Source organism: Pseudomonas sp. WS 5059 (genome assembly GCF_012985525.1).
Taxonomy (GTDB): Bacteria; Pseudomonadota; Gammaproteobacteria; order Pseudomonadales; family Pseudomonadaceae; genus Aquipseudomonas.
This window is the reverse complement of record NZ_JAAQWO010000012.1, coordinates 1-112763: the sequence shown is the minus strand read 5'-3', so window position 1 is coordinate 112763 and position 112763 is coordinate 1. Positions and strand designations below refer to the sequence as shown.

The 112763-nt window shown below is 59.7% G+C and carries 113 protein-coding genes, 4 tRNA genes, 2 pseudogenes and 1 riboswitch; of the genes and pseudogenes, 75 read left to right on the top strand and 44 right to left on the bottom strand.

The features are described from left to right. From HBO12_RS27400 to HBO12_RS27380, 5 genes and pseudogenes are all read right to left on the bottom strand, one after another. Window positions 1-385: pseudogene (locus HBO12_RS27400) on the bottom strand (ribonucleotide-diphosphate reductase subunit beta); the annotation flags it as partial. A 470-nt stretch (window positions 386-855) separates the two neighbouring features. Then, on the bottom strand, window positions 856-2139 hold the full coding sequence (locus tag HBO12_RS27395) for an ABC transporter substrate-binding protein (protein WP_170043795.1): 1284 nt from the start codon (window positions 2137-2139) through the stop codon (window positions 856-858). A 42-nt stretch (window positions 2140-2181) separates the two neighbouring features. Further along, a complete protein-coding gene (locus tag HBO12_RS27390; RefSeq protein ID WP_170043794.1) occupies window positions 2182-3447 on the bottom strand; it encodes a DUF1479 domain-containing protein in 1266 nt (421 codons plus the stop codon). A gap of 112 nt (window positions 3448-3559) precedes the next feature. After that, window positions 3560-4447 carry a helix-turn-helix domain-containing protein gene (locus HBO12_RS27385; protein WP_170043793.1) on the bottom strand — a complete coding sequence of 296 codons (888 nt, stop codon included), beginning with the start codon at window positions 4445-4447 and terminating at the stop codon, window positions 3560-3562. A 153-nt stretch (window positions 4448-4600) separates the two neighbouring features. Next, a complete protein-coding gene (locus tag HBO12_RS27380; protein ID WP_170043792.1) occupies window positions 4601-4870 on the bottom strand; it encodes a DUF2790 domain-containing protein in 270 nt (89 codons plus the stop codon). A 393-nt stretch (window positions 4871-5263) separates the two neighbouring features. Between HBO12_RS27380 and acs the strand changes: the two genes are divergently transcribed. From acs to astE, 14 genes are all read left to right on the top strand, one after another. Next, window positions 5264-7219 carry an acetate--CoA ligase gene (gene acs / locus HBO12_RS27375; RefSeq protein WP_169955154.1) on the top strand — a complete coding sequence of 652 codons (1956 nt, stop codon included), beginning with the start codon at window positions 5264-5266 and terminating at the stop codon, window positions 7217-7219. 671 nt (window positions 7220-7890) lie between these two features. Next, window positions 7891-8676, top strand: coding sequence for an ABC transporter substrate-binding protein (locus tag HBO12_RS27370; protein ID WP_070994684.1), 786 nt, complete (start codon window positions 7891-7893; stop codon window positions 8674-8676). 91 nt (window positions 8677-8767) lie between these two features. Then, a complete protein-coding gene (locus tag HBO12_RS27365; protein WP_029294434.1) occupies window positions 8768-9457 on the top strand; it encodes an ABC transporter permease in 690 nt (229 codons plus the stop codon). Then, the gene (locus HBO12_RS27360; RefSeq protein ID WP_170043791.1) at window positions 9454-10152 is read left to right on the top strand and encodes an ABC transporter permease; all 699 of its coding nucleotides are present in this window, start codon (window positions 9454-9456) and stop codon (window positions 10150-10152) included. Before HBO12_RS27365 ends, HBO12_RS27360 begins: the two co-directional genes overlap by 4 nt. A gap of 1 nt (window position 10153) precedes the next feature. Further along, the gene (locus tag HBO12_RS27355; RefSeq protein ID WP_170043790.1) at window positions 10154-11266 is read left to right on the top strand and encodes a succinylglutamate desuccinylase/aspartoacylase family protein; all 1113 of its coding nucleotides are present in this window, start codon (window positions 10154-10156) and stop codon (window positions 11264-11266) included. Between the two features lie 27 nt (window positions 11267-11293). Next, on the top strand, window positions 11294-12058 hold the full coding sequence (locus HBO12_RS27350) for an ABC transporter ATP-binding protein (RefSeq protein WP_029294441.1): 765 nt from the start codon (window positions 11294-11296) through the stop codon (window positions 12056-12058). A gap of 227 nt (window positions 12059-12285) precedes the next feature. Beyond that, on the top strand, window positions 12286-13266 hold the full coding sequence (gene argR / locus HBO12_RS27345; RefSeq protein ID WP_169955156.1) for a transcriptional regulator ArgR: 981 nt from the start codon (window positions 12286-12288) through the stop codon (window positions 13264-13266). A 241-nt stretch (window positions 13267-13507) separates the two neighbouring features. After that, window positions 13508-14728, top strand: a complete 1221-nt coding sequence (locus HBO12_RS27340) for an aspartate aminotransferase family protein (RefSeq protein ID WP_169955157.1) — start codon at window positions 13508-13510, stop codon at window positions 14726-14728. Between the two features lie 194 nt (window positions 14729-14922). Next, complete coding sequence (aruF, locus tag HBO12_RS27335; RefSeq protein WP_032861580.1) at window positions 14923-15942, top strand: arginine/ornithine succinyltransferase subunit alpha; 1020 nt, start codon at window positions 14923-14925, stop codon at window positions 15940-15942. A gap of 50 nt (window positions 15943-15992) precedes the next feature. Next, window positions 15993-17018: an arginine N-succinyltransferase gene (gene astA / locus HBO12_RS27330; RefSeq protein ID WP_169955158.1), complete on the top strand. Its 1026-nt coding sequence runs from the start codon at window positions 15993-15995 to the stop codon at window positions 17016-17018. Next, window positions 17015-18484, top strand: a complete 1470-nt coding sequence (gene astD / locus HBO12_RS27325) for a succinylglutamate-semialdehyde dehydrogenase (protein ID WP_170043800.1) — start codon at window positions 17015-17017, stop codon at window positions 18482-18484. The genes astA and astD overlap by 4 nt, the downstream gene beginning before the upstream one ends. A gap of 204 nt (window positions 18485-18688) precedes the next feature. Further along, window positions 18689-20035 (top strand): N-succinylarginine dihydrolase, encoded by a 1347-nt coding sequence (astB, locus tag HBO12_RS27320; RefSeq protein ID WP_169955159.1) that lies wholly within the window; start codon window positions 18689-18691, stop codon window positions 20033-20035. A gap of 23 nt (window positions 20036-20058) precedes the next feature. Further along, a complete protein-coding gene (locus HBO12_RS27315) occupies window positions 20059-20349 on the top strand; it encodes a hypothetical protein (RefSeq protein ID WP_029294458.1) in 291 nt (96 codons plus the stop codon). Window positions 20350-20361: 12 nt separating this feature from the next. After that, entirely contained in the window at window positions 20362-21366 is a 1005-nt protein-coding gene (gene astE / locus HBO12_RS27310; protein ID WP_170043789.1) for a succinylglutamate desuccinylase, read from the top strand. Between the two features lie 146 nt (window positions 21367-21512). Here the strand turns inward: astE and HBO12_RS27305 are convergent, their stop codons facing one another. Then, window positions 21513-22022 (bottom strand): 6,7-dimethyl-8-ribityllumazine synthase, encoded by a 510-nt coding sequence (locus HBO12_RS27305; RefSeq protein ID WP_169955161.1) that lies wholly within the window; start codon window positions 22020-22022, stop codon window positions 21513-21515. 113 nt (window positions 22023-22135) lie between these two features. Beyond that, window positions 22136-22305, bottom strand: a riboswitch (FMN riboswitch). Between the two features lie 180 nt (window positions 22306-22485). Here HBO12_RS27305 and ltaE point away from each other — a divergent pair. From ltaE to mgtE, 8 genes are all read left to right on the top strand, one after another. Beyond that, window positions 22486-23490 (top strand): low-specificity L-threonine aldolase, encoded by a 1005-nt coding sequence (gene ltaE / locus HBO12_RS27300; RefSeq protein WP_169955162.1) that lies wholly within the window; start codon window positions 22486-22488, stop codon window positions 23488-23490. Between the two features lie 146 nt (window positions 23491-23636). Continuing rightward, window positions 23637-26255 (top strand): alanine--tRNA ligase, encoded by a 2619-nt coding sequence (gene alaS, locus HBO12_RS27295; protein WP_170043788.1) that lies wholly within the window; start codon window positions 23637-23639, stop codon window positions 26253-26255. Between the two features lie 97 nt (window positions 26256-26352). Further along, entirely contained in the window at window positions 26353-27594 is a 1242-nt protein-coding gene (locus tag HBO12_RS27290) for an aspartate kinase (protein WP_038442619.1), read from the top strand. A gap of 183 nt (window positions 27595-27777) precedes the next feature. Then, window positions 27778-27966, top strand: coding sequence for a carbon storage regulator CsrA (gene csrA / locus HBO12_RS27285; protein ID WP_003178872.1), 189 nt, complete (start codon window positions 27778-27780; stop codon window positions 27964-27966). A gap of 62 nt (window positions 27967-28028) precedes the next feature. Beyond that, a tRNA-Ser gene (locus tag HBO12_RS27280) sits at window positions 28029-28119 on the top strand. A gap of 108 nt (window positions 28120-28227) precedes the next feature. Beyond that, window positions 28228-28304, top strand: a tRNA-Arg gene (locus HBO12_RS27275). A gap of 72 nt (window positions 28305-28376) precedes the next feature. Next, a tRNA-Arg gene (locus HBO12_RS27270) sits at window positions 28377-28453 on the top strand. 369 nt (window positions 28454-28822) lie between these two features. After that, window positions 28823-30265 (top strand): magnesium transporter, encoded by a 1443-nt coding sequence (gene mgtE, locus HBO12_RS27265; RefSeq protein ID WP_169955164.1) that lies wholly within the window; start codon window positions 28823-28825, stop codon window positions 30263-30265. A 97-nt stretch (window positions 30266-30362) separates the two neighbouring features. Here the strand turns inward: mgtE and HBO12_RS27260 are convergent, their stop codons facing one another. From HBO12_RS27260 to HBO12_RS27250, 3 genes are all read right to left on the bottom strand, one after another. Next, entirely contained in the window at window positions 30363-30689 is a 327-nt protein-coding gene (locus tag HBO12_RS27260) for an Arc family DNA-binding protein (RefSeq protein WP_029294475.1), read from the bottom strand. 401 nt (window positions 30690-31090) lie between these two features. Further along, window positions 31091-31270 carry a PA3371 family protein gene (locus tag HBO12_RS27255; RefSeq protein WP_169955165.1) on the bottom strand — a complete coding sequence of 60 codons (180 nt, stop codon included), beginning with the start codon at window positions 31268-31270 and terminating at the stop codon, window positions 31091-31093. An 11-nt stretch (window positions 31271-31281) separates the two neighbouring features. Further along, on the bottom strand, window positions 31282-31506 hold the full coding sequence (locus tag HBO12_RS27250) for a hypothetical protein (protein ID WP_169955166.1): 225 nt from the start codon (window positions 31504-31506) through the stop codon (window positions 31282-31284). A 320-nt stretch (window positions 31507-31826) separates the two neighbouring features. On the opposite strand from HBO12_RS27250, the gene HBO12_RS27245 reads away from it, so the two are divergent. Beyond that, window positions 31827-31903 (top strand) — tRNA-Arg (locus tag HBO12_RS27245). A 717-nt stretch (window positions 31904-32620) separates the two neighbouring features. Further along, window positions 32621-32953, top strand: a complete 333-nt coding sequence (locus HBO12_RS27240) for a hypothetical protein (protein WP_170043787.1) — start codon at window positions 32621-32623, stop codon at window positions 32951-32953. 79 nt (window positions 32954-33032) lie between these two features. Here HBO12_RS27240 and HBO12_RS27235 read toward each other — a convergent pair whose 3' ends face one another. The 8 genes from HBO12_RS27235 to HBO12_RS27200 all read right to left on the bottom strand — a co-directional run bounded on the left by HBO12_RS27235 (window position 33033) and on the right by HBO12_RS27200 (window position 37435). Beyond that, the gene (locus HBO12_RS27235) at window positions 33033-33656 is read right to left on the bottom strand and encodes a recombinase family protein (protein ID WP_170043786.1); all 624 of its coding nucleotides are present in this window, start codon (window positions 33654-33656) and stop codon (window positions 33033-33035) included. A 370-nt stretch (window positions 33657-34026) separates the two neighbouring features. Further along, window positions 34027-34479: a hypothetical protein gene (locus HBO12_RS27230; RefSeq protein WP_170043785.1), complete on the bottom strand. Its 453-nt coding sequence runs from the start codon at window positions 34477-34479 to the stop codon at window positions 34027-34029. A 58-nt stretch (window positions 34480-34537) separates the two neighbouring features. Beyond that, a complete protein-coding gene (locus HBO12_RS27225; RefSeq protein ID WP_170043784.1) occupies window positions 34538-35134 on the bottom strand; it encodes a tail assembly protein in 597 nt (198 codons plus the stop codon). Between the two features lie 8 nt (window positions 35135-35142). Beyond that, complete coding sequence (locus HBO12_RS27220) at window positions 35143-35487, bottom strand: hypothetical protein (protein WP_170043783.1); 345 nt, start codon at window positions 35485-35487, stop codon at window positions 35143-35145. 68 nt (window positions 35488-35555) lie between these two features. Continuing rightward, window positions 35556-36389 carry a hypothetical protein gene (locus HBO12_RS27215; RefSeq protein ID WP_170043782.1) on the bottom strand — a complete coding sequence of 278 codons (834 nt, stop codon included), beginning with the start codon at window positions 36387-36389 and terminating at the stop codon, window positions 35556-35558. Then, window positions 36386-36604, bottom strand: coding sequence for a hypothetical protein (locus HBO12_RS27210; protein ID WP_092359525.1), 219 nt, complete (start codon window positions 36602-36604; stop codon window positions 36386-36388). Before HBO12_RS27210 ends, HBO12_RS27215 begins: the two co-directional genes overlap by 4 nt. Beyond that, entirely contained in the window at window positions 36591-37022 is a 432-nt protein-coding gene (locus HBO12_RS27205; RefSeq protein ID WP_169857088.1) for a hypothetical protein, read from the bottom strand. Before HBO12_RS27205 ends, HBO12_RS27210 begins: the two co-directional genes overlap by 14 nt. Further along, window positions 37019-37435: a DUF5681 domain-containing protein gene (locus tag HBO12_RS27200; protein ID WP_017138405.1), complete on the bottom strand. Its 417-nt coding sequence runs from the start codon at window positions 37433-37435 to the stop codon at window positions 37019-37021. Before HBO12_RS27200 ends, HBO12_RS27205 begins: the two co-directional genes overlap by 4 nt. 570 nt (window positions 37436-38005) lie before the next feature. On the opposite strand from HBO12_RS27200, the gene HBO12_RS28540 reads away from it, so the two are divergent. Further along, complete coding sequence (locus HBO12_RS28540; protein ID WP_262377093.1) at window positions 38006-38131, top strand: hypothetical protein; 126 nt, start codon at window positions 38006-38008, stop codon at window positions 38129-38131. A 50-nt stretch (window positions 38132-38181) separates the two neighbouring features. Here HBO12_RS28540 and HBO12_RS27195 read toward each other — a convergent pair whose 3' ends face one another. Continuing rightward, on the bottom strand, window positions 38182-39087 hold the full coding sequence (locus tag HBO12_RS27195; protein WP_170043781.1) for a toll/interleukin-1 receptor domain-containing protein: 906 nt from the start codon (window positions 39085-39087) through the stop codon (window positions 38182-38184). Between the two features lie 146 nt (window positions 39088-39233). Then, window positions 39234-40604 (bottom strand): PIN domain-containing protein, encoded by a 1371-nt coding sequence (locus tag HBO12_RS27190; RefSeq protein WP_170043780.1) that lies wholly within the window; start codon window positions 40602-40604, stop codon window positions 39234-39236. A 587-nt stretch (window positions 40605-41191) separates the two neighbouring features. Here HBO12_RS27190 and HBO12_RS28535 point away from each other — a divergent pair. After that, window positions 41192-41326: a hypothetical protein gene (locus HBO12_RS28535; RefSeq protein WP_262377092.1), complete on the top strand. Its 135-nt coding sequence runs from the start codon at window positions 41192-41194 to the stop codon at window positions 41324-41326. A 366-nt stretch (window positions 41327-41692) separates the two neighbouring features. Here HBO12_RS28535 and HBO12_RS27185 read toward each other — a convergent pair whose 3' ends face one another. After that, window positions 41693-42352 carry a DUF4145 domain-containing protein gene (locus HBO12_RS27185; protein WP_170043779.1) on the bottom strand — a complete coding sequence of 220 codons (660 nt, stop codon included), beginning with the start codon at window positions 42350-42352 and terminating at the stop codon, window positions 41693-41695. Window positions 42353-42522: 170 nt separating this feature from the next. Between HBO12_RS27185 and HBO12_RS27180 the strand changes: the two genes are divergently transcribed. Together HBO12_RS27180 and HBO12_RS28530 are read left to right on the top strand one after the other, a co-directional pair. Next, the gene (locus tag HBO12_RS27180) at window positions 42523-42747 is read left to right on the top strand and encodes a hypothetical protein (protein ID WP_170043778.1); all 225 of its coding nucleotides are present in this window, start codon (window positions 42523-42525) and stop codon (window positions 42745-42747) included. A gap of 92 nt (window positions 42748-42839) precedes the next feature. Further along, window positions 42840-43205 (top strand): hypothetical protein, encoded by a 366-nt coding sequence (locus HBO12_RS28530; protein ID WP_262377091.1) that lies wholly within the window; start codon window positions 42840-42842, stop codon window positions 43203-43205. Between the two features lie 104 nt (window positions 43206-43309). Here HBO12_RS28530 and HBO12_RS27170 read toward each other — a convergent pair whose 3' ends face one another. From HBO12_RS27170 to HBO12_RS27160, 3 genes are all read right to left on the bottom strand, one after another. Beyond that, window positions 43310-44161: a hypothetical protein gene (locus tag HBO12_RS27170; protein ID WP_346343201.1), complete on the bottom strand. Its 852-nt coding sequence runs from the start codon at window positions 44159-44161 to the stop codon at window positions 43310-43312. A 64-nt stretch (window positions 44162-44225) separates the two neighbouring features. Further along, window positions 44226-44462 (bottom strand): helix-turn-helix domain-containing protein, encoded by a 237-nt coding sequence (locus HBO12_RS27165; RefSeq protein WP_346343200.1) that lies wholly within the window; start codon window positions 44460-44462, stop codon window positions 44226-44228. 118 nt (window positions 44463-44580) lie between these two features. Beyond that, window positions 44581-44784, bottom strand: coding sequence for a helix-turn-helix domain-containing protein (locus tag HBO12_RS27160; protein WP_065950537.1), 204 nt, complete (start codon window positions 44782-44784; stop codon window positions 44581-44583). 185 nt (window positions 44785-44969) lie between these two features. Here HBO12_RS27160 and HBO12_RS27155 point away from each other — a divergent pair, with 185 nt between their 5' ends. Then, window positions 44970-45455: a hypothetical protein gene (locus tag HBO12_RS27155; protein WP_170043776.1), complete on the top strand. Its 486-nt coding sequence runs from the start codon at window positions 44970-44972 to the stop codon at window positions 45453-45455. Here HBO12_RS27155 and HBO12_RS27150 read toward each other — a convergent pair. Beyond that, complete coding sequence (locus tag HBO12_RS27150) at window positions 45452-46663, bottom strand: site-specific integrase (protein ID WP_170043775.1); 1212 nt, start codon at window positions 46661-46663, stop codon at window positions 45452-45454. The two genes, HBO12_RS27155 and HBO12_RS27150, sit on opposite strands and share 4 nt — an antisense overlap. Window positions 46664-47210: 547 nt before the next feature. Here HBO12_RS27150 and HBO12_RS27145 point away from each other — a divergent pair. Continuing rightward, complete coding sequence (locus tag HBO12_RS27145; protein ID WP_169955172.1) at window positions 47211-48590, top strand: MFS transporter; 1380 nt, start codon at window positions 47211-47213, stop codon at window positions 48588-48590. Window positions 48591-48650: 60 nt separating this feature from the next. On the opposite strand, the gene HBO12_RS27140 is transcribed toward HBO12_RS27145, so the two are convergent. The 4 genes from HBO12_RS27140 to flgA all read right to left on the bottom strand — a co-directional run bounded on the left by HBO12_RS27140 (window position 48651) and on the right by flgA (window position 51235). Then, a complete protein-coding gene (locus HBO12_RS27140) occupies window positions 48651-49400 on the bottom strand; it encodes a flagellar brake protein (RefSeq protein WP_169955173.1) in 750 nt (249 codons plus the stop codon). A 95-nt stretch (window positions 49401-49495) separates the two neighbouring features. Continuing rightward, window positions 49496-49963, bottom strand: a complete 468-nt coding sequence (locus tag HBO12_RS27135) for a flagella synthesis protein FlgN (RefSeq protein ID WP_170043774.1) — start codon at window positions 49961-49963, stop codon at window positions 49496-49498. A 48-nt stretch (window positions 49964-50011) separates the two neighbouring features. Beyond that, the gene (flgM, locus tag HBO12_RS27130; RefSeq protein ID WP_057960432.1) at window positions 50012-50329 is read right to left on the bottom strand and encodes a flagellar biosynthesis anti-sigma factor FlgM; all 318 of its coding nucleotides are present in this window, start codon (window positions 50327-50329) and stop codon (window positions 50012-50014) included. 141 nt (window positions 50330-50470) lie between these two features. Beyond that, window positions 50471-51235, bottom strand: coding sequence for a flagellar basal body P-ring formation chaperone FlgA (gene flgA, locus HBO12_RS27125; RefSeq protein ID WP_170043773.1), 765 nt, complete (start codon window positions 51233-51235; stop codon window positions 50471-50473). An 81-nt stretch (window positions 51236-51316) separates the two neighbouring features. Here flgA and HBO12_RS27120 point away from each other — a divergent pair, with 81 nt between their 5' ends. From HBO12_RS27120 to HBO12_RS27085, 8 genes are all read left to right on the top strand, one after another. Next, complete coding sequence (locus HBO12_RS27120; RefSeq protein WP_169955176.1) at window positions 51317-52249, top strand: chemotaxis protein CheV; 933 nt, start codon at window positions 51317-51319, stop codon at window positions 52247-52249. Between the two features lie 43 nt (window positions 52250-52292). Beyond that, on the top strand, window positions 52293-53120 hold the full coding sequence (gene cheR, locus HBO12_RS27115) for a protein-glutamate O-methyltransferase CheR (RefSeq protein WP_057439687.1): 828 nt from the start codon (window positions 52293-52295) through the stop codon (window positions 53118-53120). 203 nt (window positions 53121-53323) lie between these two features. Then, on the top strand, window positions 53324-54211 hold the full coding sequence (locus HBO12_RS27110; protein ID WP_170043772.1) for a hypothetical protein: 888 nt from the start codon (window positions 53324-53326) through the stop codon (window positions 54209-54211). 236 nt (window positions 54212-54447) lie between these two features. Continuing rightward, window positions 54448-54855 (top strand): flagellar basal body rod protein FlgB, encoded by a 408-nt coding sequence (gene flgB / locus HBO12_RS27105; RefSeq protein ID WP_057439685.1) that lies wholly within the window; start codon window positions 54448-54450, stop codon window positions 54853-54855. 3 nt (window positions 54856-54858) lie between these two features. Next, window positions 54859-55302 carry a flagellar basal body rod protein FlgC gene (flgC, locus tag HBO12_RS27100; RefSeq protein ID WP_169955178.1) on the top strand — a complete coding sequence of 148 codons (444 nt, stop codon included), beginning with the start codon at window positions 54859-54861 and terminating at the stop codon, window positions 55300-55302. A 16-nt stretch (window positions 55303-55318) separates the two neighbouring features. Then, on the top strand, window positions 55319-56050 hold the full coding sequence (flgD, locus tag HBO12_RS27095) for a flagellar hook assembly protein FlgD (RefSeq protein WP_169955179.1): 732 nt from the start codon (window positions 55319-55321) through the stop codon (window positions 56048-56050). Window positions 56051-56081: 31 nt separating this feature from the next. Next, entirely contained in the window at window positions 56082-57401 is a 1320-nt protein-coding gene (flgE, locus tag HBO12_RS27090) for a flagellar hook protein FlgE (protein ID WP_169955180.1), read from the top strand. A 218-nt stretch (window positions 57402-57619) separates the two neighbouring features. Further along, complete coding sequence (locus HBO12_RS27085) at window positions 57620-58636, top strand: hypothetical protein (RefSeq protein WP_170043771.1); 1017 nt, start codon at window positions 57620-57622, stop codon at window positions 58634-58636. Between the two features lie 102 nt (window positions 58637-58738). Here the strand turns inward: HBO12_RS27085 and HBO12_RS27080 are convergent, their stop codons facing one another. Further along, on the bottom strand, window positions 58739-61630 hold the full coding sequence (locus HBO12_RS27080) for a ribonucleoside-diphosphate reductase subunit alpha (RefSeq protein ID WP_170043770.1): 2892 nt from the start codon (window positions 61628-61630) through the stop codon (window positions 58739-58741). A gap of 848 nt (window positions 61631-62478) precedes the next feature. Between HBO12_RS27080 and HBO12_RS27075 the strand changes: the two genes are divergently transcribed. Together HBO12_RS27075 and HBO12_RS27070 are read left to right on the top strand one after the other, a co-directional pair. Then, window positions 62479-63204, top strand: a complete 726-nt coding sequence (locus HBO12_RS27075) for a response regulator (protein WP_169955182.1) — start codon at window positions 62479-62481, stop codon at window positions 63202-63204. After that, window positions 63201-64811, top strand: coding sequence for an ATP-binding protein (locus HBO12_RS27070; protein ID WP_169955183.1), 1611 nt, complete (start codon window positions 63201-63203; stop codon window positions 64809-64811). Before HBO12_RS27075 ends, HBO12_RS27070 begins: the two co-directional genes overlap by 4 nt. A gap of 83 nt (window positions 64812-64894) precedes the next feature. Here HBO12_RS27070 and HBO12_RS27065 read toward each other — a convergent pair whose 3' ends face one another. Then, window positions 64895-65611 carry a 4'-phosphopantetheinyl transferase family protein gene (locus HBO12_RS27065; protein WP_170043769.1) on the bottom strand — a complete coding sequence of 239 codons (717 nt, stop codon included), beginning with the start codon at window positions 65609-65611 and terminating at the stop codon, window positions 64895-64897. A gap of 148 nt (window positions 65612-65759) precedes the next feature. On the opposite strand from HBO12_RS27065, the gene HBO12_RS27060 reads away from it, so the two are divergent. Then, window positions 65760-66437 (top strand): response regulator transcription factor, encoded by a 678-nt coding sequence (locus HBO12_RS27060; protein WP_169955185.1) that lies wholly within the window; start codon window positions 65760-65762, stop codon window positions 66435-66437. After that, window positions 66434-67780, top strand: coding sequence for an ATP-binding protein (locus HBO12_RS27055; RefSeq protein ID WP_170043768.1), 1347 nt, complete (start codon window positions 66434-66436; stop codon window positions 67778-67780). The genes HBO12_RS27060 and HBO12_RS27055 overlap by 4 nt, the downstream gene beginning before the upstream one ends. 105 nt (window positions 67781-67885) lie before the next feature. On the opposite strand, the gene HBO12_RS27050 is transcribed toward HBO12_RS27055, so the two are convergent. Next, a complete protein-coding gene (locus HBO12_RS27050; RefSeq protein ID WP_170043767.1) occupies window positions 67886-68884 on the bottom strand; it encodes an AraC family transcriptional regulator in 999 nt (332 codons plus the stop codon). A gap of 334 nt (window positions 68885-69218) precedes the next feature. On the opposite strand from HBO12_RS27050, the gene HBO12_RS27045 reads away from it, so the two are divergent. Both HBO12_RS27045 and HBO12_RS27040 read left to right on the top strand, forming a co-directional pair. Beyond that, entirely contained in the window at window positions 69219-70550 is a 1332-nt protein-coding gene (locus tag HBO12_RS27045; RefSeq protein ID WP_169955188.1) for a dicarboxylate/amino acid:cation symporter, read from the top strand. A gap of 151 nt (window positions 70551-70701) precedes the next feature. Continuing rightward, window positions 70702-71883, top strand: a complete 1182-nt coding sequence (locus HBO12_RS27040; protein WP_170043766.1) for a CaiB/BaiF CoA transferase family protein — start codon at window positions 70702-70704, stop codon at window positions 71881-71883. Window positions 71884-71998: 115 nt separating this feature from the next. On the opposite strand, the gene HBO12_RS27035 is transcribed toward HBO12_RS27040, so the two are convergent. Together HBO12_RS27035 and HBO12_RS27030 are read right to left on the bottom strand one after the other, a co-directional pair. Next, window positions 71999-72493 (bottom strand): SprT family zinc-dependent metalloprotease, encoded by a 495-nt coding sequence (locus tag HBO12_RS27035; RefSeq protein WP_169955190.1) that lies wholly within the window; start codon window positions 72491-72493, stop codon window positions 71999-72001. A 129-nt stretch (window positions 72494-72622) separates the two neighbouring features. Next, the gene (locus HBO12_RS27030; protein ID WP_057439628.1) at window positions 72623-73225 is read right to left on the bottom strand and encodes a Yip1 family protein; all 603 of its coding nucleotides are present in this window, start codon (window positions 73223-73225) and stop codon (window positions 72623-72625) included. Window positions 73226-74134: 909 nt separating this feature from the next. Here HBO12_RS27030 and ttcA point away from each other — a divergent pair. Beyond that, window positions 74135-74959, top strand: coding sequence for a tRNA 2-thiocytidine(32) synthetase TtcA (gene ttcA / locus HBO12_RS27025; RefSeq protein ID WP_029299748.1), 825 nt, complete (start codon window positions 74135-74137; stop codon window positions 74957-74959). 67 nt (window positions 74960-75026) lie between these two features. Next, the gene (locus HBO12_RS27020; protein ID WP_057960415.1) at window positions 75027-75698 is read left to right on the top strand and encodes a DNA-3-methyladenine glycosylase I; all 672 of its coding nucleotides are present in this window, start codon (window positions 75027-75029) and stop codon (window positions 75696-75698) included. 125 nt (window positions 75699-75823) lie between these two features. Here the strand turns inward: HBO12_RS27020 and HBO12_RS27015 are convergent, their stop codons facing one another. From HBO12_RS27015 to arsC, 3 genes are read right to left on the bottom strand one after another with little or no spacing between them, the layout of a single operon-like run. After that, complete coding sequence (locus HBO12_RS27015) at window positions 75824-76243, bottom strand: DUF2069 domain-containing protein (RefSeq protein WP_038442506.1); 420 nt, start codon at window positions 76241-76243, stop codon at window positions 75824-75826. Further along, window positions 76227-76841: an NAD(P)H:quinone oxidoreductase gene (gene wrbA / locus HBO12_RS27010; RefSeq protein ID WP_169955192.1), complete on the bottom strand. Its 615-nt coding sequence runs from the start codon at window positions 76839-76841 to the stop codon at window positions 76227-76229. The genes HBO12_RS27015 and wrbA overlap by 17 nt, the downstream gene beginning before the upstream one ends. Further along, window positions 76838-77191, bottom strand: a complete 354-nt coding sequence (gene arsC / locus HBO12_RS27005) for an arsenate reductase (glutaredoxin) (protein ID WP_170043765.1) — start codon at window positions 77189-77191, stop codon at window positions 76838-76840. Before arsC ends, wrbA begins: the two co-directional genes overlap by 4 nt. Before the next feature lie 115 nt (window positions 77192-77306). On the opposite strand from arsC, the gene HBO12_RS27000 reads away from it, so the two are divergent. Further along, entirely contained in the window at window positions 77307-77768 is a 462-nt protein-coding gene (locus tag HBO12_RS27000) for a TlpA disulfide reductase family protein (RefSeq protein ID WP_057439622.1), read from the top strand. A gap of 40 nt (window positions 77769-77808) precedes the next feature. Here the strand turns inward: HBO12_RS27000 and HBO12_RS26995 are convergent, their stop codons facing one another. The 5 genes from HBO12_RS26995 to HBO12_RS26975 form a co-directional block, all read right to left on the bottom strand. Next, window positions 77809-78213 carry an META domain-containing protein gene (locus HBO12_RS26995; RefSeq protein ID WP_169955194.1) on the bottom strand — a complete coding sequence of 135 codons (405 nt, stop codon included), beginning with the start codon at window positions 78211-78213 and terminating at the stop codon, window positions 77809-77811. After that, window positions 78210-78650 (bottom strand): hypothetical protein, encoded by a 441-nt coding sequence (locus HBO12_RS26990; protein WP_169955195.1) that lies wholly within the window; start codon window positions 78648-78650, stop codon window positions 78210-78212. The genes HBO12_RS26995 and HBO12_RS26990 overlap by 4 nt, the downstream gene beginning before the upstream one ends. A 71-nt stretch (window positions 78651-78721) precedes the next feature. Next, a complete protein-coding gene (locus HBO12_RS26985) occupies window positions 78722-79711 on the bottom strand; it encodes a 2-hydroxyacid dehydrogenase (RefSeq protein ID WP_169955196.1) in 990 nt (329 codons plus the stop codon). Window positions 79712-79822: 111 nt separating this feature from the next. Next, on the bottom strand, window positions 79823-82576 hold the full coding sequence (locus HBO12_RS26980) for a response regulator (protein ID WP_169955197.1): 2754 nt from the start codon (window positions 82574-82576) through the stop codon (window positions 79823-79825). A gap of 178 nt (window positions 82577-82754) precedes the next feature. After that, complete coding sequence (locus HBO12_RS26975; RefSeq protein WP_169955198.1) at window positions 82755-83270, bottom strand: DUF2062 domain-containing protein; 516 nt, start codon at window positions 83268-83270, stop codon at window positions 82755-82757. A 136-nt stretch (window positions 83271-83406) separates the two neighbouring features. Between HBO12_RS26975 and HBO12_RS26970 the strand changes: the two genes are divergently transcribed. From HBO12_RS26970 to HBO12_RS26915, 12 genes are all read left to right on the top strand, one after another. After that, window positions 83407-85662 carry a DNA internalization-related competence protein ComEC/Rec2 gene (locus HBO12_RS26970; protein ID WP_170043764.1) on the top strand — a complete coding sequence of 752 codons (2256 nt, stop codon included), beginning with the start codon at window positions 83407-83409 and terminating at the stop codon, window positions 85660-85662. Between the two features lie 75 nt (window positions 85663-85737). After that, a complete protein-coding gene (locus tag HBO12_RS26965) occupies window positions 85738-86373 on the top strand; it encodes a MotA/TolQ/ExbB proton channel family protein (RefSeq protein WP_029299724.1) in 636 nt (211 codons plus the stop codon). After that, window positions 86370-86798 (top strand): ExbD/TolR family protein, encoded by a 429-nt coding sequence (locus HBO12_RS26960; protein ID WP_029299722.1) that lies wholly within the window; start codon window positions 86370-86372, stop codon window positions 86796-86798. The genes HBO12_RS26965 and HBO12_RS26960 overlap by 4 nt, the downstream gene beginning before the upstream one ends. After that, window positions 86798-87808 carry a tetraacyldisaccharide 4'-kinase gene (gene lpxK, locus HBO12_RS26955; RefSeq protein ID WP_170043763.1) on the top strand — a complete coding sequence of 337 codons (1011 nt, stop codon included), beginning with the start codon at window positions 86798-86800 and terminating at the stop codon, window positions 87806-87808. The genes HBO12_RS26960 and lpxK overlap by 1 nt, the downstream gene beginning before the upstream one ends. Before the next feature lie 24 nt (window positions 87809-87832). Beyond that, complete coding sequence (locus tag HBO12_RS26950) at window positions 87833-88018, top strand: Trm112 family protein (protein ID WP_003174668.1); 186 nt, start codon at window positions 87833-87835, stop codon at window positions 88016-88018. Continuing rightward, window positions 88015-88779, top strand: coding sequence for a 3-deoxy-manno-octulosonate cytidylyltransferase (gene kdsB / locus HBO12_RS26945; RefSeq protein WP_169955201.1), 765 nt, complete (start codon window positions 88015-88017; stop codon window positions 88777-88779). Before HBO12_RS26950 ends, kdsB begins: the two co-directional genes overlap by 4 nt. Continuing rightward, entirely contained in the window at window positions 88779-89243 is a 465-nt protein-coding gene (locus HBO12_RS26940; RefSeq protein WP_154842658.1) for a low molecular weight protein-tyrosine-phosphatase, read from the top strand. The genes kdsB and HBO12_RS26940 overlap by 1 nt, the downstream gene beginning before the upstream one ends. Next, the gene (murB, locus tag HBO12_RS26935; protein WP_170043762.1) at window positions 89240-90259 is read left to right on the top strand and encodes a UDP-N-acetylmuramate dehydrogenase; all 1020 of its coding nucleotides are present in this window, start codon (window positions 89240-89242) and stop codon (window positions 90257-90259) included. The genes HBO12_RS26940 and murB overlap by 4 nt, the downstream gene beginning before the upstream one ends. Window positions 90260-90503: 244 nt before the next feature. Further along, a complete protein-coding gene (locus tag HBO12_RS26930; RefSeq protein WP_076964157.1) occupies window positions 90504-90974 on the top strand; it encodes a (2Fe-2S)-binding protein in 471 nt (156 codons plus the stop codon). Continuing rightward, window positions 90971-93292 carry a xanthine dehydrogenase family protein molybdopterin-binding subunit gene (locus tag HBO12_RS26925; RefSeq protein ID WP_170043761.1) on the top strand — a complete coding sequence of 774 codons (2322 nt, stop codon included), beginning with the start codon at window positions 90971-90973 and terminating at the stop codon, window positions 93290-93292. The genes HBO12_RS26930 and HBO12_RS26925 overlap by 4 nt, the downstream gene beginning before the upstream one ends. Then, on the top strand, window positions 93292-94278 hold the full coding sequence (locus HBO12_RS26920; protein WP_170043760.1) for an XdhC family protein: 987 nt from the start codon (window positions 93292-93294) through the stop codon (window positions 94276-94278). The genes HBO12_RS26925 and HBO12_RS26920 overlap by 1 nt, the downstream gene beginning before the upstream one ends. Further along, on the top strand, window positions 94275-94853 hold the full coding sequence (locus HBO12_RS26915; RefSeq protein ID WP_178123824.1) for a nucleotidyltransferase family protein: 579 nt from the start codon (window positions 94275-94277) through the stop codon (window positions 94851-94853). Before HBO12_RS26920 ends, HBO12_RS26915 begins: the two co-directional genes overlap by 4 nt. Window positions 94854-94990: 137 nt before the next feature. Here the strand turns inward: HBO12_RS26915 and rne are convergent, their stop codons facing one another. Further along, a complete protein-coding gene (rne, locus tag HBO12_RS26910) occupies window positions 94991-98221 on the bottom strand; it encodes a ribonuclease E (RefSeq protein WP_169955206.1) in 3231 nt (1076 codons plus the stop codon). Between the two features lie 701 nt (window positions 98222-98922). On the opposite strand from rne, the gene rluC reads away from it, so the two are divergent. Genes rluC through HBO12_RS26895 form a run of 3 tightly spaced genes read left to right on the top strand, consistent with a single transcriptional unit; the run spans window position 98923 to window position 101542 of the window. Then, entirely contained in the window at window positions 98923-99882 is a 960-nt protein-coding gene (gene rluC / locus HBO12_RS26905; RefSeq protein ID WP_005790558.1) for a 23S rRNA pseudouridine(955/2504/2580) synthase RluC, read from the top strand. After that, window positions 99869-100531, top strand: a complete 663-nt coding sequence (locus HBO12_RS26900; protein WP_170043759.1) for an HAD-IA family hydrolase — start codon at window positions 99869-99871, stop codon at window positions 100529-100531. The genes rluC and HBO12_RS26900 overlap by 14 nt, the downstream gene beginning before the upstream one ends. A 21-nt stretch (window positions 100532-100552) precedes the next feature. Beyond that, entirely contained in the window at window positions 100553-101542 is a 990-nt protein-coding gene (locus tag HBO12_RS26895) for a S49 family peptidase (protein ID WP_169955208.1), read from the top strand. A gap of 131 nt (window positions 101543-101673) precedes the next feature. Here HBO12_RS26895 and HBO12_RS26890 read toward each other — a convergent pair whose 3' ends face one another. Beyond that, a complete protein-coding gene (locus tag HBO12_RS26890) occupies window positions 101674-102252 on the bottom strand; it encodes a Maf family protein (RefSeq protein ID WP_170043758.1) in 579 nt (192 codons plus the stop codon). A 105-nt stretch (window positions 102253-102357) separates the two neighbouring features. On the opposite strand from HBO12_RS26890, the gene HBO12_RS26885 reads away from it, so the two are divergent. The 13 genes and pseudogenes from HBO12_RS26885 to HBO12_RS28525 all read left to right on the top strand — a co-directional run bounded on the left by HBO12_RS26885 (window position 102358) and on the right by HBO12_RS28525 (window position 112566). Further along, window positions 102358-102888, top strand: a complete 531-nt coding sequence (locus tag HBO12_RS26885) for a YceD family protein (protein ID WP_029299696.1) — start codon at window positions 102358-102360, stop codon at window positions 102886-102888. 13 nt (window positions 102889-102901) lie between these two features. Further along, window positions 102902-103084, top strand: a complete 183-nt coding sequence (gene rpmF, locus HBO12_RS26880; protein ID WP_008152339.1) for a 50S ribosomal protein L32 — start codon at window positions 102902-102904, stop codon at window positions 103082-103084. A 4-nt stretch (window positions 103085-103088) separates the two neighbouring features. Beyond that, window positions 103089-104099 carry a phosphate acyltransferase PlsX gene (gene plsX, locus HBO12_RS26875; protein WP_169955210.1) on the top strand — a complete coding sequence of 337 codons (1011 nt, stop codon included), beginning with the start codon at window positions 103089-103091 and terminating at the stop codon, window positions 104097-104099. Between the two features lie 127 nt (window positions 104100-104226). Beyond that, a complete protein-coding gene (gene fabD, locus HBO12_RS26870; protein WP_170043757.1) occupies window positions 104227-105165 on the top strand; it encodes an ACP S-malonyltransferase in 939 nt (312 codons plus the stop codon). Window positions 105166-105182: 17 nt separating this feature from the next. Beyond that, entirely contained in the window at window positions 105183-105926 is a 744-nt protein-coding gene (fabG, locus tag HBO12_RS26865; protein ID WP_169955212.1) for a 3-oxoacyl-ACP reductase FabG, read from the top strand. 192 nt (window positions 105927-106118) lie between these two features. Continuing rightward, complete coding sequence (gene acpP / locus HBO12_RS26860) at window positions 106119-106355, top strand: acyl carrier protein (RefSeq protein WP_076964148.1); 237 nt, start codon at window positions 106119-106121, stop codon at window positions 106353-106355. 127 nt (window positions 106356-106482) lie between these two features. After that, entirely contained in the window at window positions 106483-107727 is a 1245-nt protein-coding gene (gene fabF, locus HBO12_RS26855; protein ID WP_169955213.1) for a beta-ketoacyl-ACP synthase II, read from the top strand. Then, window positions 107727-108542 (top strand): aminodeoxychorismate lyase, encoded by an 816-nt coding sequence (gene pabC, locus HBO12_RS26850; RefSeq protein ID WP_170043797.1) that lies wholly within the window; start codon window positions 107727-107729, stop codon window positions 108540-108542. Before fabF ends, pabC begins: the two co-directional genes overlap by 1 nt. 1 nt (window position 108543) lies before the next feature. Beyond that, complete coding sequence (gene mltG / locus HBO12_RS26845) at window positions 108544-109638, top strand: endolytic transglycosylase MltG (RefSeq protein WP_170043756.1); 1095 nt, start codon at window positions 108544-108546, stop codon at window positions 109636-109638. 19 nt (window positions 109639-109657) lie between these two features. Further along, window positions 109658-109978 (top strand): annotated as a pseudogene (tmk, locus tag HBO12_RS26840) (dTMP kinase); the annotation flags it as partial. A gap of 512 nt (window positions 109979-110490) precedes the next feature. After that, the gene (locus HBO12_RS26835; RefSeq protein WP_170043755.1) at window positions 110491-110856 is read left to right on the top strand and encodes a hypothetical protein; all 366 of its coding nucleotides are present in this window, start codon (window positions 110491-110493) and stop codon (window positions 110854-110856) included. A gap of 302 nt (window positions 110857-111158) precedes the next feature. Continuing rightward, window positions 111159-111395, top strand: a complete 237-nt coding sequence (locus HBO12_RS26825; RefSeq protein ID WP_170043753.1) for a hypothetical protein — start codon at window positions 111159-111161, stop codon at window positions 111393-111395. Window positions 111396-111843: 448 nt separating this feature from the next. Then, window positions 111844-112566: a hypothetical protein gene (locus HBO12_RS28525; protein WP_346343199.1), complete on the top strand. Its 723-nt coding sequence runs from the start codon at window positions 111844-111846 to the stop codon at window positions 112564-112566. 88 nt (window positions 112567-112654) lie between these two features. Here the strand turns inward: HBO12_RS28525 and HBO12_RS26815 are convergent. After that, window positions 112655-112763: IS3 family transposase (locus tag HBO12_RS26815; protein WP_138762977.1), on the bottom strand; the 109-nt coding region annotated here is incomplete at its 5' end.

Genomic DNA, 112763 nt, shown 5'->3' with positions numbered 1-112763 from the left:
TGTCGGCGGTCATGTTGACCTCTTGCGGCATCCAGTGGTTGGCGCAGCCGTCGAGGTACTTCTGCCAGGCCCAGTCGTACTTGAAGGGCACGAGTTGGTTGAGGTCGGCGCGGCAGTTGATCATGCGCTTTTCGTCAACGGCGACACGGGCGGAGGCGCCTTCCAACTCGGCGAGGCCTTCGGCGACGTCGAGTTTGTCCAGGGCGGCCTTGGCGCGCACGATGGCGGCGGAGTCATTGGCGGTGACGGCGCGGGCCTCGATGGCGGCGGCGGCACCGGCACCGTCGAGGCGGTCCATGTTGGCTTCGGTGGCGTGGCCGGCGTTGGCGCCTTTAGCGGCTACTTCGCCTTCTTCTTCTTTGTCGAATTCGTCCCAGCTCAGCATGACGTGTCGTCTCCTGCGTGAGGGCCAATGGTGCCCGTGTGAAACCGGATGGTTGGGTGTTCACACGGCCCAGGGGCCGCGGTGGATCTTTAAGGAATCGTTTGTTGCAACAGCTAGCGCAGGCATTAAACGGAATAGGGCTACGGGTGCTCTGCATGAGGTCTGAGGGGCGGAGCGACTGTGTCTTACTCCTGCGGGGCCTCAGGTCTGGCTCGTTACCCCATGTAAAGGGATATTACAGGCCCGATTTACCCGCGCATTATAGGGAAAAATTTGCCTTTGTGTTGCGGCGGATGGTCTCGGTGGGCCGCCAAATTGACGGTGTTTGCGGCCAGAGTGCGGGTTTGCAAGGGTTTGCCAGCTGCGGATTTTTTTGACGGGCGGTAGGCGCTGCTTTTAATGCGCCAGCCGCAGGTAGATTTGGCATCGCAGTTCTTGCGCCCCTTGGCGCAAGAACTGGCCGCAGGGCCTTACTGTGCTGCCGCCTGAATGCTCGCAAACATCTGTTTCCCGGCCTTGGCCGGATCCGCGTTTTTATCGCTCATAAAGTGGCTGACCACATCAAACACCGCCCCCTGCACTGCCTGGGAAGTCGACATGTTGAACGCCATGCTCGGGGCCAGGGTGCCGGCGTTTTCGGCTTCGGCGAAATCCTTGGCGGAGGCCTGGGCGCAACTGTCGAACTGGCTCATGTCCAGGCCCGTGATCACCGGGATGGAGCCTTTGTTCTGATTGAATACCGTTTGAAATTGCGGCTCCAGGGCGATCTTGGCCAGGTCGTCGCGCGCGGCATTGTTGCCCGGTGTGTCATTTTTGCTGGAGAGCTTGAACATCGCCAGGGAATCGATGGTGTAGCTATAGATGCCTTGGGAGCCCGGGAAGGGCGCGCATTCATAATCGAGACCGGCCTTCTTGCCGGCGGCGCTCCATTCGCTCTTGGCCCAGTCGCCCATGATCTGCATGCCGGCCTGGCCCTTGATGACCTTGGCGGTCTCCATGTTCCAGTCCTGGCCCGTGCCGTCGGGGTCCATGTAGGTCTTGAGTTTGCGCAGTGCTACAAACACTTCGGTCATTTTCGCGCCGGTGAAGGTGGCTTCGTCGTGATCGATAAAGGCTTTCTTGAAGCCATCCGCGCCGAGGATGCTCAGCACCAGGCCTTCAAATACCGTGGTGTCCTGCCAGGGTTGGCCGCCGTGGGCGAGCGCAATAAAACCGGCGGCCTTGAGTTTGTCACCGGCGGCATACAGTTCTTCGAGGGTTTTCGGCGTCTGGGACACGCCGGCCTGCTTGAGTACCGTGGGGTTGGTCCAGAGCCAGTTGATACGGTGGATATTCAGCGGCACGGCGACATAGTGGCCATCATATTTCATCAGTTGGGCAATGCTCTGGGGCAGCAGGTTGTCCCAGTGATTGGCCTTGGCCACGTCGTCGATGCTGGTCAGCAAGCCCAGATTGCCCCATTCCTGGATATCCGGGCCCTTGATCTGAGCGGCGGAGGGCGGGTTGCCGGACACGGCGCGAGTCTTGAGCACCGTCATGGCCGCTGCGCCCCCGCCACCGGCTACGGCGCTGTTTTGCCAGGTATAGCCGTCTTTTTCGATCAGTTGCTTGAGCACGTCCGCAGACTTGGCTTCCCCGCCCGAGGTCCAGTAATGCACGACTTCCACGCTGCCCTTGCTCTGGGCCCCATGGGCGCTGACTGTGCAAAGGCTGGCGAGGGAGATGGCAACGGCAAGGCGATTGACGATTTTCATAGGGGGTGGCCCTTTTTTGTTTTTGTGGTGAGAGGAGGGTACTTATTCCAGCCCCAGCCCTTTGCGGCCGAGGGCGTTCAGTTGCGAGGTCATGAAGCGGTCGCTCCAGTGCTTTTCGTAGTCTTCGCGGGGGAAGTCATCCGGCGAGGCGCCTTGTTCGAAGGCCCGCAACACATCCCTGGCATAACGCAGATTTTTCGGACACATGGGGGCGGCTGGTACGTACATCACATTGCCCCAGCCCTGCTGGTTTTCGACGGGAGCGACGCTATGGACTACATCGCAGTGCCACCACACCGAATCGCCAGCCTGCACGTCCGGAATCGGTGACATGCCCTGGACCAGCAGCGGGTGCCACTTCTCCAGGATCGGCAGCACCTTGCCTGGCGCAACGCCACACAGCTCATCCTCGGGCACGTCATCGAGCAGCGGGCGCAGCAGCAGGTAGGCCATGGCCTTGGGGATCGGCAAGGTATGCAGCACGCCCTGGTCGGCATTCATGTCGCACAGCGCGGTCCAACCCTGGAAGGTGCGAAAGGCCGAGCATTTGGTACCTGGGTAGGCATATTCATCGACTTCGGTACGATGGGCGGCGTCCCACGGGTCGTAGGATTTGAAGTCATTGCGGTAAATTTTCTCGAACACCTTCAAGTAGGCCGGGTGCAGCCAGCGCTCCAGCGCCCCGGAGTCGGTGTGCGGGCCCAGGCCTTTGGACGTGGTGCCGGGCGGGCGTCGCCGTACGCGGTCCGGGTACAGGGCGTTGGTGTCGGGGTCGAACCACTGCTGGCCGTGGGAGTCGATGGTCCACAGGCGGTTCAAGAACGATTGGGCGCAGCCCATGCGCTCATGCTGGCGCAGTTGCATCTGGGCCTCGGACCAGTAGATCGGGAAGATTTCCGGGCGCGAGGCTTCCAGGTTGCCGAAGAAGTTGTCGGCAGGGCCCCGGTAAACCGCGTCGAACTGGTTGTGGTCCAGGTAGTCCAGCAGGCTCTTGTCCCACTCCAGCACCTGCTGCCTGGGAAAGTGGTTGCGGATCACCAGGCAGCCTCGGCGCTTGATCAGCGCGCGTTGTTGTTCTGTGACCTGGCCGTTGGCGAGGGTGGCAAAGTCCAGTTCGGGCCAGGCCGAGCCGGTCAGGGCTTGCTGGGCCTTGATCGCGGCGATTTCCGTGGCGATAAAGGCGCTGACTTCGGCAAACAGCGCGGGCACGTCGCCGATCTGTGCGCGCAGTGCCTTTTTCATGGCGACGATGCTGCGTTTGTAGTCGTCAGGTAGCTCGGCACTTGCGAAGGATGGGGAATTGTTCATGGGGTGGCCTGCATTTTTATTATTCATGCAGGTATGGAATCACTCCGGACGGCCTGGACGGCAGCCTCATTTGGCGCGTTGAGCAATACGATTGTGGCGTTTGATCATGCGCCTACAGAAGAATCGGCTTAGCCGTGCCTGGCTGGAAGTGATGCCCATGCTGACCACGGAAGTCTGAAGGCGTCATGCCCTTTTGCGCCTTGAACTGACGGTTGAACAGGGCCTGGGACGCGTACCCGACCTGTTCGGCGATGGTGCTGACGGCCAGGTTGCCTTGCATCAACAGGGCGCAGGCGTGTCCGATGCGCAGCCGCACGATGTAGTCCAATGCTGTGCAGCGTGTGTGTTTGCGGAACATGCGGTGGAAGGCGGAAACGCTGACGCAGGCCATTTGTGCCAGCTCAGGGATGCTCAGGGGTTGCGCATAGTGGCCGTGCAGGTAGTCCAGGACCCGGCGGATGCGCGCATCTTCAATGATGTGAGGGGTTTGTTGCACAGCGATGCGCTGCGCCGCGACATCCCGTGACAGGGTATTGAGTACCGTCAGCAGGGAAATCAGGCGCTGGGAGGCGTCTTGCTCGACCATCGCCTCGATCACCGGGCGCAGGGCGCGCGAGGTGGCGTCGCTGAAACTCAGTGCATGCTGCGCGGCCGCCAGCAGGGCGCGGGTCGAGGCCATTTCCGGAAACAATTTGACCAGCGAATCGGCCCAGGCTTCAGAAAACCAGATGACCAGGGCGATGTGCGGTTGGGTCGGGTCGATAGTCTCGGCCGACGACCAGCTATGGGGAACATTCGGGCCCACCAGCACCAGGTCGCCATCATCGTAGCGTGCCACATCGTTGCTGATGTAACGGTGCCCACGACTGTTGAGGGTGAGGGTCAGCTCGTACTCAGGGTGGTGATGCCACTCAAACGGGATCGCCTGTGGCAGGCGCCTGTTGAGCAGGGTCCAGGAGGTGTTGGCCTCGGTGGGGATTTTCTCGAAACTGGCTCTCATGAACCCATCCTGCTGTGCAGAGGGAGTAGCAACGCCACAATCGTAGCATTCGGTTCAAGCGAGAAGGGGAAGGTGCCGTGAACAAGTCTCTTTGCCGCAAGAACGATTCCTTGCGGCGAACATTGCCAGGTTAGGTTCTAACTAACTAAGTTATTAACCGTTAGAGCAACCGTTACCCATGACTTTGTAATTAAGAATATGACGCTGGCCTTGGTGATCTTCATATTCCATGCGTGCTGGAACAACTTCGCAGACATTCGGAATGGAACTCATGGACACCACCTTGGCAATATCCAGATCAGTGGCGTAGGTGTATTCCTCAACAATAGCGGTGTGCTGGCTGGCTACGTCAGTCGGGATCTCGTCGGCCAGGGCGGCGGTGGCGCACAGGCTGGCAAGGGCCATAACTAATAAAGCTTTCATTTCCAATTTACCTTTTTACAGTCGAAGGGGGTCACGGGGCCCTTGTGAGGCCACGTGTGTAACTTAAGTAGAGAGTTCGGATTAACGTGCCTTCGTGGGGGCTGCAACTTGGTTAATCACAGTGCCTTGTTGGCGAGGTTGATTTTAGGCGCCTGGGTTGCATTCATATACCCGTACTTTTGATAAACACTTTTGGTGGTTTTCGTAACAATCCACGACAGAGGTTTTTTCCGGTAGCGCAAAACGCGCTACAGGCCCCGTACCAGAGCGGCTCACGCACATATCAGGGCAATTTGTAGGGGCTTGTTACTACCATCGTCGAATGGTTCTATAGGCCTGCCCCGGCTACAACAGGGCCATACAACAACAACTATAGTCACCGAGGTAAGAAAGATGAGTGCGGCTTCCCTGTACCCCGTTCGCCCCGAAGTAGCAGCCAATACGCTGACTGACGAGGCGACCTACAAGGCCATGTACCAGCAGTCGGTGGTCAACCCCGACGGCTTCTGGCGCGAGCAAGCCAAGCGTCTTGACTGGATCAAGCCTTTCACCACGGTCAAGCAGACCTCGTTTGACGACCACCATGTCGATATCAAGTGGTTTGCTGACGGCACCCTCAACGTTTCCTACAACTGCCTGGACCGTCACCTCGCCGAGCGCGGCGACCAGGCGGCGATCATCTGGGAGGGCGACGATCCTTCCGAAAGCCGCACCATCACCTACCGCGAGCTGCACGAACAGGTCTGCAAGTTCGCCAACGCCCTGCGCGGCCAGGATGTGCACCGCGGTGACGTGGTGACCATCTATATGCCGATGATCCCTGAAGCTGTGGTCGCCATGCTGGCCTGTACCCGCATCGGCGCGATCCACTCGGTGGTGTTCGGCGGTTTCTCCCCTGAAGCCCTGGCCGGTCGCATCATCGACTGCAAATCCAAGGTGGTGATTACCGCCGACGAAGGCATTCGTGCCGGCAAGAAGGTACCGCTCAAGGCCAACGTCGACGACGCGCTGACCAACCCGGAAACCAGCAGCATCCAGAAAGTCATCGTGTGCAAGCGCACCAATGGCCAGATCAAGTGGAACCAGCATCGCGACATCTGGTACGAAGACCTGATGAAAGTGGCGGGCACGGTCTGCGCGCCAAAAGAGATGGGCGCCGAAGAAGCGCTGTTCATCCTTTACACCTCCGGTTCCACCGGCAAGCCCAAGGGCGTGCAGCACACCACCGGCGGCTACCTGTTGTACGCCGCCCTGACCCACGAGCGCGTGTTCGACTACCGCCCGGGCGAAGTCTACTGGTGCACCGCCGACGTCGGCTGGGTCACTGGCCACACCTACATCGTCTATGGTCCGCTGGCCAATGGCGCGACCACACTGCTGTTCGAAGGCGTGCCGAACTACCCGGATATCACGCGGGTCGGGAAAATCGTCGACAAGCACAAGGTCAATATCCTCTACACCGCGCCGACCGCGATCCGCGCGATGATGGCTTCCGGCACCGCCGCCTGCGAAGGTATCGATGGCAGCAGCTTGCGCCTGTTGGGTTCGGTGGGTGAGCCGATTAACCCGGAAGCCTGGGACTGGTACTACAAGAATGTCGGCCAATCCCGTTGCCCGATTGTCGACACCTGGTGGCAGACCGAAACTGGCGCGACCCTGATGAGCCCGTTGCCGGGCGCTCACGCGCTCAAGCCGGGGTCGGCGGCACGTCCGTTCTTTGGCGTGGTGCCAGCGTTGGTGGACAACCTGGGCAACATCATCGAGGGCGCTGCCGAAGGCAACCTGGTGATCCTCGATTCGTGGCCGGGCCAGGCGCGTACCCTGTACGGCGACCATGACCGTTTTGTCGACACTTACTTCAAGACCTTCCGTGGCATGTACTTCACCGGCGACGGCGCGCGTCGCGATGAAGACGGCTACTGGTGGATCACCGGTCGCGTGGATGACGTGCTCAACGTTTCCGGGCACCGCATGGGCACCGCCGAGATCGAAAGCGCCATGGTCGCCCATCCCAAAGTCACCGAGGCGGCCGTGGTCGGCGTGCCTCACGACATCAAGGGCCAGGGCATCTATGTGTATGTCACCTTGAAAAACGGTGAGGAGCCGACCGAAGCGCTGCGCCTGGAACTGAAGAACTGGGTGCGCAAGGAGATCGGCCCGATTGCATCGCCGGACGTGATCCAGTGGGCACCAGGCTTGCCTAAGACCCGGTCGGGGAAAATCATGCGCCGTATCCTGCGCAAGATTGCCACGGCCGAGTATGACGGGCTGGGGGATATCTCCACCCTGGCTGATCCAAGTGTGGTGCAGCATCTGATCGATACCCACAAGACCATGAACGTCGCGTAAGCGGGTTTATGGGACCAAGCCCCATCCGGTGTAGGCCGGATGGGGCTTTTTTGTGGGGCCTCACTATGAAATACCATCAATGTAGGAGCCGGCCTGCCGGCGATAACGGTGGGTCAGTCAGCCCATTTGATACAGGCCCGCCGCTATCGTTGGCAAGCCAGCTCCTACATTGGATGGTGGGGGATGACAGACCGTCCTCAGCACCAAGCCAATAAATATCGGTTTATCTAGTAGGACGTTTCTGAATGTTACCCAGTGGTGCAAATGTGTAACCTTGCGCCCAAACATGAGGCAAAGTGCTACATCCACGCCCCGAAAACGCCCGTTTTAGACACCCTGAAAAATTAGATCAAACGCTACACTTGCCGGAATAGAAGGGTTTGCGAATAATAGGCCCGCAATTTGCAGCGTTAATAGGTTTAATATCTTTTGCCTCTGCATAAAAATCAGGGGTTGTCAATGGGTCGGGGTCGCTTTCTCGGTGCTTCTGTAAATTGTTGTCGCATTGAGGAAATATCGGCTTCCGGCCTGTCGTTAGAATGCCGATCACTCGCTCGTCGTCGCCGTGTTGAACTGGTGTAGGACGCAGCACCGCTATTCGGTTTCACTCAGTCGCATCGTGGGCCATGGCTCATACTGCTGTTTTTGTCCTATACCGATGGAGTCCCAAGATGAAGAAACTCGTGCTGTTGGGCGCCCTGGCGCTGTCCGTGCTGTCCATGCAGGCCTTCGCTGAAGAGAAACCGCTGAAAATTGGTATCGAAGCAGCCTACCCTCCGTTTGCCTCGAAGGCGCCGGACGGCAGCATCGTCGGTTTTGACTACGACATCGGCAACGCCCTGTGCGAAGAGATGAAGGTCAAGTGCACCTGGGTCGAGCAAGAATTCGATGGCCTGATCCCGGCGCTCAAAGTGCGCAAGATCGACGCAATCCTGTCGTCCATGTCCATCACTGACGACCGCAAGAAGTCCGTGGATTTCACCAACCGCTACTACCTGACCCCGGCACGCCTGGTGATGAAGGACAGCGTTACCGTCAGCGACAGCCTGGTTGAGCTCAAGGACAAGAAGATCGGCGTACAGCGCGGTTCGATCCATGACCGTTTCGCCAAGGAAGTCCTGGCGCCTAAAGGTGCGACCATCGTTCCCTACAGCACCCAGAACGAGATCTACCTGGATGTGGCGGCCGGTCGCCTTGATGGCACCGTGGCTGATGCGACCCTGCTCGAAGACGGTTTCCTGAAGACCGACTCAGGCAAAGGCTACGCGTTCGTAGGCCCTGCGTTCACCGACGCCAAATACTTCGGCGATGGTATTGGTATCGCGGTACGTAAAGGCGACAAGGCCAACCTGGACCGCATCAACGCAGCCATCGCCGCGATCCGCGCCAATGGCAAGTACAAAGAAATCGAGAAAAAGTATTTCAACTTCGATATTTACGGCGCTGACGCCAAGTAAACCTTCGCAGTTGTCTGTCCAGAATGGCGCAAGCACCAGGGTCTCTGAAGTTTGCGCCATTTTTTCATCCGCCTTTTCGAGGACCTGAATCATGTTGAAAGGCTACGGGGCCGTTATCCTCGATGGCGCATGGTTGACGCTTCAGCTCGCCTTGTCGTCCATGGCCTTGGCCATTGTTCTGGGTCTGATTGGGGTCGCATTGCGCCTGTCGCCGGTACGCTGGCTGGCTTGGCTGGGTGACCTGTACTCCACGGTGATCCGCGGGATCCCCGACCTGGTGCTGATCCTGCTGATTTTCTACGGTGGCCAGGACCTGCTCAACCGCGTCGCGCCGCTACTGGGCTACGACGACTATATTGACTTGAACCCCTTGGCCGCCGGTATCGGCACCCTGGGTTTCATCTTTGGCGCCTACCTGTCGGAAACTTTCCGCGGTGCGTTCATGGCCATCCCCAAGGGCCAGGCCGAAGCGGGCATGGCCTATGGCATGAGCCCGTTCCAGGTGTTTTTCCGGGTGATGGTGCCGCAGATGATCCGGCTGGCAATCCCCGGCTTTACCAACAACTGGCTGGTACTGACCAAGGCCACCGCGCTGATTTCGGTGGTGGGCCTGCAAGACATGATGTTCAAGGCCAAGCAGGCGGCAGATGCCACCCGCGAACCTTTTACCTTCTTCCTCGCGGTGGCGGCGATGTACCTGGTGATCACCAGCGTCTCGTTGCTGGCCCTGCGTTATCTTGAGAAGCGCTACTCGGTAGGCGTAAAGGCGGCTGATCTATGATCTTCGACTACAACGTCATCTGGGAGGCCATGCCGCTGTACCTTGGCGGCTTGCTGACCACCCTGAAATTGCTGTTGATCTCGCTGTTCTTCGGCCTGCTTGCCGCCGTGCCCCTGGGCCTGATGCGAGTGTCCAAACAACCGCTGGTCAATGGCGCGGCCTGGCTCTACACCTATGTGATCCGCGGTACGCCGATGCTGGTGCAGTTGTTTTTGATCTACTACGGCCTGGCCCAGTTCGAAGCGGTGCGCGAGAGTTTCCTCTGGCCGTGGCTGTCCAGCGCGACCTTCTGTGCGTGCCTGGCCTTTGCCATCAATACCAGCGCCTACACCGCCGAGATCATCGCCGGTAGCCTCAAGGCCACGCCCCATGGCGAGATCGAAGCGGCCAAGGCCATGGGCATGTCGCGCTACAAGCTGTACCGCCGCATCCTGCTGCCCTCGGCCCTGCGCCGGGCGCTGCCGCAGTACAGCAACGAGGTGATCATGATGTTGCAGACCACCAGCCTGGCCTCCATCGTCACCCTGGTCGACATCACCGGTGCCGCTCGCACGGTGAACGCCCAGTACTACCTGCCGTTCGAAGCCTATATCACCGCTGGCCTGTTCTATCTGTGCCTGACGTTCATCCTGGTGCGCCTGTTCAAGCTGGCCGAGCGCCGCTGGTTGAGCTACCTGGCTCCCCGGAAGCACTGATATGGAACGCATCGAGCACGTACTGCCCTGGGGGCACCTGGGTTGCGAGCGCCAGTTGACGGTGTTCCGTTTCGGCCATGGCGAGCGCAAGGCGTATATCCAGGCCAGCCTGCACGCCGATGAGTTGCCGGGGATGCGCGCGGCCTGGGAGCTGAAAAAGCGCCTGGCCGAACTCGAAGCGCAGGGCGCCCTCAACGGTGTGATCGAGCTGGTGCCGGTGGCCAACCCGATGGGCCTGGGTCAACTGCTGCAAGGCAGCCACCAGGGGCGTTTCGAGGTCGGCACCGGGAAGAACTTCAACCGTGATTTCGTCGAGTTGAGCGAGCCGGTTGCTGCCTTGCTGGAAGGCAGGCTGGGAGATGATCCCCACGCCAATGTGCGCATGATCCGCCAGGCAATGAGCGATGCGCTCAATGCACTGCCCGAGCCGAGCAGCCAGTTGCAAGGTATGCAGCGGGTTTTGCTGAGCCATGCCTGTACTGCCGATGTGGTCCTCGACCTGCACTGCGACGCTGAAGCCGCGCTGCACATGTACGCGCTGCCCCAGCACTGGCCGCAGTGGCGTTCGTTGTCGGCGCATTTGAATGTGAAGGTCGGCCTGTTGGCGGAAGATTCCGGCGGCAGCTCGTTCGATGAGGCCTGCTCGTTGCCGTGGCTGCGTTTGTCACGGGCGTTCCCCGAGGCGCAGATCCCTCTGGCATGCCTGGCGACGACCCTGGAGCTGGGCGGTCAGGCCGATACCGGTCGGGATGAGGCGATCTTCCACGCCGAAGGTATCCTCGCGTTCCTCGCCGAACAGGGCCTGATCAAGGGAGAGTGGCCGGCGCCGCAACACGAACCGTGTGAAGGCGTGCCCTTCGAAGGCACTGAATTGCTGTTTGCACCCCACGCCGGGGTGATCAGTTACTTGCGTAAAGCCGGTGACTGGGTGGAAACCGGCGAGCCGATTTTTGAAGTGATTGATCCTTTGGCCGACCGCGTCAGCATTGTTTGCGCGGGCACGTCAGGGGTGTTGTTTGCCGTTGAACGGCTGCGTTATGCCCAAGCGGGTTTCTGGCTGGCCAAGGTGGCGGGGCGCGAAGCGCTGCGTCACGGGCGCTTGCTCAACGACTGACCAACTGTTTTTGTGAGAACCGACCGCATGTACAAACTTGAAGTCCAAGACCTGCATAAACGCTATGGCAGTCATGAAGTGCTCAAAGGCGTGTCCCTGGCCGCCGCGGCCGGTGATGTGATCAGCATCATCGGTTCCAGTGGCTCGGGCAAAAGCACCTTTTTGCGCTGCATCAACCTGCTGGAGCAGCCTCACGCCGGCAAGATCCTGCTCAATAACGAAGAGCTGAAGCTGGTGGCCAACAAGGACGGCGCGATGAAAGCCGCCGACCCCAAGCAGTTGCAGCGTATGCGTTCGCGTCTGTCGATGGTGTTCCAGCATTTCAACCTGTGGTCGCACATGACCGCGCTGGAAAACGTCATGGAAGCCCCGGTGCATGTGCTGGGCATGTCGAAAAAAGACGCCCGTGAAAAGGCCGAGCACTACCTGGCCAAAGTCGGCGTGGCTCATCGCAAGGATGCCTTCCCCGGCCATATGTCCGGTGGCGAGCAGCAGCGCGTGGCGATTGCCCGGGCGCTGGCGATGGAGCCTGAGGTGATGCTGTTTGACGAGCCGACCTCGGCGCTGGACCCGGAGCTGGTCGGCGAAGTGTTGAAGGTCATGCAGGACCTGGCCCTGGAAGGCCGGACGATGGTGGTAGTGACCCACGAAATGGGCTTTGCCCGTGAAGTGTCCAACCAGTTGGTGTTCCTGCACAAAGGCATTGTCGAAGAACGCGGCAACCCGCGTGAAGTGCTGGTCAACCCGCAGTCCGAGCGGTTGCAGCAGTTCTTGTCCGGTAGCTTGAAGTAAACAAGGCTGCGTTTATGCACTGAAATAGTGCATGCTTCGCAGCCTTGAGGTTGGCCTCGATTCCTTGTAGGAGCCGGCTTGCCGGCGATAGCGGTAAGCCAGTCCCACCGCTATCGCCGGCAAGCCAGCTCCCACATTAGATCTCTGTTTGTTTTGAGATTTGTGTTGGTTTACGGGCTAGCATTGGCCCTTGTCTTCATTACCGTTTTCGTTTCGGATAGCCCTCCATGACAGCCCATCGCATTGGTTTCCTGATTTGGCCCAGCACTAAAGCCCTGACGCTTGCGCTGGCTGAGGAGGCCTTGCGTGTGGCCCAGCGGGTGCATCCAGACGTGGTCTACGAGGTGTCATTCCTGCAGGCCGAGCCGCCGGTCGAGGGTGACTGGAAGCTGCCCGGCGAACCCTGGGCCGGTAAGCTGGAAGGCTTCCAGAAGCTGTTCCTGCTGGCCGACGAGCCGCCCACCGTGATCGCGTCCCAGTTGGGCACCGCACTCAAGCAACTGGTGCGTGCCGGCTGCGTGATCGGCGGCTTGTCGGCGGGCGTGTATCCGTTGGCGCAACTGGGTTTGCTCGACGGCTATCGCGCCGCCGTGCACTGGCGCTGGCAGGATGACTTTGCCGAACGTTTCCCCAAGGTCATCGCCACCAGCCATTTGTTCGACTGGGACCGTGATCGCCTGACCGCCTGCGGTGGCATGTCGGTGCTCGACCTGCTGCTGGCGGTGTTGGCCCGTGATCATGGTGCCGAACTGGCCGGTGCGGTCTCCGAAGAATTGGTGGTAGAGCGCATCCGCGAAGGTGGCGAACGCCAGCGCATTCCATTGCAGAACCGCCTGGGGTCCAGCCATCCGAAGCTGACCCAGGCAGTGTTGCTGATGGAAGCCAACATCGAAGAGCCGCTGACCACCGACGAAATCGCCCAGCATGTGTGCGTGTCGCGACGACAACTGGAGCGCATCTTCAAGCAGTACCTCAACCGCGTTCCCAGCCAGTACTACCTGGAGCTGCGCCTGAACAAGGCGCGCCAGATGCTGATGCAAACCAGCAAATCGATCATCCAGATCGGCCTGTCCTGCGGCTTCTCCTCGGGGCCGCACTTTTCCAGCGCCTACCGCAACTTCTTCGGCGCCACCCCCCGTGAAGATCGCAACCAGCGGCGCAGCAGCAGCCCGTTCGAGTTGTCGTCGGTGCCATCCGAGCGCGGCTGAGCAGGGCCTTGCCCTGCGGATGCAGCTGAGCAAAATTCCCACGGCACTGCCGCAACCGCCTGTCTTCTGTTTAAACTGCGCCATTGCGAAGCTATTTGTCGCATTGGCGTAAACCCGCGTAAAACGGGGGTTGGCGCTATAAGAAGTTGTCGCTTGGCGGCAAGGCCGCGCTGAAAACTGTCCTTACAATCCCTGCATCGCCCGCCAGTTCCAGGCAGGCGTTCCTCTTCAGGAGACTCCGATGTCCGTTGAGCAAGCCCCGGTGCAACGTGCCGATTTCGACCAGGTCATGGTGCCCAACTATGCCCCTGCCGCCTTTATCCCTGTGCGTGGCGAAGGTTCCCGCGTGTGGGACCAGTCGGGTCGCGAGCTGATCGATTTTGCCGGCGGCATCGCAGTGAACGTGCTGGGCCATGCCCACCCGGCGCTGGTCGGCGCATTGACCGCCCAGGCCAACAAGCTGTGGCACGTCTCCAACGTCTTCACCAACGAGCCGGCCCTGCGCCTGGCCCATAAGCTGATCGACGCCACCTTTGCCGAGCGTGTGTTCTTCTGCAACTCGGGCGCCGAAGCCAACGAGGCCGCCTTCAAGCTGGCCCGTCGCGTGGCGTTCGACCGTTTCGGCAGCGAGAAATACGAGATCATCGCCGCCCTGAACAGCTTCCACGGCCGCACCCTGTTTACGGTCAACGTCGGTGGCCAGTCGAAGTACTCTGATGGTTTCGGTCCTAAAATCACCGGCATCACCCACGTTCCTTATAACGACCTGGACGCGCTGAAAGCCGCGGTGTCGGACAAGACCTGCGCCGTGGTGCTGGAACCGATCCAGGGCGAAGGCGGCGTGTTGCCGGCTGAGCTTGCGTACCTGCAAGGTGCCCGCGACCTGTGTGACGCCAACAACGCGCTGCTGGTGTTCGACGAAGTGCAGACTGGCATGGGCCGCAGCGGCCATCTGTTTGCCTACCAGCACTACGGCGTGGTACCCGACATCCTCACCAGCGCCAAGAGCCTGGGCGGCGGCTTCCCGATTGCCGCGATGCTGACGCGCGAAGACCTGGCCAAGCACCTGGTGGTCGGCACCCACGGCACCACCTACGGCGGCAACCCGCTGGCATGCGCGGTGGCCGAAGCGGTGATCGACGTGATCAACACCCCCCAGGTGCTGGCCGGCGTCAATGCCAAGCACGAGCTGTTCAAGGCCCGCCTGGAGCAGATCGGCCAGCAATACGGGATCTTCACCCAAGTACGTGGCATGGGCCTGCTGCTCGGTTGCGTATTGAGCGACGCGTTCAAGGGCAAGGCCAAGGACGTGTTCAACGCGGCCGAGAAAGAAAACCTGATGATCCTGCAGGCCGGCCCGGACGTGGTGCGTTTTGCGCCAAGCCTGGTGGTGGAAGAGGCGGACATCAATGAAGGCCTGGACCGCTTTGAACGTGCTGTAAAAACGCTGACGCAAGCCTGATAGATACACATTTATCTAACGAACCGGATCAAATGTGGGAGCGGGCTTGCCCGCGATAGCGATCTGTCAGTCGACGTTGTTGTGACTGGCCCACCGCAATCGCGGGCAAGCCCGCTCCCACATTGGAACCTGGGTGATTCCAGGTTCAGTGTCCGGCATTTTTTTATGAAGTTTTCGAGTTAAGGAGTGACACCATGCTGGTGATGCGCCCCGCGCAAATGGCTGATCTGGGCGAGGTACAGCGTCTGGCTGCGGACAGCCCGATTGGTGTCACCTCCCTGCCGGATGACGTTGAACGCCTGAGCGACAAAATCGCCGCCAGCGAAGCGTCCTTCGCCGCCGAAGTGAGTTTCAACGGTGAAGAAAGCTATTTCTTTGTCCTCGAAGACACCGTCGCCGGCAAGCTGGTGGGCTGTTCGGCCATCGTTGCCTCGGCCGGTTATTCCGAGCCGTTCTACAGCTTTCGCAACGAGACCTTCGTCCACGCGTCCCGCGAACTGAAGATCCACAACAAAATTCACGTCCTGTCCCAGTGCCACGACCTGACCGGCAACAGCTTGCTGACCAGCTTCTACGTGGTGCCGGAACTGGTGGGTTCGGCCTGGTCGGAACTCAACTCCCGTGGCCGCCTGCTGTTTGTCGCAAGTCACCCCGAGCGCTTTGCCGACTCGGTGGTGACCGAGATTGTCGGCTACAGCGACGAGAACGGTGATTCGCCGTTCTGGGACGCCATCGGCCGCAACTTCTTCGACCTCAACTACGCCGCCGCCGAGCGCCTGTGCGGGTTGAAGAGCCGCACCTTCCTCGCCGAGCTGATGCCCCACTACCCGATCTACGTGCCGCTGTTGCCCGACGAAGCCCAGGAAGCCATGGGCCAGGTGCACCCGCGTGCGCAGATCACCTTCGACATCCTGATGCGCGAAGGTTTTGAAACCGATCATTACATCGACATCTTCGACGGTGGCCCGACCCTGCATGCGCGGGTCTCGGGCATCCGTTCGATCGCCCAGAGCCGCGTGGTGCCGGTGAAGATCGGCGAGATGGTCAAGGGCGTCGGCCGCCAGTACCTGGTGAGCAACGCGCAGTTGCAGGATTACCGCGCAGTGATGCTGGAACTGGACTACGCGCCGGGCAAGCCGGTGACCCTGGACCTGGAAGCGGCCGAAGCCCTGGGCGTCGGCGAAGGCGCCAGCGTGCGCCTGGTAGCGGTTTAAAAAGCAGAGTTTCGCGGGTGGCTGCAAAGCGGCCCGTCTGAGGAGATAGCATGATCGTTCGTCCCGTACGCAGCAGCGATTTACCGGCCCTGATTGATCTGGCGCGCAGCACCGGCACCGGCCTTACCACCTTGCCGGCCAATGAAGAGCGCCTGACCCACCGGGTTGGCTGGGCTGAAAAGACCTTTCGCGGCGAAGCCGGGCGTGGTGATGCCGACTACCTGTTCGTGCTGGAAAACGACGAAGGCCGGGTGGTGGGGATTTCCGCCATCGCTGGCGCCGTCGGCCTGCGTGAGCCGTGGTACAACTTCCGGGTCGGCCTGACGGTCAGCGCCTCCCAGGAACTGAACATCTATCGCGAGATTCCTACGCTGTTCCTGGCCAACGACCTGACGGGCAACTCCGAGCTGTGCTCGTTGTTCCTGCATGCCGATTACCGCAACGGCCTCAATGGCCGCATGCTGGCCAAGGCACGGATGCTGTTCATTGCTGAATTCCCGCAGCTGTTTGGCAACAAGATCATTGCCGAGATGCGCGGGGTGTCCAACGACGCCGGGCGTTCGCCGTTCTGGGAAAGCCTGGGCCGGCACTTCTTCAAGATGGAGTTCAGCCAGGCCGACTACCTCACCGGCGTGGGCAACAAGGCGTTTATTGCCGAGCTGATGCCCAAGTTCCCGCTGTACACCTGCTTTTTGTCCGAGGACGCGCGCAACGTGATCGGCAAGGTCCATCCCGACACCGAGCCGGCCCTGAGCATGCTCAAGAGCGAAGGCTTCAGCTACCAGGGCTACGTCGATATCTTCGACGCGGGCCCTGCGGTGGAGTGTGAGACCAGCAAGATCCGCGCGGTGCGTGACAGCCAGGCGCTGGTGCTGGCCATCGGCACGCCGGGGGACGACGCCACGCCGTTCCTGATGCATAACCGTAAACGTGAAGAGTGCCGCATCACCGCCGCACCGGCGCGCCTGGCTGCGGGCACCCTGGTGGTCGATCCGCTGACCGCCAAGCGCCTGCAACTGGTGGCCGGTGATCAAGTGCGTGCCGTACCGTTGTCTGCTGCCCGGGAGTCGAAATAATGAATTCGTTGTATATCGCAGGGAGCTGGCTGGCTGGCCAGGGTGAACGCTTTGAGTCGCTGAACCCGGTGACCCAGCAGGTGATCTGGGCCGGCAATGGCGCCAGTGTCGAGCAGGTCGAGTCCGCCGTGCAGGCTGCGCGCCAGGCATTCCCTGCCTGGGCCAAGCGCCCCCTGGAAGAGCGCATCAGCGTGCTGGAAACCTTTGCCGCCACCTTGAAGAGCCGCGCCGATGAAATCGCCCGCTGCATTGGCGAAGAAACCGGCAAGCCGCTGTGGGAGTCGGCCACCGAAGTTACCAGCATGGCCAACAAAATCGCGATCTCGGTGCAGAGCTACCGCGAACGTACCGGCGAGAAGAGCGGCCCCCTGGGCGACGCCACGGCGGTGTTGCGCCACAAGCCTCACGGCGTGGTCGCAGTATTCGGTCCTTACAACTTCCCCGGCCACTTGCCCAACGGGCATATCGTCCCGGCCTTGCTCGCGGGCAATACCGTGTTGTTCAAGCCGAGCGAGCTGACCCCTAAAGTGGCCGAGCTGACGGTACAGTGCTGGATCGAAGCCGGCCTGCCGGCGGGCGTGTTGAACCTGCTGCAAGGCGCGCGGGAGACCGGGATCGCCCTGGCCTCCAATCCAGGTATCGACGGCCTGTTCTTCACCGGTTCCAGCCGCACCGGCAATCACCTGCACCAGCAGTTCGCCGGGCGCCCGGACAAGATCCTCGCGCTGGAAATGGGCGGCAACAACCCGCTGGTGGTGGACCAGGTGGCCGATGTGGATGCAGCGGTCTACACCATCATCCAGTCGGCCTTTATTTCTGCCGGCCAGCGCTGCACCTGTGCCCGGCGCCTGCTGGTGCCGGAAGGCGCCTGGGGCGACGCACTGCTGGCGCGCCTGGTTGCCGTCAGTGCGACCATTGCCGTGGGGGCCTTCGACCAGCAACCTCCGCCATTCATGGGCTCGGTGATTTCCCTGGGCGCGGCCAAGGCCTTGATGGAAGCCCAGGAACTGATGCTGGCCAACGGCGCCGTGGCGCTGCTGGAAATGACCCAGCCCCAGGCGCAGGCAGCCTTGCTGACACCTGGCATCATCGACGTGACCGCCGTGACCGAGCGCGAGGACGAAGAGCTGTTCGGCCCGTTGCTGCAAGTGGTTCGCTACACGGATTTCGAAGCGGCGATCAGCGAGGCCAACAACACTCAGTACGGTTTGGCCGCAGGGTTGCTGTCGGACTCCGAGGCGCGCTACCAGCAGTTCTGGCTGCAAAGCCGTGCGGGTATCGTCAACTGGAACAAACAGCTGACCGGCGCGGCGAGCACCGCGCCATTTGGTGGGGTAGGGGCGTCGGGCAATCATCGCGCCAGTGCCTATTACGCGGCAGATTACTGCGCATACCCGGTGGCATCCCTGGAGACACCGAGCCTGGTCTTGCCAGCCGCGCTGACGCCGGGTGTAACGCTGAACTAAATGTGGGAGCGGGCTTGTGTGGGAGCTGGCTTGCCTGCGATGCGGGCACCTCGGTCTTTCAGCCAGACCGAGGGGATGCCATCGCAGGCAAGCCAGCTCCTACACAAGCCAGCACCTGCAGTTGATCGGGTTTGCAAAGACAGGTTTGTGGTGTGTTGAAGACCTTTGATGCCTATAAAAACAGATGTTCGTGGAGCCTCGCCGATGAAATCCTGTGAAGTCAATTTTGACGGTCTCGTGGGGCCGACCCATAACTACGGCGGTTTGTCCTACGGCAACGTCGCGTCCCAGAGCAACAGCCAGCAATCTTCCAACCCCAGGGAAGCGGCGCTGCAGGGCCTGGCGAAAATGAAAGCCCTGATGGACATGGGCTTTGTGCAAGGTGTGCTTGCTCCCCAGGAACGTCCGGATGTCGCCGCGCTGCGCAGCCTTGGCTTTGCCGGCACAGACGCCCAGGTGATCCAGCAGGCGGCCAAGCACGCCATGCCGTTGCTGGTGGCCAGTTGTTCGGCCTCGAGCATGTGGGTGGCCAACGCCGCGACGGTCAGCCCGAGCGCCGACACGTTTGACGGCCGCGTGCATTTCACCGCCGCCAACCTCAACTGCAAATACCACCGCAGCATCGAACACCCGACCACCAGCCGCGTGCTGGGGGCGATGTTTGCCGATCAGCAGCACTTCGCCCACCACGCCGCGTTGCCGGCCGTGGCGCAGTTCGGTGACGAAGGCGCCGCCAACCACACCCGCTTCTGCCGCGAATATGGTGAGGCGGGCGTGGAGTTTTTCGTGTTCGGCCGCAGTGCGTTCGACACCCGCTACCCAGCGCCGCAAAAGTACCCGGCGCGCCAGACCCTCGAAGCGTCCCAGGCGGTTGCGCGTTTGCATGGCCTGCAGGATGACGGTGTGGTCTACGGCCAGCAGAACCCGGCCGTGATCGATGCCGGGGTGTTCCACAACGACGTGATCGCAGTGGGTAACGGTGAGGTGTTGTTCTATCACGAGGATGCGTTCCTCAATACCGAGCAGATGCTCGCTGAACTGCAGGCCAAGCTGGGCAAGGTCGGCGGCAATTTCCAGGCAATCTGCGTACCCCGCGCCCTGGTCAGCGTCGAAGACGCCGTGCGCTCCTACCTGTTCAACAGCCAGTTGCTGAGCCGCGCCGACGGTTCGATGCTGCTGATCGTGCCCGAAGAGTGCCGCAACAACGAGCGTGTCTGGCACTACCTGCAAAGCCTGACCAGTGCCGGTGGGCCGGTCGGCGAAGTGAAAGTCTTCGACCTCAAGCAAAGCATGCAGAATGGCGGCGGCCCGGCCTGCCTGCGTTTACGCGTGGCGTTGAAGGAGGCTGAACTGGCGGCGGTCAATCCAGGGGTTATCATGACTGCACCGCTGTACGAAACGTTGACCCAATGGGTCGGCAAGCACTACCGCGACAGCCTGCGTGAAACCGATCTGGCTGACCCGCAGTTGCTGCTCGAATGTCGCACGGCATTGGATGAACTGACGCAAATCCTTAAACTGGGCTCGGTTTATCCTTTCCAGATCAATTAAAGCCACACGGCTGAGACTTATTTATGACCACCGATACCCTGAAGCTGATCCTTGAAGACACCGACGGCACCCAGCTGGAAACCTCTTGCACCCGCCTGGCCGTGGTGTGGCAGGGCAAGGAAATCTGGATCCAGCACGATGGCCGTGGCCAACTGCTGATCGGCGTGGACGTGGAAGAAGGCGACGCCGAGTACGCCAACCTGCTGATGCGCCCGCTGGCCACCAACCTGATGAGCCTGCAACTGGAAATGGAACCGGCCGACGTTGAAGGTGATGACGACGATCACGTCCACGGCCCAGGCTGCAACCACTAAGGAAGCTGCTCTATGCTCGCCCTCGGCAAACTGCTTGAACTGACCCTCGCCGGTCGTGAACCGGCGCAAAAAATTCAACTGACTGTCGACGGCGTGCAAATGCGCTGGCTCAGTGAGGGCGCACTCGAGGTGCGGCCTCCTGAGGCACGGGACAACGGCGCCGATGTGCTGCTGTCATCCGGCATCCATGGCAACGAAACCGCGCCGATCGAATTGGCCGACCGCCTGTTGCATGGCATCGCCCGCGGGGAGATCAAGCCCCGTACCCGTATTCTGTTCCTGTTCGGCAACCCCGAGGCCATGCGTCGCGGCGAGCGTTACCTCGAGCAGGACGTCAACCGGCTGTTCAACGGCCGCCACGAACAAAGCATCGGCCCCGAAGCCATGCGCGCCGCCGAGCTTGAGCAGTTGGCCCGCACCTTCTTCAGCGTGCCCGGCCGTTCGCGCCTGCACTACGACCTGCACACGGCGATTCGCGGTTCGAAGATCGAGCAGTTTGCCCTGTACCCCTTCAAGGAAGGGCGCCAACACTCCCGCACCGAACTGGCCCGCTTGCGCGCGGCCGGCATGGAAGCGGTGCTGTTGCAGAACAAGACCTCCATCACTTTCACCGCGTTTACCTACGAGCAGCTGGGCGCCGAGTCGTTCACCCTGGAACTGGGCAAGGCCCGTCCATTCGGGCAGAACCAGGGGGTGGATGTATCGCGCCTGGAAACCCGCCTCAAGCAGATCATTGAAGGCAACGAGCCGGCCGCCGAGGGCCTGGACGGCCTGAAGTTGTTCAGCGTGGCCCGGGAAATCATCAAGCACAGTGACGCCTTCACCCTGCATTTGCCGGCGGATGTGGAGAACTTTTCGGAACTGGAGAAGGGCTACCTGCTGGCCGAGGACATCGCCAAGACCCGCTGGGTGATCGAGGAGGAGGGCGCGCGCATCATCTTCCCCAACCCGAAGGTCAAGAATGGCTTGCGGGCGGGCATCCTGATTGTGCCGACCACAGATGTTGGCCTGGCCTGAACCTTGGGTTCAGCGCGGTCAACTGTAGGAGCTGGCTTGCCTGCGATAGCATCAACTCGGCCTGTCAGTTACCTCGAGGCGATGCTATCGCAGGCAAGCCAGCTCCCACCCAGACCCAGTTTTTACACTGGGTTGGGTAGGGTTGCTTAGACTGCTAAGGCACGCGGCTCATTGCGGCGAATCGCGCGGATCTTGTGCAGGGTATCGGCGCAGGTCTGCGCAGCTTCCTTGCCCTTGTGCACAAAGTGCTCAAAGAAGAAGTTGTGGTGCTCGCTGCCCGCGTGGAAGTGATGCGGCGTCAGGGACACCGAGAACACTGGCACTTCGGTTTCCAACTGCACCTGCATCAGGCCGCTGACTACCGATTGTGCGACGAACTCGTGGCGATAGATCCCACCGTCCACCACCAGGGCGGCGGCGACGATGCCGGCGTAGCGGCCGGACTTGGCCAGTAGCTTGGCGTGCAGGGGCATTTCAAAGGCGCCGCCGACTTCAAAGAAATCGATGTCCGACTCTTGGTAGCCCTGGACGAGCATTTCGGCGAGGAAGCCTTTACGGCTCTGATCAACAATATCTTTGTGCCAGCAAGCCTGGATAAACGCGACGCGCTCACCGTGGTGGTTTTTGCTCTTGCTGTCGATTGCGGTGGGTTGCATGTTCTGACTCCTGTTTATGAAAAAAACAGGGCGTTATGAATCGAATGGGATTTAAGGGTGCGAGCAGCTGTGTCATGCAGGCATGAAATCAGCACACGGCCCTTAGGCGCCAATCCCGTTCTCTCTTCATCCGGACTATGACCGTCGGCCCCGGGATCACACCGGGTCTGCTGACCTTGCCGCCGTCCTGCGTGAGCAGTTCGAGGCGCCAAGCGCTCGCGGGCTATGCGCATTGCGCGCAATTACCGCCGGTGGGGAATTGCACCCCGCCCTGAGAACGTTGCCGCCAGAACCCTGGCGGCGGAGAGTTTTTACCATACATTTCGAAAAACTGCATAGGGTGCTTGTTAATATCGACTATCGACAGGTTTGCCGATCAGCCTTGTAGGCGGTTGATATCTGTGGGCGATACCCGCAGTAATCGGTTACAACAGGTCATTCTCCACTCGCAGAGGCCTGCTTGATGTCCGTTATTGATCTTCGTAGTGACACCGTGACCCAACCCACGCCGGGCATGCGCGATGCCATGGCCAGCGCACCGAGCGGCGATGATGTCTACGGTGAAGACCCCAGCGTCAACCTGCTGGAAGCCGAACTGGCCAAGCGCCTGGGCTTTGCCGCCGCGCTGTTCGTGCCGACCGGCACCATGAGCAACCTGTTGGCACTGATGGCCCACTGCGAGCGGGGCGAGGAATACATCGTCGGGCAACAGGCCCACACCTACAAATATGAGGGCGGCGGCGCGGCGGTGCTGGGTTCGATCCAGCCGCAGCCCCTGGAAGTCCAGGCGGACGGTTCGCTGGACCTGGCCCAGGTCGCAGAAGCGATCAAGCCGGATGACTTCCACTTCGCCCGCACCCGGCTGTTGGCGTTGGAAAACACCATGCAAGGCAAAGTGTTGCCCATGAGCTACCTGGCCGCTGCACGCGCATTTACCCGCGAACATGGCCTGGCCCTGCACCTGGACGGCGCGCGCCTGTACAACGCGGCGGTCAAGCTGGGGGTGGATGCGCGGGAGATTGCCGGGTATTTCGATTCGGTCTCGGTGTGCCTGTCCAAGGGCCTTGGCGCGCCGGTTGGCTCGGTGCTGTGCGGCTCCAGTGCGTTGATCGCCAAGGCCCGTCGTTTGCGCAAGATGGTCGGTGGCGGTATGCGCCAGGCGGGTTCTTTGGCGGCGGCGGGGCTGTACGCCCTGGACCATCAGGTAGCGCGCCTGGCCGAAGACCACGCCAATGCCCAGTGGCTCGGCGATGAGCTGCGCAAGGCCGGCTACAGCGTGGAGCCGGTGCAGACCAATATGGTCTACGTGCAGATCGGCGAGCAGGCCCAGGCGCTGAAGGCCTTTGCCGAAGCGCGTGGGATCACGTTGAGTGCCGCCCCGCGCTTGCGCATGGTCACGCACCTGGACGTCAGCCGGGCACAGATGGAGCAAGTGCTGGCGACATTTGTCGAGTTTTCCCGGAAATGACAGTGCAGGCCGTCTAATTGACTGTTTCTATCGTATAAACACGCTGTACCACGGGCAAAGGGCCGATATAATGCGGCCCTTTGCCGTCGCTCCGTCTGATGACGTTTAGCACTGGCCTTTGGCCGCAGCCTCCGTGGAAGAACCTAATGAAAAGCGCAGAAATCCGTGAAGCCTTCCTTCGCTTCTTCGAAGAGCAAGGTCACACCCGTGTCTCCTCCAGCTCCTTGATCCCAGGCAATGACCCAACCCTGCTGTTCACCAACGCGGGGATGAACCAGTTCAAGGACTGCTTCCTGGGCCAGGAAAAACGCGCCTACACCCGCGCCACCAGCAGCCAGAAGTGCGTGCGCGCCGGCGGCAAGAACAGCGACCTGGAGAACGTCGGCTACACCGCCCGTCACCACACCTTTTTCGAAATGCTCGGCAACTTCAGCTTTGGCGATTATTTCAAGCAAGACGCGATCAACTTCGCCTGGACCTTCCTCACTGGCGTGCTGAAGCTGCCGAAGGAAAAACTCTGGGTCACCGTCTACGCCACCGACGACGAAGCCTACGACATCTGGACCCAGCAGATTGGTGTGCCGGTCGAGCGCATGATCCGCATTGGCGACAACAAGGGCGCGCCTTACGCCTCCGACAACTTCTGGACCATGGGCGATACCGGCCCGTGCGGCCCGTGCACCGAGATTTTCTACGATCATGGCGCCGACATCTGGGGTGGCCCGCCGGGCTCGCCGGAAGAAGACGGTGACCGTTACATCGAGATCTGGAACAACGTGTTCATGCAGTTCAACCGCACCGCCGATGGCGTGTTGCATCCGCTGCCTGCGCCGTCGGTAGATACCGGTATGGGCCTGGAGCGGATCAGCGCGGTGATGCAGCACGTTCACTCCAACTACGAAATCGACCTGTTCAAGAACCTGCTGAGCGCGTCGGCCGCGGCCATTGGCTGCGCCAACGACAACCAGTCTTCGCTCAAAGTGGTATCGGACCATATCCGTTCCTGTGGTTTTCTGATTGCCGACGGCGTGCTGCCCTCCAACGAAGGCCGTGGCTACGTGCTGCGCCGCATCATCCGTCGCGCCTGCCGCCACGGTAACAAGTTGGGCGCCACGGGTAGCTTCTTCTACAAAATCGTTGCCGCGCTGGTGGCCGAGATGGGCGAAGCCTTTCCGGAACTCAAGCAGCAGCAAGCCAACATCGAGCGCGTGCTCAAGGCTGAAGAAGAGCAGTTCTCCAAGACCCTGGAGCACGGCCTGAAGATCCTGGAACAGGACCTGGCTGAGCTCAAAGGCACCGTGGTGCCCGGTGATGTGGTGTTCAAGCTGTATGACACCTATGGCTTCCCGATGGACCTGACGGCCGACATCGCCCGCGAGCGTGAACTGACGGTCGATGAGGTTGGTTTCGAGCGTGAGATGGAAGCCCAGCGTGTACGCGCGCGTTCCGCGAGCTCTTTTGGCCTGGATTACAACACCTTGGTCAAGGTTGACGTGGCGACCGAGTTCACGGGTTATCAGGCCACCGTCGGCTCGGCCAAGATCGTGGCTATTTATAAAGATGGCCAGTCGGTCGATGTCTTGAGCGAAGGCGAAGAGGCGGTCGTGGTGCTCGATCAGACGCCGTTCTACGCTGAATCTGGCGGCCAGGTCGGTGACTGTGGTTTCTTGCGCTCGACATCCGGTCGTTTCGACGTGCGCGACACCACCAAGACCGGCGGTGCTTTCCTGCATCACGGTGTGTTGGTGCTGGGTAACCTGACGGTCGGCGCTCCGGTAGAGACTCAGGTTGATGCTGATGTGCGGCATGCAACCGCCTTGAACCACTCGGCTACCCACTTGCTGCACGCGGCGCTGCGCCAGGTATTGGGCGAGCACGTCCAGCAGAAGGGGTCGTTGGTCGACAGTCAGCGCCTGCGCTTTGACTTCAGCCATTTTGAAGCGATCAAGCCTGAGCAATTGAAGGCATTGGAAGACATCGTCAACGCCGAAATTCGCAAGAACACTGCGGTAGAAACTGAAGAAACCGATATTGAAACCGCCAAGAAAAAAGGCGCCATGGCGCTGTTCGGCGAGAAATACGGCGACAACGTACGCGTGCTGAGCATGGGCGGCAGCTTCTCCGTGGAACTGTGCGGCGGTATCCATGCCAAGCGCACCGGTGACATCGGCTTGCTGAAAATCATCAGCGAAGGCGGCGTGGCTTCCGGTGTACGGCGTATCGAGGCGGTGACCGGCGCTGCGGCCCTGGCCTACCTCAATGCGGCCGAAGAACAACTCAAGGAAGCGGCGACCCTTGTCAAAGGCAGCCGTGACAACCTGATCGACAAGCTCTCTGCCGTACTGGAGCGCAACCGCCAGCTGGAAAAACAGCTGGAGCAGTTGCAAGCCAAGGCGGCCAGCGCAGCGGGTGACGACCTGTCAGCCTCGGCACTGGACATCAAGGGCGTGAAGGTTCTGGCCGCGCGCCTGGACGGTCAGGACGGCAAGGCGCTGTTGGCCTTGGTCGATCAGTTGAAGAACAAGCTCGGCCGCGCAGTGATCCTGCTCGGCAGTGTCCATGAGGAAAAGGTCGTACTGGTTGCCGGTGTAACCAAGGACCTGACTGGCCAACTCAAGGCTGGTGATTTGATGAAACAAGCCGCTGCGGCAGTGGGCGGGAAGGGCGGTGGTCGTCCGGACATGGCGCAAGGCGGTGGTGTAGACGCTGGTGCCCTGGACGCGGCCCTGGCCCTGACCGTGCCATTTGTCGAGGCCGGTATTTAAGGCGCTGTTAATGAGTCCATGGTCTAGTCATGGGCTCGCTTAGCTGCTGGAAGATTTGTTTATTGGGCGCCCCTTTACGGGCTGAGGCGGCTTAGAAATGGCTTTGATCGTACAGAAATTTGGAGGCACCTCGGTCGGCTCTGTCGAACGAATCGAGCAGGTCGCCGACAAGGTTAAGAAATTCCGCGATGCCGGCGACGACCTGGTGGTGGTGCTGTCGGCCATGAGCGGCGAGACCAATCGCCTGATCGACCTGGCCAAGCAAATCAGTGGTGATCAGGCTCCGCTGGCGCGTGAGCTGGATGTGATCGTGTCCACCGGTGAGCAGGTGACCATTGCTTTGTTGGCCATGGCGCTGAACAAGCGTGGCGTGCCGGCGGTGTCCTACACTGGCACCCAGGTACGGATCCTCACGGACAGCGCGCACACCAAGGCGCGCATCCTGCAGATCGACGACCAGAAGATTCGTGGTGACCTGAAGGCCGGTCGCGTGGTGGTTGTCGCCGGTTTCCAGGGCGTTGACGAGCACGGCAATATCACGACCCTGGGCCGTGGCGGTTCCGACACCACCGGCGTGGCGCTGGCGGCAGCCCTGAAGGCTGACGAATGCCAGATCTACACCGATGTGGACGGCGTCTACACCACTGACCCGCGCGTAGTGTCCGTGGCCCAGCGCCTGGACAAGATCACCTTCGAAGAGATGCTGGAAATGGCCAGCCTCGGGTCCAAGGTGTTGCAGATCCGTGCGGTGGAGTTTGCCGGCAAGTACAACGTACCGCTGCGCGTATTGCACAGCTTTAAAGAGGGTCCGGGCACCCTCATTACTATTGATGAAGAGGAATCCATGGAACAGCCGATCATTTCCGGCATCGCCTTTAACCGCGATGAAGCCAAGCTGACCATCCGTGGCGTGCCAGACACCCCGGGCGTGGCCTTCAAGATCCTTGGGCCGATCAGTGCGGCGAACATTGAAGTCGACATGATCGTGCAGAACGTTGCGCACGATAACACCACCGACTTCACCTTCACCGTGCACCGCAACGAGTACGATGCGGCCGAGCGTATCCTGCAGAACACTGCCCAGGAAATCGGGGCGCGTGAAGTGGTCGGCGACACCAAGATCGCCAAGGTGTCGATCGTTGGTGTGGGCATGCGCTCCCATGCGGGCGTTGCCAGCCGCATGTTCGAGTCCCTGGCCAAGGAAACCATCAATATCCAGATGATCTCCACATCGGAGATCAAGGTGTCGGTGGTGATTGAAGAGAAGTACCTGGAGCTGGCTGTGCGTGCACTGCACACCGCTTTCGAACTGGACGCGCCGGCCCGACAGGGCGAGTAACGCGTTGCCAGGAAGGCGCGGTTGATCCGCGCCTTTCTTTTTTGCCGGGTGATGGCCCAGGCCTGTTCTTTTGCCCGTGCTCGACAATACTTAGGCATGCAGGGCCATGGCCGATGGGTTATAGGCCCAAGGCCTTTTTTTGCAGACTGTTGTTCCCGAAATGAAATGCGTGAGGAGAAAGGTATGCTGATTCTGACTCGTCGATGCGCAGAAAGCCTGATTATTGGTGATGGCGAAATCACCGTGACCGTGCTCGGCGTCAAAGGCAATCAAGTGCGGATTGGGGTCAATGCCCCCAAAGAGGTGGCCGTCCACCGTGAGGAAATCTACCTGCGGATCAAGAAAGAGAAGGACGACGAACCAAGCCATTAATTTTTATCGTTTTTTATGTTTGCAAACGGGGATGAAGCTGGTTAATATACGCCCCGTGTTGCGGAGAGCTGGCCGAGTGGCCGAAGGCGCTCCCCTGCTAAGGGAGTACACCTCAAAAGGGTGTCGGGGGTTCGAATCCCCCGTTCTCCGCCATTATTTGCTTAGTACGTTGCAATCTGGTTTTTTCGCTAAGTTGTTGAAATTAAACGAAAAAATAGCTTTACATAGAGATTGAACGGCCTATAATGCGCGGCAACAAATGCACTCGTAGCTCAGCTGGATAGAGTACTCGGCTACGAACCGAGCGGTCACAGGTTCGAATCCTGTCGAGTGCACCATTTAAGAGTTAGTTGCAGCAATGCAGGTAACTTGGCTCCAACCAGTTGTGATCTGGTATAAAACCACAATCTGCACTCGTAGCTCAGCTGGATAGAGTACTCGGCTACGAACCGAGCGGTCACAGGTTCGAATCCTGTCGAGTGCACCATACAAACAAAAAGCCCGCCTAGTGCGGGCTTTTTGCCGTCTGGGGTTTTTACTTTCCTGGCGGCCTGCGTAGGAATAGTCTCGGCCACGCAGGTTTTTCTCTCGCCCATGTGTTTTCTTTTCTATGGCTGTCGTCGCAGTTTCATACGTGTGGCCAACACTCAGCTTTGTTGTGCAAGCGCTTGTTCTTTCCAGTTTTTTAACGTTTAAAGCGGGCGCACGGTGTATCATTGCGCCCGTCAGCCCCGCCGGGGCTTGTGGAATACCTCCATGGACTTACCCAGTAGTTACTCAGTACCCCGTTTTACCAATCATGAATTGACTGATTGATCCTTCCGGCGTGCCCCGCTGCTGGGAGTGGAGTTCGCCTATGACCGAAGTAGAAGTAAAGAAAACACAAGAAAGCCTGCAGGATCGCCTGGCTCAAGTCGTCGAGCTGCTGCAGCGCCAGCGTGTGGTCGAAGATCTGACCCATCGCCAGGAAGGCCCTCATCAAGACCGGGTCGAGAACCTGGTCCATCGGCAGAATCTCGTCGAATTGCAGCGCAAGCTCGATGACCTGCACTCTGCCGACGTCGCCTACATCCTTGAAGCCCTGCCGCTGGACGACCGTCTGACGCTTTGGCAGTTGGTCAAGGCTGATCGCGATGGCGACATCCTCCTCGAAGTATCCGACTCGGTGCGTGAGACCCTGATCGCCGACATGGACGATCACGAGCTCCTGGCTGCGGCCAAGGAGATGGACGCCGACGAACTGGCCGACCTCGCCCCTGAGCTGCCCCGTGATGTTGTCCATGAGCTGATGGAGACCCTCGACGGTCAGCAGCGTGAGCGCGTGCGCTCCGCGTTGTCCTATGACGAGGAGCAAGTCGGCGCATTGATGGACTTCGAGATGGTGACTATCCGTGAGGATGTCAGCCTGGAAGTGGTCTTGCGCTACCTGCGGCGCCTCAAGGAACTGCCGGGGCACACCGACAAGCTGTTTGTGGTCGACTACGAGGGCATCCTCAAGGGCGTGCTGCCGATCAAGCGCCTGCTGGTCAACGACCCGGACAAACAAGTGGCCGAGGTCATGGCCAGCGATCCGGTGAGCTTTCATCCCGATGAAGACGCCTACGATGCCGCCCAGGCATTCGAGCGTTATGACTTGATTTCGGCCCCGGTGGTCGACAAGAACGGCAAGCTGATCGGCCGTTTGACCATCGATGAGATGGTCGACCTGATCCGTGAGGAAAGCGAAAACGAAGTCCTCAACATGGCGGGTCTGCGTGAAGAGGAAGATATTTTTGCGTCAGTCTGGCGATCCCTGAGCAACCGTTGGGCGTGGCTGGCGGTCAACCTGATTACTGCGTTCATTGCCTCGCGGGTGATCGGCCTGTTTGAAGGCTCTATCGAGAAGCTGGTGGCGTTGGCGGCGCTGATGCCGATCGTGGCCGGTATTGGTGGTAACTCGGGTAACCAGACCATCACCATGATCGTGCGGGCGATGGCCCTGGACCAGGTGAGCACGGGTAATACCTCGCGCCTGATGCGCAAGGAATTGGCGGTGGGCCTGATCAATGGCCTGGTGTGGGGGGGGGTTATTGGGGTGGTGGCCTATCTGCTGTATGGCAGTTGGTCCCTGGGCGTGGTCATGACTGCGGCCATGACCCTCAACCTGCTACTGGCGGCCTTGATGGGGGTGTTGATCCCCATGACCCTCGCGCGCCTTGGGCGCGATCCGGCGATGGGCGCCAGTGTGATGATCACGGCCATGACTGACAGCGGTGGCTTCTTCATCTTCCTAGGCTTGGCGACGATCTTCCTGCTTTGAACCCAATAGGGGCCGGCAAGCCGGCTCCTGCATCCAAAGTAAAAAAACCACGCAAAAAAAAGCCAGCGCAAGGCTGGCTTCAGCTTTCAGTTGCCGGTTATTCGGCTTCTGCGGCTGCCTCAACGTCATGGGCAATCAGCGACACAAGCGCATTTTGCTGACGGTGGGACAGTTGGCGAAACCGCTGTAGCAGCTCGCGTTCGTGCAGTGACAGCTCCGGGCTGTCCATACGCATGCTCAGCTCATCACCCAGCGCGCCTTCCTGAATAAGGCTTTGCTCCATGCGCGCGATGATTTCAGAGTTCATGCTGCGGTGATGATTGCGAGCCACCTCGGCAATGCGTTCCCGCATTCCGTCTGGCAGACGTACGACGAACTTGTCAGCCGTACGGCTGGAATAAATTGCCTGTTTCAATGGGCGCATATATTTAACCGGTTAGTTCAGGGGAGCGGTTTTTGGAATTGGCCGCAACATGTGTGTTAGGACAAGGTTTGCGGACAAATGTTCAACCTGAATTGCAAAGAGGCCGCATCATGCCTCAGATTTGCCGGTTCCTTGGCGTCAATTCTGTGACAAATATTGAACTGACTACAGGCTTTATGCCAGTACTCATTATCAAATTTGCGGACTGGTTAGAAAACTTTTCTGCGCAGTATTCGCAGCGCAGGCTCTCGATGCCCGAGGGTCTTGCGGCGCACATCCTATAGCAATGTGGCCTTTTGCCCTTATTTTTAAGACTAGTGGCAAATGGCCGATTTGCGCGCCCAGGCGACATAAGGTCGGGCGACAGGTGAGGTGAGGAGGGCGGGGGGTGAATCGGTTGTTCAGCGCAGAACCGGGTCGAACTTGAAGCGACGCCCGACAATTGCGGCAATCACCCACGCGCTGGCGAACACGGCGCAGGCGCCTAGGGAAAGGGTGTGCCAATCATTCGACGTGGCGCTGAGCCCCATGACGCCGGTGATGAGGGTCAGAATGAAAAACAGCCAGGTGGTCTTGGTCATGATCGGCTCGCTTAGAAAATCCAGTGCTCAGAAGTGCCGGCGGCCTGCGCGCCTTGTGCCAACTGAACAGAGGGTTGCCCATTGGCTGTCATCACTGCCAGTTGCGCGCGTTGCTGGGTCTGGTGGCTGCCTGTGTGGCTGATCTGCGCTGCATCGCTATCGCCACTGGTCTGGAACTGGAACATCACCAGTACCGCCAGGGCCAGGGCATTCAGAAGCAGGAGGGTGCTGTTCATGGGTGTTTCCCCGTGTTCATGTGCAGGACAGATTGTTAAGGGTAAAGAGTGCAGTCATCGTGCCAGCTGCTATTTTGATAAAAATCCTTAAAAAACAGTATGTTAGATTGATCTCAAAAGTATGGCTCGTTGCAAGATGCAATGATGGCCTTTCGTGCTAGTGCATTTTGCACGATGGGTCTTGGCAGCCCTGTAGGCAGGAGGTGGGCGCGTTAACGGCTTACGCCTAAAAAGCTTGCGGACGACATGACAAAACTCACCTTGGCCGTTAACATGCACGCCGTCTGTCGCGACGCCATTTGGCCTTGCGCCTGTCATAAGTCCCAGTAGCTCAATTGGATAGAGCATCCCCCTCCTAAGGGGAAGGTTGGCCGTTCGAACCGGCCCTGGGACACCATATATTCAAGGCTTCCAGGCTTATCTCGAAAATGCATTGCCGCTCTGTGACAGCAGGGTGGCAGCAAGCGTAGTTAGTGGTGGGGGTTTCCGAATTGCTTTTTAACGTCGATACATTCGGCGTGGCTCATCTCCAGAGCCGTGGTTTAAGGCTATTCTGCTATATCTATCTCTGGTCCTTCCCAAATCATTTTGCCTATTTTGGCTACGATTACGCGTCATGCAGACGGACCGTCTAGTCTCTTAAAGATACGTACTGCTGTTAACGAGAGAATTTTATGCAATCCGAACACGGTCGAATTGACGGCGACATCGAGCTCAATAGCGGGCTTTCGCTTTACGGGATGGCGTGCGGGAGCATCGTCGTAAAATCGGGAGGGCTTTTGGTCCTGTACGGGACGTGCACGAAAAATGTTGTCGTTCAACCTGGCGGTGCAGCCAAAGTCCACGGGATGGTGAAAGGCGATGTCCTAAATCAGGGGGGAGTACTTGAGGTTTATGGCGCAGTGCATGGGCAGGTAATAACGGAGAGTGGCAAATCAGTAATCTCGCCCTCAGCGTCTGTAAGAGTCGCTGCGCAATCCTCGCGAGGTAACTCGCAAGCTATCGGCCTGATCGGCGGCGCGACATTAGGAGCTGCTTTGGGCGGACCTGTTGGGGCTGTAGTCGGAGGGTTATTAGGCGCAATTTTAGGCAACGAATCTAAAGAGCGTGGCTGATGGATACCACTACGATCGGAATAGCGCTTGGCGTTTCATTATCTGCCCTTTACGCGGGTTTCAGGGCGATAAATAAACAACCCTTTGACCTCAATCACACGGTTCTAGTTTTTCTATCTGCTTTCAGCGTGCCGGGTGGAGTCGCACTTATTGCCGCTGGTTTCGTGGGGAGCGCGGAAAACCTGCCTTCGTCGTGGCGGGAGCACGTCACAGTTGCTGGTATCGTCGCTATTGGTATAGCAGTTCGATACGTGTGCTCGGTGTTCTACGAAATATGGCAGATGAGAGCTAGGCCCGCGGAAAGCGGCTCACCTTCAGAAGGTCAAGAATAGCTCTCACGTCCGTAGCCACTTTATGTTTCATTAACCCAGCGGAAATGGAGTTGTTTTTAAAAGTCTCCATCTGTACGCACTACAGCTCGAGTTGCGCACTATCCCTAATGCGCAGAACGGTTGTTGTCGAACAATTCGCGTGTCTAGCAGTAGCTCTTATGCCAAGGCCGGCACCTAGTAACTCAGCGACACGTCTGTGCAGATCGGCGTCGACTGGCCGTCCCTGATACTTACCGGCGGCTTTGGCCTTCTCTATCCCTTGAGCCTGGCGCTCGCGGCGCTGCTCGTAATCCTTGCGCGCGATCGCGGCCATCATTTCCACTAGCATTGAGTTGATCGCCCCGAGCATCCGGCCGGTGAACTCGTCGCCCTTGGTGTCCTGCATCCCCTGGTGGCTCGTCGGAAGGTCAAGCGCGACTATGCGCAGGCTTTTGGAGTCGATCGCAGTCTTGAGCTTTTGCCAGTCCTCCACTGGGAGGCGGGAGAGGCGGTCTATCGACTCCACCAGCAACACGTCACCCTTACGGGCATCCTTCAGCAGGCGCAGTAGCTCAGGCCGGTCGGCGGTGGCACCGCTGGCATTCTCCAGGTAAACGCTTGCAATGACCTTGTTGTGGTCGCTGGCGAACTGCTCGAGCGAGGCGCGGGCGCGGCCGGCGTCTTGCTCTTCGGTGGAGGCTCGGAGGTATGCGCGGATGAACATGATGGGTGCCTGTATCAGTTAGGGTGTTCTACTAATACTGTTGCACTTTGGGTGTTACTTATCAAGCGGAAAGCCCGAAAAAGGCAAAATAAGCCTGTATCTGGATAGGCATACCTATTAGGGGTAGGCGACAATAATGTGTTGTCTAGCAGACGGGGTGGTTCGTTTGTGTCTTGGAGTTCGTCTTCAGGGTGAGACCTTCAGCTTTTTTGGCGATGTTTGTGTGCTTCTCACGGCCGGAAGCCTTGACGGAGGGACTTCGTCTCGCATTTTCCGCCTTGCGCGCAGGCGACATCCAATTGAAGTGCAGCCATGCTTATCTCCAAGCAATAACAAACCCGCCGAAGCGGGTTAGGCAACTATGGTCAAGCTAGCTTTTGATGGAAATAAAGACTTGATGGTCTTCGGCCCCGTAGTACCGTGCTACCGATTTTTTGGCCTCCTCAAACGAAAGAGGGCCAGCGATCACAGTGCCGGCACACTCGCTCGGCCTCGTCGTGCTATCGAAAAGCATGTCCTCTAAGAATCTGATGTGCTCCTGGTTGAGTTCAGATGATAAGCACTCATCAACTTGCTTCATCGCACGACTAGGGCAATAGCGACGTTTGGCGAAGTGCAAGACCCATTGCCTAGGTTTGGAGTGGTCACCGTCGATAATTTCCCATCGATCAATTTTGTAAATTGCTCTTTCTTGATCTGAGCGCTTTATTACATATTTTATCGAAGCGATATCGTATTTTTCAGTTTCCCAAAGCTCGAGCTTCCACGGTTCTGGCGTTTGTACTAGCTCACTGGCGTCCATTGGGTAAGCGAACTGTGGCATGTGGAGCTCCTTCTCTTGGAAAGCTCCATCATATCTAAACCTCGATTCAGAGCTAGCATCAAGCCATATCCTCAGCATAAATTCCGGCGCTGACGATCGCCCCGCCCCAGCGGCGCTCTCCGATGCAGAGCGGAACCGGGTTACCCGATGCCGTGGTGTTCTTTGCGCTGCCGAAGGCGTAGCCGGGTGTGTTCTCGGGCGCGGCGCTGGACTTCAAACCCTGAGCTTGCGGGCTCAGCATCTGAATTACGCCGCCAGCGACCATACCCACGCCAGATGCAAACAGGCCGGCTGATACTGGAGGCGCCCAGAACGTGAAGAATGAAGCAGCTATAAGCAGCGCACCGACGACTGTTTGCAAAACGCCAGCGCGCTTACTGCCAACGATCACAGGCGCGATAATGATGTCGCCTTGTCCTTGGTAGGTGAGCTCGCTCTCCCCGATGTTTTTCTTGCCTCGAAACACGGCAAACACAAGCCCGCGAGACTTTGCGTTAGACAGAAACTGTTCAAACCCTGGGATCTGCACTGACAGTGCTTTGATGGCCTCGGCCGGGGTGCGGACGGAGAACTGGTAGGACTTACCGAACTGCCGTAGCTGCCCACACAGCTTGATGGTGGTGAGTGGGGCATATTCAATTGCTGTAGCGGCCATGGGGCCTCCTATGGATTGGTGGAAGGTGCTGGAAGCCCAAGTCGAATGGCGAGCACTGCACGCGACATACGCGCCTGGTCGATGGTCAGTTGCTCCTGGCGCGGGTCGTAGTTCCACACCCGGTTGTAGATGGTCTCGGTGGCCCGGGCACCGCGGAATGTGCCCCGCATTAGGTCGGCCGAAACCCTGGCCTCCTCCTCGGTGAAGTAAGGGCCGTCGATGGTCACCTGTTGCCCATTGCGGACGTGTTGAACCTCCCACACCAAATAGCCTGCGTCGGGCCCCTGTATCAGCTCATAGGGTTTGAACTTCTGCGTACTGCACGCTTCGGTAAAGCGCTCTTGAAAGGTCATATCGTCACACTCACAGAGTCTGCTGCTGATCGGCGCTACCAATACTTGCGTAGCGCACGGATGGTCAGTTAGGCCGCTTCGGATTGATCAGGGGTCGCTTTTGCAGAGGTGCGAGTGGGCATTTTCGCCAGCCATTCGCGAAGTGCTTCGGAGCCCTCGCAGCCCGATCGCCACTTCTCAAACCGGCCGGTGTACCCATTCGAATTGGCAACCATGCCGCTCAGTGCGACACCAGCATTGGAGGCGGTGGCCAGCACGTCATCGTAGATCGCTAGCATCTGCTTGAGCCCTTCGATGTCTTCGGCGCGCGACGCGGCAATGCCTGCGCGCGAAAGGCTGTCAGCCGCCTCTGGCGATAGCCCGGAGAGCATTGGGTTTGCCCTGAGCACGGCCTCTACAACGTCGGGGTGACTACCAGCGCGCGCTTCAGCCACTAGCCGCTGACGCTCCTCCGGCTTGAGGCCTCGCACGATGGCTCGAAGCTCCTGATCAGCCAGGAAACCAACAACGTCCGAGCTAGCGCGAGGCGTGACCGCTGCAAACCCGCTGGTCACTGTTTGGGCCAGTGTGAGCATATCTTTTGCCGCCTTCTCCATCGCCGGCATCAGAGCGGGGATGATTCCATCAATCTGCTCTTTGCCCTTGCGCTCAATGGCAGCGGCGTTGAGGTCCTTGTTCTCGCGAATCGAGAGAATTTCTTCTCCGAGGTCCTTGAACGCCTCCAGCGACAATCCCTGCAAATGGCGAACGGACTTCAGCAAGCCACCGGCCTGCCAGGTTCCTTTGGTGCCATCGGGGCGCTGAATATTGAAGGTTCTGGCCTCTACCAGGGAGTGCTCGTATTCGGAGTAGTGGAGGTTGGCCAAGCCAACTTTGAGGACGGATCGTTTGCCGATTTTCATTGGGTCACCTTTTGATTGTCTGGCCGTGGTTCGGCCGTTTGTTGGTCTGAGGCTTCGCTCAGGATCTCGAATAGGGACACGCTCTCTTGGGGGCCGCCGCCGGTTGCTGCGGCGTGCAACTCGTCCATAAGGGCGCTGATCTCTCGCACGTCGCGATTGAACTGGGTGAGACCGGATTGCTGGCGCAACTTGGCCACCTGGCTACGGATGTTCATGGCGGGCCTCGATGATCAGTTGATACTGTTTTGCGACGTGATCTTTGATGTCTTGCCCAGCAGCCAGTGGCGGGAAGATCCAGGCACCAGGACTTGGGAATGGCCGCATATCCATCACACCTACCGGAGCGGGACGGCGGAGGCTTTCAATTGCGCGGACGTGGAGAATGAACGCCTCTGCCAGATTGGCCGCGTCATTGCTGTTCATGGTGCACAGTGGGAAGTGCATCACCGTCTGTACGCCCAAGACGGGATAGTTGAACGAATGGCCCACTGTCTTGGGGTAGTCCATCTCCTCCTCAACCGCGTCAACCCTGCAGTCCACCACCGTCAACATAACGAGCACTGTCTCTTCGTCTTCGGTGCCGATCTTCTCTGCAATTCGCTTGAGCTCGGCCCGCATCCACTTAATGCTCATTGCCGCATTCCCTCCATCTGTTCGCGGAGTTCTTCGACGGCCTTCTGTAGCTCTGCAACTTCGATAACCCGGGCAACAGCGCCCAGCCCTTCGATTAATGCTTTGCCCTGGTCGGGCGGTAGCTCGCCGGCGGCAACTGCGCGGAGGATTGATTTGGCTGCGCTGGGTAGGTCGGTATCGTCGAGCTCGAAGCACACTGTCTCGGCAGTTGGCTTGATTGGCGGCACCAGGCGTTCAAGGATCAGTCGGCAAGCCTGCATATCGCCCTTCTTGGCTGCTGTCAGAACCTTTTTTGTCACGGCGTCCGCACCTTCTGCGAGCCGGGCGCGCAGCTCCTGCGTTTGGCCAGAGCGACCACCGGGATTACCTGACTGCCCCGGCTTCCATTTGCCGGCTTTATCGCGATCAGTCATGCGGTGGGCGATTCCATAGCGATGACCGGTTTGTTTTCAGCGAGCGCTATCAGCAGGGCGGATGCTTGAACGCTTCCGTCTGCTGCGGCTTCGCGAAGGCGGCCCCAGGCGGCAGCAACTTCGGAGCGAGTTGGTTTGTGCTGGCGTCCTCGGGCGGGCTTAGCTGTGTTCATAGGTGCTGCCTCGAATGGGTTTTGAGTGGCTCAAAAACTCACATTAGGCATGATCTGATCATTTATCCAGTGCTTTTTAGGTGCACTCTAGGTGATACACGTAACCGGATTAAACGGGACTGAAATAGTTAGTTTTGGCGGGATTGAAGAGGGCGTTTTTGTTGCAGTAAGTTGAGGGTAGGCAAAGTGATACGGGACTGTCCTTTTCGCTCAGTTGATCAGCCTCAGTCTGGCCTCTGGTCATACTGGAGCGAGTCGGATGGCGGCAGGTTTTACGAGTAGGTCGTAGAAGGTCAAAGCATATGGCGGTGAGCTTGCCGGCTTGAAGTCCGATTTCCGGACAAAAAGCTGACCTCCCATATTGGTATGGCAGGTTCCGCGCCACGTTTTGCGAGATATGAAAACGTGGCGCGTATTTGATGCGCTCAGTTTTGAGCACATCTTCCACCAGTGGTGGATCACCGTGTCGCGTGCCTGTTCCGGCCTGCTGTCAGGCTTCGAAGGCGGTGAGCCGTGCGATTGAACGTGTTTTGCATTCTACTGTTGGAACCGAACAAGCTTTATGCCTGAGTACTACCAAGGGGTATTTTTAATTTCCATAAATTTCTCCAGCTCCTCTTTGGTAGGTTTTCTCTCTGTTTGATTTACATAACCAAGTATCCGCCTGAAATAGTCAGTTATGTTGATGAGCTGGTCCTTTCCGTTATCGTTACCCATCTTTCTTGATTTAACTAATATCTCTGTTCCGGCACCAGTTTTGGGGTCGGAGAATGTGATGTTCTTATGCTGTGGTATCGGGTTGTCTAGGATAAGAAACATTTCATCTTTAGCTTTCTCTGCAAAGTCCAAGAGAATGATTGCGTTTGTGGTTCGCCCCATCCAGCCTACACCTGCATCGACATAGCGCATCTGGCGGCGTGTGGCCACCTCGTTGTAGATGCATTGAATCTCTGTCACGAAGGACATCTCAAGCTTCTCAGAGCTTTGCATCAATATGTAATTGACGAAGTAGCTTCCGTCGACAAGCCCATAGTCACAGGACCAGTCCACGTATCCCTCGGCATCCTCAAGTCTGCTCTGCTCGGGGTTAGAAAATTGAGCTACCGATTCCAGCAAAGTAAACATACCGGCATCAAAATCAGTCCGAAAATCAGCATACATCTTGTCTCGCAAGAACATAGGTATCTTGCAATCATCTAAAAGCACCGGAATGGTGACGACTCGCTTTTCGTCAAGCTCTCGAAATAATCCTGCAGTGAGCTCCTTTTTACACCATTCGGATTCGACCGATGCCTTGGACAGCATAATAAGCAAAGCACTAGAGCCCTCAACTGCCTCCTGAACCTTATTAATTATCGAATCGCCTGCTCGCAACTCCCACCTGTCAATCCAGACGCTGGTTCTTTTCCGGACGAGGTGCCCAGCAATTAGATCTATCTTCTCTTTGTCCGCGTGCGAATAGCTAACGAAAATCGGCATACCTTTCTCATCCCTTGATCCAGCCCAGCGGCGGTTACCTGTGATACTCCAGTTTTGGAGCTGGCGCTAGTGGCTACCTGCCTACCAGCGATACGGTCCGACTCGGCTCATTTGGTCTGTCTGGCTATTGTGATAGTGAGTATAAGCTATGCGTTAAGTTCGCCGTATTGAACCTGATGCAAGGGTTCAAAACGTGCTCCCTCCGCTGATTCCACAATCTCTCCGAAAATAATATTTATATTATCTGGGAGCGGTGGGAGATTTGTATTTTTGAGTTTTATGAGCGCTCCGTTCGCATCGTAAAAGCTGCTTACAATAAAAACTATATTTAAAGATGTGAGGCCGTAAGCATCTATTGAATACGCTGCAAATTTGATGGCTTCAATTATATTTTTTGTGTCTGTGTGTTTAAATATCTTGACTTCATAACCTGTTATGCCACTGGCATCAGTTGCTATAATATCTGGGTAAAGGCCATCATTAATTGTGGCCTGTTCGTGTACGGACCGTGCCCAAAGTAAAACGGCCGACTCCGCTACGAGGTAGGCTCCTCTATTGAAAATATTCTTTGTGTTATGGTTTTTATTATTTTGTGAAACTTCATGAACCTCTTTCAATGTTTCATTGGAGATTTTTGCGGCTAGAAACTCATTGGCGAAATTTAGAAAACCTTCTGGTTTATACATCAAGAAGGTATCTAGCCTACCTATGTTGGTAGCTTCATCTACAAGTTCAGGTCGCGGCCCTAATGTTTTAGGTCCGTCGAAGTCAATCTGTTTCCACCAATCTTCTTTTGCGTCATCAGTTATAAATACTAATTTTTTATGATTGCTTTTCTCTGCGTGTTCAAGTATTTGGCTCCATACAAAGTAATCGCCATATTTCCTTTTGTAAACAATCCCGTGATGATAGAAGTCGTCAGGGCCGTCTTTATCTTTGTCCTCGTCTTTATAGCCAGGGGGTATTTTTGCTTTGTAGCGAAGCTCCGCTGCTTTACTTTTTTTGTCAACTTCATCCTGAGTGCTGAATGCCGCGCCGACTTTACCATCAAAGATTTTCTCAATTCTTTCTTTTATTGGGTCGGGTGCATTCAGTGCTTGTTGGTTCTCTTGTAACTTATCAAGTTCGGCTAGGAACTCAGATGTTAGCTTATCAAATCCGGTAGTAAGAGGCTCTGGATTTATCAGGGTATGTCTTTTCGTTAGCTGGAGATTGCTAATGCCATTTGTTAAGTCTGTTTTCGCTTTTTCGATGACTTTACGGATTTCAGAGAAACGTCTTCCTTGAGCCGCAATGACCGTTAGCCGATTGCGTTGAAATTCTAGCGCCACATGATGCGGTATCCATACACGATCAGCTAACTTGTCCAGAGTCTCAAGTAGTTCTTCGCGTGTCCGTTCTTGATAGCGGTAAAGATTTAGCAAGACATTTGTGTCAAAGACGAAAAGCGCGGTTTTCCAAGTTTCTTCATAATCTGTTGGGGTCGAGTAATCGTACTGCGGAAAGAGTCCCTTCATGTGCCCTCCAGGCGTCATCGTTAAAGCTCAAACCGGCAATGGTTCGCTGCTTAGCATGATGTGAGGCAGACCTCATCATCTGAATCAGACCGGTTGATCTGACTCATAAAATTTTGACAGGGCATCCCTGACTTGAGCCACGGTATGGGGATGGCAAATGGCTTTCAAGAAAATTCGCGATATTTTAATGTTCCCAGTGAGACCAAACCGTCTCAGTGAGAGCAGATCGTCATGCCGCGCGATAATCCCCTGTGGGAGTTGGATTTCAAAGGAGATTTATCTGCTGTAGGGAGGAGTGCTCAAAGCTAGAGTGCATTGATCCTACTCATCCCCGCCGGCAAATTCCTTAGAGATACATCCCAAACCGGATACCCACCCAGATTTAGAAATTGCAGCTCGCGTCCTAGCGATCGGCTAAGGCGTTTCGCTTCATAGGGTTGCTCGGACGGAGAAAGCCAGTAACGGTTTGGGCAGGGAGAACCAAGTTTCCGATAAAGCTACTGGGAAATAGCGTAAAAATACGGAATAAATACTATTTTTTTATGATATATATACCTTTTTCTAAGCTCGGTATCGAGGTAAAACGCATGGGTCGTCCGTTGGGTAGTAAAAATAAGACTCCTCAGGAACTCAAGGTTGAGGCTGAAATACTTAAACGAAAAGCCGAAATGCTTGAGCTTGAGCGCAAACGAAAAGAGTTACAAAAGAAACGTCAGTCTTAACCTCAATTATATTGGGACCTAACAATGGGAACTAAGCACAGTGGCATATGCCCTTTTTGTACAGGCACAGTAAAGCCCTTAGTCTTAGAGGAAAACTCTGTTCGTCGTGATCTCTGCAAGTGCCCAGAATGTCACGAAAAAATCCTTATTTGTAGAACTCCAGGCTGCACCTGCTATGCAAAGGCTGGGCCTGTTTATGACGATGAGCTATGCCCTGCTTGTACAGAAAGCTTAACGAGCGGAGCTGGCGAGGTTCTTAAGTGGGGGCTCATGGCAGCAGCTGGTGCGATAGCTACTGTGGTAGTCGCTAAAGCTACCGAGTGAGTCGCCCCGCTGACCCTCCCGGTTTTGGAAGCGGTGTGGGTGCTATAGCTGCGTAGCAAGGAATCGGTTCACGTCATCAATCATGCCCCTCACCTGGTCATTGGTGAATTCTTCTGGCTTGCCATGAGCTGCGCTGTTGCGAATTGCCGACAGAGACGTGATCTGCTTTTTCTGGTTGGCGTTGTATGCGCCGGCCTTTGCAAGGTCATCATTCATCTTATTGATGCTGCCGTGCTCTATTCCATTGATGGAGCACAGATCGCGCAGGGCTGTCTCAAGCACCACGCCAGCAATAACTGCAGCGGCCGTTGCATACCCTCTGTCGAAAAGCTCTTCAGCCTGTTCGAGCTCGTTGTTGAAAACCTCGGCTTGCACCAGGTTTCGGAGAGAGTTGAGATACCCTCCCTCGAAATCCTCTTTCGCACCTAAGAACACCGCCTTCATTCGTTTGAGCTGATTCATATACGAATCGTAAGAGACCAGCTTTTCCACTTCCAAGTACATCTTTAGATGACTGGATTGTTCCCCGCAGGCCCGCTCTATCAACGACCGTGCTTTCACGCGCCAGTTAAGAATCAGCTCGGACGGAATGGTGGTCTCACTATCGCCAGTAAGCGGACTTCTTACCGTGATGGTGGATTTTTCGACTTCCGTTAGCTGTTGCTCCAGCTCGTGAAAGCGCTTTTTGAAGAGTGCTGTCATTTGGCGTTCCTTGCATTAGAGATGTCGGATCTTCGCTTCAGCTCGCCAGCACGGCAAGGCTTAAATTCTCAGTTCAGACATCCAACCCTGCAAATTTCGTAATTTTCTTCTTGCGTAACTAGTCACGCTGATTCATCATTAATTTATCGTAACTAGTCACGGAGAAGGTTATGGGTGATGAGAGCAAGACGCCACGTTCAGCGGCAGAGCGCCAGAGGCTCTACAAGGATCGTCAGCGCGAAGCAGGTTTTCGGCTTACCGCATTGTGGATTCATCAAGAAACGGAGCAAGAAGGGCGCCAGGCGGCGCTAGACGGCAAGCCACTGAACCCCCAAGGGAGCAAAGACCCTGTGAGCTGGGCAATCGGATGGTTGAACGAGAAGGGCAAGCAGTAATCGGCTGAATATTCAGTCGATCAAAAGAGGTGCCAAGCCGCTGCGCTAACAGCGGCCTGGCGATCACACGACGAAACTTGAAGGTAGACGTCATGCAACTTTACCAAAATATCAGTAACGCAACGGAAGGCCAAGACAAGTCCGAATTTGAAGGGGAGGGCTCGGTATGCACTGAGGCGGGAGACTCTAGTGCCTTACATCTGCCCCTCTTCACCGAGAAGCAACGAACCTTGGTGGTTGAGCTAATCCTCGCAGAGCGTCGCTACGCTACCCGGTGGTGGACACACTTGAGCGAGTTACGGCGGCGTAAGGAGCTCCCTGAGTGGGTTGCGGCGGACATTGGCACTCATGATGAGCATGACCTTCTGCTTGAGAGTAGGAAGGCCGTCAACCAGGCTCTTTTCGGCTCGGATGACCTGGGCGGTGATCAGCAATACCGCGCGGTGGTGTTGGAGTAGGGCTGATAAGCAACGAAACCTTCGCGGCATCGAGGGCACTACCCCGAAATAGGGTGGTGCTCTTTTTCATTTGTTGGCGGTCGGTGCCTTCTCAGCAAAGTAGATCAGGTTGAGCTGTATGCCTCCAACCACTCATCAACACTCTGGTCCTGTGGTGGCTTAGGTGTGTGTATGGGGGAGTAAGGAAAGGTCTTGTAACCGTCCTCCCTTATTACCTTGTTTCCGTAGTTTGAAGCACACGTAGTTGGAAACGGCTGTAACCCTTGTGGCTCGTGGTCTGTAGGCATTTCCTTGTCCGGTACTTTTGTCCGGGAGTTGTCCGGCGCTTGTCCGGAAATTGTCCGGATGTTGTCCGGCAAAATGGCTGCTCTGAATTGCTCTGCGGTCAGACTGACAGGCACCAGACTGCCGACTTTGAAGCGGTCATCAGTCACTGTTCCAGTCACCAGGACGCTACGTAGCTTCCCCATGTAATCGTGCATAGCCGCCAGCCGCCGAGGAAAAGGCAGGCCGGTCCCCATCCAGAACTTGTAGAAGTGGCTGCGCTTGCCGATGCGGAATTGTCCTTTTGGTAGCAGAGCGCCAGCCTTAGCCGTAGCGGTGTTCCGCTGACGCGTCAGATCGGCGTTGAACACTGCGTAGACAGATTGGCCGGACAGCATCGAGACAAACTGAAGCGTGATACCGGCGCTCCGGGTTTTGCCGTAGTGCCCAGTTGAATAGCCTACGTACTCGAATGCATCCAGGCCCACCGACATAAGCACTTCACGGCAAACTCTGGCCCGGTTGGTACTGATCCACTCCGGCGGTACGGGCTTGCCGCTCGCCGGTTGAATGGCGAGCTGCCCAAGCTCAATGCTAACCGTGTCTCCACGGCTAAGTAGTTTTGTGGCTAGGCATTCCACTGAATCGACCTCAGCGTAGTTCGGCTGGATAAACAACGGGCCGAAGCCCACCGGCAGCTCACAGGCGGGCGCAAGAGGTCGCCGCAAAACTGCGGAGACCTCTACGAGCTCTGGATTACGACGCTTCGCGCATCAGGATGTACTTGGCCACGCGGTGAGGTGGCCGGCCTGGCTCGGTGGACTGGTGCGTCCAATAGGTGCGGATCTCATGACCCTTTTTCCTGAGGCGGCGGATGGTGTTGGGGGGCTGGACGATATCCAGGTTCTTGGCGGCTTCGATGGTCGATACCGGCCCGTTTCGCAGGGCCTCCATCATCTTGCAGTCTTGCTCAGTTGAAGAATGACGTGTCATAGTTTGCCCTTCACGTTGGTGCTATCCAGTGTGTTTTCGCTAAGGCGGTGTTCGAGCACCGCCTTGGCAACCTCTCGCGCAGCCTTGCGCAACCCCCAATCCTTATTCTTTTCGCACTTCACCGTGCGCCGACCTTTGCTGCGCGCTCGATAAAAGCCTTCAGCTCGGATGCCAGTGCCAGGCGTCGGCGGCCGATTTTGAAAGTTTTGAGTTCACCTTGAGCGATCAGCTCGTAGGTGGCCGAGCGCGAGATACCTAAAATGCGGGCAGATTCTTCGACGCTCACCGACAGCGGCGCCATTTGTTGCTGTGCTTGTTCCATGGTGGTCTCCCAAAAAACGAAGCCAGAGAGGCGTCGTGTTTCGCTAGCCTACATCGCGTAAAACTAAATTTGCAAGCAAAAGCTAAATTGACTCGTACCCGCATGGATTGACAGGGGTTTGCGCGTCGCGCAAGCTGTGGCAATCAGGTCAGTTAGGCTGACCTCATCAGAGTAGATGGAAATGTATGGCCACTAAGACAAGCAAGCGGACTGGCGAGACGAGCACCACGGTTGCTGTGGGAATTCGGATTGATCCGAAAATTAAGTTTGCGCTCGACATTACGGGGCGCCTACAGAAACGCTCTTTGACCGCAGTGATTGAGTGGGCAATATCACAAGCGATCACGAACCAGCAGGTCGACTCCTGCGGCGAAACACTGTCATCGGTATTAGACAAGGTATGGTCCACAGATGAGTCTGTAAGGCTTGTGAAGCTGGCCTATCACATGCCAGAGGCATTGACTTATGACGAGCTAAGAATTTGGGAGACTATTAAGGCTACTGGGTATTTCTGGCACAAAAGTAAAGACGGAACTTATAACCCTGAGATCGGCAAGTTAACCGTGTTTTTAGTTACTGATAACTGGGACGCAATTTTGCAGCACGTTGATCGTCACAAAGGGAGCTCTACAATTGTTCCGATGGGTGAGGCTGATCTGATACTGCCCTAAATCAGATCTACTGCCGCCGCCTTGGTGCCTGGCGCCAAGTGTGCGTAGCGCAAAGTCATCTTGATATCGGCGTGCCCCAGCAGATCCCGTACCGTGTTGAGCGGTACGCCAGCCATTACCAGGCGTGAAGCGAAGTCGTGACGCATATCGTGCCAGCGGAATCCGTCGATCTGCGCCCGCTCAAGCAACTTGAGCCAGGCGCTTTTGACGTCCTCAAAGCGACCGCCGCCCTGACCTGGGAACACATACGGCGACTTGCTCACCTGCTTCTTCCAGGCTTCCAGCACACCAATGGTCTCCTTGTTCATCGGGATGTGGCGCGTATCGCTTGTCTTGGTGGTGGCCCCGGCGACTGTGATTGTCTTCGTGTCGAAGTTCACCGCTGACCATTTCAGGTCGAACAGCTCTCCGCGCCTCATGCCGGTATTCAACGATACCAACACCATTGGCTTCAGGTGATCGGTGAAGGGCAGTTCTAGCAGGCTTGGCATTGGCTCTTTGTGTCGGTCCGTCCGCCAGGCGTTTGCACTCTCGCGCTCAGTCCTCATTTCATCCTGTCGAGCGTCCAGGGCATCGCGTAGACGCTTTGTCTCGTCAGCAGCCAGGTAGCGAATCACCCCCTTTGAATCGACTTTGAGCTGTTTCAGCTTGGCCAACGGGTGTGTATCGATGTACTCCCACTCAACGGCACGACTGAAAACACCACTGATCGAGCCCATTTTTCGATTCACCGTCGAGGCCTTGTTGCCGGCCTGCATCCATCCTGTGCGGATCTGCTCCAGGTCCCGCCCGGTTATCGCGTCCAAGCGCTGGGGCATGATTGGGTCGAAGTTATTGCTGAGGGTGTGCTGCGTCTTCTCATGGCCTTTGTGATGAGCTTTGAACCAGGGCATATAGGTGTCGTCGATGAAGTCGCGCAGAGAGGGCAGGGCTGAGCCCTTGCGACCCTGGGCGATGGCCAGGGGCTCGCCATGGGCGTGCGCATCGGCTAAGTACTGGGCGGCCTCGGTTCGGGCTTGGTCAAGAGTAAGCACGCCGACACGCCCGAGGGTGGCGTTCTTGTTTCGACCCCAAGTGACCATGTAGGACTTGTGACCGCTGGGCAGTACGCGAATAAAGAAACCGGGTTGCACGGTGTCATGCACGCGGTATGCTTTCGTCTCGGCGGCTAGGCTGCCAATTAGCTTCTGAGTGATTTTGGTTTTCAAGGGTTTGACCGTGACAGCAGGGTGGCAGCAAAAAGCACTATACCGCTCGATGTTCACGGACTCAATGGGACTAAAAGGCCCAGTAATCCTGGGATTATGGTTGTGCCTGTTGGGTCTGAATTGACCCTCCTAAGGGGAAGGTTGGCCGTTCGAACCGGCCATGGGACACCATTTGCAGTCTCGCCTCCACCCTGGCCGAGACGCTGAAAAACCCCGATCAGATTTTGCTGGCGGGGTTTTTTTATGGGCGGCTGTTTTCTTGGCCGCTTGGCCAGTGCCTTTGGGCTGGCTGGCGAGATATATTGTTAAAACCTTGTACCTCGCCCCCGGTCTGGATGCGTCTGACACGTAGCTGAACAGCGAAGGAACTGTTGGGTGCCAAGTTCATCGAAGGCTGCATGCTTCGGTGATCCCGAGGTTGTGCCGCTTGCTGGATCAAAATGCCCCTGGGTGCCTGTGTAGTTGGGTGCCTGGGCTTAACGACGCTTCGCCCTCAGGCTAGTGCGAATTGCCTGACACCCACTGCAAGGAGCCGCTCGGAACGCCGATGCGCCAGATCTGGAAATCTTTTCGAGCCCTTTATTTCGCCTCCTTGATGATGCTGATCGGCTCCGGCCTGCTCAGTACTTACCTGGCCTTGCGCCTGGCGGCGGATAACGTCGACAGCCTATGGGTCGGTGCGCTGATGGCGGCCAACTATTTTGGCCTGGTGCTGGGTGGCAAGATCGGGCATCGCCTGATCGCCCGCGTTGGTCATATCCGGGCCTATGCCACCTGTGCCGGGATTGTCGGTGCGGCGGTGCTGGGCCATGGCCTGGTGGACTGGCTGCCGGCCTGGATCGTGCTACGGATAATCGTCGGCCTCGGCATGATGTGCCAGTACATGGTGATCGAGAGCTGGCTCAACGAGCAGGCGGATGCCAAGCAGCGTGGCGTGGTGTTCAGCGGCTATATGATCGCGTCGTACCTGGGCCTGGTGCTGGGCCAGCTGATTCTGGTCATGCACCCCCAATTGGGGCTTGAGTTGCTGATGCTGGTGGCGCTGTGTTTTGCCCTGTGCCTGGTGCCGGTCGCCATGACCCGGCGTATTCACCCCGCGCCCTTGCATCCGGCGCCGATGGAGCCGCGCTTTTTTATCAAGCGCGTGCCGCAGTCTTTGAGTACGGTGCTGGGGGCGGGCCTGATCGTCGGCTCCTTCTACGGCCTGGCGCCGCTGTACGCGGCCCAACAGGGCTTGAGCACCGAGCAGGTCGGCCTGTTCATGGGTAGCTGCATTTTTGCCGGCCTGTTGGTGCAGTGGCCGCTGGGCTGGCTGTCCGATCGCTATGACCGCGCCTTGTTGATTCGCTGTTTCGCCCTGTGCCTGGCGGTGGCGGCATTGCCGCTGGCGATCATGACCCAGGTGCCGCTGGAAGTGCTGTTTATTGCCGGGTTCCTGTGCTCGTTGGTGCAGTTCTGCCTCTATCCGCTGGCCGTGGCATTTTCCAATGACCATGTCGAAGGTGATCGCCGAGTGTCGCTCACCGCGATGTTGCTGGTGACCTACGGGGTGGGCGCGAGTATCGGGCCGTTGCTGGCCGGCGTGGTGATGAAGCTGTTTGGCAACCAGATGCTCTATGCCTTCTTCAGCCTGTGCGCATTGATCCTGGTCTGGCGTATTCGCCCCAAGGCTGTGACTAACCTGCATCAGGTGGACGACGCGCCGTTGCACCACGTGGCCATGCCCGACAGCATGTCCAGTTCGCCATTGGTGGCAGCCCTCGACCCGCGGGTGGATGAGCAGGTGGTCCAGGACCAGATGCAAACCGCCGCGCCAGAGCCTGCGCCCGACGCAGAGCCGGAGATGGAGCCGCAGCCCGAGCCCGAGCCGCCGGAGCATCCTGACCCGGATGAACACCCGCATGACCTGAGCCGGGCCCGTCCCTGAAACAAAAAACGGGCAGTTCCCAAGGGGGCTGCCCGTTTTTTTGTGCCTGTGGTTTGGCGCTTACATGTCGTCGTCTTTATCGAACCGTCGCGCCTCGCGCTGCAGTTGGTAGACAAACCGCTCAACCTGGCGCTGCACCAGGCCGCTCATGTTGTGAAAGCGCACACCGGCAAAGGTAGTGTTGATCCTTTCTTCGAAGTGCAGGTAGCGCAGCTCCACCGCCGTGGTCATGCTGCCGAAGGGCAGGGCGGCGATAAAGCGGTCGTACACCTGGCCCAGTTGCAGGCGCTCGGAGATATCACCTTCAAAGCGCAGCTTGCAGCCGGTGGCGGAGATATCCAGCAGCTTGCCACTGATAGGCGCCTTGAGTTTCTCACCACCCAGTTCGATATTCACCAGTTGCGCCAGTTTCAATGCCGCGCGAAAGGCATTGCGGCGCTGATGGTAGACCACTTCTTCTGGCAGGCTGCCTTTATAGATGCGGTGGCCGTCCTTTGCGCCGATGGTCAGCGGGCCATTGCTGTCCCAGGCCACGCGCACGCCTTCGTGAAAGCCTTCGATACGAAATGCTTCGCCATTCTCCAGATAGCGTTCACCTTCGGGCGGGATCATTTCGTCCAGGCTCAGGGTCTTGCTGTCTTTGTCGACATCCACCAGGTAGCTTTGGAAGCGCTGGTTGCGTTCGTGGAAGGTGATGATCAGCGGGTCGTGGCTCTCTTGCAGCAGCCGCAGGGTGCTGGCAATTTCCAGAGGGGTGGTGAGGACCTTGGGGGGCTGCGGAGCATCTTCCGCGCTAAGGGTGTTGAACACGGTTCTTCCATCTCCAGACAAAATACGACTACACGCAAGAACCGGCATTTTGCCAGCATGTGGCACGCCTTGATAGGGCGCGCAATAAACCGGCGTCAGGCTTGGCTGAGGGTGCTGGGCTTGACCAGCCGTGAGGTGGAGCCCTGGGCGTTATACAGTGCTGGAGGTTCGCCGCCATGGAGGATGCGCAGCTGGTTGGCGGTGGTGGCTTGCTGCAGTTGGATCGACTGGCCATTGAGCACATTGGCTTGCTGGCAGTTGATCAACAACTCATTGAGCGCTGCGCTCTGGGCCAGCAACTGGTCGCCGACCGACGAGTGGCTGGCCAGTTGCTCCAGGCCGCTGTGATCAGCGGGCAGGCCCAGGCTGAGCAGGATCTGGCTGCGTTTCTGGCCGTGTTGTTCAAGCAGGATGATCAACGATTGCTTGCGTGCCAGGATATCTTCCAGCAGGCGCATATCGCGGCCGCACAGGGCTACGAATTCGTCTTGAAGCAGCTCCAGCAGGTGTTGCGCGGGAGCCAGGTCTTCAGTGATCAGGTGCAGCAGATTTTCGTCGTGCATGGCTGGCCTTGGGTTTTAAGCGTCCAAAAGCCTGGCGCAGGCCTTGGCCTAGCGCTCGGCTTTGATAATTTTGCCGGCTAAACGGTCGTTGTCGATCTGATAGCTGCCATCGGCAATCGCCTGTTTCAACTCGGCCACGCGGGCTTTATTGACAACTGGCTGATCGCGCAGCGAGTCCGTGATCTTCTGCAACTGTTGAGCCTCGTTGCTCAAATGCACCGATTCGCCACTTTGGGTCGAAGCGGTTTGTTCTGCCTTGGCGGGCAGTGCCGGGGCCTTGGCTTCAACGCTGTCCTTGGCCGCGTTGGTACGCGTGCCGCCGGGCGTTGCCTGGGCGCTGTTCAATCGGCTGAAATCAATGACCATGTTAAAAAACCTCTGGGTATTTGGACGCTTGCCATGTTTTCGGCCATACCCGGACAAACTTTAGGCTCGATCGACAATAAACCTGTGCACAGCGTGATCTCGGGCACAGTGTAGGAAAAGCCAGCGTCCCACGCCAGTGATCTATAGCGCGACCTCCACCTGGCCAGGCGCTGTTACCCGGGCCTTGATCACGCGCTTGGAGTTGAGGTTCTTCACGCGAATCTGTTCGCTCATCCCGCCATTGGCCAGGGCTTCCCCCGGCATTTTCACGTTCAGGCCGCCGCTGCTGGCGGATATCACCACCTGGTCACCTTTGCGCACCACTTCTGCCTGTTCCAGGTGAACCAGGGTGATGACCTGGTCGGTTACCATTGGTCGGGTCAGTTTCTGCCCGACCGCCTGGTCCACGGAGGTGAGGTAGCCCTGGCTGATCTGGCTGATGTCCCGCTCGCGCAGGGCCACGTCTTCATAGCCGATGATGCCGGTACGCTTGAGCGGGCGAGTAACGGTCACTACGTCACGAAACAACCGGACCTGGGCCGGCACGAACACGGTCCAGGGTGAACTGCCGTCGCAGCGCACGCGCACGGTCACGCGACCAATGGGCTGGGCGGGGCTTTCCAGGGAGCCTGTCAATTCCTTGTCGCACATGGGCATGCGCAAACGCGGGTCCAGTTGGTTGACCTGGATTTCATAACGGCCCGGTGTCTGGGTGCTCGCCAGATAATCTTCTACAGTGAACTCAAGAAAGCCTTGAGTGACGCCGATAAGCAGATCAGGCAAGGTGACGTTGTCGGCGTGGGCCTGGTGGCCTGCGCCCAAGGCAAGCAACGCCATCCAGGCGCAGAGTAATCTGCGGTACTGTGGCGAGCGAAGGCGTCGGGAAACTGTCGTTTTGATGTCCATGGCCAATAAAAAGCAAAGCGCGTGCCGTTTCGTGTTGGGGGCGCGTCGTACCCGTAAGTTTTGTAGCGTAGGAGTCTGGGCATGGCGGGTGTAATGGATTCAGTGAACCAGCGCACACAGCTGGTAGGGCAGAATCGCCTGGAGTTGTTGCTGTTTCGACTCGATGGCAAGCAGCTATATGGCATCAACGTCTTCAAGGTGCGGGAGGTGCTGCAATGCCCCAAGCTCACCATAATGCCCAAGTCCAACCCGGTGGTGTGTGGCGTGGCCAACATCCGTGGCTCGACTATTCCGATTCTTGACCTGGCGATGGCCACCGGTTCTGCCGGTTTGCAGGATCGCGAGAACCCGTTTGTGATCATCACCGAGTACAACACCAAGACCCAGGGTTTCCTGGTGCGCTCGGTGGAACGTATCGTCAACATGAACTGGGAAGAGATCCATCCACCACCCAAGGGCACCGGGCGCGACCACTACCTCACGGCAGTGACGCGGGTCGATAACCAGTTGGTGGAAATCATCGACGTGGAGAAGATCCTCGCGGAAGTGGCGCCGACGTCGGAGCATATTTCGGTGGGTGTGGTGGATGAGCAGACCCAGCAGAAGGCCGTGTCCCTGCGGGTGTTGACGGTGGATGACTCGTCGGTGGCGCGCAAGCAGGTGTCCCGTTGCCTGCAGACCGTCGGTGTCGAAGTGGTGGCGCTCAATGACGGCCGTCAGGCGCTGGACTACCTGCGCAAGCTGGTGGATGAAGGCAAGAAGCCGGAAGAAGAATTCCTGATGATGATTTCCGACATCGAGATGCCGGAAATGGACGGCTACACCCTCACGGCCGAGATACGCAACGACCCACGCATGCAAAAATTGCATATCATCCTGCATACTTCATTGTCCGGTGTATTCAACCAGGCAATGGTCAAGAAGGTCGGTGCCGATGACTTCCTGGCCAAATTCCGTCCTGATGACCTGGCATCCCGGGTCGTTGAACGGATCAAATCTGCAGATCACGGCTAGGGGCTTTCTCCCTGGCGGTCACACGAGTTAAGAGGCGGTTTCATTGTCTACGGGTAATTTGGATTTCGAACAGTTCCGGGTCTTCCTGGAAAAAGCCTGTGGCATATTGCTCGGTGAAAACAAGCAATACCTGGTATCAAGCCGTCTCAACAAATTGATGGAGCAGCAGGGCATCAAGTCCCTGGGCGAGTTGGTACAGCGCATCCAGGGCCAACCGCGCAGCGGGCTCAAGGAGATGGTGGTCGATGCCATGACTACCAACGAAACCCTGTGGTTTCGTGACACCTACCCCTTCGAGGTGCTCAAGAACAAGGTATTGCCCGAGGCCATCAAGGCTAGCCCTGGCCAGCGCTTGCGCATCTGGTCGGCGGCGTGTTCGTCTGGGCAGGAACCCTATTCGCTGTCGATGTCCATCGATGAGTTCGAACGGACCAACATGGGGCAGTTGAAGGCCGGGGTGCAAATTGTTGCCACTGACCTGTCCGGCACCATGCTGACCAACTGCAAGACCGGCGAATACGACAGCCTGGCCCTGGGCCGCGGCCTGTCCCCGGAGCGCCTGCAGCGTTACTTCGACCCCAAGGGCGCCGGGCGCTGGGCGGTCAAGGCGCCGATCAAGAGTCGGGTGGAGTTCCGCTCGTTCAACCTGCTGGACAGCTACGCCAGCCTTGGCAAGTTCGACATCGTGTTTTGCCGCAACGTCTTGATCTACTTCTCGGCTGAAGTGAAGAAGGACATCCTGCTGCGCATCCACGGTACGCTCAAGCGTGGCGGCTATTTGTTCCTCGGCGCGTCCGAGGCGCTGAACGGTTTGCCGGATCATTACCAGATGGTGCAGTGCAGCCCAGGCATTATCTACCAGGCCAAGTGATGGCTTGAGCCGAGCCGACGCAAAAGGGAGCCCCCAGGGGCTCCTTTTTTTTGTCCGGCGATCCTGGGGCGTGCCCTGCTGGAACTGATGTTTCCTTCCTCACCACCCAGCATTGGGTGGGCAAATTCAGCCCGCCCAATACGAAAAGTCGTGTTTGCGACGGTGGGATTGACTCTTCGTCGCGCTCACCAGGAGGAGGGTGTATGGGAAACGTTTCATCAGGGTACGGTCCGCAAGGCGCACGGTTTGCATTCGATTCTTCAGTTGAACAGCGGCGTATCGATGATCCCTTGGCGGGAAGAGGGCAGGCAGGTTCAAGGCCTGTATTTGGCGCCCATGGCCCCAGGCCGCCGGGTATGAATTTTGTCTCGGGTAATCCCAGGGCTTCGAGCCAGCCTTTCAATTATGGCGCTTATCCATCCGGCGGTAATTCTGCCCTGGCTCACAACAATTTTTTTCCTTCCAATAGCGCGACGCCGGGGAGAAAAACCGCGGATATTTTTGGCGGTTTTTTCCAGAGTGAAAACGGCAACTGCGCCACTATTTCAGCCATCAAGGCCTCAATGCAGCGTTTTGGCCAGAAACCGACCGATATCTTCAAGGACGTGAAGAAAACCGCCATTGGCTACCATGTCACCATGCGGGATGGGAAAACCGTGGATTTGACCCGGCAGGAACTGCAACAGGCCACCCAGCACGCCGGGCTCAAAGGAAGTGATCCCGCGATGATCAAGGACGCCAGCTTTATATACGCCGTCAGTGCCAAGCGGGCGCAGAACGAAAACCACGAAGGATCAGGGCACAGCTATGCCAAGGCCTTGGACTCTCTTAAAAACGGTGAGTACACCAAGGATGTGTTTGTCCGGTTGGGCCTGAAGGATCATGTCAGGCAGGGGACTTTGCGCGACTTGCAAAGTGGCATGGTGGGTACGATAGACAAGGATGTGGGCGGTGCCGGTACCGCGCACTCGATGGCGGTAATTGGGGGAATGGAGGAGCGCTGGGGCAAAGTGGGACAGCGAGCCACAGCGGGCAAGATTTCCGATGGCAGGGGGCACGAATGGAAAGAGAACGTATTGGTTCTGACTTGATGGCACTCCTCCAGGCCACCTCCGCAGGAACCGGCAATCCGGCTCCTGCCGCTTTCTTTAAACGGCAATGCCCATTGCCGCTTTCCTGACGTTTCGCGGAAAAGCGTTGCCGCTTTTGCGCCATTGCCGCCGGCAATGCCTGCCTAACCCCTTGATTTATTGGGGTTGATAAACCTGGCATGGGGCTTGCTATAACCCTGTTACGAAAAGCAGGTCAGCCCCTAAAGGTTTCCGCCATGAGCATCAGCTTCGATAAAGCGCTCGGTATCCACGAACAAGCCCTGGGCTTCCGCGCCCAGCGTGCCGAAGTCCTGGCTAACAACATCGCCAACGCCGATACCCCGAACTACAAGGCTCGGGACCTGGACTTTGCCGCCGTGCTCGCCGCACAGAGCGACAAGACCAAGAACGGCTCCTTCGCCTTGAACATGACCAATAACCGTCATATCGAAGCCCAGGGCCTGAGCAGTGGCGATGAGTCGCTGATGTATCGCACGCCGATGCAGCCGTCGATCGACCAGAACACCGTCGATGCGCAGCTGGAGCAATCGAACTACGCCGAGAACTCGGTGAACTTCCAGGCCAGCTTCACCCTGCTCAACAGCAAATTCAAAGGGCTGATGTCAGCCCTGCGCGGAGAGTAAGCCATGTCTCTATCCAGTGTTTTCAATATTGCCGGTAGTGGCATGAGCGCCCAGACCACGCGTCTGAACACGGTCGCCAGTAACATTGCCAACGCCGAGACAGTGTCGTCGAGCATCGACCAGACCTACCGCGCCCGGCACCCGGTGTTCGCCACCATGTTTCAGGCCGGTCAGAACGGCGGCAGCGATTCGTTGTTCCAGAGCCAGGATGCTGCCGGCCAGGGCGTCCAGGTGCTGGGTGTGGTCGAAGACCAGAGCAACCTCGAGGCGCGCTACGAGCCCAATCATCCTGCCGCGAACGAAAAGGGCTACGTGTACTACCCCAACGTCAACGTGGTCGAGGAAATGGCTGACATGATTTCCGCCAGTCGCTCGTTCCAGACCAACGCGGAAATGATGAACACCGCCAAAGCCATGATGCAGAAGGTCCTGACCCTCGGTCAGTGATAAGGGGCGCTAAAGCATGTCTGTCACTAACGATGTGTCGAATCAGTCGACGATCCAGAGTCTGTTCGACTCCAAGGTCAAGGATGCCAAGTCCACCCAGGGCAACCTGGCCGACACGGCCAAGGCGGCCTCGGGCAACCAGTCCCTGGGCAAGGATGCGTTTCTGCAACTGCTGGTTACCCAGCTCAAGAACCAGAACCCGCTGTCGCCCCAGGACAACGGCGCGTTCGTCGCGCAACTGGCGCAGTTCAGCAGCCTGGAAGGCATCAACACCCTGAACGACTCGGTGAACACCATCACCGGCAACTACAAATCGTCGCAGGCGCTGCAAGCCTCGTCGCTGGTCGGGCGTTCGGTGATTATCGAAACCAACAAGGCCATGGTCGACACCAGCAAGAGCTTCACCGGCTCGGTCGCCGTGGGTTCGTCGGTGGGCAACGTCACCGTCAAGGTCACCGACAAGGACGGCAAGCTGGTCAAGACCATCGATCTGGGCGCCCAGAGCGCCGGCAAGTCGGACTTTATCTGGGACGGCAAGAACGAGGCGGGCGAGCAGCTGGATTCCGGCACCTACACCTTCGCGGCCAGCACCAAGAATGACGCTGGTGATTCGGTTGCCCTGAAAACCTCGCTGCCGGCCACGGTCACCAGCGTGACCTTGAGCCAGACTGGCGGCGAAATGCTGCTCAATCTTTCTGGCGGCATGGGCAGCATCAAGCTGTCGCAAATTCAGACTATCGGTACATAGAGCCGGCTAGATACGGCAAGAGGAGAGAAACATGTCTTTTAATATCGGCCTTAGCGGCCTCTATGCGGCCAACAAACAACTGGACGTGACCGGCAACAACATCGCCAACGTCGCGACCACTGGCTTCAAGTCGTCCCGCGCAGAGTTCGGCGACATTTATGCGGCGTCCCGCTTGGGCACTGGCAATAAAACCATCGGCACGGGCGTTAACCTGGCGGCGGTCTCCCAACAATTCACCCAGGGTGAAGTCAACGGCAGCGGTGGCGTGTTGGACATGGGTATCCAGGGCGGCGGCTTCTTCGTGCAGAAGGGCAGCGACGGCTCGCTGGAGTACACCCGTAATGGCTCGTTCCAGGCGAACAAGGACGGCTACATCACCAACAACACCGGCACCTCGCGCCTGCAGGGCTACGCTGCCGATGAAGATGGCAAAATCTCCAAGAGCGGCCTGACCGACCTGCGGATCAACCTGTCCAACTTGCCGCCCAAAGCGTCGACCAAGGTTGACTCCAGCAGCAACCTGAACTCCTCCAAGCCGGTGATCGACCAGACGACCAGCCCGTTTGACCCGACTGAAGCGAGCACGTTTACCGAGCAGTACGGCACCACGTTGTATGACACTCAAGGCAATGCCCATGAGATGGTGCAGTACATGGTGAAAACCGGCTCCAATACCTGGAAGTCCTACACCCTGATCGACGGACGCAATCCTGACGGTACGCCGGTCAAGGGCACAGGTGCGGTTGCGCCGGTGGCCTCCACGGTGACATTTGATACATCAGGCACGCTCAAGGGGATCGTCACTCCGCCAAGCACCGTATCCAACACCACCCTGACCATCAGCAACTGGAAGCCGGGCGTCATGGACAATGGCGTGTGGAACCCTGACAACGGGGCTGCTGCCAACCCGGGCGGTATTGCGATCAACATGTCTGATATCACTCAGTACAACTCGGCCAGCTACCGCAACCCGCCGATCACTGATGGCTATGCCACCGGCGAAATCACCGGGCTGAAAATCGACGGCAGCGGTGTGCTGTTCGCCACCTTCAGCAACCAGCAGAGCAAGGCCATCGGCCAGATCTCCCTGGCCAGCTTCAATAATGAGCAAGGCCTACAGCCTGCAGGTGGCACCACCTGGAAAGAAACCTTCGCCTCGGGCCAGCCTGGCTACGATGCACCAGAAGCCGGGACCCTGGGCTCGATCGTGGCCAACTCCCTGGAGAACTCCAACGTCAACCTGACCAATGAGTTGGTGGACCTGATCAAGGCCCAGAGCAACTACCAGGCGAACGCCAAGACTATCTCCACCCAGAGCACCATCATGCAGACCATCATTCAGATGACCTGATGCGCTAGTGCTGCACAAGAAGCCCCTCCTAGGAGGGGCTTTTTTGTGGGCGTAGGAAAACCCAGCGCAGAGCATCAGGTAACGCGTTGAAATGCATGGGAAGGAACACTCCGCTCCTGCTTCGCCACTGATGGGGCCAGAGCCCTGTTGGCTCACCAATCTTGGGAGGGCGGAGCATGGAGAGTCTAGGGTGGTCTGCACCAGGTACGGGGCGCGTGATGTTCACACCGGCTGCGGCACCGACGGTGTTGCCTGCCGTTGGGCCTGCTGGCGAAGCGTCGACGGTCAAGACGTTGCTCAGCCAACTGTTCGATGCCGAGCAAGCCGGCAAGACCCAGACGGTGCAGGATCTGCGCGACAAGTTGAATGATCTGCGCCAGAAAATGGGTGACGAAAAATTCAAGGAGGCGCTAAACAAGCTGGGCGAGAGCGCGGATAGCAAGTTTCTCGAGTTTCTCAAGCGGATGCTGGACGAATGGTTTCCCAGTGATGACGTAGCGCCACCCAGCCCGCCATCGCCAAGAGGTGGCGGTGGCGGCGGTGGCGGCGGCGGTAGAGTGAACCCTGCGGGGTTTGGCCCTGCCGAAAAAATGTCCGATAAGCCTTATACCAACGGGAGGAATTATTTCAACTACAAGCCTGATAACAGCAACCCCGGGCAAAAGCCGGGAACCGGTAAAGAATCGGGCAATATCTGGAGTGGTTTCAAGCAAGGGCCTGACGGCAATTGTGTGACGGTTTCCGCAATAAAGGCCGCCATGATGCGGTATGGCAAGGAGCCTACGGATGTGTTCAAGGAGGTTAAAGGGGCGGGCGATGGCTATGACGTGACGATGCGCGATGGATACAAGGTTCATTTTTCCAAGGAAGAATTCAAGGAGGCCGCAAAGGAGGCCCGATTCGAGGGCGATGATCCTTCGATGATAACGTCCGCCAACTTCATATTTGCCGCGAGCGCCAAGCGGGCCCAGATGGAAAACAACGATGGTAAGGCTGCGCGCAGTTTCAAGGATGCCATCAAGACCCTTAACGATGGAGAGTATTCGCGAGAGGGGTTGGACCGCATAGGGCTCAAGGGGCTTTACAGGCAGGCGACCGATGCCGACTTGAGGAACAGCAAGGTCGGGACGGTGGAGTACGGCGGCCATTCGATGGCGGTGATTAACGGCCGCATTGAGCTGTGGGGGCAGCGAGGCGGTGTGCCTGCATCGGGTATAGCCACCGTGTTGATCTAGTCTCGTACGAGGATTTTTCCGGGCAAAAGAAAGCCCCCGATACACTTTGGGTGTGTCGGGGGCTTTTCAGCCTTGGAGGGTTAGCCCCAGGGCGGGCTCAGCTTATTGGCAAGCTTCGCAATCCGGCTCGTCAATCGCACAGGCCTTTGGCACTGGCGCCGGACCGGCTGGAGCAGCCAGCACCGAATCATCACCGTGGTTGCCGCTGGATACAGCGTTCAGCTTGCCGGTGTTGATGGTCGACTTCTCGGTGCTGGTCGCGGCCAGGGCACGGAGGTAGTAGGTGGTTTTCAGGCCACGGTACCAAGCCATGCGGTAGGTCACGTCGAGCTTCTTGCCCGAAGCGCCGGCGATGTACAGGTTCAGGGACTGGGCCTGGTCGATCCACTTCTGACGACGGCTGGCGGCGTCAACGATCCACTTGGTGTCCACTTCGAAGGCCGTCGCGTAGAGCTCCTTGAGTTCTTGCGGGATGCGCTCGATCTGCTGCACCGAACCGTCGTAGTACTTCAGGTCGTTGATCATGACCGAGTCCCACAGGCCGCGGGCTTTCAGGTCGCGGACCAGGTACGGGTTGATCACGGTGAATTCGCCCGACAGGTTCGATTTCACATACAGGTTCTGGTAGGTCGGTTCGATCGACTGCGATACGCCAGTGATGTTGGCGATGGTTGCGGTCGGTGCGATGGCCATGATGTTGGAGTTACGAATACCTTTCTGCACACGGGCACGTACCGGCGCCCAGTCCAGGGATTCGTTGAGGTCAACGTCGATGTACTTCTGGCCACGCTGCTCGATCAGGATCTGTTGCGAGTCCAGCGGCAGGATGCCCTTGGACCACAGCGAACCCTGGAACGTCTCGTAGGCGCCGCGTTCGTCGGCCAGGTCGCAGGAAGCCTGGATCGCGTAGTAGCTGACCGCTTCCATGGACTTGTCGGCGAATTCGACCGCAGCGTCCGAACCGTAGGGAATGTGCTGCAGGTACAAAGCATCCTGGAAGCCCATGATCCCCAGGCCGACCGGACGGTGCTTGAAGTTGGAATTCTGCGCCTGTGGCACCGAGTAGTAGTTGATGTCGATAACGTTATCGAGCATGCGTACGGCGGTGTTGACGGTGCGTTCCAGCTTGGCGGTGTCCAGCTTGCCGCCCACGATGTGGTTCGGCAGGTTGATCGAGCCCAGGTTGCAAACGGCGATCTCGTCCTTGTTGGTGTTCAAGGTGATCTCGGTGCACAGGTTCGAGCTGTGGACCACGCCCACGTGCTGCTGTGGGCTGCGCAGGTTGCACGGGTCTTTGAAGGTCAACCATGGGTGGCCGGTTTCGAACAGCATCGACAGCATCTTGCGCCACAGGTCTTTGGCCTGGATGGTCTTGAACAGCTTGATCTTGCCTGGGTACTGGGACAGGGCTTCGTAGTACTCGTAGCGCTCTTCGAAGGCCTTGCCGGTCAGGTCGTGCAGGTCTGGTACTTCGGACGGCGAGAACAGGGTCCACGGGCCGTCATCGAAGACGCGCTTCATGAACAGGTCAGGGATCCAGTTGGCGGTGTTCATGTCGTGGGTACGACGACGATCATCACCGGTGTTCTTGCGCAGCTCGATGAACTCTTCAATGTCCATGTGCCAGGTTTCCAGGTACGCACACACTGCGCCTTTGCGCTTGCCGCCCTGGTTTACCGCGACGGCGGTGTCGTTCACTACCTTGAGGAACGGCACGACGCCCTGGGACTTGCCGTTGGTGCCCTTGATGTACGAACCCAGTGCACGCACCGGAGTCCAGTCATTGCCCAGGCCGCCGGCGAATTTGGACAGCATGGCGTTGTCGTGGATCGCGTGGTAGATGCCCGACAGGTCATCCGGCACGGTAGTCAGGTAGCAGCTCGACAGCTGTGGACGCAGGGTGCCGGCGTTGAACAGGGTCGGGGTCGACGACATGTAGTCGAAGGACGACAACAGGTTGTAGAACTCGATGGCACGGTCTTCTTTGTTCTTCTCTTCGATCGCCAGGCCCATGGCCACGCGCATGAAGAACACCTGCGGCAGTTCGAAGCGGATCCCGTCCTTGTGGATGAAGTAACGGTCGTACAGGGTTTGCAGGCCCAGGTAGGTGAACTGTTGGTCACGCTCGTGGTTGATGGCCTTGCCGAGTTTTTCCAGGTCGAAGGTGGCCAGGATCGGGTTCAGCAATTCGAACTCGATACCCTTGGCGATGTAGGCAGGCAGGGCCTTGGCATACAGGTCGGCCATTTCGTGGTGGGTAGCGCTCTCGGCGACTTTCAGGAAACCCAGGCCTTCGGCACGCAGGGTGTCCATCAACAGGCGGGCGGTGACGAACGAGTAGTTCGGCTCACGCTCAACCAGGGTACGGGCGGTCATCACCAGGGCGGTGTTGACGTCGGTCAGGGCCACGCCATCGTACAGGTTCTTCAGGGTTTCACGCTGGATCAGGTCGCCGTCGACTTCTTCCAGGCCTTCGCAGGCTTCGGTGATGATGGTGTTCAGGCGGCCCAGGTCCAGGGGCGCGAACGAACCATCAGCCAGGGTGATGCGGATCGACGGGTGAGCTTGCACGGCTTCGGCGGACGGTGCGTGTACGGCACGTTCCTTGGCACGCGAATCACGGTAGATCACGTAGTCGCGGGCCACTTTCTGCTCGCCGGCACGCATCAGGGCCAGTTCGACCTGGTCCTGGATTTCTTCGATGTGAATGGTGCCGCCCGAGGGCATGCGACGCTTGAAGGTCGCGGTGACTTGTTCGGTCAGGCGGGCAACGGTGTCGTGGATACGCGACGAAGCGGCAGCGGTGCCGCCTTCAACTGCAAGAAACGCTTTGGTGATGGCGACGGTGATTTTGTCATCGGTGTAAGGAACGACAGTGCCGTTACGCTTGATCACGCGCAATTGGCCGGGCGCGGTGGCGGACAGATCCATATTCGAATCAGCGCCCTGCGGCACGGAGCCTTGCGGGTTCTCGCGAGTTGTGTCGGTTTGCATGGGGGGTTGTCTCCACATTCTATATTTATTTGGGCACCATCACGGTGCCCACCGTTCCGTCCTGAAGCACTTACAACAGGCCTTGGCCTGGCATAACAACCTCGGGACAGGAGGAAGGGAGCTGTTCGCGCCGCTTCCATGCCGAAGTCTTCGGCGCCGAGCCTTGGGCTCTTTGCCGTATTCCTGAGTGGGTGTGGTTTGTATTGCAACACCCGTACCGCTTTCTCCCCTTCGGGCTTGAAAACAGCAGCCATCCGCGTGCGCGGTTTGGGCTTTCGAAAAAGGTTTAAGTTCCACCAAACAGGAGCAAGAAAGCACTTGAGTTTCTTGTCTGATTTGTGTTTGGTCTTTTCGCTTGAAACCCTACATGTAGGGTTTTTTTGGCAACGAGGTACAAGATAATGCGTTTTGGGGGGCTTAGCAACGCACTACCTGTGGATAACGCTGTGGGTAAAATGTGTATGAAAGGTAGAACCACCGTGTAGGCCGCAGTACTGCTGCATCGCACCGTTTGTCACCGAATATTCCAAGCTGAAAACACCCGGTTGGATTTTTGCGGGCGCGAACCCTATCACAAAAAAACGCGATCACCGAATGCATTTCCTGGCTTGTGTTTGAGGGTTGGGCCATGGCTACAATCGGCCTTTTATTCCTACACGGTTATGCCCTTTGTGCATGACAAATTAGGTATGGCTGGCGAAGATCCAAATGTGGGAGTGGGCTTGCCCGCGATAGCAGTGTGTCAGGCAACATATCTACTACTGATCCACCGTTGTCGCGGGCAAGCCCACTCCCACATTTGGACCTGCGCAGTCCGGACAAATCCCTTATAAAAACGAGGACCACCCGTGGAGCAAGAAGCCTGGCAGGTACTGATTGTCGAGGATGACCAGCGTCTGGCTGAGTTGACCCGTGACTACCTGGAAAGCAACGGCCTGCGGGTCGCCATAGAGGGCAACGGCGCCCTGGCGGTGGCGCGGATCATTGCCGAGCAGCCGGACCTGGTGATCCTCGACCTGATGCTGCCCGGCGAAGACGGCCTGAGCATCTGCCGCAAGGTGCGCGAGCGCTACGACGGGGTGATCCTGATGCTCACCGCGCGTACCGACGACATGGACCAGGTCCTGGGCCTGGACATGGGCGCCGATGACTATGTATGCAAACCCGTGCGCCCGCGCCTGCTGCTGGCGCGGATCCAGGCCTTGCTGCGGCGCAGCGAAAGCGCCGAGCCCGCCGCCGCGGAGAAACAGCGGCGCCTGCAATTCGGCCCGTTGGTGGTGGACAACGCCTTGCGCGAAGCCTGGCTGCACGACGGCGGTATCGAGCTGACCAGCGCCGAATTCGACCTGTTGTGGCTATTGGTGGCCAATGCCGGGCGCATCCTGTCCCGGGAAGAGATCTTCACCGCCCTGCGCGGGATCGGCTACGACGGCCAGGACCGCTCCATTGACGTACGCATCTCGCGGATCCGTCCGAAAATCGGCGACGACCCGATCCACCCGCGCCTGATCAAGACCATTCGCAGCAAAGGCTACCTGTTCGTCCCCGAAGCTTGCGCCGATATGCTGTCGTGAACTCGATCTTCCTGCGCATCTATGGCGGCATGTGTGCGGCGCTGATCCTGGTGGCCCTGCTCGGCGTCCTGGCCCTGCATCTGCTCAATGAGGTGCGCAGCGGCCAGTACCGCGAGCGCCTGGCCCACGGCACGTTTGCCCTGATGGGCGACAACCTGCAACCCATGAGCAGCATCGAGCGCCAGCGCGCCCTGGCGGTGTGGGAGCGTTTGTTGGGGATTCCCTTGCAATTGCAGGCGGTGGCGGATGCCCGCCTGGACCTGAGCCAGCGCAATCGCCTGCAGCGTGGCCAGGTCCTGGTGGAGCAGACCGGGCCCCATGCGGCCCGGGTGTTGCGCCTGGTCAGTGAAAAAGAGCAACTGCTGCTCACCGGCGAAGTGCAGCAGATCAGCGAGCAACTGGCCCGGGCCACCATTTATTTGCTGGCCGACGAACTCGTGCGGTTTCCGGTGGCCGAGCAGCCGCAACGGTTGGCAGACCTGAAGGAGGCCAAGGGTTTCGGCTTTGAAATGCACCTGCTGAAACTGAACGAAGCCGACATGGACGAGGACCAGCGGCGGCGCGTGGCTGAAGGCGACACGGTGATGGCCCTGGGCAAGGGCGGCGACTCGATCCGCGTATTTGCCGGCATGGTCGGCACGCCGTGGGTCCTGGAAATCGGTCCGCTGTACCAGATGAACCCTTACCCGGCGCAATGGCTGGTGCTGATCGCTTTGATCGGCCTGACCCTGATCGGCCTGATCGTGTATTTGCTGGTGCGCCAGCTGGAACGCCGCCTGCGCGGGCTGGAAGCGGCCGCCACGCGCATCGCCAAAGGCAACCTGGAAGCCCGGGTGCCGGCGCGCGGTGCCGACTCGGTAGGGCGCCTGGCATCGGCCTTCAACGGCATGGCCGAGCACTTGCAGCGCCTGCTGGCGATCCAGCGCGAACTGGTGCGCGCGGTGTCCCACGAACTGCGCACGCCGGTGGCGCGCCTGCGTTTTGGCCTGGAGATGATCGGCGAAGCCGCCACCCCCGAAGCCCGGCGTAAATATATGGAAGGCATGGACAGCGATATCCAGGACCTCGACGGCCTGGTGGACGAGATGCTGACCTATGCCCGCCTGGAGCAGGGGTCGCCGGCCTTGAGTTTCCAGCGGGTCGACCTGAGTGCCTTGCTCGACCAGGTGATCGGCGAGTTGGCGCCCCTGCGGCCGGGGATCGACGTGGCGCGGGGGGTGTGCCTGTCATCGGCGCACCTGGACGGGGCCTGGGTCGATGCCGAGCCGCGCTATCTGCACCGCGCCCTGCAAAACCTGGTGAGCAATGCCATGCGCCATGCCCAGTCGCGGGTGCTGATCAGCTACCAGGTGGGCCAGGTGCGTTGCCGTATCGATGTCGAAGACGATGGCCCAGGGGTTCCGGAAAGTGCCTGGGAGCGGATCTTTACCCCCTTCCTGCGCCTGGATGACAGCCGCACCCGGGCCTCGGGCGGGCATGGCCTGGGCTTGTCGATTGTGCGGCGGATTATCTACTGGCACGGCGGGCGGGCGTTGATCAGCAAGAGCAACAATCTGGGGGGCGCGTGTTTCAGCCTGAGTTGGCCTCGGGATCAGGACAAACCTTGAGACCGACATCCCAGGCAAGCCCCACATTTTGATGGGTGAACACCGTCAAATGTGGGAGCGGGCTTGCCCGCGATAGCTATCTATCAGGCGCCGATAGCCACCACACTCAACAACTGCCCCTCATGCACCACAAACTGCGCCTCCAACTCCTTGCCATAACACCACTCACTGGACAACTCCGTCAGCAACCGCAGGCGCAGCGAGCCTGTATCAGACCACTCCAGCACCTCGGCATGCTCAAAATAGAAGCGCTTGTGCACAATCGGGTAGAGCGCCTTGAACAGGCTCTCCTTGGCCGAAAACGTCAGGGTCACGCACTGCGCAATCTGTTCCCGTGGCCCGGCGGCCATGCGTTGCATCTCATCGGCGGTCAGGATTTCCCCGGCCAGGCGCTCGGCCCGTTCCAGGGGCAGCAGGTTTTCCAGGTCCATGCCCAGCCCGCGCCATTGCGCCTTGTGCCCGACGATAGCCGCTGCATGCCCCGCGCTGTGGGTGATCGAGCCGCTGATATGAGCGGGCCAGACCGGCGCGCGGTCCTCACCGATGGCGGGGATGCAGTCCAAGCCATCGAGCCGTTGCAAGGCACTGCGGGCGCACAGCCGTCCGGCCAGAAACTCCGCCTGCCGCTTGGCCACCGAACGCTGGATACTGGCCGGTGGCGGCACGGCGCAGCGCTGGAAGTCACCGGCCTCGAGCAGTTTGGGTTCGAAACGGGTGCTCAGGAACACCGTGCCGGGCAAGGCGACGGGCAGCGGCCAATGATCATCAAGTGGGGTGCAGCAGGCGGGTATCAGGTTCATGGCGGCTATTCTGCACGGGGCGGCACACACCTGGGTAGCCCGCCGGTTCAGACTGTGTTCAGTTCAACGGCCGTAAACTGCACAAGCATACCTTCAGGGCCGCTATGATGTTTCCCTGCGGGACAGTGGATTGGCCTTGGAGAGCGTTATGAAATTGCTGGTTGTCGAAGATGAGGCGTTGTTGCGCCATCACCTGTTGACCCGTCTTGGCGACAGCGGCCACGTGGTCGAAGCCGTGGCCAACGCCGAAGAGGCGCTGTACCAGACCGGGCAATTCAATCACGACCTGGCGATCATCGACCTGGGCCTGCCCGGCATGGGCGGCCTGGACCTGATCCGCCAACTGCGGGCCCAGGCCAAGACCTTCCCGATCCTGATCCTGACCGCGCGTGGCAACTGGCAGGACAAGGTCGAAGGCTTGGCCGCCGGGGCCGACGACTATGTGGTCAAGCCCTTCCAGTTCGAGGAACTGGAGGCACGGATGAACGCACTGCTGCGCCGCTCCAGTGGTTTTACCCAATCGACCATCGTCGCCGGCCCGCTGCTGCTGGACCTCAACCGCAAGCAGGCGTCCCTCGACGAACAGCCCCTGGCGCTGACGGCCTATGAGTACCGGATCCTCGAATACCTGATGCGTCATCACCAGCAAGTGGTGGCCAAGGACCGGTTGATGGAACAACTCTATCCCGATGACGACGAGCGCGACCCGAACGTGATCGAGGTGCTGGTCGGCCGCCTGCGTCGCAAGCTCGAAGGCCCGGCCGGGTTCAAGCCCATCGATACCGTGCGCGGCCTGGGCTACCTGTTTAACGAGCGCTGCCGTTGATCCGTTCGCTCCGTGTGCGCCTGATGCTGGCGGCCACCACCCTGGCCGTGTTGTTCATGCTGGCGCTGTTGCCGGCGATGCAGGGCGCGTTCAGCCTGGCGTTGCAGGATTCCATCGAGCAACGCCTGGCGTCGGATGTGACCACACTGATCTCTGCCGCGCGGGTTGATAACAACCGCTTGCTGATGCCGGCGCAGTTGCCGGACGAGCGCTTCAACCTGACCGACAGCCGCCTGCTGGGCTACATCTATGACCGCGAAGGCCACCTGGTCTGGCGTTCGCGGGCGACCCGCGAAGAAAACATCAACTACCGCCCGCGCTACGACGGGCGCGGCAATGAGTTTGCGAAGATTCGCGAGGCCAACGGCCAGGAATTCTTCGTGTATGACGTCGAGGTCAAGCTACTGGGGGGCAAGAGCGCGGCGTTCAGTATCGTCGCCCTGCAACCGGTGCGCGAATACCAGGTGACCCTGGAAGGCCTGCGGGAAAACCTCTACCTGGGCTTCGGCGCCGCCTTGCTGGTGCTGTTGAGCCTGCTGTGGATCGGCCTGACCTGGGGCTTGCAGGCCTTGCGCCGGCTGAGTCAGGAGTTGGATGAAATCGAAGGCGGCACCCGCGAAAGCCTCAGTGAGCAACACCCACGGGAGCTGCTGCGCCTGACCGGCTCCCTCAACCGCTTGCTGCACAGCGAGCGCGAGCAGCGCACCCGTTACCGTGACTCCTTGGACGACCTGGCCCACAGCCTGAAAACCCCGCTGGCGGTGTTGCAGGGCGTGAGTGAAGACATGGCCCAGCGCCCCCAGGACCTTGAGCAGGCGAGGGTCCTGCAGTCGCAGATCGAGCGCATGAGCCAGCAGATCAGCTACCAGTTGCAGCGCGCCAGCCTGCGCAAAAGCGGCCTGGTGCGCCACCAGGTGCGCTTGCGGCCGGTGCTGCAAAGCCTGTGTGACACCCTGGACAAGGTCTACCGCGACAAACGCGTGCGGGTGTCTTTCGCGTTGCCGGAGCAATGCGACGTGCCCATCGAGCAGGGCGCCTTGCTGGAATTGCTCGGCAACCTGCTGGAAAACGCCTACCGCCTGTGCCTGAGCGAAGTGCGCGTGACCCTGGATGAAGGTGCCGATGGCGTGCGCTTGTGCATCGAAGACGACGGCCCCGGCGTGCCCCCCGACCAGCGTGCGCGGATCCTGCAGCGCGGCGAGCGCCTGGATCGCCAGCATCCGGGGCAGGGGATCGGGTTGGCGGTGGTCAAGGATATTATTGAGAGCTACGGCGCGCGGTTGACCCTGGGGGATTCGCCTTTAGGAGGCGCGGCGTTCAGGATTCATTTTCCGGCGCTGTGATCTTTGTTGATTCGCCGGCCCTATCGCAGGCAAGCCAGCTCCCACATTTTGATGTGTGAACACAATTAAATGTGGGAGCTGGCTTGCCTGCGATAGGGCCCGACCTCAACTCTCCTGCGCCCGATAAGCCCCCGGCGTCACCCCCGTCCACTTCTTGAACGCCCGATGAAACGCCGACGGCTCGGAAAACCCCAACTGCTCGGCAATCTCCTGCAACGACAGATCCGCCCGCCCCAGATGAAAAATCGCAATATCGCGGCGCAATTCGTCCTTGAGTGCCTGGAAGCTGGTGCCTTCGTCACGCAAATGCCGGCGCAGGGTCTGGGGGCTGATGTGCAGGTGCTGCGCCACGGCCTCCAGGTCTGGCCAGGGCGTGCGGTCGCGGCTCAGCAGGCGGCGTAACTGGCTGCGCAGGCTGTCGCCTTCGTCTGGCCGGGACAGCAGGTCGGCGGGTGAGCGTTCGAGGAAGAGCTTGAGGGTGCGCTCATCCTGTAGCAGAGGCAGGTTCAGGTAGCGGCAGTGGAACAGCAGGCTGCTGCTGGACGCGCTGAACACCAGAGGGCAGGGGAACAGCAGGTCGTATTCGCTGGCATGGGCCGGCATCGGGTAGCTGAAGGTTGCCTGCTCCAGGCGGATACGCTGGCCAATCAGCCAACTGCCGAGGCGATGCCAGATCACCAGCAGGCTTTCGCTCAAGAAATGATCCGGGTCCCACAGTTGCGAGTCATCCAGGCTCAGGCGCGCCATGTCGCCTTCACGGCTCAGGCGCCAGCGTGGCCCCTGGGGGAACAGGCTGTAGAACAGCAGCCCGCGCTCCAGGGCCTTCTCCAGGGTGCGGCAGTGAATCAGTGCGTGGCACATCATGGCAAAGGTGCCGCGCTTGCTCGGCCCATCGGCGAAGCCCAGGTATTCGTCATCCAGGGCCAGCCACAACCGCTGCAACAGTTGCGTGAACTGCTCCGGCGCGATGCGCGCGCGGGGTTCTGCCAGCAGTTCCGGGGTAATCCCCAGTTGCTGCAACAGCGTCGAGCAGTCGTAGCCGGCCCGGCGCGCGCCGCCCAGGGCGGCGCGGGCGTAATGACTGGCGATGGTGCGTTCGCGCATGCAGGGGCCTCGTCCATTGAGTGGCCGATGGTAGCCATCGTGCTGTGGGTGGACAAGGCGGATATCCGCCAAATTGTAGGACGAGATCGGATCGCTGGGCGGATATCCGCCACCTGTCGTCATCTGCAAAACCACCGCTGATAGCCATCAACCCCCATGTTTTGCGGGCTCCAGGGCTTTTGAGGAAAGTGGCACGCCGTTTGCGATAGGGATTACAGATCTGCCAGCCAGCAGCTCGCCAAAACAAATCCCTCCAGTGCAGGAGGGTTCGCAATTCAAGTGTCGTGGGCAATGGCGGATATTTGCCCCACGGGACTCTTGAGGAAACTTTGCAATGACGACTCGTCAGCCGTTCTACAAAACCCTGTATTTCCAGGTAATCGTTGCCATCGTTATCGGTATCCTGCTCGGTCACTTCTACCCGCAGACCGGTGTGGCCCTCAAGCCATTGGGTGACGGCTTTATCAAGCTGATCAAAATGGTCATCGCCCCGATCATCTTCTGTACCGTGGTTAGCGGCATCGCCGGCATGCAGAACATGAAGTCGGTGGGCAAGACCGGCGGCTACGCGCTGCTGTACTTCGAAATCGTCTCCACCATCGCCCTGCTGATCGGCCTGGTCGTGGTCAACGTGGTGCAGCCAGGCGCTGGCATGCACATCGACGTTGCGACCCTGGACGCTTCGAAAGTCGCGGCCTATGTCACTGCCGGTAAAGACCAGAGCATCGTCGGCTTTATCCTCAACGTGATCCCCAACACCATCGTCGGCGCCTTCGCCAACGGCGATATCCTGCAAGTGCTGATGTTCTCGGTGATCTTCGGTTTCGCCCTGCACCGCCTGGGTGCCTACGGCAAGCCGGTGCTGGACTTCATCGATCGCTTCGCCCACGTGATGTTCAACATCATCAACATGATCATGAAGCTTGCGCCAATCGGTGCCCTGGGCGCCATGGCGTTCACCATCGGTGCCTACGGTGTCGGCTCGCTGGTGCAACTGGGCCAGTTGATGATCTGCTTCTACATCACCTGCGTGCTGTTCGTGCTGGTGGTCCTGGGTGGCATCTGCCGCGCCCACGGCTTCAGCGTCCTGAAGCTGGTGCGCTACATCCGTGAAGAGCTGCTGATCGTCCTCGGTACTTCCTCCTCCGAATCCGCACTGCCGCGCATGCTGATCAAGATGGAACGCCTGGGTGCCAAGAAGTCGGTTGTAGGCCTGGTGATCCCGACGGGCTACTCCTTCAACCTCGACGGTACTTCGATCTACCTGACCATGGCTGCCGTGTTCATCGCCCAGGCGACTGACACCCACATGGACATCACCCACCAGATCACCCTGCTGCTGGTGCTGTTGCTGTCCTCCAAAGGCGCTGCGGGCGTGACCGGTAGTGGCTTTATCGTCCTGGCCGCAACCCTGTCGGCGGTTGGCCACCTGCCGGTTGCCGGCCTGGCGCTGATCCTCGGTATCGACCGCTTCATGTCCGAGGCCCGTGCCCTGACCAACCTGGTCGGTAACGCCGTGGCGACCATCGTCGTCGCCAAGTGGGTCAAGGAACTGGACACCGACAAGCTGCAAAGCGAGCTGGATTCCGGCGGTACCGGTATCTCCGAAACCCGCGAACTGGATGACCTGGGCGTGGCCGAAGGCCCGGCACCAGCGATCAAGTAAACGCTGGCGCAGTCCTGAAAAACCCATCTTCGGATGGGTTTTTTTATGGGCGCACGAGCACAACGGTCACTGTCGATGATGCTTACGGTAATTGCCGCTGTTGCCCAAGGCTGACTACTCTGTGCCCCATCGAACTGGAATCGGAGCTCCCATGTCAGGCCCCTTGGCGTCCCTTAAAGTGCTGGATTTCTCGACCTTGCTGCCGGGGCCTTTTGCCTCGCTGCTGTTGGCGGACATGGGCGCCGAGGTGCTGCGCATCGAATCCCCCACGCGCATGGACCTGCTGCGGGTGTTGCCGCCCCACGACCGTGGCGTGTCGGCCAGTCATGCCTACCTCAACCGCAACAAGCGCAGCCTGGCCCTGGACCTCAAGCAGCCCGAGGCGCTGGAGATCGTGCGGCAATTGGTGGCGGAGTACGACATTGTGCTGGAGCAGTTCCGCCCCGGAGTCATGGAACGCCTGGGCTTGGGGTATGAGGCGTTGAAGGCGCTCAACCCGAAGCTGATCTATGTGTCCATCACCGGCTATGGTCAGACCGGCCCCTACAAGGGCCGCGCCGGCCATGACATCAACTACCTGGCCCTGTCTGGCGTCGCCAGCTACACCGGGCGCCAGGACAGCGGCCCAGTGCCCCTGGGCGTGCAATTGGCGGATGTGGGCGGCGGCTCGTTGCATGCCGTGGTCGGCCTGCTGGCGGCGGTGATTGCGCGCCAGCACAGCGGGCTGGGCCAGTACCTGGACGTGAGCATGACCGACTGCGCCTTCAGCCTCAACGGCATGGCCGGCGCGGCCTACCTGGCCTGTGGCGTGGAGCCTGGGCGCGAAGACCAGATACTCAATGGCGGCAGCTTCTACGATTACTACCGCTCGCGGGACGGGCGCTGGCTGTCGGTGGGTAGCCTGGAGCCGGGGTTTATGCAGCAACTGTGTGGCGCGCTGGGGCGCCCGGAATTGGCGGCCCAGGGCCTGTCACCCAAGCCCGAGCAGCAGAAGGCGCTCAAGCAGGCATTGCAGATTGAGTTTGAGCGACACAGTTTTGAGGAACTGTGTGCATTGTTTGCCGGGGTCGATGCTTGCGTGGAGCCGGTGCTCAGCCTTGGCGAAGCCCTGGAGCATCCGCAGTTGCAGGCTCGGGCACTGGTGAGCCAAGTGCCCCGCGGGGATGGCTCGTTCCAGGCGCAGATGGCGTGCCCGCTGAAGTTTTCCGAGGGCGTGCCGCAGCCGAGGCATATTGGCGCTGCGGTGGGGGCGCACAGTGATCAGGTGCTGGGGGAATTGGGTTTGAGCACTCAGCGGATCGCCGAGCTGCGGGGTGCCAGGGTGGTGGGGTAGTGGCTGTTCGGGCCCCTTCGCGGGCAAGCCCGCTCCCACATTCTGAATGTATTCACAAATCAAAATGTGGGAGCGGGCTTGCCCGCGAAGGGGCCCGAACAGGCCCCCAAAAACCTCACTCCACCCGCGTCTCCCCAGTAAACACCAACGTCTCCCGACAGCGCCGGCACAAATACCGCCGGCCCTGGTTCACCAGCCCATGGCGCTGGGCCGAGAACGGGAAGTCACTGTCGGCACACGGGCACCGGTAGATATAACGAGTCACCCGCCGGCGCTGAATCTCATAGGTATGGCAGCGATCAGGCGGCAATTCGTAGACCCCGCGCATGATCAGTTGCCATTCCTCGCCATGGGGCTGGATGCGCTCGCCAAACAACTGGTGGGCGATCAAATGCGCCACTTCGTGGGCCACCGTCTGTTTGAGGAAGTGTTGGCTGTTTTCTCGGTACAACTGGGGGTTGAAGCGCAGCAGGTTCTCGTGCAAATGCGCGACACCGGCTTTCTGCCCACGCAGCTTGAGGCTGACCTGGGGGCGTTTGAAACTTCGTTTGAAAAAGGATTCGGCTTGTAGGAAACAATCTTCGACGCGGGTATTGAGTTGCTCGGGCATGCTGTACATATCTCCAGAGACGCCCAGTATGCCGCATCCACGGGTGTTTCCGAATCTGTCAGGCGCCGAATGGTCATGCATAACGCACAAAGCCACCTTGCGGTGGCTGTTCCTGCGCTGGTAAGACGGCTAGTTGGTGTAGATCGGCCCCACGCCCAGGCCCCAGACAATCACGGTAAACGCCATGATCGCCACCAGTACCACCAGGCCTACGGCCAGTACCGAGCTGGAAAACAGGAAGCCTTCGTCCGGGTCGATGCTCATGAAGGTCGGCAATCCCACATACAGCAGGTACACCGTGTAGCAGATGGCGGCCGTGCCCACGACCATGCCCAGCCACATATGCGGATACAGCGCCGCCAGCCCGCCGATAAACAGTGGCGTCGCGGTATAGGTGGCGAACGCGACGCAGCGCGCCATGCTCGGATTGGCGTCGTAGGTGCGCGCCATCCAGTGAATGAAGGCGCCCATCACCGCAACGCCGCCGAGCATCGCCAGGTACGACATGATAGTCATCCACAATGCACTTTCCTGGGTCAGCATGACCGGGGAGCGATTGCCGATGACCCAGCCGACCTGGGTGGTGCCGATAAAGGCTGATACGGCGGGGATCGCCGCAAGAATCAGCGTGTGAGTGAGGTACATGTGGCCGATGCTTTCTTCTTTATCGCCACGAATTTCCCGCCATTCCTGGTCGGGATGGGTGAAAAGCCCCACGACGTGATGGATCATGCCAGTCACTCCTGTCGTTATTACCATCGCCCCCCAAGCGGAGCGCCCGCCGGCCAAGTGGCCTGAAAGGTCTGGATACATGTGCGACCTTATGTCGCAGTATAGGAAGTCATGACCGGAAAAAGTGTGGGGCTTTAGAGCAAATTGCGCTGTAAACACTGGGCTTAATCGCGCCTGGGTCTGTGACGTGGAATGCAGTCCCCTGTGGGAGCTGGCTTGCCTGCGATGGCGGTGGGTCAGTTGCCAGAAACAGTGGCTGGACTGCCGCTATCGCGGGCAAGCCCGCTCCCACAGGGGATCTCACTGGGGCAGAGAATTTTGGCCCCACCACAGATCAAGTGTAGGAGCTGGCTTGCCTGCGATGGCGGTGGGTCAGTTACCAGAAACAGTGGCTGGACTGCCGCTATCGCGGGCAAGCCCGCTCCCACAGGGGATCTCACTGGGGCAGAGAATTTTGGCCCCACCACAGATCAAGTGTAGGAGCTGGCTTGCCTGCGATGGCGGCGGGTCAGTTACCAGAAACAGTGGCTAGACTGCCGCTATCGCAGGCAAGCCCGCTCCCACAGGGGATCTCACTGGGGCAGAGAATTTTGGCCCCACCACAGATCAAGTGTAGGAGCTGGCTTGCCTGCGATGGCGGTGGGCCAGTTGCCAGAAACAGTGGCTAGACTGCCGCTATCGCGGGCAAGCCCGCTCCCACAGGGGATCTCACTGAGGCAGAGAATTTTGGCCCCACCACAGATCAAGTGTAGGAGCTGGCTTGCCTGCGATGGCGGTGGGTCAGTTACCAGAAACAGTGGCTGGACTGCCGCTATCGGGAGCAAGCCCGTCCCACATTGGAACTCGGTGCTCCATACCGCTAAAATGCCCGGCTTTTCGTCACACACCTTTTTCGCGGATCCAAGCGCCATGGGCACCCTTACCGTCAATCAGAACAAACTGCAAAAACGCCTGCGGCGCCTGGCCGGTGAGGCTGTCGCTGACTTCAACATGATCGAGGAGGGCGACAAGGTCATGGTCTGCCTGTCCGGCGGCAAGGACAGCTACACCATGCTGGACGTGCTGATGCACCTGCAGAAGGTCGCGCCGATCAAGTTCGACATCGTTGCCGTCAACATGGACCAGAAGCAGCCCGGGTTCCCCGAGGACGTGCTGCCGGCCTACCTCAAGACCCTGGGCATCGAGTACCACATCGTCGAGAAAGACACCTATTCGGTGGTCAAGGAACTGATCCCGGAAGGCAAGACCACCTGCTCGCTGTGCTCGCGCCTGCGCCGTGGCACCCTGTACACCTTTGCCGATGAAATTGGCGCAACCAAGATGGCCCTGGGTCATCACCGCGACGACATCGTCGAGACGTTCTTTCTCAACATGTTCTTCAACGGCTCCCTCAAGGCCATGCCGCCCAAGCTGCGCGCCGACGACGGCCGCAACGTGGTGATCCGCCCGCTGGCGTATTGCAACGAGAAGGACATCCAGGCCTACTCCGACTTCAAGCAATTCCCGATCATCCCCTGCAACCTCTGTGGCTCCCAGGAGAACCTGCAGCGCCAGGTGGTCAAGGACATGCTCCAGGAGTGGGAGCGCAAGACGCCGGGGCGCACCGAAAGCATCTTCCGCAGCTTGCAGAACGTGATCCCGTCGCAACTGGCCGACCGCAACCTGTTCGACTTCACCAGCCTGCGCATCGACGAGACCGCCGCTTCGCGCTTCGTCAACATTGTGAACCTCTGAGTCTTTTCCAGGCTCTGACAGACGGCGCTCATAGGCGCCGTTTTCATTTCAACCCGTAGGAGAGGGCATGCGCGATTACAAATGGCTGCACGAATACTGTCTGAACCGCTTTGGTTCGGCGGCCGAGCTCGAAGCCCACCTGCCTGTGCCCAAGACGCCGGCGCAATTGCGCCAGATCAGCGATGACCGCTACCTGTCGACCCTGTCGCTGCGGGTGTTTCGCGCCGGGCTCAAGCACAGTGTAGTGGACGCCAAGTGGCCGGCGTTCGAGCAAGTGTTCTTCGGCTTCGATCCCGAGAAAGTCGTGTTGATGGGCGCCGAGCACCTTGAGCGGCTGATGCAGGACACGCGGATCATCCGCCACCTGGGCAAGCTCAAGAGCGTGCCGCGCAATGCGCAGATGATCCTCGATGTCGAGCAGGAGAAGGGCAGCTTCGCGGCGTTGATCGCCGACTGGCCGGTGACCGATATCGTCGGCTTGTGGAAATACCTGAGCAAGCACGGCCACCAGTTGGGCGGGCTGTCGGCGCCGCGCTTTTTGCGCATGGTGGGCAAGGACACGTTTGTGCCGAGCTACGACGTAGTCGCGGCGCTGAATGCGCAGGAGATTGTCGACAAGGCCCCCACCAGCCTGCGGGACCTGGCGACGGTGCAGGCGGCGTTCAACCAATGGCACGCCGAGAGCGGGCGGCCGATGTGCCAGTTGTCGATGATGCTGGCGTTTACCGTCAACCATTGAGACCGCGGTGCTGCCATCGCAGGCAAGTCGAATCGTCGCACCACCGTAGCTCCCACATTTGGAATGCATTCCCCTGTGGGAGCTGGCTTGCCTGCGATGGGGGCCTGGCTGGCCCCACATACCCCTCAGGCTGGCTGACCTTCCCCCGCCAACCGCCGATTCAGCTGGAACCGCCAGCGCACATACAGCAGCGCCGTGCAGAACACCGCCAGGCTCGCCAGCATCTCCAGCACGCCAAACCACTGGCGGTTCGGGTCATAGGCCGCCAGGGCGCCCTTGATGAAATACAGATTCACCACAAAGCACATCCACGAATGCCCGCGCGCACTGCCCATGAGCATGCCCGGCGCGAGGATCAGCAACGGCACCAGTTCGATCAGCAAGATCACCCAGGGCCGCGCGCCATGCAGGTCGGCGACCAGCAGGTAGTACACGCAGAGCAACCCCACCAGGCCCAGGAACGCCAGCAGGCTCAAGGCCCGTGCCACTTTGACCCGGGGTTCCAGCCAGGCCTGGGCCGGCAGGACTTTAGGCTTCTTGGCCACGGCCACTCTCCAGTTTCGCCGCAGTTTTCGCCAGGCGTAGGCCCAGGGCGCGGCACAACGCGATTTCATGGGGGTCCAGGGCGCGTTTGCCGTCAGCGCCGGAATGGTGGCTGGCGCCGTAGGGCGTGCCGCCGCCCTGGGTGTCGAGCAAGGCCTGTTCGCTGTAGGGCAGGCCGGTGATCAGCATGCCGTGGTGCAGCAACGGCAGCAGCATGGACATCAAGGTGGTTTCCTGGCCGCCGTGCAGGCTGGCGGTCGAGGTGAAGACCCCGGCTGGCTTGCCGACGAGGGCGCCGGTCAGCCACAGGTTACTGGTGCCGTCGAGAAAGTACTTCAGCGGCGCGGCCATGTTGCCAAAACGCGTCGGGCTGCCCAGGGCCAGGCCCGCGCAGTTCTTCAGGTCGTCGAGGCTGGCGTAGAGTGCGCCTTCGGCGGGGATGCTCGGGGCGACGGCCTCGCATTCGCTGGAAATCGCCGGCACAGTGCGCAGGCGCGCTTCCAGGCCGCCTTGCTCGATGCCCCGGGCAATTTGCCGGGCCATTTCGCTGACCGAGCCGTTGCGGCTGTAATACAGCACCAGGATGTAGGGCGCGCTCACGGCAGAAGCTCCAGGATGTTTTCCGGCGGACGGCCAATCACGGCCTTGTCGGCGGTGGCCAGGATCGGCCGTTCCATCAATTTGGGATGGGCGGCGATGGCGGCAATCAACTGCGCCTCGCTGAGGCTGGCGTCGGCCAGGTTGAGGGTCTTGTATTCGTCTTCGCCGGTGCGCAGCAATTGCCGGGCGCCGATCCCCAGCTTGCCGAGCAGGGCTTCAAGCTGCGCGGCGTCCAGCGGTGTTTCCAGGTAACGCACCGCGTTGGGCGTGAGGCCACGGGCTTGCAGCAGTTCGAGCGCACCGCGGGATTTCGAGCAGCGCGGGTTGTGATAAAGCGTCAGATCGGTCATGTGCGGGTCGCATCTTGCGTAAGGTGGCGGGTATTCTACCCGCGCTGCGGCGTGTCCTTAAACCGTAAGAGGCGATCGGCCGCAGCCCACGTTCATTTTTGCTAAGGATTACCCCATGACACGGCGACTGATAGGCGCACTGGCAGTTATCACCACACTCCTGCTCAGCGGCTGCGGCAATGATTATGGCGTTGACCAATACGGCCAGAAAGTCGCGTCCGAGCGCGTCGACAAACAATGGTTGGTGATCAATTACTGGGCCGAATGGTGTGGCCCGTGCCGCATCGAGATCCCCGAACTCAACGCCCTGGCCGAGCAACTCAAGGGCCAGCCGGTCAGCGTGTTCGGCGTCAACTTCGACAATGTGCAGGGTGAAGAGCTCAAGAGCGCCAGCGAGAAGCTGGGCATCAAGTTCACCGTACTGGCGCAGAACCCCGAGGCGATTTTTGATATCCCGCGCAGCGAAGCGTTGCCGGTGACCTACATCATTGATGACAAGGGCAAGGTGCGGGCACAGATGTTGGGCGAGCAGACGGCGGCGGGCGTATTGGCCAAACTCAAGGAACTGCGCGGCTAAACCCCTTGCAGGAGCCGGCAAGCCGGCTCCTGCTGGGTGGTCAGCCTTCTTCCAGCCACAAGCGCAGTGGCTTGCCTTCGGCAGGCCAGAAGCGGGTCTGCTCGATGGGCGAGATGTCCCAGCGTTGCACGGTTTGCAGGGCCTTGAAGAAGCGCTGCTCCTGCTCCATCAGGGCTTCGGCACACAGCTTGCGGGTGCTGCCGATCTTGCCAAAGCTGAGTTTGTCACCGTCCAGGCTGTACGGTGCGAACCAGTGGTTGCAGCCGCCATTGCCATAGGCCCGCCCATCGGCTCCGAGGGTCACGGTCAGGTGGGCGTAGTCCATCAGGGGCCGTTCGCCGATCCATTCGACGATGTAGCTGTGATCCTGCTTGAGCTTGACCTCATCGCTGGCGCAGCCGGCAAGGCCTGCGCCCAGCGCTGCGACCATCAGCAGGCTCTTCATGGCGCGGCCTGCTGGCATTTCGGGCAACGGTGCTTGTCGCCGACGGTGGCCCAGCCCAACTCGGCAATGCGCGCAGTGGCGGCCGGTTGCAGCGGTTCCTTGGTCAGTTTGGTTTCTACCGAGAACTCAAACTCCAGCACGGCGTCGCAGCTGTCGCAATTGACCTTCCAGGTGTGAATCTCCAGTTCGCCGAACTTCGGCCCCTGCGCCATGGCCACCCATTGCCCGGCCGGGCGGATGGAGTAGCGCGCATCGCCTTCGACGGTCAGGCGCATCGACAGGGTCTTGCTGCCGCGCAAGGTGACGATCAGCACATCGCCATGCTTGATCGAGCCACCATTGCCGGTGACTTGGTAACGACCCGGCACCAGGGCGCGGCATTCGATCAGGGTGTGTTGTGGGCTCAGCAAACTGAAGCGGAAATCGTGTTCGGCCATGGATCCTCCAAATAGGCGCGGCATCCTATCACGCTCGTCTGTTTACCATGCGTGCGGTATGTGACCGTTGATCATCCGTGCACCAGGTTTTGTGGCTGGCCGTTGGCCCAGGCCTGGATATTGGCCAGGGTGGTCCCGGCAATCGCCGCCAGCGCCTCGCGCGTGAGGAATGCCTGGTGCGCGGTGATGATCACGTTGGGGAAAGTCAGCAGGCGCGCCAGTACATCGTCCTGCAAGGGCAGGTCCGAGCGGTCCTCAAAAAACAGCTGGGCTTCTTCTTCGTACACATCCAGGCCCAGGTAGCCCAATTGCCCGTCCTTGAGCGCCTCGATCAGCGCCGGGGTATCCACCAGGCCACCACGCCCGGTATTGATCAACATCGCCCCCGGCTGCATATGGGCCAGGGATTGCGCATTGATCAGGTGCTTGCTGTCGGCGGTCAGCGGGCAGTGCAGGCTGATGATCTGCGCCTCGGCCAGCAGTTGGGGCAGGCTGACATAGCACGCGCCAAGGGCTTCGACCTGCGGATTGGGATAGGGGTCGTACGCCAGCAAGGTGCAGCCAAAGCCAGCCATGATCTTGGCAAAGGTCGCGCCGATCTGCCCGGTGCCCACCACGCCCACGGTCTTGCCCACCAGGTCGAAGCCGGTCAGGCCGTGCAGGCTGAAGTCGCCGTCGCGGGTGCGGTTGTAGGCGCGGTGCAGGCGGCGGTTGAGGGCCAGCACCAGGGCCACGGCATGTTCGGCCACCGCGTGGGGCGAGTACGCCGGCACGCGCACGATGGTCAGGCCCAGGCGCTTGGCGGCGGCCAGGTCTACATGGTTGTAGCCGGCCGAGCGCAGGGCGATCAGCCGCGTGCCGCCGGCGGCCAGGTGTTCGAGCACCGGGGCGCTGAGGTCGTCGTTGATAAACGCACAGACCACTTCGTGCTTGTCGGCCAGGGCCACGGTGTCGAGGTTCAGGCGCGCTGGTTGGAATTGCAGCTCCATGCCTGCGGGCAAGGGTTGGGCGAGAAAGCTGTCGCGGTCGTAGGTCTGGCTGCTGAAGAGGATGATGCGCATCAAAAGGCTCCCTGCAAAATAGCGTGTGGTGACACAAATCCTGTAGGCACCGGCGTACCGGCGCCTACAGGAGATGTTGCCCGTCGTTGGCGTTGGGCGTGTTGCTCTATATCAGGCGTTGACCCGCGCTTCGCTGGCCAGGCGGGCAATGGCCAGGTCCAGCTCATCGAGGGCGGCCATGGCTTTGGCGTCATCCTGCTTGAGCAGGGTTTCGGCGCGTTGGCAGGCTGCACGCAATTGCGGCACGCCGCAGTAGCGGGTGGCGCCGTGCAGGCGGTGGACCCGTTCGATCAGCGCGTTATTGTCGTTGGCTTCGCGGGCAACGCAGACCGCCTCACGGTCGGCCTCCAGGGACGCCAGCAGCATGGCCAGCATATCGGCGGCCAAGTCAGCCTTGCCGGCCGCCAGGCGCAGGCCTTCCTCATGGTCCAGCACCGGCAGTTGCGCGGCGGGGCCGTGGCCTTCGACGGCGCGTTCCGGGCCTTGGTTGCGCAGGGCCAGGCCGGTCCATTTGAGCACCACCTGGGCCAGTTGCCGTTCGCTGATGGGTTTGGTCAGGTAGTCATCCATGCCGCTTTGCAGCAGGGCGCGCTTTTCATTGGCCATGGCGTGGGCCGTCAGCGCGACGATAGGCAGCGGCGTGCCGTGGCGCTCGCTTTCCCACTGGCGAATCGCCTCGGTACTCTGGCGGCCGTCCATACCGGGCATCTGCACGTCCATCAGCACCAGGTCGAAGGCTTCTTTTTTCACCGCCTCGATGGCGGTATAGCCGCTTTCTACGGCCTGCACCTTGGCGCCCATGTCTTCGAGCAGGGTTTGTACCAGCAACAGGTTGGCCGGGTTGTCGTCGACACACAGTACCCGTGGCGCGCGGCTGGACAGCGGCTCGCCCGGTTCGCTGCGCAACGGCCGCGGGCTGATCAGGTCGGACAGCGCCCGGCGCAATTTGCGGGTGCAGGCCGGCTTGGCCTGCAACTGACTATTGGGGTTGGGCACCGACAGGTTGAAGAGCATCTGCTCGGTGGTCGGGCACAACACCAGCACTTTGCAGCCCAGGTGTTCGAGGTCCCACAGGTGTTGGTTGAGGCGCTCCGGCGGAATGTCGTTGGCGGTGATGCCCAGTACGGCCAGGTCGATCGCCTGTTCGGTCTGGTGTGCGCTGGTAATGCCGTTGGTCAGGTTCTCCAGGCTGTTGAACGGCGTGACCTCCAGGCCGCAGTCTTCCAGCTGGTGTTGCAGGGCCTGGCGCGCCAGTTCGTGATTCTCCAGCACCGCCACGCGCCGGCCCAGCAGCGGCGGGGCGGGCAGGTCTTCGATATCGTCGCGGGTCTTGGGCAGGTTGAGGCTGATCCAGAACTCCGAACCCTGGCCCGGCGTGCTGTCGACGCCAATTTCACCGCCCATCTGCTCGATCAGGCGCTTGGAGATCACCAGGCCCAACCCAGTGCCACCGGGCTGGCGCGACAGCGAGTTATCGGCCTGGCTGAAGGCCTGGAACAGGGCGCGCACATCCTGGTTCGACAGGCCGATGCCGGTGTCCTGCACGCTGATGCGCAATTGCACGCTGTCTTCCTGTTCGTCTTCGAGCATGGCCCGGGCGACGATGGTGCCTTCGCGGGTGAACTTGATGGCGTTGCTGACCAGGTTGGTGAGGATCTGCTTGAGACGCAGCGGGTCGCCCACCAGCGATAGCGGCGTATCGCGGTAGACCAGGCTCACCAGCTCCAGCTGTTTGGCGTGGGCGGCCGGGGCGAGGATGGTCAGGGTGTCTTGCAGCAGGTCGCGCAGGTTGAACGGGATATTGTCGAGCACCAGCTTGCCGGCTTCGATTTTCGAGAAGTCGAGAATTTCGTTGATGATGCCCAGCAGGTTGTCGGCGGACTTTTCGATGGTGCCCAGGTAATCCAGCTGGCGGGGCGACAGCTCGCTTTTCTGCAATAGGTGGGTGAAACCGAGGATGCCATTGAGCGGCGTGCGGATTTCATGGCTCATGTTGGCCAGGAACTCCGACTTGATGCGGCTGGCCTCCAGGGCTTCCTTGCGGGCCAGGTCCAGCTCGATGTTCTGGATCTCGATGGTTTCCAGGTTCTGGCGCACGTCTTCGGTGGCCTGGTCGATGCTGTGTTGCAGTTCTTCCTGGGCATTTTGCAGGGTTTCGGCCATGCGGTTGATGCCGGACGCCAACTGATCCAGCTCCTGGCTGCCCAGGGGCGGCAAGCGGGTTTCCAGGTTGCCATCCTTGAGCTGCGCCACCGCTTGTTTGATCTGGCCGATGGGCGAGTTGATCGTGCGGCTGATGCGCAAGGCCAGGGCGGCGGTGCAGATCAGGCCGATGGCGATCAACATCAGGCTGGCGAACAGGCTGCGATAGCCGCGCAGCAGCATGCCGTTATGGGACAGTTCCAGCTCGACCCAGCCCAGCAGGCGATCGGCTTCGTCGGGGATCAGCTCGCCAGCGAGGTTGCGATGACGGCCGAACACGGGCAGCAGGTAGCGGGTGGCGTCATTGCCGGTGCGTTGCAACAGATGCGAGCTGTTGCCGATGGGCGGTTGGTTGAGCATGGTCGGGCCGGCATGGGCCAGGGGCGTGCGGTCGGGCGCCAGGAAGGACACGGCCCGTACATCGACTTGTTCCAGGGACTGGGTGGCGATGCGTTCCAGCAGATCGGTGTTCTTGTTGCCCAATGCCGGTGCCACCAGCGGCGCCAGCTGTTCGGCGATCATCTCGCCGCGATTGAGCAATTGGGTTTGCAGGTCCGAGAGCTGCATCCAGGTGAAATAACCGCCCAACAGCAATGCCATCAGGCTGGTAGGCAACAAGGTCAGCAACAGTACGCGGCCTTTTATCCCCATTCTTCTTAGCACGCCACTCTCCTGCTACCACACTGATGTCGAGATTCTACGCAGGCATCCGGCCTGCGCCACCTGCGCAGTGTAGCCATATGAGGGGCTTGGAATCTTGCAAAAGATGCTTGAGGGGGCAAGGCGCTGGCATGTCGGGTTGCTGCATCGCGGCGCTGGCGCCAGCAAGGCCCCTTGGCTACTACCGATTACGCTGCTGGCGTTTTTTCCACTGATGACCTACCCACCACCGCCAGTACACCATGGTCAGGCAGTACGCCAGCGCGCCCAATACCAGGCCCATCACCACCGAGCCCAGCAGGAACGGCTGCCACATGGTCGACAGTTGCCCGCTGATCCATTCCCAGGTCAGTTCATCGGGCAGGGTGCGCGGCGGGATGTTCATCAGCCAGGTGCCGGTCATATAGGTGCAGAAAAACACCACGGGCATGGTAATCGGGTTGGTCAGCCACACCAGGCTCACGGCGATGGGCATATTGCCGCGCACGGAGATGGCGAGGACGGCGGCCAACAGCATCTGCAAGGGAATGGGAATGAATGCGGCAAACAGACCGACAGCCATGGCCCGGGCAACCGAGTGCCGATTGAGGTGCCAGAGGTTGGGGTCATGGAGCAGCGTGCCGAGAAAGCGTAAGGACTTGTGTTCCCGAATGCTGGTCGGATCGGGCATGTACCGTTTGAATAAGCGCCGTGGCATAAGGGGTCCAGGTCAGTTCGAGGGGCAAGTATGCCCGTATTCTACGAACGGGAAATTCAGACTTTGTGACAAAAAATCATAGTTCGCCTTGAACCACTCGGCTAACACTCGATGGGTCACTTTAAAGGAATGATCCATGCGCACAGGGATGTTTGCGCTGGCGTTGGGGCTACTGGCGTTGCGCCTGCTGCCTGCCTTGCCGCCGGTCGGTTGGTTGCTGGTCATGTTGGTGGTGGCGTTGATGCTGCTGCCGTTTCGTACTTATCCGCTGGCGCTTTTCCTGTTGGGCCTGGCGTGGGCCTGTTTCAGCGCGCAACGGGCTCTCGACGACCGGCTCATCCCCGCGCTGGACGGCCAGACCCGTTGGCTGGAAGGGCGCGTCAGTGGGCTACCGCAGCAGGCCAATGGGCTGGTGCGCTTCGAGCTGAGCGACAGCCGGTCACGCCAGGACCGGCTGCCCCAGCGCATCCGGCTGAGTTGGCAGGGAGGCCCGCCAGTGCGCAGCGGGGAGCGCTGGCGTTTGGCTGTCACTCTCAAACGCCCGTCCGGCCTGCTGAATTTCCATGGTTTCGACCAGGAGGCCTGGCTATTGGCCCAGCGTGTGGGAGCGACCGGGTCGGTCAAGGATGGCCAGCGCCTGGCGCCTGCCCGACATGCCTGGCGCGATGGGATCCGCCAGCAGTTATTGGCGGTGGATGCCCAGGGACGCGCAGCCGGACTGGCCGCCTTGGTACTGGGCGACGGCTCCGGTTTGGCCGCCGAGGACTGGCGCATCTTGCAGGACACCGGCACCGTGCATCTGTTGGTCATCTCTGGCCAACATATCGGCCTGTTGTCGGGGCTGATCTATGCGCTGGTGGCCGGCCTGGCCCGTTACGGTTGCTGGCCCAGGCGCTTGCCCTGGTTACCCTGGGCCTGTGGCCTGGCATTCGCCGCGGCGCTGGCCTATGGCGTGCTCGCCGGTTTTGCCGTGCCGGTGCAGCGGGCCTGTGTGATGGTGGGGCTGGTGTTGCTGTGGCGCCTGCGGTTTCGCCATCTGGGGATCTGGTGGCCCCTGCTGCTGGCACTCAATGCAGTATTGATCCTTGAACCCCTGGCCAGCCTGCAACCGGGTTTCTGGTTGTCATTTGCCGCCGTGGCCGTGTTGCTGCTGGCCTTCAGCGGCCGTCTGGGGCCCTGGCGTGCGTGGCAGGCCTGGAGCCGTGCCCAGTGGCTGATCGCTATCGGGCTGTTTCCGCTGCTATTGATACTCGGCTTGCCGATCAGCTTGAGTGCGCCGCTGGCCAATCTGTTTGCCGTGCCGTGGATCAGCCTGCTGGTGCTGCCGTTGGCGCTGGCGGGCACGTTGTTGCTGGCAGTGCCGTGGCTGGGCAGTGGCCTGCTGTGGTTGGCGGGTGGCGCGCTGGATTGGCTGTTCAGCGCCCTGACCTTGCTGGCCGGGCACATACCTGCGTGGCTGCCGGCCGAGGTGCCCGTGGGCTACTGGTTGCTCAGTGTGCTGGGCGCCGTGCTGTTATCGATGCCCAAGGGCATTCCCTTTCGCCTGCTGGGGTGGCCTTTGTTGCTGCTGGCGGTGTTCCCGCCCCGTGAGTCGATCCCGTTGGGCCAGGTGGCGGTGGAGCAACTGGATGTCGGCCAGGGCTTGTCGATCGTGTTGCGCACCCGCAACCACGTGCTGTTGTATGACGCCGGGCCACGGGTGGGGGACTTCGATCTCGGTGAGCGCGTGGTTCTGCCGGCTCTGCGCAAGCTGGGGGTTGGCCAGTTGGACTTGATGCTGCTCAGCCATGCCGACGCCGATCATGCCGGAGGCGCTGCGGCGATCGCGCGCGGGTTGCCGGTCAAGCGCGTGGTGGGCGGGGAAACCCAGGGCCTGCCGGCATTTCTCGATACCCAGGCCTGTGTCAGCGGTGAGCAATGGGAGTGGGACGGCGTGGCGTTTGAGCTGTGGCAATGGGCGGATGCCAGCAATGGCAATGCGAAGTCGTGCGTGCTGCAGGTCCAGGCCAATGGCGAACGGTTGCTGCTGACCGGCGATATCGACCGCGAGGCCGAGCGCGCCTTGTTGGCCACACCCCTGGCGGTCGCCACGGATTGGTTGCAAGTGCCCCATCATGGCAGCCGCAGTTCTTCGTCATGGCCGTTTGTCCAGCAATTGGCCCCCAAGGCGGTGCTGATCTCTCGGGGGCCCGGCAATAGCTTTGGCCATCCGCACCCGCAAGTGCTGGCACGCTACCAGCATTTTCACAGCGCCATTTATGACAGCGCCGAGCAGGGCGCCCTGCGCCTGCGCCTGGGGGCTTTCGAGGCGCCGATCATGGCACGCAGCCAGCGTCGTTTCTGGCGTGCGCCCGTCACTGACAGTTACCAAAGGCCGGTACCTGCGACATGATGGCTGTCGGCAGGCAGGTCCTTCCTCGCCAGCCTGTATGCTAAAGTGGCGCACTTTTTCGAGGGGACATTCACTGTGTGGGAATTGGTCAAATCCGGCGGCTGGATGATGTTGCCGATCATTCTGAGCTCCATCGCCGCACTCGGCATTGTTGCCGAACGCCTGTGGACCCTGCGCGCCAGCCGTGTAACCCCTGATCATCTGCTGGGGCAGGTCTGGCGCTGGATCAAGGACAAGCAACTGGACAAGGAAAAGCTCAAGGAACTGCGGGCCAATTCCCCCCTGGGCGAGATCCTCGCCGCTGGCCTGGCCAACTCCAAGCACGGTCGCGAGATCATGAAGGAGTGCATTGAAGAAGCCGCCGCCCGGGTGATCCACGAGCTGGAGCGCTATATCAATGCCCTGGGCACCATCGCCGCAATGGCGCCGTTGCTCGGCCTGCTCGGCACGGTGCTGGGCATGATCGATATCTTCAGCGCCTTTACCGGTTCGGGCATGACCACCAACGCCTCGGTATTGGCCGGGGGGATTTCCAAGGCCTTGATCACCACGGCGGCGGGCCTGATGGTCGGTATCCCGGCGGTGTTTTTCCACCGTTTCCTGCAACGGCGCATCGATGAACTGGTGGTGGGCATGGAACAGGAAGCCATCAAGCTGGTGGAAGTGGTCCAGGGCGACCGCGATGTCGACCTGGTCGAGGGCAAAGCGTGAAATTTCGCCGCAAGCCCCGGGAAACCGTCGATATCAACCTGGCCTCGTTGATCGATGTGGTGTTTATCCTGCTGCTGTTTTTTGTCGTCACCACCACCTTTACCCGGGAAACCCAACTGCGGGTCGAGCTACCGGAAGCCGTCAGCGGCTCGCCGGCCGAAGACCAGCAGCTCAAGCAACTGGAGATCACCATCAGCGCCGAAGGGGTGTTTTCGGTGAACAACCAGTTGCTTGAGAAAAACGACGTGGCCAGCGTGATGGATGCGCTGCAGAAGGAGTCCGGCGGTGATACACAAATGCCGCTGTCCATCAGCGCCGATGGCAAGACCCCACACCAGGCCGTGATCACCGCGATGGATGCTGCCGGCAAGCTCGGTTTCAGCCATTTGCGCATGACCACCGTCGAGGCGGCGGGGCAGCCCTGATGGCCTTGTCCGATCGTTTGCTCCAGGCCTGGTATGACGGCCACCCGGCGCTCAAGCTCCTGCAACCTCTGGAGGCACTCTATCGCCGGGTGGTCAGGCGCAAGCGCGAGCGGTTCCTGGCGGGCGAGGGCACGATCTATCAAGCGCCGGTGCCCATCGTGGTAGTCGGCAATATCACCGTGGGTGGCACGGGCAAGACGCCGTTGATCCTGTGGTTGATCGAGCATTGCCAGCGCAGTGGCCTGCGGGTCGGCGTGGTCAGCCGTGGCTACGGGGCCAAGCCTGCGCAGTTGCCATGGCGGGTGCAGGCTAGCGACAGCGCTCAAGTGGCCGGCGACGAGCCGTTGTTGATCGTGCAGCGCAGCTGCGTCCCGCTGATGATCGACCCCGATCGCAGCCGTGCGGTGCAAGCCCTGTTGGCCAGCGAGACCCTGGACCTGATCCTCTCCGACGATGGCCTGCAGCATTACCGCCTGGCCCGTGACCTGGAACTGGTGCTGATCGACAACGCCCGTGGCCTGGGCAATCGCCGCTGCCTGCCTGCCGGGCCGTTGCGCGAGCCGGTCGAGCGCCTGCACAGCGTCGATGCCCTGCTCTATAACGGCGCCGGGGCTGATCGTGAGGACGGCTTTGCTTTCCGTCTGCTGCCGACCACGCTGGTCAACCTGCTGACCGGCGAGCGCCGGCCGCTGGACCATTTTCCCGTGGGGCAGCAGGTGCATGCGGTCGCCGGTATCGGCAACCCGCAACGTTTCTTCAATACCCTTGAAACGCTACACTGGCGGCCGATACCCCATGCGTTTGCCGACCATGCGCCCTACAGCGCCGAGGTCCTGAATTTTACGCCGTCGCTGCCGCTGGTCATGACTGAAAAGGACGCGGTGAAGTGCCGCGCCTTTGCCCAGGCACACTGGTGGTACCTTGCAGTTGATGCGGCACCGTCACCGGCGTTTATCGCCTGGTTCGACACGCAACTGATGCGTCTGCTGCCCGCTCGACTTTTGCCTTAAAACGCTTTTATCCAGGAAACCCCCATGGACACCAAACTGCTCGATATCCTCGCTTGCCCGATCTGCAAAGGCCCGCTCAAGCTCAGCGCCGACAAGACCGAGCTGATCAGCAAAGGCGCTGGCCTGGCATACCCGATCCGCGATGGCATCCCGGTGATGCTGGAAAGCGAAGCCCGTACCCTGACGACCGACGAGCGCCTGGATAAATGACCACTGCCTTCACTGTTGTCATCCCCGCACGCTATGCCTCTACCCGCCTGCCCGGCAAGCCGCTGCAGATGATCGGCGCCAAGCCGATGATCCAGCTGGTCTGGGAGCAGGCCTGCAAAAGCAGCGCCCAGCGCGTGGTGGTGGCCACTGACGACCTGCGGATCATCGAGGCCTGCAAGGGGTTTGGCGCCGAAGCAGTGCTGACCCGTGAAGACCACAACTCCGGCACCGACCGCCTGGCCGAAGTCGCCACGCACCTGGGCCTGGCGCCGGACGCCATCGTGGTCAACGTGCAGGGTGACGAACCGCTGATCCCGCCGTGTGTCATCGACCAGGTCGCCGCCAACCTGGCCGCCCATGCCGAAGCGCGCATGGCGACCCTGGCCGAACCTATCGAAGACATCCAGACCCTGCTCAACCCGAACGTGGTCAAGGTGGTCAGCGACATCAATGGCCTGGCCCTGACCTTCAGCCGTTCGACCCTGCCCTGGGCGCGCGATGAGTTCGCCAAGCAGCGTGACGTATTACCGGCTGGCGTACCTTATCGTCGCCATATCGGCATTTACGCCTACCGCGCGGGCTTCCTGCATGACTTCGTCAGCTGGGGCCCGTGCTGGCTGGAAAACACCGAGGCACTGGAACAACTGCGAGCCCTGTGGCACGGCGTGCGCATTCATGTCGATGATGCGCTGCAAGCCCCGCCAGCCGGCGTCGATACGCAGGAAGACCTTGAGCGCGTGCGTCGGTTGCTGGGGGCGTGATGGAAGTCCTGTTTGTCTGCCTGGGCAATATCTGCCGCTCGCCCACCGCCGAAGGCGTGCTGCGCCACAAACTGCGGGCCGCCGGGCTGGCGGACCGGGTTGAGGTGGCCTCTGCCGGTACCGGTGAATGGCATATCGGCAAGGCGCCGGACAAGCGCAGCCAGCAAGCAGCGCTGCGCCGTGGCTACGACTTGTCGGCCCAGCGTGCGCAGCAAGTGTCGCGTGCCGACTTTGCGCGCTACGACCTGATCCTGGCCATGGACCAGAGTAACCTGCGCAATCTCAAGGCTATGCAGCCGGCCCAAGGCAAGGCGGAGCTGGATCTGTTCCTGCGCCGCTACGACTCGGCGGTGGATGAAGTGCCGGATCCGTATTACGACGGCGAACAGGGTTTCGAGCAGGTCCTGGACCTGATCGAGGCCGCGTGCGACTTGCTGGTGATCGAGTTGAAGGGGCGGTTATGAGTCTGGATGTGCAGCCCCAGGTTTCCCTGAAGGCCTTCAACAGTTTTGGCATCGATGTGCGTGCGCAGTTGTTCGCCGAGGCCCATAGCGACGCCGATGTGCGCGAGGCCCTGGCCTATGCGGCCGCGCAACAGTTGCCATTGCTGGTGATCGGTGGCGGCAGCAACCTGCTGCTGACCCAGGATATCCCGGCGCTGGTATTGCGCATGGCGACCCAGGGTATCCGCGTCCTGCACGAGGACACCCAGCAGGTTGTGGTGGAAGCCGAGGCGGGTGAGGCCTGGCATCCTTTTGTGCTGTGGACCCTTGAGCAAGGGTTCTCTGGCCTGGAAAACCTCAGCCTGATCCCCGGCACTGTCGGCGCCGCGCCGATGCAGAACATCGGCGCCTACGGTGTCGAGATCAAGGATGTGTTCGCCGGCCTGACCGCCCTCGACCGCCAGAGCGGCGAGTTGCGCGATTTCAGCCTGGCAGAATGCAACTTCGCCTACCGCGACAGCCTGTTCAAGCACGAAGTGGGGCGCTGGTTGATCCTGCGGGTGCGCTTTGCCTTGAGCCGCGTCGCGCACCTGAAGCTCGGCTATGGCCCGGTGCAACAACGCCTGGCCGAGCAGGGCATTACCCAGGCGACCCCCAGCGATGTCAGCCGGGCCATTTGCAGCATTCGGAGTGAAAAACTGCCCGACCCTGCGGTCCTGGGCAACGCTGGCAGTTTCTTCAAGAACCCCTTGGTGCCCCAGGGGCTGGCGGCGCAATTAAAGCTGCAATATCCCGATCTGGTGGCTTATCCCCAGGCTGATGGCCAAGTGAAACTGGCGGCTGGCTGGTTGATTGAAAAGGCCGGCTGGAAAGGCTTTCGCGACGGTGATGCCGGCGTGCATCGCTTGCAGGCGCTGGTGCTGGTCAATTATGGCGCGGCCACCGGGCTGGATATTGCCAGCCTGGCCCAGCGCATCCAGAGCGATATCGCCGAGCGCTTCAAGGTCGAGTTGGAAATGGAGCCCAATCGTTATTGAGCTACGCTTCTAGCCTGTTGAACCAAGCCCTGCATTGCAGGGCTTTTTTGTTAATGCTGGGTTAACTTAGCAGGCTAACGATGCCTGTTTATTGTTCGATAGACGCTGTTTATCAAAGGCCCGGTGAAGACCTGTCTTCACAAGAGAGCCCGATTAGCCTGAGCCATCTGCGTGAACCGACTCCGCTCCTTTGAAAGCGGCAGATAGCTCGACCCCATAATCCAATCACTATGCGGGCGTGCCCATGATTACTCTCAAACTCAACGGTCAAGATCATCCACTGGATGTCACCGAGGACATGCCCCTGCTGTGGGCGATCCGCGACGTGGCGGGTTACAACGGCACCAAGTTCGGTTGCGGCATGGGCCTGTGCGGTGCCTGCACCATTCATATCGACGGCTCGCCGGCGCGCAGTTGCATCACGCCCATCGGCTCGGTCAAAGGGCAGAACGTCAGCACTATCGACAACCTGCATAACGACCCGATTGGCCAGGTGGTGCAGCAGGCGTGGCTGGACACCGCAGTGGCGCAATGCGGTTACTGCCAGGGCGGGCAGATCATGTCGGCCACGGCCTTGCTCAAAACCAACCCCAACCCCAGCGATGCGCAGATTGAAGAGGCGATGGTCGGCAATATCTGCCGTTGCGGCACCTATAACCGCATCAAGACGGCGATCCGCCAGGCCGCGACCCACTTGCAGGAGGCCAAGGCATGAGCCAGTTGCCAAGCAATTTCGCCCTGAACAACCTCAGTCGCCGTGGGTTCCTCAAGGGGGTCGGCGCGACCGGTGCGCTGGTGGTGGCTGCCAGTTGGGGCTTGCCCCAGGCCTTTGCCGCCGAGGCCAAGCAATACGGCGGGGTCGCGATGCCCCACGGGGTGGTCGATGATCCCAAGGTCTATGTCAGCATCGCCACCGACGGCACCGTCACCGTGATTTGCAACCGCTCGGAAATGGGCCAGGGCGTGCGCACCAGCCTGACCATGGTGGTGGCCGATGAACTGGAGGCCGATTGGGCGCTGGTGAAGGTTGCGCAGGCACCGGGCGATGAAGCGCGTTTTGGCAACCAGGATACCGACGGTTCGCGCAGCATGCGCCATTGGTTCGAGCCGATGCGCCGGTGCGGCGCCGCCGTGCGAACCATGCTGGAACAGGCCGCTGCCGAGCAGTGGCAAGTCCCGCTGGGCGAATGCCGGGCGCAGTTGCATAAAGTGATTCACCAGCCCAGCGGCCGCGAACTGGGCTATGGCGCCCTGGCCGCAGCCGCCGGTGCGCTGGCGGTGCCGGCGCGCGACAGCCTGCGGCTCAAGCAACCCTCGGAATTTCGCTATATCGGCAAGGAAGCCACCAAGGCCATCGATGGTGCCGATATCGTCAACGGCCGGGCGGTGTACGGCGCCGACGTGCATTTTGACGGCATGCTGTTCGCGACCATTGCGCGGCCCAAGGTGTATGGCGGCAAGGTCAAGTCGTTCGATGCCAGCGCGGCGTTGAAAGTCCCCGGGGTGATCAAGGTCCTGCAAATCGAAAGCCGGCCCTTGCCCTCGGAGTTCCAGCCATTGGGCGGCGTGGCGGTGGTGGCCAGCAACACCTGGGCGGCGATCAAGGGGCGCGAAGCGTTGCAGATTGTCTGGGAGGACGGCACCAATGCCGGCTACAACTCCATCGATTATCGCAAGACCCTGGAAGCGGCGGCCCTCAAGCCCGGCAAAGTGGTGCGCAATACCGGCAGCATCGACCAGGCCCTGAGCGATGCCGACAGCACCCTCGAAGCCGCGTATTACTTGCCACACCTGGCGCAGTCGCCGATGGAGCCGATGGTTGCCGTGGCCCGCTATCAAGACGGGCAATGCGAGGCCTGGGCCCCGAGCCAGGCGCCACAGGTCACCCGCGAACGGGTGGCCGAGCGCCTTGGCCTGCCGTTCGATAACGTCACGATCCACGTCACCCTGTTGGGCGGCGGTTTCGGGCGCAAGTCGAAACCGGACTTCATCATCGAAGCTGCGGTGCTGGCCAAGGAGTTTCCCGGCAAGGCTGTGCGCGTGCAGTGGACACGCGAAGACGATATCCATAACTCCTACTTCCATACCGTCTCCGCCGAGTACCTCAAGGCCGGCCTGAACAAGGACGGCATGCCTGCCGCCTGGCTGCACCGCACCGTGGCACCCAGCATCACCGCGTTGTTTGCGCCAGGCATGAACCACGAGGCGGCGTTCGAGCTGGGCATGGGTTTTACCAATATGGCCTATGCCATTCCCAATGTGCGCCTGGAAAACCCCGAGGCTGCTGCCCACACCCGTGTGGGTTGGTACCGTTCGGTGTCGAACATCCCCCACGGGTTTGCCATTCAGAGTTTTGTCGATGAACTGGCGCACAAGGCCGGCCAGGATCCGCTGAAATATCAACTCAAGCTGCTGGGCCCGGATCGTCAGATCGATCCGCGAACCTTGAGCGAAGAATGGAACTACGGCGAGTCCCCCGAGCGTTATCCGATTGATACCGCGCGCATGCGTGGCGTGCTGGAAACCGCGGCCAAGGCTGCCGGCTGGGGCCGTGCGCTGCCCAAGGGGCGTGGCTTGGGGCTGGCGGTGCACTACAGCTTCGTAACCTATGTGGCGGCGGTGATCGAGGTCGAGGTCAAGGATGATGGCACACTGATTGTGCACAAGGCCGACATCGCCGTGGATTGCGGCCCGCAGATCAACCCGGAGCGCATCCGCTCGCAGTTCGAGGGCGCGTGCGTCATGGGCTTGGGCAATGCGGTCCTGGGGGAAATCAGCTTTAAGGATGGCAAGGTCCAGCAGGACAACTTCCATATGTATGAAGTGGCGCGCATGTCCCTGGCGCCCCGGGAAATCGCCATACATTTGGTCACTCCAACAGGTGAGGTGCCCTTGGGCGGTGTCGGTGAACCGGGTGTGCCGCCGATTGCGCCGGCGCTGTGCAATGCGATATTTGCCGCCACTGGCAAGCGTATCCGCAACTTGCCTGTGCGATATCAGCTACAGGGCTGGCAGCAGGAGGCGAAGGCCTGATGGACAGCGTGGATCTGAATGTCCTGCGCAGCGTGCTCGAATGGCGCCGCGCCGGGCAGCGGGTGGTGCTGTACAGCGTGGTCCAGACCTGGGGCAGCGCGCCACGGTCGCCGGGGGCGATGCTGGCCCTGCGCGGCGACGGGGTGGTGATCGGCTCGGTGTCCGGTGGCTGCATCGAGGATGATCTGATCGCCCGGCTGCATGATGGCCGCTTGCCTGATGACGGGCCGCCGGTGCAACTGGTGACCTATGGCGTCACCCGCGATGAAGCGGCGCGCTTTGGCCTGCCATGCGGCGGCACCTTGCGCCTGACGGAGGAGCGGGTGGGTGATCCTGCGTGGGTCGCCGAGTTGCTGGCGCGTTGTGAGGCTCATGAAATAGTGGCCCGGGAGTTGGACTTGGCGGCGGGCACCGTGCGTTTGAGCGCGGCGAGCAAGTACGACATTGTCAGTTTTGACGGTGGACGCTTGCGGGCTATCTATGGCCCGCGCTGGCGCCTGTTGCTGATCGGTGCAGGCCAGTTGTCGCGCTATGTGGCGGAAATCGCGCGGCTGTTGGATTTTGAAGTATTGATCTGCGACCCACGCACGGAGTTCGTGCATGGCTGGGAAGAACAACACGGGCGCTTTGTGCCGGGAATGCCCGATGAGGCGGTGCTCAATATCCAGACGGACGAGCGCACGGCCATTGTGGCCCTGACCCACGATCCGCGCCTGGATGATATGGCGCTGTTGACCGCGCTCAATTCCCGGGCGTTCTACATCGGTGCCCTGGGGTCACGGGCCAATAGCCGTAAGCGTCGCGAGAACCTGGCCGTGCTGGGGCTGGGAGCCGAGGCGATTGCGCGGCTGCATGGTCCGATCGGTCTTGATATTGGCAGTCATACGCCGGCAGAGATTGCCTTGTCGTTGATGGCGCACATCGTCGCGATCAAGAACGGCGTAGAGCTGTTGCAAGCGAAACCCGTGCGGGAGGCGGTCAGTTGACGAGCGCCATCACCGCCATTGTCCTGGCGGCGGGGCAGGGCAGCCGGTTCCGCGCGTTAAGCGGTCAGGACAAACTGCTGGCGCCTTGTGTGGGGCGTGATGGGGTGAGGCGGCCGGTCTTGGAGCAGGTGCTGGTCAATTTGCCCGCCAGTGTCAACCGGCGTTGGGTGGTCACATCGCCGGAGCGCAGCGAGGTTGTACGCCTGGCGCGCCATTATGGGTGCGAAGTGCTGCTCCTGGATTCGGCGGGCATGGGCGACAGCATTGCGGCAGCGGTGGCCGCCAGTGGCCCCGCGACGGGTTGGCTGGTGGTGTTGGGGGATATGCCGTTTATCCAGGTGGCGAGTATTGAGCGGGTGATAGAGCGGGTGGAGGGGGTCAGTGTGCCGGTGCATGCTGGCCGGCAAGGCCATCCTGTTGCGTTTGGCCAGGCACTGGGGCCGGTGTTGATGGGGTTGACCGGGGATTGTGGGGCCAAGGCGCTGTTTGCCCAGGCTGAGGTGCGGGAAGTGCCGGTGGATGATCCTGGGGTGTTATGGGATGTGGATGTGCCGCAATCACTGGAATTCAGGTAGGGGCTGGAAGAGCTGCTCGGGGTGTCAGGTATTTATCCGTCATCGTTAACGACCATCGCGGGCAAGCCAGCTCCCACATGTCGCATAAAAAAGCCCCGCCTGAGTGATCAGGCGGGGCTTTTTAGTTGCCGTTGGAATCAGGCGAGGGGTTTAGGCTCGTGCTCTTCTTCCAGGGCTTTGGGGTTGTGCTCTACCACTTCTTCAACGGAACGCAGGTTCTCGTCGATGGTTGGGGCAGTGTGCTCAACTTCTGCTTCGATGGCCGGTGCTTGCGCAACCGCTTCGACTACGGCCGGGGCCGCTGCCGCTGCTTCTTCGGCTTCTTTCTGCAGACGCTCGGCTTCACGCTTGCGACGACGCACTTCACGTGGGTCGTTAGGCGCACGGCCGTTTTCGGTGAGGGCGCTGGCAGGGGCTTCAACCACTGGGGCGGCCACTTCGGCAACCACTGGGGTTTCCACGACCACCGGAGCAGGCTCGGCAATCACAACCGGTTCTGCAACCACCGCAGGTTCGGCGATAACCACTTCAGCAGCCGGTGCTGGAGCTTCTTCTACCGGTGCCGGGGCAGGGGCTTCGGTGACGACGGCTGGCTCGGCAGTCCACTGGAAGGCGGTCTGTTCTTCGCGAACTTCACGCACTTGCGGGGTTGCTTCAGCGGCTGGCGCTTCAACAACTGCTTCGACCACAGGCTGTGGCTCAACCACGATTGCGGGTGCAGCCACGACTTCGGCTTCAGGCTGGGCTTCACGAACCGGTGCAACTTCCACTTCTACAGCCGCTGGCGCTTCAACCACGGTGGTGGCTTCGACAACCGGTGCTTCAACTGCGGCAGTTTCCTGCACGGCAGCGGTGGCACGTTCGGCCTGCTGGTTGGCTTCGGCTTCGGCAGGTGCGCTGATGACCGAGCTGGCAACCGCAGCGGTAACGGCCAGGCCAGCAGCCAGTTCGGTGCTGGTGGGTTCGTTGTTGGCGTTGTCTTCGCTGGCTTCGCCGGTCTCTTCCGAGCCTTCGATCACATTGCCGTTGGCGTCACGTTGACGCTCACGACGGTTGCTGCGGCGACGCTGGCCACGGGAGCGGCGGCGTGGACGATCGCCTTCGGCGTTGTCCTGGCCATCTTCCTGTGGCTGTTCGTCATTGTTCAGCAGTTCTTCTTCGCTGGCTGCGGCAGCCTGCTCGGCACGTGGTTGACGCTCTTCACGCGGCGGGCGTGGGGCGCGCTCTTCACGGGGTTGGCGGGCCGGGCGTTCTTCAGTCGCGACATCAGTTGCTACGGCGGCAACAGCTGGGGCAGCGTCCAACGGTTCACGCAGTTCACGTACACGTTCTTCACGCTCGCCACGTGGCTTGCGATCTTCACGCGGGGCGCGAGGGGCACGCGGTGCGCGTTCTTCACGTGGCGCACGCTCTTCGCGCGGAGCACGTTCTTCACGGGCTACGGCTGGGGTTTCTTCACGGGCTTCGCGCGGCTGGCGCTCTTCACGGGGTGCGCGCTCTTCACGCGGTGCACGTTCTTCGCGAGGCTTGCGCTCTTCGTCGCGGCGACCGTTGCGGTTACGGCTCTGCTGGCGACCGTTGCGACGCTCTTCGTTGCGTGCAGGGCGTTCAGCGGCTGGCTTCTCGACCACGGCAGGAGCTACCGGCTCTTCCTTGGTGGCGAACAGGCTGACCAGCGACTTCACCAGGCCCTTGAACAGGCTTGGCTCCGGCAGGACGGCAGGCGCGGCCACCGGGGCAGCGGCTTCAGTCGGCACCGGTGCGTTGGCACGGGCCGGCGCGGTCTTGACGGCGGCTTCCTGGCGAACCAGGGTGCGGGTCGCGGCGGCTGGCTGGACTTCTTCGACTTCGGCAGCGGCGGCGGCGATTTCGTAGCTGGACTGGCCGCTGTGGGCTTCCGGGCTGTCGTCACGCAGGCGCTGGACTTCGAAGTGCGGCGTCTCGAGGTGATCGTTCGGCAGTATGACGATACGGGCACGGGTGCGCAGTTCGATCTTGGTGATCGAGTTGCGTTTTTCGTTGAGCAGGAAGGCTGCAACCGGGATCGGCACTTGCGCGCGGACTTCGGCGGTGCGGTCTTTCAGGGCTTCTTCTTCGATCAGGCGCAGGATCGCCAGGGACAGCGATTCAACGTCACGGATGATGCCGGTGCCGTTGCAACGCGGGCAGACGATGCCGCTGCTTTCGCCCAGGGATGGACGCAGGCGCTGACGGGACATTTCCAGCAGGCCGAAGCGCGAGATGCGGCCAACTTGTACGCGGGCACGGTCGGCTTCCAGGCATTCGCGGACTTTTTCTTCCACGGCGCGCTGGTTCTTGGCTGGGGTCATGTCGATGAAGTCGATCACGATCAGGCCGCCGATATCACGCAGGCGCAGTTGGCGAGCGATTTCTTCGGCTGCTTCCAGGTTGGTCTGCAGGGCGGTTTCTTCGATGTCGCTGCCTTTGGTGGCGCGCGCCGAGTTGATGTCGATGGACACCAGGGCTTCGGTCGGATCGATCACGATGGAGCCGCCGGAAGGCAGTTCGACCACGCGCTGGAAGGCGGTTTCGATCTGGCTTTCGATCTGGAAACGGTTGAACAGCGGCACGCTGTCTTCGTACAGCTTGATCTTGCTGGCGTACTGCGGCATCACCTGGCGGATGAAGGTCAGGGCTTCGTCCTGGGCTTCAACGCTGTCGATCAGTACTTCGCCGATGTCCTGGCGCAGGTAGTCGCGGATGGCGCGGATGATCACGTTGCTTTCCTGATAGATCAGGAATGGCGCGGAGCGGTCCAGGGACGCTTCTTTAATAGCGGTCCACAGTTGCAGCAGGTAATCGAGGTCCCACTGCATTTCTTCGCTGCTGCGGCCAAGGCCGGCAGTGCGCACGATCAGGCCCATGTCGGCCGGGGCAATCAGGCCGTTCAGCGCTTCACGCAGTTCGTTGCGCTCTTCGCCTTCGATGCGACGGGAGATGCCGCCAGCACGCGGGTTGTTCGGCATCAGGACCAGGTAACGGCCAGCCAGGCTGATAAAGGTGGTCAGGGCTGCGCCCTTGTTGCCACGTTCTTCTTTTTCGACCTGGACGATGACTTCCTGGCCTTCGCTCAGGACGTCCTTGATGTTCACGCGGCCTTCAGGGGCTTTCTTGAAGTACTCGCGGGAGATTTCTTTGAGGGGCAGGAAGCCATGGCGCTCAGAGCCAAAATCGACAAAGGCAGCCTCAAGGCTTGGCTCGATACGAGTAATCCGGCCTTTATAGATGTTGGCCTTCTTCTGCTCGCGTGCACCGGACTCGATGTCCAGGTCGTAGAGGCGTTGGCCATCTACCAGTGCAACACGCAACTCTTCGGGTTGAGTTGCGTTAATCAGCATTCTTTTCATGTTGTACCGTCGGTTTCCGGGCTGCCGGAAACGGCGTTCGGCACACACGACTTCTCACGGTCGGTGTCAGGTGCGTCAAGAGTGGTTGGCCACTCCAGTGTCCAGCAATACTGGCCAATTGGGCTGGTATCGCGACTTACGCGTCCTGCTTGCTGTGGTGACTTAATAAGCACTCAGTCAGGAGGAGGAATCAACCGGCGACTGTGGACGAGATGAAGCGTCTAAATATAAGCCTAGTGCTACACAGTCCGACGGTTGTGCATCTCCACCCTACACGTATCCCTGATAATTCGGGTGCTGCCGCGCGCAGAATCCGCAGCGGGTTGGCATTTACCGTGTTCTCCAATGGGGAGTTCACGCTCATGGCTAATAACAGGCGTTGTTTCCGAAGCATTCGCCGTGGTCTGGTACAAGACTGACTGCACTTTGTGAACTGGCCGTAAATATCGGCGCAAGAGGCGAGTAATCACTCTGCTCCCTGCACTCGCTTCAGGCCTCATGTCACCTGCGCTTGTTACAATCTTGAGCCTTCCAGTATGGCAAGAGCCCCGTAGGACGGCCTCGCGTCCTGATGAATTGCGATGGTCAGGGGCGGCAGTTTGCCGCGAGTCCTCTGTCCAGGCCGCTTTTGGCGGCGTTCGCGACTATAGCAGCAATGATTAAGTGCTTCAATTCCATAAAAAATTGTTATCATTCCCGACATGACGACTACCACCCCCCCGACCCCCAGCGTCCAGCTGCTTGAGGTCTCGCCGGAATATGCCGGCCAACGCATCGACAATTTTCTTCTGGCCAGGCTCAAGGGCGTGCCCAAAACCTTGATTTATCGCATTTTGCGCAAAGGCGAAGTGCGGGTGAACAAGGGCCGGATCAAGCCTGAGTACAAGCTGCAGGCGGGCGATATCGTCCGCGTGCCGCCTGTTCGCGTGCCTGAGCGCGACGAGCCCGTGCCGCTGGCCCAGGGCCTGTTGCAGCGCCTTGAGGCGTCGATTGTCTTCGAGGACAACAAGCTGATCGTGATCAACAAGCCGTGCGGCATTGCGGTGCACGGCGGCAGCGGCCTGAATTTCGGGGTGATCGAAGCCTTTCGTCAGTTGCGTCCGGATGCCAAGGAGCTGGAGCTGGTCCATCGCCTGGATCGCGACACCTCCGGCCTGTTGATGATCGCCAAGAAGCGCAGCATGTTGCGCCACCTGCATACCGCCCTGCGCGGCGATGGCGTGGACAAGCGTTATATGGCGCTGGTCCGCGGCAATTGGGCGTCCTCGATCAAGAGCGTGCGGGCGCCGTTGCAGAAGAGCAACCTGCGCTCCGGCGAACGCATGGTCGAGGTGGACGAGGAGGGCAAGGAGGCGCTGACCCTGTTCAAGGTGCTGCGGCGCTTCGGTGATTTCGCGACTATGGTCGAGGCCAAGCCGGTGACCGGGCGCACCCACCAGATCCGCGTGCATACCTTGCATGCGGGCCACTGCATTGCTGGCGATACCAAGTACGGCGACGAAGGGTTCTCCAAGGAGATTCGTGACCTTGGCGGCAAACGCCTGTTCCTGCATGCCTACATGCTGACGGTGCCGTTGCCCGATGGTGGCGAATTGAAGTTGCAGGCGCCTGTGGACGAGATGTGGGCCAAGACCGTGGAGCGCCTGAGTGTCGCGCCCTGACTACAAGCTGCTGATCTTTGACTGGGATGGCACCCTGTGCGATTCCATTGGTCGGATTGTCGAGTCCATGCACATGGCCTCGACCCGTTCCGGCTTTGAGCTGTGCAGTGACCTGGCGGTCAAGGGCATCATCGGCCTGGGCTTGCCCGAAGCCATTCGCACCTTGTATCCGCAGATCGCTGACAGTGAGCTGGTGGCGTTTCGCGAGCATTACGCCGATCACTACATTGCCCTGGAGGCCGAGCCGTCACCCTTGTTTGAAGGGGTAGTGCAGTCCCTGGCGGCATTTCGTGAGCAGGGCTATCACCTGGCGGTGGCTACCGGCAAGGCCCGGCGCGGCCTGGATCGGGTGCTCAAGGCCAATGGCTGGGAAGATTATTTTGATATCACCCGCGCCGCCGATGAAACCGCAAGCAAGCCTCACCCATTGATGTTGGAGCAGATCATGGCCCATTGCGGCGTGTCTGCCCGTGAGTCGTTGATGGTGGGCGATGCTTCGTTCGACCTGCTGATGGCGCGCAACGCCGGCATGGACAGCGTTGCCGTCAGCTATGGCGCACAGTCCCCCGAAGCCTTGCAGGCTTACGAGCCGCGACTGACGATTGACCGGTTTTCGCAATTGCACGCCTGGCTCAACCAGGCCCGTTAAGTTTTTGCTGGGGTAGATGGCATGACCGATGAGTGGAAAGCACCGACCAAGGCCGGTGCCGACAATGGCGATGATAAAAGCTGGAAACTGCTGGAAAAAACCCTGCTGGCGGGCGTCCAGGAGCAGCGTCGCGCCCGGCGCTGGGGGATCTTCTTCAAGCTCCTGACCTTTACCTACCTGATTGGCATGCTGGTGTTGTTCAGCCCTTTGGTGGATATGGAAAAAAGCGCCGCCCGCAGTGGTAGCTACACCGCGCTGATCGAGGTGCGTGGGGTGATTGCCGACAAGGAGTCCGCCAGTGCCGACAATATCGTCAGCAGCCTGCGCACGGCCTTCGAGGATCCCAAGGTCAAGGGTGTGGTGCTACGCATCAACAGTCCGGGTGGCAGTCCGGTGCAGTCGGGCTATGTCTATGACGAGATCCGTCGCCTGCGCGCGCTGCATCCAGAGACCAAACTGTACGCGGTCATCTCTGACCTGGGTGCCTCGGGTGCCTATTACATTGCCAGCGCCGCCGACCAGATCTACGCCGACAAGGCCAGCCTGGTGGGCTCCATTGGCGTGACGGCGGCCGGCTACGGGTTTGTCGGGGCCATGGAGAAGCTGGGGGTTGAGCGGCGTACCTACACCTCGGGCGAGCACAAGTCTTTCCTTGATCCGTTCCAGCCGCAAAAGGCTGATGAAACCCAGTTCTGGCAGAGCGTGCTCGATACCACTCATCGCCAGTTCATTGCCAGCGTCAAGCAGGGGCGCGGTGAGCGGCTCAAGGATAAAGAGCATCCGGAGTTGTTCTCCGGCCTGATCTGGTCCGGTGAGCAGGCGTTGCCGCTGGGCTTGATCGATGGCCTGGGCAGTGCCAGTTCGGTGGCGCGGGATGTGATTGGCGAGAAGGAACTGGTGGATTTTACCGTCCAGGAGTCGCCGTTCGATCGCTTCTCCAAGCGACTGGGTGCCAGTGTGGCGGAGAAATTGGCGCTGTATATGGGCTTCCAGGGGCCGACCTTACGCTGAGCTCGCGATTGGCGTAGCCCAAAATGTGGGAGCGGGCTTGCTCGCGATGGCAGTGGATCAGTCGGTACATATTTGGCTGATCCGCCGTAATCGCGGGCAAGCCCGCTCCCACATTGGGTTTTGTGGTGCTTTCAGGGGATTTGCACGCCTTCGGCCAGCAGCATGTCCACCAGGCGAATCAGCGGCAGGCCGACGAGGCTTGTCGCATCCGGCCCTTCGGTGCTTTGAAACAGGCTCACCCCTAAACCTTCGGCCTTGAAGCTGCCGGCGCAGTCGTAGGGCTGCTCGATCCGCAGATAGCGTTCGATCTGTGCCGGGTCCAACTGGCGCATCGTGACGGTGAAGGGGATGCAGTCCACCTGGCAATGCCCGGTGTCGCTATTGAGCAGCGCCAGGCCGGTCAGGAAGCTGACCTGCCGGCCGCTGGCCGCCAGTAATTGCTCGCGGGCCTTTTCAAAGGTGTGGGGCTTGCCGATGATCTGGCCATCCAGCGCTGCGACCTGGTCCGAGCCGATGATCAGATGCCCAGGGTGGCTGCCGGCGAGGGCGCGGGCTTTTTGCTCGGCCAGGCGCTTGACCAGGTCGGCTGCTGGCTCGTTGGCGTGATGGCTTTCGTCGATATCCGGCGAGCTGCAGATGAACGGCAGGTGCAGGCGGTTCAGCAGTTCCCGGCGATAAACCGAGCTGGAAGCGAGTAATAAAGGCAACATGTGGCTCTCCTCAAGGCAGTCGCGGATTCTAGCGAGCGGACAGTCTGGCGCACAGGGCTGAATTTCCTTTGACATGGGCGGGTGCATCCCTATAATGCTGCGCCTATGTTGAATGACCCGATTCCACCTCACGTTGACCCGCGCAAATTGGCTGATCGTGGCACCACCCTCCAAGGTGAAGTGTTGCTGGCCGATTTGGAGAGACTCTGCGACCCGCTTTCCGACAATGTCGGTACGGTGCAGGCTAAATTCGTTTTTGAGCGAGATGAACGTAAATCTGTGGTAATCCACAGCTTTATCGACACCGAGGTCAAAATGGTTTGCCAGCGTTGTCTTGAGCTGGTCACCCTGCCGATCCACAGTGAATGCAGTTATGCTGTGGTGAAAGAGGGTGCGAATACCCAGTCGTTGCCGAAAGGTTATGACGTGCTGGAACTGGGCGAAGATCCTTTGGATCTGCATGCACTGATCGAGGAGGAGCTTCTGCTCGCCTTGCCCATTGTGCCTGCTCATCATCCGGAAGAATGCCAGCAGCCGGCGGGGCTCGATGACGAGTCCGAACCGAGCGAGGACGAGGTAACGCGGTCCAACCCGTTCAGTGTATTGGCGCAGTTAAAGCGTGACCCAAACGTTTAGGAGTTAATCAATTATGGCTGTTCAGCAGAACAAAAAATCCCGCTCTGCCCGTGACATGCGTCGTTCGCACGATGCCCTGACGGCAAGCACTCTGTCTGTAGAAAAAACCACCGGTGAAATTCACCTGCGTCACCACGTATCGCCAGAAGGCGTATACCGTGGCCGTAAAGTGATCGACAAGGGCGCTGACGAGTAATCACTTGTCTGCTCAAGTCATCGCGATTGACGCAATGGGCGGGGACTTCGGTCCCCGCAGCATTGTCCAGGCATGCATTGCCAGCCTGTCTGCTACGCCCTCGCTGCACCTGACCCTCGTCGGTCAACCCTCCCTACTTGAAGAACTGATTGCCAGCCATGCGGCTGTGGATCGCGCGCGCCTGACGATAACGCCGGCCAGCGAAACCATCGGCATGGATGAAAAGCCGGCCCAGGCCCTGCGTGGCAAGCCTGACTCCTCCATGCGCGTGGCCCTTGAGCTGCTGCGCGATGGCAAGGTCCAGGCTTGTGTCAGTGCCGGCAATACCGGGGCCTTGATGGCCTTGTCCCGCCATGTGCTGAAAACCCTGCCGGGCATTGATCGACCGGCGATGGTTGCGGCGATCCCGACGCAGCGTGGCTATTGCCAGTTGCTGGACCTGGGGGCGAATGTCGATTGCAGCGCCGAGCACCTGCTGCACTTTGCCCTGATGGGCTCGGTCGCGGCCGAAGCGTTGGGCGTGGTGCGGCCAAGGGTGGCCTTGCTGAACATCGGCACCGAGGACATCAAGGGTAACCAGCAGGTCAAGTTGGCCGCCAGCCTGTTGCAACAGGCGCGGGGCTTGAACTACATCGGGTTCGTCGAAGGCGATGGGTTATATCGTGGCGAGGCCGATGTGGTGGTTTGTGACGGGTTTGTCGGAAATATCCTGCTTAAGTCCAGCGAAGGCCTGGCTACGATGATTGCTGCGCGGATCGAGGCGTTGTTCAAGCGCAATCTGGCTTCGCGGCTGGTGGGTGCCCTGGCGTTGCCGTTGATGCGGCGCTTGCAGGCGGACCTGGCCCCGGCGCGGCATAACGGCGCAAGCTTCCTCGGTCTGCAGGGTATTGTGGTAAAAAGCCACGGTTCGGCGGGAGTCCAGGGTTTTCAGAGTGCCATTGCGCGTGCGCTGATCGAGATCCAGGAGAACCTTCCGCAGCGCTTGCATGGCCGTCTTGAGGATCTGTTGCCTTAGGCGAATCGGGCCGGGAATGCTTAAATGTGACCGGCCAGTTCAATTGACCATCCAATCTGTCAGTTTCTTGCGCTCCCAGCTGTGGGGCGTCAATTCACCGACGACCAGATCATTAGGGGCTTGTTACATGTCTACATCCCTCGCATTCGTCTTTCCAGGGCAGGGTTCGCAGTCCCTCGGCATGTTGGCCGAGCTGGGCGCGCAATACCCGCTAGTCCTGGAGACATTCAAGGAAGCGTCTGCTGCCTTGGGCTACGACCTTTGGGCATTGACCCAGGACGGGCCGGAAGAACTGCTCAATCAAACCGATAAAACCCAGCCGGCCATCCTGACGGCTTCCGTCGCGCTGTGGCGCGTTTGGCTGGCCGAAGGCGGCGCACGTCCGGCTTTTGTTGCCGGTCATAGCCTGGGCGAATACAGCGCCCTGGTCGCGGCAGGCAGCCTGACCCTCGCTGAGGCGGTCAAACTGGTAGAGCGCCGTGGCCAACTGATGCAAGAAGCGGTTCCAGCCGGGCAGGGCGGCATGGCCGCGATCCTGGGCCTGGACGACGCCGTGGTGATCGAAGCCTGTGCCGAAGCGGCCCAGGGCGAAGTGGTCAGCGCGGTGAATTTCAATTCCCCAGGCCAGGTGGTGATCGCCGGTGCCAAGGCTGCGGTTGAGCGTGCCATCGAAGGCTGCAAGGCCCGCGGCGCCAAGCGTGCGTTGCCACTTCCGGTCAGCGTGCCGTCCCATTGCGAGTTGATGCGCCCGGCGGCCGAGCGTTTTGCCGAGTCCATCGCAGCCATCAACTGGCAGGCACCGCAGATCCCGTTGGTGCAAAACGTCAGCGCCGACGTGGCGCCGGACCTGGAAACCCTCAAGCGCGACCTGCTGGAGCAACTGTACAAGCCGGTACGCTGGGTTGAATCAGTCCAGACCCTGGCCGCCAAGGGCGCTACCCAACTAGTTGAGTGTGGTCCGGGTAAAGTCCTGGCCGGCCTCAACAAGCGCTGCGCCGAGGGCGTGTCGACGTCCAACCTCAATACCCCGGATGGCTTCGCCGCCGCCCGCGCCGCATTGGCCTGAACTAAGGAGAAGCCTGCATGAGTCTGCAAGGTAAAGTTGCACTGGTTACCGGCGCAAGCCGTGGCATTGGCCAGGCGATTGCCCTGGAACTGGGCCGTCAGGGCGCGGTAGTGATCGGAACTGCCACGTCCGCCTCGGGCGCCGAGCGTATCGCCGCAACCCTCAAGGAAAACGGCGTGCAGGGTACCGGCCTGGAGCTCAACGTGACCAGTGATGAGTCCGTGGCTGCTGTTTTGGCCCAGATCACTGCACAGTTCGGAACACCGGCCATTCTGGTGAACAACGCCGGAATTACCCGCGACAACCTGATGATGCGCATGAAAGACGACGAGTGGTACGACGTGGTCGATACCAACCTGAACAGTCTGTTTCGCCTGTCCAAGGGTGTTTTGCGCGGTATGACCAAGGCGCGCTGGGGCCGAATTATCAATATTGGCTCCGTAGTGGGTGCCATGGGCAACGCAGGCCAAGTAAACTACGCCTCTGCCAAGGCCGGCCTGGAAGGTTTCAGCCGTGCCCTGGCGCGTGAAGTCGGCTCGCGGTCGATTACGGTCAACTCGGTGGCTCCAGGGTTTATCGATACCGATATGACCCGCGAATTGCCTGAAGCGCAACGTGATGCGTTGCTGACGCAAATTCCGCTGGGCCGTCTGGGCCAGGCCCAAGAGATCGCCAATGTGGTCTCTTTCCTGGCATCTGACGGTGCGGCATACGTGACTGGGGCTACAATCCCGGTGAACGGCGGGATGTACATGAGTTAAATTGTGACGGATCGCTTCAAAAAAATGTCATACGAGCTGTCTAAAATCCGTTATAAAGCTGCAATCTATTTATAGACAGGTGGTCGGTAGGGTACGAGGGTGAAGCTTTCAGTTGAAAAGCTGAAAAGCCTTTCTATACACTTACCCACTGGCCAGCTGCCTGAATTTGTCCATTAGGAGTGAAAACAAGGTATGAGCACCATCGAAGAGCGCGTCAAGAAAATCGTTGCCGAGCAACTGGGCGTTAAAGAAGACGAAGTGAAAAACACTTCTTCCTTCGTTGAAGACCTGGGTGCCGACTCCCTTGACACCGTTGAGCTGGTGATGGCTCTGGAAGAGGAATTCGAGACCGAAATCCCGGACGAAGAAGCTGAAAAAATCACTACTGTTCAAGCTGCTATCGACTACGTTACTAGCCACCAGGCGTAATAGTTTGTAATCGTCGCTTGCTGTCATGGAAAAACCGCACTGCTATAACGGCGTGCGGTTTTTTCTTTAGCTCTGATGAAAAATGAGCTTTGAAACAAAGTGTCGTCATTAGAAAAAGGAGAGTGCTGTGTCGCGTAGACGCGTCGTAGTCACCGGTATGGGTATGTTGTCGCCACTGGGTACGGATGTGCCGAGCAGTTGGCAGGGCATTCTGGCTGGCCACAGTGGTATCGGTCTGATTGAGCATACGGACCTTTCTGCCTATTCCACCCGTTTTGGCGGCTCGGTAAAGGGCTTCAATGTCGAGGAATATCTCTCGATCAAGGAATCCCGCAAACTCGACCTGTTCATTCAATACGGCCTGGCAGCCGGTTTTCAGGCAGTGCGTAATGCTGGCCTGGAAGTCACCGATGCCAACCGTGAACGCATCGGCGTGGCCATGGGTTCGGGTATTGGCGGTCTGACCAATATCGAAGAAACCAGCCGCACGCTGCACGACTCCGGCCCTCGTCGAATCTCACCGTTCTTCGTCCCGGGCTCGATCATCAATATGATTTCCGGCTTCCTGTCCATCCATCTGGGTGCCCAGGGGCCTAACTACGCCATTTCCACAGCGTGCACCACGGGCACTCACTGCATCGGCATGGCGGCGCGCAATATCGCCTATGACGAGGCTGACGTGATGATCGCAGGTGGTGCCGAAATGGCCGCCTGCGGCCTGGGCATGGGCGGCTTCGGCGCGTCCCGTGCGCTGTCGACGCGCAATGACGAGCCGACCCGTGCCAGCCGTCCGTGGGACAAGGGCCGTGATGGCTTTGTACTGTCCGACGGTGCCGGTGCCCTGGTCCTCGAAGAGTTGGAGCACGCCAAGGCCCGTGGCGCGACGATCTACGCCGAGCTGATCGGTTTTGGCATGAGTGGCGATGCGTACCACATGACCTCGCCACCCGCCGATGGCGCGGGCGCTGCGCGTTGCATCAGCAATGCCCTGCGCGATGCGAAGATCAACGTCGACCAGGTACAGTACATCAACGCCCACGGCACCTCGACGCCAACTGGCGACCTGGCGGAAGCCCAGGCCATCAGGTCGGTGTTCGGCGAGCACGCCTACAAGCTGGCGGTCAGCTCCACCAAGTCCATGACCGGTCACCTGCTGGGTGCGGCTGGCGCGGTTGAAGCGATTTTCAGTGTGCTGGCGATCAAGGACCAGGTCGCGCCGCCGACCATCAACCTTGATGAGCCGGATGAAGGCTGCGACCTGAACTTCGTGCCTCACGAGCCGCAGAAAATGCCGATCGACGTGGTGCTGTCCAACTCGTTCGGTTTTGGTGGTACCAACGGTTCCCTGGTGTTCCGCCGGTTCGCCGAGTGATGCACTGCTGGGTCGACGGTCAGCCAGCGGACGCAGTGTCGCTGAAAGATCGCGGCCTGGCCTACGGCGATGGTTTGTTTGAAACCATCGCGGTCAAGGCCGGGCAGCCCGTGCTGCTGGATCGTCACCTGCAACGCCTCGACGAGGGCTGCAGGCGCCTGGCGCTTGCGGTGACCCCGGATCTGATCCGCAGCGAGGTGCTGGCTTACGCGGCAGCCCTCGGTGACGGCGTTCTCAAGTTGATCCTCACCCGTGGCGATAGCCTGCGCGGTTATGGCATCAATGCAGGCGCCCCAGCGCGGCGTATCCTGCAAGGCAGCCCGCCTGCCGCCTATCCCCAGGCTCATGGTTCATCCGGCATACGCCTGTTTCCCTGTGCCACCCGTTTGTCCGAGCAACCCTTGCTCGCAGGTCTCAAGCACCTCAATCGTCTCGAACAGGTCCTGGCCCGCGCCGAGTGGCAAGATGCCGATCACGCGGAAGGATTGATGCTGGATATGTCCGGGCGCGTCATCGAAGGTGTGTTCAGCAACCTGTTCCTGGTGCATGCCGGCCAACTGCTGACGGCCGACCTGAGCCGCTGTGGCGTGGCCGGCGTCATGCGTGCCGAGTTGCTGGCCAGTGCCGAGGCGCTGGGCATTGTCACCACGGTTGCCGATATCAGCCTTGCGCAACTGCAACAGGCTGATGAAGTGTTCGTCTGCAACAGCGTGTATGGCATTTGGCCGGTGCTTGGATGTGGGCCAATGAGCTGGTCGGCCGGGCCACTCACCCGTAAACTGCAGGGCATTGTTCGCGCGCTATTGGGTGTTTGATTTGATACGTAAAATTGTATTGCTGCTGGAGATCGGCCTGGTCCTGGCGGGTTTGCTCCTGGGCTTTTCGGCCTGGAAGCTGGACTCGGCCTTGAAGCAGCCGCTGAATCTGTCCCAGGAGCAATTGCTGGATGTAGCCGCTGGCGCGACCCCTACGGGTACTTTCAATCGCCTGGAAAACGACGGCGTGCTTGAGGATGCCTTCTGGCTACGCCTCTACTGGCGCTTCAATCTTGATGGCCAGCCCCTGCACAGTGGCGAGTACCGCATGACGCCCGGCCTGACGGCCCAGGGCCTGATCGGCCTGTGGCAGCGCGGCGACGTGGTGCAGTACAGCCTGACCCTGGTGGAAGGCTGGAACTTCCGCCAGGTGCGCAGTGCCTTGGCCAAGCATGAAAAAATCGAACAGACCCTGGCGGGCTTGAGTGACACTGAGGTGATGGAAAAAATCGGCCATCCCGACGAATTCCCTGAAGGGCGGTTCTTCCCCGACACCTACCGTTTTGTGCGCGGCATGACCGATGTCGAGTTCCTGAAGAAAGCCTACAACCGCCTGGACGAGGTGCTGGCCCAGGAATGGCAGCGACGCGCCCCGGACGCGCCCTATACCGATCCCTACCAGGCGCTGATCATGGCGTCGCTGGTCGAGAAGGAAACCGGTGTGCCCGAGGAGCGTGGGCAGATTGCCGGGGTGTTTGTGCGGCGCCTGAAGATCGGCATGCTGCTGCAAACCGACCCCACCGTGATCTACGGCATGGGCGAGCGCTATAACGGCAAATTGACGCGCGCGCACCTCAAGGAAGCCACGCCCTATAACACCTACATGATCAGCGGCCTGCCGCCGACGCCAATTGCCATGGTCGGCCGCGAGGCGATCCATGCCGCGTTGAATCCGGTGCCGGGCAGCAGCCTGTATTTCGTGGCCCGAGGCGATGGCAGCCATGTTTTTTCCGACAGCCTGGATGCCCATAATGCCGCCGTGCGCGAGTACCAACTCAAACGTCGCGCCGATTATCGCTCCAGCCCTGCGCCGGCTGCACCCGCGACCGTTGAGCCTGCCGCGCCCGCCGCTGCGCCCACGCAAAGCCCGCAATGACTCTGACTAAGGACTGCCTGTGACTGGCTTGTTTATTACCCTGGAAGGCCCGGAAGGCGCCGGCAAGAGTACCAACCGTGAATACCTGGCCGAACGCTTGCGGGCCGAAGGGATCGAGGTGCTGCTGACCCGCGAGCCTGGCGGCACGCCCCTGGCGGAAAAAATCCGCGAGGTGCTGCTGGCCACTGGAGACGAGGTCATGAACCCCGACACCGAGCTGTTGCTGGTGTTTGCCGCACGTGCCCAGCACCTGGCCGAGGTGATCCGCCCGGCCCTGGCCCGTGGCGCGGTGGTGATCTGCGACCGTTTCACCCCGACGTTGTTTTTTCAGGGTGTAGGATGTAAACGTAAACCTCAACCTATGAAATCCCCGTCCCTCTTTGCTCTAACCTGCGAAAACAGGGCCTTCTGAGCGTTTCCTACCGTCCCCCCGACCACGTCAGCACCGCCAGAAACCAAAAAATGTACACCTAGCTGCTTTCAGAGCTTTCGAGCATCAGAATGTAAACGCGTTTTGAGGCAATCCAGGCACTTTTGTCCCTGCGGGTTTTCGCAAAATGTAAACATCGCGTCGCTACCCCAAATCTAGGGCGCTCGCCCAGCCGATTGCTGTTGGCAGCGAAATAGCTTCAGTTCCCAGCTATGCACCCGTCTCTGAATGGCGGCAACAGCCCATCCTGCCTCGCTCAAAGCACCTAGCCATCACGCCTTTCTGCGGAATTATCCTAGTCGGTTCAACCGCCGCAGTTCGCTAAACGCTTGATGCCCGAGCAGCAGCGACTGAACCGCCGCCGTATAGCGCGAAAGGCGTCGATTTAAGGCTTTGACGCAGAAGCGTCATGAGAGGAAAAAATGTTCGAAACGCTGCCTATGCATCAATTGTTGTCCGAGGACGAGGATCTCAACGCGTGGAATATGGTGCTGCTAAAACAGCTTTGCCAATGGTTTTACGTCACCGTCAGCAATTTCAACACTGAGGGATCGCATCTGGGCACGTGGATGATGCTGATCACCGATCCGCTAGTTTTCAGCCAGGTCATCCATCAGAAATCAGAGACCATGAGATACGGGAATGTGTATCTCCTGATGCCGATTGGAGAGCCTGGCTCATTGGAGATGGGTTGGGACTATTCTCGGCTAATCGCGATGAAAGAATTCGATCCAGGAAATGGAGATGCCTCCGCCTACGCCTACCTCACCATCGATGTCGCTTGGTAAGATGCTCGTTTGGAAGAGATGAGGAACGTGGAGGGCTGCGTGGTGTATGAGTCGCCTGATAGTGAGGAGGTCTCGGCAGCGGCGCAGGTGAGTGATGACTACATAGCTGGTTTAGCGAAAGAAGTTTTCAGCATGGCCTGCGAGCTACATGGTGGCGACATGCGTGCTGCTGCCGCTTGGCTACAAACTCCGCTGCTGGCAATTGGTAACCTCGCACCTATTGACATCAAAGATGTCGGACCTGCCGCGCCTGAGAAATGCGATCGGTAAGAGAATTAGCGATATCATTTAGTGAGATTGCTATGTTTGATTCCCCTAAATTTATTATGGCCAATGCTCCGGATCTTTTAGAGCAAATCGTGATGGCTGTTATCTCTCATGGCACCTTTGGATACTTTCAGCTGAAGAGCTTGGTTTCGAGCCCGCGGCTTGCTGAGTATTGGATTCAAGATTTGAATACCTATGGGTTAGTGGATGAGCAAATCGCCATGTTGGTCTATTGTTCATGGTTGCATAGCCCGATCGTTTCTCTTTACTGACGATAAAGACACTGATCTCATGTGAAGCGCAGGGCAGTCGATAGGGGTAGAGGTTGAAAATAGCGCCTTCTACTAAAATCTCTTCCGCCACGAAAACGTGAAAACCGCTACTCATTGTATAGTCGTAACGCGAAAATTTTGCGTAACATATGTAGTGTTACGCAAAAACATCGCGTTACGAAAATAGCAATCTGCGGAATCGTTGTGCGTGAGTACCTTTGCAGCTTGCCAGAGGGCATTCTCAGGCTGCGTTATCGAGCATCTGCATTGCAATCCAGCGCTCGCCTGGCAACGTCAAAGTGAACTGCCTCACTGAACATGCGGCTGAGCCTGTCGCTGGTCATGTTCATTGCGATGATGCGATTCTCTGTAACTCGTGCAACGTTGAAGGTGGCAAGCAAGGATGGCAAGTCAAAAAGGTCGACTCAGGCCAGGAAAATGCAAAGTGGTGTTCTTCGATTTGGAGTTTTACGTTCCTGAGAAGAGGCGCACAGCATCGGGTTTCTGCTACAACCCATGGGACAAGGATTGCTGGTTCATCGGCGGCTCATTCCTTGTGGCTAACCCAGAACGGGACTTTTGCATCGCAAAATCCGAAGTCCTTAAAAAGACCAAATCCTTCTGGCTCTGGGAGCATGCGACAGAGAAGGAGATGCTTCAGCATATCTATGCCTTGCTCAAAACAGCATGTGACCAGGTGAAAAACGCCCACGATGGTGCGGTGTCTGCAATTTTGTGCGGGATCGGAATTACCTCCTCAGACGTTCCGATTCTGTTCGAGCTGTTCAAACGCTTTCATATCCTTTCGAATCAGGAAGCCTTCGCGCTCCAAAACAGTTTTCGAGTCGTAGACCTATCCCAGCTCGTCATCGGGACGTTCATCAACCCTAGCAACTTCTTATATCCAAAGTCCAAAAATCACATTCTGAATAAATACATGTACGGGACGAAATTCGAGCCAGGCGAAAGCGTTTGGCAGCTCTATGAGGCTGATAACTATGCTGAGATTCAGAGCCGCGTGCTGGATGAAGTCCATTCCATCCATAAGTGCTACGAGTTGATTCAGTCAGAGTTTGAGTGGTTCAAGAAGCTTGAGGCTAGGAATAAAAGGCTGGAGAGGCTTCTGAGCAAGGTCAGAGAAGCTGCGACTGAGGCTTCCTCTGAAGGCTGAAGCCGCTGACTGACGTAAATAAAGCATCCAGTGAACATACCGTCAGTATTCTGGTATTGGAGGTAGTGGGTGAATCGCCCCGGGTTTCCTAGACACTCTCCAGGCTCGCTGCGTAACGCTTTTCAAACTCTACCGGTGACAGCTGATTGTTGAAACTGTGGCGTCGTTTTGGGTTGTAAAACATCTCGATGTAATCG

Excerpts from the sequence above, each read along its gene's own strand:
- HBO12_RS27050 (WP_170043767.1), bottom strand. The coding sequence starts at position 68,884 with ATGCGCGAACGCACCATCGCCAGTCATTACGCCCGCGCCGCCCTGGGC.
- HBO12_RS27195 (WP_170043781.1), bottom strand. The coding sequence starts at position 39,087 with ATGCCGATTTTCGTTAGCTATTCGCACGCGGACAAAGAGAAGATAGAT.
- HBO12_RS27060 (WP_169955185.1), top strand. The coding sequence starts at position 65,760 with ATGAAATTGCTGGTTGTCGAAGATGAGGCGTTGTTGCGCCATCACCTG.
- arsC (WP_170043765.1), bottom strand. The coding sequence starts at position 77,191 with ATGACCGATCTGACGCTTTATCACAACCCGCGCTGCTCGAAATCCCGC.
- HBO12_RS27035 (WP_169955190.1), bottom strand. The coding sequence starts at position 72,493 with ATGCCCGAGCAACTCAATACCCGCGTCGAAGATTGTTTCCTACAAGCC.
- HBO12_RS27205 (WP_169857088.1), bottom strand. The coding sequence starts at position 37,022 with ATGAGCATTAAGTGGATGCGGGCCGAGCTCAAGCGAATTGCAGAGAAG.
- acs (WP_169955154.1), top strand. The coding sequence starts at position 5,264 with ATGAGTGCGGCTTCCCTGTACCCCGTTCGCCCCGAAGTAGCAGCCAAT.
- flgE (WP_169955180.1), top strand. The coding sequence starts at position 56,082 with ATGTCTTTTAATATCGGCCTTAGCGGCCTCTATGCGGCCAACAAACAA.
- flgM (WP_057960432.1), bottom strand. The coding sequence starts at position 50,329 with ATGGTCATTGATTTCAGCCGATTGAACAGCGCCCAGGCAACGCCCGGC.
- HBO12_RS27135 (WP_170043774.1), bottom strand. The coding sequence starts at position 49,963 with ATGCACGACGAAAATCTGCTGCACCTGATCACTGAAGACCTGGCTCCC.
- HBO12_RS26950 (WP_003174668.1), top strand. The coding sequence starts at position 87,833 with ATGGACACCAAACTGCTCGATATCCTCGCTTGCCCGATCTGCAAAGGC.
- HBO12_RS27225 (WP_170043784.1), bottom strand. The coding sequence starts at position 35,134 with ATGGCCGCTACAGCAATTGAATATGCCCCACTCACCACCATCAAGCTG.
- kdsB (WP_169955201.1), top strand. The coding sequence starts at position 88,015 with ATGACCACTGCCTTCACTGTTGTCATCCCCGCACGCTATGCCTCTACC.
- HBO12_RS27240 (WP_170043787.1), top strand. The coding sequence starts at position 32,621 with ATGGATACCACTACGATCGGAATAGCGCTTGGCGTTTCATTATCTGCC.
- HBO12_RS27340 (WP_169955157.1), top strand. The coding sequence starts at position 13,508 with ATGTCCGTTGAGCAAGCCCCGGTGCAACGTGCCGATTTCGACCAGGTC.
- aruF (WP_032861580.1), top strand. The coding sequence starts at position 14,923 with ATGCTGGTGATGCGCCCCGCGCAAATGGCTGATCTGGGCGAGGTACAG.
- HBO12_RS27165 (WP_346343200.1), bottom strand. The coding sequence starts at position 44,462 with ATGACACGTCATTCTTCAACTGAGCAAGACTGCAAGATGATGGAGGCC.
- HBO12_RS27315 (WP_029294458.1), top strand. The coding sequence starts at position 20,059 with ATGACCACCGATACCCTGAAGCTGATCCTTGAAGACACCGACGGCACC.
- flgA (WP_170043773.1), bottom strand. The coding sequence starts at position 51,235 with ATGGACATCAAAACGACAGTTTCCCGACGCCTTCGCTCGCCACAGTAC.
- alaS (WP_170043788.1), top strand. The coding sequence starts at position 23,637 with ATGAAAAGCGCAGAAATCCGTGAAGCCTTCCTTCGCTTCTTCGAAGAG.
- ltaE (WP_169955162.1), top strand. The coding sequence starts at position 22,486 with ATGTCCGTTATTGATCTTCGTAGTGACACCGTGACCCAACCCACGCCG.
- HBO12_RS26835 (WP_170043755.1), top strand. The coding sequence starts at position 110,491 with ATGTTCGAAACGCTGCCTATGCATCAATTGTTGTCCGAGGACGAGGAT.
- HBO12_RS27210 (WP_092359525.1), bottom strand. The coding sequence starts at position 36,604 with ATGAACATCCGTAGCCAGGTGGCCAAGTTGCGCCAGCAATCCGGTCTC.
- acpP (WP_076964148.1), top strand. The coding sequence starts at position 106,119 with ATGAGCACCATCGAAGAGCGCGTCAAGAAAATCGTTGCCGAGCAACTG.
- HBO12_RS27365 (WP_029294434.1), top strand. The coding sequence starts at position 8,768 with ATGTTGAAAGGCTACGGGGCCGTTATCCTCGATGGCGCATGGTTGACG.
- HBO12_RS27040 (WP_170043766.1), top strand. The coding sequence starts at position 70,702 with ATGTCAGGCCCCTTGGCGTCCCTTAAAGTGCTGGATTTCTCGACCTTG.
- HBO12_RS27160 (WP_065950537.1), bottom strand. The coding sequence starts at position 44,784 with ATGGAACAAGCACAGCAACAAATGGCGCCGCTGTCGGTGAGCGTCGAA.
- rpmF (WP_008152339.1), top strand. The coding sequence starts at position 102,902 with ATGGCTGTTCAGCAGAACAAAAAATCCCGCTCTGCCCGTGACATGCGT.
- astE (WP_170043789.1), top strand. The coding sequence starts at position 20,362 with ATGCTCGCCCTCGGCAAACTGCTTGAACTGACCCTCGCCGGTCGTGAA.
- HBO12_RS27305 (WP_169955161.1), bottom strand. The coding sequence starts at position 22,022 with ATGCAACCCACCGCAATCGACAGCAAGAGCAAAAACCACCACGGTGAG.
- ttcA (WP_029299748.1), top strand. The coding sequence starts at position 74,135 with ATGGGCACCCTTACCGTCAATCAGAACAAACTGCAAAAACGCCTGCGG.
- pabC (WP_170043797.1), top strand. The coding sequence starts at position 107,727 with ATGCACTGCTGGGTCGACGGTCAGCCAGCGGACGCAGTGTCGCTGAAA.
- HBO12_RS28535 (WP_262377092.1), top strand. The coding sequence starts at position 41,192 with ATGGGTCGTCCGTTGGGTAGTAAAAATAAGACTCCTCAGGAACTCAAG.
- argR (WP_169955156.1), top strand. The coding sequence starts at position 12,286 with ATGACAGCCCATCGCATTGGTTTCCTGATTTGGCCCAGCACTAAAGCC.
- HBO12_RS26925 (WP_170043761.1), top strand. The coding sequence starts at position 90,971 with ATGAGCCAGTTGCCAAGCAATTTCGCCCTGAACAACCTCAGTCGCCGT.
- HBO12_RS26920 (WP_170043760.1), top strand. The coding sequence starts at position 93,292 with ATGGACAGCGTGGATCTGAATGTCCTGCGCAGCGTGCTCGAATGGCGC.
- HBO12_RS27255 (WP_169955165.1), bottom strand. The coding sequence starts at position 31,270 with ATGACCAAGACCACCTGGCTGTTTTTCATTCTGACCCTCATCACCGGC.
- flgB (WP_057439685.1), top strand. The coding sequence starts at position 54,448 with ATGAGCATCAGCTTCGATAAAGCGCTCGGTATCCACGAACAAGCCCTG.
- HBO12_RS26970 (WP_170043764.1), top strand. The coding sequence starts at position 83,407 with ATGCGCACAGGGATGTTTGCGCTGGCGTTGGGGCTACTGGCGTTGCGC.
- HBO12_RS27155 (WP_170043776.1), top strand. The coding sequence starts at position 44,970 with ATGGCCACTAAGACAAGCAAGCGGACTGGCGAGACGAGCACCACGGTT.
- astB (WP_169955159.1), top strand. The coding sequence starts at position 18,689 with ATGAAATCCTGTGAAGTCAATTTTGACGGTCTCGTGGGGCCGACCCAT.
- HBO12_RS27080 (WP_170043770.1), bottom strand. The coding sequence starts at position 61,630 with ATGCAAACCGACACAACTCGCGAGAACCCGCAAGGCTCCGTGCCGCAG.
- rluC (WP_005790558.1), top strand. The coding sequence starts at position 98,923 with ATGACGACTACCACCCCCCCGACCCCCAGCGTCCAGCTGCTTGAGGTC.
- HBO12_RS27350 (WP_029294441.1), top strand. The coding sequence starts at position 11,294 with ATGTACAAACTTGAAGTCCAAGACCTGCATAAACGCTATGGCAGTCAT.
- csrA (WP_003178872.1), top strand. The coding sequence starts at position 27,778 with ATGCTGATTCTGACTCGTCGATGCGCAGAAAGCCTGATTATTGGTGAT.
- mgtE (WP_169955164.1), top strand. The coding sequence starts at position 28,823 with ATGACCGAAGTAGAAGTAAAGAAAACACAAGAAAGCCTGCAGGATCGC.
- HBO12_RS27355 (WP_170043790.1), top strand. The coding sequence starts at position 10,154 with ATGGAACGCATCGAGCACGTACTGCCCTGGGGGCACCTGGGTTGCGAG.
- HBO12_RS27045 (WP_169955188.1), top strand. The coding sequence starts at position 69,219 with ATGACGACTCGTCAGCCGTTCTACAAAACCCTGTATTTCCAGGTAATC.
- HBO12_RS26895 (WP_169955208.1), top strand. The coding sequence starts at position 100,553 with ATGACCGATGAGTGGAAAGCACCGACCAAGGCCGGTGCCGACAATGGC.
- HBO12_RS27220 (WP_170043783.1), bottom strand. The coding sequence starts at position 35,487 with ATGACCTTTCAAGAGCGCTTTACCGAAGCGTGCAGTACGCAGAAGTTC.
- HBO12_RS27200 (WP_017138405.1), bottom strand. The coding sequence starts at position 37,435 with ATGACTGATCGCGATAAAGCCGGCAAATGGAAGCCGGGGCAGTCAGGT.
- lpxK (WP_170043763.1), top strand. The coding sequence starts at position 86,798 with ATGGCCTTGTCCGATCGTTTGCTCCAGGCCTGGTATGACGGCCACCCG.
- flgD (WP_169955179.1), top strand. The coding sequence starts at position 55,319 with ATGTCTGTCACTAACGATGTGTCGAATCAGTCGACGATCCAGAGTCTG.
- HBO12_RS27260 (WP_029294475.1), bottom strand. The coding sequence starts at position 30,689 with ATGCGCCCATTGAAACAGGCAATTTATTCCAGCCGTACGGCTGACAAG.
- HBO12_RS27000 (WP_057439622.1), top strand. The coding sequence starts at position 77,307 with ATGACACGGCGACTGATAGGCGCACTGGCAGTTATCACCACACTCCTG.
- HBO12_RS26940 (WP_154842658.1), top strand. The coding sequence starts at position 88,779 with ATGGAAGTCCTGTTTGTCTGCCTGGGCAATATCTGCCGCTCGCCCACC.
- HBO12_RS27390 (WP_170043794.1), bottom strand. The coding sequence starts at position 3,447 with ATGAACAATTCCCCATCCTTCGCAAGTGCCGAGCTACCTGACGACTAC.
- HBO12_RS27215 (WP_170043782.1), bottom strand. The coding sequence starts at position 36,389 with ATGAAAATCGGCAAACGATCCGTCCTCAAAGTTGGCTTGGCCAACCTC.
- HBO12_RS27250 (WP_169955166.1), bottom strand. The coding sequence starts at position 31,506 with ATGAACAGCACCCTCCTGCTTCTGAATGCCCTGGCCCTGGCGGTACTG.
- murB (WP_170043762.1), top strand. The coding sequence starts at position 89,240 with ATGAGTCTGGATGTGCAGCCCCAGGTTTCCCTGAAGGCCTTCAACAGT.
- HBO12_RS26995 (WP_169955194.1), bottom strand. The coding sequence starts at position 78,213 with ATGAAGAGCCTGCTGATGGTCGCAGCGCTGGGCGCAGGCCTTGCCGGC.
- HBO12_RS27110 (WP_170043772.1), top strand. The coding sequence starts at position 53,324 with ATGGGAAACGTTTCATCAGGGTACGGTCCGCAAGGCGCACGGTTTGCA.
- fabG (WP_169955212.1), top strand. The coding sequence starts at position 105,183 with ATGAGTCTGCAAGGTAAAGTTGCACTGGTTACCGGCGCAAGCCGTGGC.
- HBO12_RS28540 (WP_262377093.1), top strand. The coding sequence starts at position 38,006 with ATGAAAACGTGGCGCGTATTTGATGCGCTCAGTTTTGAGCACATCTTC.
- HBO12_RS27290 (WP_038442619.1), top strand. The coding sequence starts at position 26,353 with ATGGCTTTGATCGTACAGAAATTTGGAGGCACCTCGGTCGGCTCTGTC.
- HBO12_RS27145 (WP_169955172.1), top strand. The coding sequence starts at position 47,211 with ATGCGCCAGATCTGGAAATCTTTTCGAGCCCTTTATTTCGCCTCCTTG.
- HBO12_RS27360 (WP_170043791.1), top strand. The coding sequence starts at position 9,454 with ATGATCTTCGACTACAACGTCATCTGGGAGGCCATGCCGCTGTACCTT.
- HBO12_RS26825 (WP_170043753.1), top strand. The coding sequence starts at position 111,159 with ATGTTTGATTCCCCTAAATTTATTATGGCCAATGCTCCGGATCTTTTA.
- flgC (WP_169955178.1), top strand. The coding sequence starts at position 54,859 with ATGTCTCTATCCAGTGTTTTCAATATTGCCGGTAGTGGCATGAGCGCC.
- HBO12_RS27185 (WP_170043779.1), bottom strand. The coding sequence starts at position 42,352 with ATGACAGCACTCTTCAAAAAGCGCTTTCACGAGCTGGAGCAACAGCTA.
- HBO12_RS27030 (WP_057439628.1), bottom strand. The coding sequence starts at position 73,225 with ATGATCCATCACGTCGTGGGGCTTTTCACCCATCCCGACCAGGAATGG.
- HBO12_RS27380 (WP_170043792.1), bottom strand. The coding sequence starts at position 4,870 with ATGAAAGCTTTATTAGTTATGGCCCTTGCCAGCCTGTGCGCCACCGCC.
- HBO12_RS27065 (WP_170043769.1), bottom strand. The coding sequence starts at position 65,611 with ATGAACCTGATACCCGCCTGCTGCACCCCACTTGATGATCATTGGCCG.
- HBO12_RS27190 (WP_170043780.1), bottom strand. The coding sequence starts at position 40,604 with ATGAAGGGACTCTTTCCGCAGTACGATTACTCGACCCCAACAGATTAT.
- fabD (WP_170043757.1), top strand. The coding sequence starts at position 104,227 with ATGTCTACATCCCTCGCATTCGTCTTTCCAGGGCAGGGTTCGCAGTCC.
- HBO12_RS27020 (WP_057960415.1), top strand. The coding sequence starts at position 75,027 with ATGCGCGATTACAAATGGCTGCACGAATACTGTCTGAACCGCTTTGGT.
- HBO12_RS26975 (WP_169955198.1), bottom strand. The coding sequence starts at position 83,270 with ATGCCACGGCGCTTATTCAAACGGTACATGCCCGATCCGACCAGCATT.
- HBO12_RS28530 (WP_262377091.1), top strand. The coding sequence starts at position 42,840 with ATGCAACTTTACCAAAATATCAGTAACGCAACGGAAGGCCAAGACAAG.
- HBO12_RS27230 (WP_170043785.1), bottom strand. The coding sequence starts at position 34,479 with ATGCCACAGTTCGCTTACCCAATGGACGCCAGTGAGCTAGTACAAACG.
- astA (WP_169955158.1), top strand. The coding sequence starts at position 15,993 with ATGATCGTTCGTCCCGTACGCAGCAGCGATTTACCGGCCCTGATTGAT.
- HBO12_RS27120 (WP_169955176.1), top strand. The coding sequence starts at position 51,317 with ATGGCGGGTGTAATGGATTCAGTGAACCAGCGCACACAGCTGGTAGGG.
- rne (WP_169955206.1), bottom strand. The coding sequence starts at position 98,221 with ATGAAAAGAATGCTGATTAACGCAACTCAACCCGAAGAGTTGCGTGTT.
- HBO12_RS26890 (WP_170043758.1), bottom strand. The coding sequence starts at position 102,252 with ATGTTGCCTTTATTACTCGCTTCCAGCTCGGTTTATCGCCGGGAACTG.
- HBO12_RS26985 (WP_169955196.1), bottom strand. The coding sequence starts at position 79,711 with ATGCGCATCATCCTCTTCAGCAGCCAGACCTACGACCGCGACAGCTTT.
- HBO12_RS27370 (WP_070994684.1), top strand. The coding sequence starts at position 7,891 with ATGAAGAAACTCGTGCTGTTGGGCGCCCTGGCGCTGTCCGTGCTGTCC.
- HBO12_RS27085 (WP_170043771.1), top strand. The coding sequence starts at position 57,620 with ATGTTCACACCGGCTGCGGCACCGACGGTGTTGCCTGCCGTTGGGCCT.
- HBO12_RS26930 (WP_076964157.1), top strand. The coding sequence starts at position 90,504 with ATGATTACTCTCAAACTCAACGGTCAAGATCATCCACTGGATGTCACC.
- HBO12_RS26990 (WP_169955195.1), bottom strand. The coding sequence starts at position 78,650 with ATGGCCGAACACGATTTCCGCTTCAGTTTGCTGAGCCCACAACACACC.
- HBO12_RS27235 (WP_170043786.1), bottom strand. The coding sequence starts at position 33,656 with ATGTTCATCCGCGCATACCTCCGAGCCTCCACCGAAGAGCAAGACGCC.
- HBO12_RS26885 (WP_029299696.1), top strand. The coding sequence starts at position 102,358 with ATGTTGAATGACCCGATTCCACCTCACGTTGACCCGCGCAAATTGGCT.
- HBO12_RS27180 (WP_170043778.1), top strand. The coding sequence starts at position 42,523 with ATGGGTGATGAGAGCAAGACGCCACGTTCAGCGGCAGAGCGCCAGAGG.
- HBO12_RS27385 (WP_170043793.1), bottom strand. The coding sequence starts at position 4,447 with ATGAGAGCCAGTTTCGAGAAAATCCCCACCGAGGCCAACACCTCCTGG.
- HBO12_RS27395 (WP_170043795.1), bottom strand. The coding sequence starts at position 2,139 with ATGAAAATCGTCAATCGCCTTGCCGTTGCCATCTCCCTCGCCAGCCTT.